General features: G+C 42.7%; 111 protein-coding genes (2 of these 111 cut by a window edge). 57 read left to right on the top strand and 54 right to left on the bottom strand.

Annotated elements, in window-relative coordinates:
• Positions 1 to 1001: the 3' portion of a threonine synthase gene (thrC, locus tag NKI27_RS14415; RefSeq protein ID WP_265046732.1), read on the top strand. 415 nt of this gene lie to the left of the window's left edge; only the last 1001 of its 1416 coding nucleotides appear in the window; the start codon falls outside the window, past its left edge; it ends in the stop codon at positions 999 to 1001.
• 84 nt (positions 1002 to 1085) lie between these two features.
• Positions 1086 to 2837, top strand: a complete 1752-nt coding sequence (gene recJ / locus NKI27_RS14410) for a single-stranded-DNA-specific exonuclease RecJ (RefSeq protein WP_265046731.1) — start codon at positions 1086 to 1088, stop codon at positions 2835 to 2837.
• Positions 2838 to 2951: 114 nt separating this feature from the next.
• Here the strand turns inward: recJ and NKI27_RS14405 are convergent, their stop codons facing one another.
• Complete coding sequence (locus NKI27_RS14405) at positions 2952 to 3359, bottom strand: acyl-CoA thioesterase (RefSeq protein ID WP_265046730.1); 408 nt, start codon at positions 3357 to 3359, stop codon at positions 2952 to 2954.
• A 239-nt stretch (positions 3360 to 3598) separates the two neighbouring features.
• On the opposite strand from NKI27_RS14405, the gene prfB reads away from it, so the two are divergent.
• From prfB to ung, 3 genes are all read left to right on the top strand, one after another.
• Positions 3599 to 4697 (top strand): peptide chain release factor 2 gene (gene prfB / locus NKI27_RS14400; protein ID WP_265046729.1). Its coding sequence is split into 2 segments (ribosomal slippage): positions 3599 to 3673 and positions 3675 to 4697, totalling 1098 coding nucleotides; the frame shifts between segments, so codons are not numbered across the junction.
• 19 nt (positions 4698 to 4716) lie between these two features.
• Positions 4717 to 6216: a lysine--tRNA ligase gene (gene lysS / locus NKI27_RS14395; RefSeq protein WP_265049529.1), complete on the top strand. Its 1500-nt coding sequence runs from the start codon at positions 4717 to 4719 to the stop codon at positions 6214 to 6216.
• A gap of 60 nt (positions 6217 to 6276) precedes the next feature.
• Complete coding sequence (gene ung, locus NKI27_RS14390; protein ID WP_265046728.1) at positions 6277 to 6948, top strand: uracil-DNA glycosylase; 672 nt, start codon at positions 6277 to 6279, stop codon at positions 6946 to 6948.
• A gap of 45 nt (positions 6949 to 6993) precedes the next feature.
• Here the strand turns inward: ung and NKI27_RS14385 are convergent, their stop codons facing one another.
• The 4 genes from NKI27_RS14385 to nadB form a co-directional block, all read right to left on the bottom strand.
• Complete coding sequence (locus NKI27_RS14385; protein ID WP_265046727.1) at positions 6994 to 7830, bottom strand: HDOD domain-containing protein; 837 nt, start codon at positions 7828 to 7830, stop codon at positions 6994 to 6996.
• A 183-nt stretch (positions 7831 to 8013) separates the two neighbouring features.
• Complete coding sequence (gene ygfZ, locus NKI27_RS14380) at positions 8014 to 9063, bottom strand: CAF17-like 4Fe-4S cluster assembly/insertion protein YgfZ (protein WP_265046726.1); 1050 nt, start codon at positions 9061 to 9063, stop codon at positions 8014 to 8016.
• Positions 9064 to 9606: 543 nt separating this feature from the next.
• The gene (locus NKI27_RS14375; RefSeq protein WP_265046725.1) at positions 9607 to 9861 is read right to left on the bottom strand and encodes an FAD assembly factor SdhE; all 255 of its coding nucleotides are present in this window, start codon (positions 9859 to 9861) and stop codon (positions 9607 to 9609) included.
• Positions 9862 to 9983: 122 nt separating this feature from the next.
• The gene (gene nadB / locus NKI27_RS14370) at positions 9984 to 11651 is read right to left on the bottom strand and encodes an L-aspartate oxidase (protein WP_265046724.1); all 1668 of its coding nucleotides are present in this window, start codon (positions 11649 to 11651) and stop codon (positions 9984 to 9986) included.
• A 383-nt stretch (positions 11652 to 12034) separates the two neighbouring features.
• Between nadB and rpoE the strand changes: the two genes are divergently transcribed.
• From rpoE to pdxJ, 13 genes are all read left to right on the top strand, one after another.
• Positions 12035 to 12613 (top strand): RNA polymerase sigma factor RpoE, encoded by a 579-nt coding sequence (gene rpoE / locus NKI27_RS14365; RefSeq protein ID WP_265049528.1) that lies wholly within the window; start codon positions 12035 to 12037, stop codon positions 12611 to 12613.
• A 71-nt stretch (positions 12614 to 12684) separates the two neighbouring features.
• Positions 12685 to 13335 (top strand): sigma-E factor negative regulatory protein, encoded by a 651-nt coding sequence (locus tag NKI27_RS14360; RefSeq protein WP_265046723.1) that lies wholly within the window; start codon positions 12685 to 12687, stop codon positions 13333 to 13335.
• Between the two features lie 20 nt (positions 13336 to 13355).
• Positions 13356 to 14408: a MucB/RseB C-terminal domain-containing protein gene (locus tag NKI27_RS14355; RefSeq protein WP_265046722.1), complete on the top strand. Its 1053-nt coding sequence runs from the start codon at positions 13356 to 13358 to the stop codon at positions 14406 to 14408.
• Between the two features lie 57 nt (positions 14409 to 14465).
• Positions 14466 to 14933: a SoxR reducing system RseC family protein gene (locus NKI27_RS14350; RefSeq protein ID WP_265046721.1), complete on the top strand. Its 468-nt coding sequence runs from the start codon at positions 14466 to 14468 to the stop codon at positions 14931 to 14933.
• A gap of 155 nt (positions 14934 to 15088) precedes the next feature.
• Complete coding sequence (locus tag NKI27_RS14345) at positions 15089 to 16501, top strand: DegQ family serine endoprotease (RefSeq protein ID WP_265046720.1); 1413 nt, start codon at positions 15089 to 15091, stop codon at positions 16499 to 16501.
• A gap of 172 nt (positions 16502 to 16673) precedes the next feature.
• Positions 16674 to 19424, top strand: a complete 2751-nt coding sequence (locus tag NKI27_RS14340) for a bifunctional diguanylate cyclase/phosphodiesterase (protein ID WP_265046719.1) — start codon at positions 16674 to 16676, stop codon at positions 19422 to 19424.
• Between the two features lie 282 nt (positions 19425 to 19706).
• Positions 19707 to 21506, top strand: a complete 1800-nt coding sequence (gene lepA, locus NKI27_RS14335) for a translation elongation factor 4 (protein ID WP_265046718.1) — start codon at positions 19707 to 19709, stop codon at positions 21504 to 21506.
• A gap of 124 nt (positions 21507 to 21630) precedes the next feature.
• Positions 21631 to 22443, top strand: a complete 813-nt coding sequence (lepB, locus tag NKI27_RS14330; RefSeq protein WP_265046717.1) for a signal peptidase I — start codon at positions 21631 to 21633, stop codon at positions 22441 to 22443.
• A gap of 67 nt (positions 22444 to 22510) precedes the next feature.
• A complete protein-coding gene (locus NKI27_RS14325) occupies positions 22511 to 22876 on the top strand; it encodes a DUF4845 domain-containing protein (protein ID WP_265046716.1) in 366 nt (121 codons plus the stop codon).
• Positions 22873 to 23553, top strand: coding sequence for a ribonuclease III (gene rnc / locus NKI27_RS14320; protein WP_265046715.1), 681 nt, complete (start codon positions 22873 to 22875; stop codon positions 23551 to 23553). Before NKI27_RS14325 ends, rnc begins: the two co-directional genes overlap by 4 nt.
• A 50-nt stretch (positions 23554 to 23603) precedes the next feature.
• Positions 23604 to 24530, top strand: a complete 927-nt coding sequence (era, locus tag NKI27_RS14315) for a GTPase Era (protein WP_265046714.1) — start codon at positions 23604 to 23606, stop codon at positions 24528 to 24530.
• A 30-nt stretch (positions 24531 to 24560) separates the two neighbouring features.
• A complete protein-coding gene (gene recO, locus NKI27_RS14310; protein ID WP_265046713.1) occupies positions 24561 to 25349 on the top strand; it encodes a DNA repair protein RecO in 789 nt (262 codons plus the stop codon).
• Positions 25330 to 26079 (top strand): pyridoxine 5'-phosphate synthase, encoded by a 750-nt coding sequence (gene pdxJ / locus NKI27_RS14305; protein WP_265046712.1) that lies wholly within the window; start codon positions 25330 to 25332, stop codon positions 26077 to 26079. The genes recO and pdxJ overlap by 20 nt, the downstream gene beginning before the upstream one ends.
• Before the next feature lie 218 nt (positions 26080 to 26297).
• Here pdxJ and gatB read toward each other — a convergent pair whose 3' ends face one another.
• The 3 genes from gatB to gatC form a co-directional block, all read right to left on the bottom strand.
• Entirely contained in the window at positions 26298 to 27767 is a 1470-nt protein-coding gene (gene gatB, locus NKI27_RS14300; RefSeq protein ID WP_265046711.1) for an Asp-tRNA(Asn)/Glu-tRNA(Gln) amidotransferase subunit GatB, read from the bottom strand.
• An 83-nt stretch (positions 27768 to 27850) separates the two neighbouring features.
• Positions 27851 to 29305 (bottom strand): Asp-tRNA(Asn)/Glu-tRNA(Gln) amidotransferase subunit GatA, encoded by a 1455-nt coding sequence (gene gatA, locus NKI27_RS14295; RefSeq protein ID WP_265046710.1) that lies wholly within the window; start codon positions 29303 to 29305, stop codon positions 27851 to 27853.
• 91 nt (positions 29306 to 29396) lie between these two features.
• Entirely contained in the window at positions 29397 to 29684 is a 288-nt protein-coding gene (gene gatC / locus NKI27_RS14290) for an Asp-tRNA(Asn)/Glu-tRNA(Gln) amidotransferase subunit GatC (protein WP_265046709.1), read from the bottom strand.
• Between the two features lie 380 nt (positions 29685 to 30064).
• On the opposite strand from gatC, the gene NKI27_RS14285 reads away from it, so the two are divergent.
• From NKI27_RS14285 to NKI27_RS14255, 7 genes are all read left to right on the top strand, one after another.
• The gene (locus NKI27_RS14285; protein ID WP_265046708.1) at positions 30065 to 31102 is read left to right on the top strand and encodes a rod shape-determining protein; all 1038 of its coding nucleotides are present in this window, start codon (positions 30065 to 30067) and stop codon (positions 31100 to 31102) included.
• Between the two features lie 92 nt (positions 31103 to 31194).
• Positions 31195 to 32133, top strand: a complete 939-nt coding sequence (mreC, locus tag NKI27_RS14280) for a rod shape-determining protein MreC (protein WP_265046707.1) — start codon at positions 31195 to 31197, stop codon at positions 32131 to 32133.
• Complete coding sequence (mreD, locus tag NKI27_RS14275) at positions 32133 to 32612, top strand: rod shape-determining protein MreD (protein ID WP_265046706.1); 480 nt, start codon at positions 32133 to 32135, stop codon at positions 32610 to 32612. The genes mreC and mreD overlap by 1 nt, the downstream gene beginning before the upstream one ends.
• Before the next feature lie 12 nt (positions 32613 to 32624).
• Positions 32625 to 33236, top strand: coding sequence for a Maf family protein (locus NKI27_RS14270; protein ID WP_265046705.1), 612 nt, complete (start codon positions 32625 to 32627; stop codon positions 33234 to 33236).
• Positions 33237 to 33325: 89 nt separating this feature from the next.
• Complete coding sequence (gene rng, locus NKI27_RS14265; RefSeq protein WP_265046704.1) at positions 33326 to 34816, top strand: ribonuclease G; 1491 nt, start codon at positions 33326 to 33328, stop codon at positions 34814 to 34816.
• Between the two features lie 93 nt (positions 34817 to 34909).
• The gene (locus NKI27_RS14260; RefSeq protein ID WP_320109431.1) at positions 34910 to 38806 is read left to right on the top strand and encodes a YhdP family protein; all 3897 of its coding nucleotides are present in this window, start codon (positions 34910 to 34912) and stop codon (positions 38804 to 38806) included.
• Positions 38806 to 39657: a carbon-nitrogen hydrolase family protein gene (locus NKI27_RS14255; RefSeq protein ID WP_265046702.1), complete on the top strand. Its 852-nt coding sequence runs from the start codon at positions 38806 to 38808 to the stop codon at positions 39655 to 39657. The genes NKI27_RS14260 and NKI27_RS14255 overlap by 1 nt, the downstream gene beginning before the upstream one ends.
• An 18-nt stretch (positions 39658 to 39675) precedes the next feature.
• On the opposite strand, the gene yjgA is transcribed toward NKI27_RS14255, so the two are convergent.
• The 12 genes from yjgA to NKI27_RS14195 form a co-directional block, all read right to left on the bottom strand.
• Complete coding sequence (yjgA, locus tag NKI27_RS14250; protein WP_265046701.1) at positions 39676 to 40209, bottom strand: ribosome biogenesis factor YjgA; 534 nt, start codon at positions 40207 to 40209, stop codon at positions 39676 to 39678.
• A 35-nt stretch (positions 40210 to 40244) separates the two neighbouring features.
• Positions 40245 to 41606 (bottom strand): magnesium transporter, encoded by a 1362-nt coding sequence (mgtE, locus tag NKI27_RS14245; protein WP_265046700.1) that lies wholly within the window; start codon positions 41604 to 41606, stop codon positions 40245 to 40247.
• Positions 41607 to 41820: 214 nt separating this feature from the next.
• Positions 41821 to 42090 carry an HPr family phosphocarrier protein gene (locus tag NKI27_RS14240; protein WP_265046699.1) on the bottom strand — a complete coding sequence of 90 codons (270 nt, stop codon included), beginning with the start codon at positions 42088 to 42090 and terminating at the stop codon, positions 41821 to 41823.
• A 19-nt stretch (positions 42091 to 42109) separates the two neighbouring features.
• Positions 42110 to 42988, bottom strand: a complete 879-nt coding sequence (gene rapZ / locus NKI27_RS14235) for an RNase adapter RapZ (RefSeq protein ID WP_265046698.1) — start codon at positions 42986 to 42988, stop codon at positions 42110 to 42112.
• A 102-nt stretch (positions 42989 to 43090) separates the two neighbouring features.
• On the bottom strand, positions 43091 to 43555 hold the full coding sequence (gene ptsN, locus NKI27_RS14230) for a PTS IIA-like nitrogen regulatory protein PtsN (protein WP_265046697.1): 465 nt from the start codon (positions 43553 to 43555) through the stop codon (positions 43091 to 43093).
• Between the two features lie 33 nt (positions 43556 to 43588).
• Positions 43589 to 43897: a ribosome hibernation promoting factor gene (hpf, locus tag NKI27_RS14225; protein WP_265046696.1), complete on the bottom strand. Its 309-nt coding sequence runs from the start codon at positions 43895 to 43897 to the stop codon at positions 43589 to 43591.
• 260 nt (positions 43898 to 44157) lie between these two features.
• Positions 44158 to 45684, bottom strand: a complete 1527-nt coding sequence (locus NKI27_RS14220) for an RNA polymerase factor sigma-54 (RefSeq protein ID WP_265046695.1) — start codon at positions 45682 to 45684, stop codon at positions 44158 to 44160.
• A gap of 187 nt (positions 45685 to 45871) precedes the next feature.
• The gene (gene lptB, locus NKI27_RS14215; RefSeq protein ID WP_265046694.1) at positions 45872 to 46597 is read right to left on the bottom strand and encodes an LPS export ABC transporter ATP-binding protein; all 726 of its coding nucleotides are present in this window, start codon (positions 46595 to 46597) and stop codon (positions 45872 to 45874) included.
• Positions 46594 to 47163 (bottom strand): lipopolysaccharide transport periplasmic protein LptA, encoded by a 570-nt coding sequence (gene lptA / locus NKI27_RS14210; protein ID WP_265046693.1) that lies wholly within the window; start codon positions 47161 to 47163, stop codon positions 46594 to 46596. The genes lptB and lptA overlap by 4 nt, the downstream gene beginning before the upstream one ends.
• Entirely contained in the window at positions 47150 to 47716 is a 567-nt protein-coding gene (gene lptC / locus NKI27_RS14205) for an LPS export ABC transporter periplasmic protein LptC (protein WP_265046692.1), read from the bottom strand. Before lptC ends, lptA begins: the two co-directional genes overlap by 14 nt.
• A gap of 68 nt (positions 47717 to 47784) precedes the next feature.
• Entirely contained in the window at positions 47785 to 48759 is a 975-nt protein-coding gene (locus tag NKI27_RS14200) for a KpsF/GutQ family sugar-phosphate isomerase (protein WP_320109430.1), read from the bottom strand.
• Between the two features lie 150 nt (positions 48760 to 48909).
• Positions 48910 to 49863 (bottom strand): calcium/sodium antiporter, encoded by a 954-nt coding sequence (locus tag NKI27_RS14195; RefSeq protein WP_265046691.1) that lies wholly within the window; start codon positions 49861 to 49863, stop codon positions 48910 to 48912.
• 219 nt (positions 49864 to 50082) lie between these two features.
• On the opposite strand from NKI27_RS14195, the gene NKI27_RS14190 reads away from it, so the two are divergent.
• The 10 genes from NKI27_RS14190 to NKI27_RS14145 all read left to right on the top strand — a co-directional run bounded on the left by NKI27_RS14190 (position 50083) and on the right by NKI27_RS14145 (position 57889).
• Positions 50083 to 50901 carry an ATP-binding cassette domain-containing protein gene (locus tag NKI27_RS14190; RefSeq protein ID WP_406802488.1) on the top strand — a complete coding sequence of 273 codons (819 nt, stop codon included), beginning with the start codon at positions 50083 to 50085 and terminating at the stop codon, positions 50899 to 50901.
• Entirely contained in the window at positions 50882 to 51664 is a 783-nt protein-coding gene (gene mlaE, locus NKI27_RS14185) for a lipid asymmetry maintenance ABC transporter permease subunit MlaE (RefSeq protein ID WP_265046689.1), read from the top strand. The genes NKI27_RS14190 and mlaE overlap by 20 nt, the downstream gene beginning before the upstream one ends.
• A 65-nt stretch (positions 51665 to 51729) precedes the next feature.
• Positions 51730 to 52179, top strand: coding sequence for an outer membrane lipid asymmetry maintenance protein MlaD (gene mlaD, locus NKI27_RS14180; protein ID WP_265046688.1), 450 nt, complete (start codon positions 51730 to 51732; stop codon positions 52177 to 52179).
• A gap of 30 nt (positions 52180 to 52209) precedes the next feature.
• Positions 52210 to 52917, top strand: a complete 708-nt coding sequence (locus tag NKI27_RS14175) for an MlaC/ttg2D family ABC transporter substrate-binding protein (RefSeq protein ID WP_265046687.1) — start codon at positions 52210 to 52212, stop codon at positions 52915 to 52917.
• Positions 52918 to 52949: 32 nt separating this feature from the next.
• Positions 52950 to 53255 carry an STAS domain-containing protein gene (locus NKI27_RS14170; protein ID WP_265046686.1) on the top strand — a complete coding sequence of 102 codons (306 nt, stop codon included), beginning with the start codon at positions 52950 to 52952 and terminating at the stop codon, positions 53253 to 53255.
• A gap of 150 nt (positions 53256 to 53405) precedes the next feature.
• A complete protein-coding gene (locus NKI27_RS14165; RefSeq protein WP_265046685.1) occupies positions 53406 to 53645 on the top strand; it encodes a BolA family protein in 240 nt (79 codons plus the stop codon).
• Positions 53646 to 53706: 61 nt separating this feature from the next.
• The gene (murA, locus tag NKI27_RS14160) at positions 53707 to 54969 is read left to right on the top strand and encodes a UDP-N-acetylglucosamine 1-carboxyvinyltransferase (protein WP_265046684.1); all 1263 of its coding nucleotides are present in this window, start codon (positions 53707 to 53709) and stop codon (positions 54967 to 54969) included.
• A gap of 36 nt (positions 54970 to 55005) precedes the next feature.
• Positions 55006 to 55635, top strand: coding sequence for an ATP phosphoribosyltransferase (hisG, locus tag NKI27_RS14155; RefSeq protein ID WP_265046683.1), 630 nt, complete (start codon positions 55006 to 55008; stop codon positions 55633 to 55635).
• A 119-nt stretch (positions 55636 to 55754) separates the two neighbouring features.
• Positions 55755 to 57086, top strand: coding sequence for a histidinol dehydrogenase (gene hisD / locus NKI27_RS14150; RefSeq protein WP_265046682.1), 1332 nt, complete (start codon positions 55755 to 55757; stop codon positions 57084 to 57086).
• Between the two features lie 41 nt (positions 57087 to 57127).
• Positions 57128 to 57889 carry a Nif3-like dinuclear metal center hexameric protein gene (locus NKI27_RS14145; RefSeq protein WP_265046681.1) on the top strand — a complete coding sequence of 254 codons (762 nt, stop codon included), beginning with the start codon at positions 57128 to 57130 and terminating at the stop codon, positions 57887 to 57889.
• A 188-nt stretch (positions 57890 to 58077) separates the two neighbouring features.
• On the opposite strand, the gene NKI27_RS14140 is transcribed toward NKI27_RS14145, so the two are convergent.
• Entirely contained in the window at positions 58078 to 58563 is a 486-nt protein-coding gene (locus NKI27_RS14140) for a YhcB family protein (RefSeq protein ID WP_265046680.1), read from the bottom strand.
• A gap of 211 nt (positions 58564 to 58774) precedes the next feature.
• Between NKI27_RS14140 and zapE the strand changes: the two genes are divergently transcribed.
• Positions 58775 to 59884, top strand: coding sequence for a cell division protein ZapE (zapE, locus tag NKI27_RS14135; protein WP_265046679.1), 1110 nt, complete (start codon positions 58775 to 58777; stop codon positions 59882 to 59884).
• A 161-nt stretch (positions 59885 to 60045) separates the two neighbouring features.
• On the opposite strand, the gene NKI27_RS14130 is transcribed toward zapE, so the two are convergent.
• The gene (locus NKI27_RS14130) at positions 60046 to 61230 is read right to left on the bottom strand and encodes a thiolase family protein (RefSeq protein WP_265046678.1); all 1185 of its coding nucleotides are present in this window, start codon (positions 61228 to 61230) and stop codon (positions 60046 to 60048) included.
• Between the two features lie 368 nt (positions 61231 to 61598).
• Here NKI27_RS14130 and NKI27_RS14125 point away from each other — a divergent pair, with 368 nt between their 5' ends.
• The 3 genes from NKI27_RS14125 to NKI27_RS14115 all read left to right on the top strand — a co-directional run bounded on the left by NKI27_RS14125 (position 61599) and on the right by NKI27_RS14115 (position 67820).
• Positions 61599 to 63479 (top strand): DUF1302 domain-containing protein, encoded by a 1881-nt coding sequence (locus NKI27_RS14125; RefSeq protein WP_265046677.1) that lies wholly within the window; start codon positions 61599 to 61601, stop codon positions 63477 to 63479.
• A gap of 38 nt (positions 63480 to 63517) precedes the next feature.
• A complete protein-coding gene (locus tag NKI27_RS14120) occupies positions 63518 to 64882 on the top strand; it encodes a DUF1329 domain-containing protein (protein ID WP_265046676.1) in 1365 nt (454 codons plus the stop codon).
• Between the two features lie 145 nt (positions 64883 to 65027).
• The gene (locus NKI27_RS14115) at positions 65028 to 67820 is read left to right on the top strand and encodes a LuxR C-terminal-related transcriptional regulator (protein WP_265046675.1); all 2793 of its coding nucleotides are present in this window, start codon (positions 65028 to 65030) and stop codon (positions 67818 to 67820) included.
• Positions 67821 to 67843: 23 nt separating this feature from the next.
• Here NKI27_RS14115 and NKI27_RS14110 read toward each other — a convergent pair whose 3' ends face one another.
• Together NKI27_RS14110 and NKI27_RS14105 are read right to left on the bottom strand one after the other, a co-directional pair.
• On the bottom strand, positions 67844 to 68212 hold the full coding sequence (locus tag NKI27_RS14110; protein ID WP_265046674.1) for a YkvA family protein: 369 nt from the start codon (positions 68210 to 68212) through the stop codon (positions 67844 to 67846).
• A 42-nt stretch (positions 68213 to 68254) separates the two neighbouring features.
• A complete protein-coding gene (locus tag NKI27_RS14105) occupies positions 68255 to 69070 on the bottom strand; it encodes a glucosaminidase domain-containing protein (protein WP_265046673.1) in 816 nt (271 codons plus the stop codon).
• 101 nt (positions 69071 to 69171) lie between these two features.
• Between NKI27_RS14105 and NKI27_RS14100 the strand changes: the two genes are divergently transcribed.
• Entirely contained in the window at positions 69172 to 69459 is a 288-nt protein-coding gene (locus NKI27_RS14100; protein WP_265046672.1) for a DUF1145 domain-containing protein, read from the top strand.
• Between the two features lie 165 nt (positions 69460 to 69624).
• On the opposite strand, the gene NKI27_RS14095 is transcribed toward NKI27_RS14100, so the two are convergent.
• From NKI27_RS14095 to NKI27_RS14080, 4 genes are all read right to left on the bottom strand, one after another.
• Entirely contained in the window at positions 69625 to 72075 is a 2451-nt protein-coding gene (locus NKI27_RS14095; RefSeq protein WP_265046671.1) for a hypothetical protein, read from the bottom strand.
• Between the two features lie 231 nt (positions 72076 to 72306).
• The gene (locus NKI27_RS14090) at positions 72307 to 72876 is read right to left on the bottom strand and encodes a YfaZ family protein (protein ID WP_265046670.1); all 570 of its coding nucleotides are present in this window, start codon (positions 72874 to 72876) and stop codon (positions 72307 to 72309) included.
• 125 nt (positions 72877 to 73001) lie between these two features.
• The gene (locus NKI27_RS14085; RefSeq protein ID WP_265046669.1) at positions 73002 to 74024 is read right to left on the bottom strand and encodes a DUF3187 family protein; all 1023 of its coding nucleotides are present in this window, start codon (positions 74022 to 74024) and stop codon (positions 73002 to 73004) included.
• Positions 74025 to 74037: 13 nt separating this feature from the next.
• The gene (locus NKI27_RS14080; protein WP_265046668.1) at positions 74038 to 74379 is read right to left on the bottom strand and encodes an ArsR/SmtB family transcription factor; all 342 of its coding nucleotides are present in this window, start codon (positions 74377 to 74379) and stop codon (positions 74038 to 74040) included.
• A gap of 338 nt (positions 74380 to 74717) precedes the next feature.
• Between NKI27_RS14080 and NKI27_RS14075 the strand changes: the two genes are divergently transcribed.
• Positions 74718 to 77063, top strand: coding sequence for a response regulator (locus NKI27_RS14075; RefSeq protein WP_265046667.1), 2346 nt, complete (start codon positions 74718 to 74720; stop codon positions 77061 to 77063).
• Positions 77064 to 77083: 20 nt separating this feature from the next.
• On the opposite strand, the gene NKI27_RS14070 is transcribed toward NKI27_RS14075, so the two are convergent.
• On the bottom strand, positions 77084 to 77335 hold the full coding sequence (locus NKI27_RS14070) for a YkgJ family cysteine cluster protein (protein WP_265046666.1): 252 nt from the start codon (positions 77333 to 77335) through the stop codon (positions 77084 to 77086).
• Positions 77336 to 77475: 140 nt separating this feature from the next.
• On the opposite strand from NKI27_RS14070, the gene NKI27_RS14065 reads away from it, so the two are divergent.
• A complete protein-coding gene (locus tag NKI27_RS14065; protein WP_265046665.1) occupies positions 77476 to 77916 on the top strand; it encodes a PilZ domain-containing protein in 441 nt (146 codons plus the stop codon).
• Between the two features lie 138 nt (positions 77917 to 78054).
• On the opposite strand, the gene tsaA is transcribed toward NKI27_RS14065, so the two are convergent.
• The 11 genes from tsaA to pilB all read right to left on the bottom strand — a co-directional run bounded on the left by tsaA (position 78055) and on the right by pilB (position 85889).
• Positions 78055 to 78768 carry a tRNA (N6-threonylcarbamoyladenosine(37)-N6)-methyltransferase TrmO gene (gene tsaA, locus NKI27_RS14060; protein WP_265046664.1) on the bottom strand — a complete coding sequence of 238 codons (714 nt, stop codon included), beginning with the start codon at positions 78766 to 78768 and terminating at the stop codon, positions 78055 to 78057.
• A gap of 12 nt (positions 78769 to 78780) precedes the next feature.
• Positions 78781 to 79500, bottom strand: coding sequence for an LrgB family protein (locus NKI27_RS14055; RefSeq protein WP_265046663.1), 720 nt, complete (start codon positions 79498 to 79500; stop codon positions 78781 to 78783).
• Entirely contained in the window at positions 79497 to 79856 is a 360-nt protein-coding gene (locus NKI27_RS14050) for a CidA/LrgA family protein (RefSeq protein ID WP_265046662.1), read from the bottom strand. Before NKI27_RS14050 ends, NKI27_RS14055 begins: the two co-directional genes overlap by 4 nt.
• Before the next feature lie 14 nt (positions 79857 to 79870).
• The gene (locus NKI27_RS14045; RefSeq protein WP_265046661.1) at positions 79871 to 80317 is read right to left on the bottom strand and encodes an HIT family protein; all 447 of its coding nucleotides are present in this window, start codon (positions 80315 to 80317) and stop codon (positions 79871 to 79873) included.
• Positions 80318 to 80336: 19 nt separating this feature from the next.
• Entirely contained in the window at positions 80337 to 80564 is a 228-nt protein-coding gene (yacG, locus tag NKI27_RS14040; protein ID WP_265046660.1) for a DNA gyrase inhibitor YacG, read from the bottom strand.
• Positions 80565 to 80594: 30 nt separating this feature from the next.
• Positions 80595 to 81182 (bottom strand): dephospho-CoA kinase, encoded by a 588-nt coding sequence (gene coaE / locus NKI27_RS14035; protein WP_265046659.1) that lies wholly within the window; start codon positions 81180 to 81182, stop codon positions 80595 to 80597.
• A gap of 36 nt (positions 81183 to 81218) precedes the next feature.
• The gene (locus NKI27_RS14030) at positions 81219 to 81392 is read right to left on the bottom strand and encodes a hypothetical protein (protein ID WP_265046658.1); all 174 of its coding nucleotides are present in this window, start codon (positions 81390 to 81392) and stop codon (positions 81219 to 81221) included.
• On the bottom strand, positions 81392 to 81967 hold the full coding sequence (locus NKI27_RS14025) for an AAA family ATPase (protein ID WP_265046657.1): 576 nt from the start codon (positions 81965 to 81967) through the stop codon (positions 81392 to 81394). Before NKI27_RS14025 ends, NKI27_RS14030 begins: the two co-directional genes overlap by 1 nt.
• A gap of 47 nt (positions 81968 to 82014) precedes the next feature.
• Positions 82015 to 82884 carry a prepilin peptidase gene (locus NKI27_RS14020; RefSeq protein ID WP_265046656.1) on the bottom strand — a complete coding sequence of 290 codons (870 nt, stop codon included), beginning with the start codon at positions 82882 to 82884 and terminating at the stop codon, positions 82015 to 82017.
• Between the two features lie 66 nt (positions 82885 to 82950).
• The gene (locus NKI27_RS14015; protein WP_265046655.1) at positions 82951 to 84177 is read right to left on the bottom strand and encodes a type II secretion system F family protein; all 1227 of its coding nucleotides are present in this window, start codon (positions 84175 to 84177) and stop codon (positions 82951 to 82953) included.
• Between the two features lie 2 nt (positions 84178 to 84179).
• Positions 84180 to 85889, bottom strand: a complete 1710-nt coding sequence (gene pilB / locus NKI27_RS14010; protein WP_265046654.1) for a type IV-A pilus assembly ATPase PilB — start codon at positions 85887 to 85889, stop codon at positions 84180 to 84182.
• Between the two features lie 336 nt (positions 85890 to 86225).
• Between pilB and NKI27_RS14000 the strand changes: the two genes are divergently transcribed.
• The 7 genes from NKI27_RS14000 (at position 86226) to NKI27_RS13965 (ending at position 92797) form a co-directional block, all read left to right on the top strand.
• On the top strand, positions 86226 to 86696 hold the full coding sequence (locus NKI27_RS14000) for a pilin (protein ID WP_320109428.1): 471 nt from the start codon (positions 86226 to 86228) through the stop codon (positions 86694 to 86696).
• Positions 86697 to 86767: 71 nt separating this feature from the next.
• On the top strand, positions 86768 to 87214 hold the full coding sequence (locus tag NKI27_RS13990) for a pilin (protein ID WP_320109427.1): 447 nt from the start codon (positions 86768 to 86770) through the stop codon (positions 87212 to 87214).
• Positions 87177 to 89162: a hypothetical protein gene (locus tag NKI27_RS13985; protein WP_265046653.1), complete on the top strand. Its 1986-nt coding sequence runs from the start codon at positions 87177 to 87179 to the stop codon at positions 89160 to 89162. The genes NKI27_RS13990 and NKI27_RS13985 overlap by 38 nt, the downstream gene beginning before the upstream one ends.
• Positions 89155 to 90021 carry a glycosyltransferase family 2 protein gene (locus NKI27_RS13980; protein ID WP_265046652.1) on the top strand — a complete coding sequence of 289 codons (867 nt, stop codon included), beginning with the start codon at positions 89155 to 89157 and terminating at the stop codon, positions 90019 to 90021. Before NKI27_RS13985 ends, NKI27_RS13980 begins: the two co-directional genes overlap by 8 nt.
• A gap of 10 nt (positions 90022 to 90031) precedes the next feature.
• Complete coding sequence (locus tag NKI27_RS13975) at positions 90032 to 90640, top strand: class I SAM-dependent methyltransferase (protein WP_265046651.1); 609 nt, start codon at positions 90032 to 90034, stop codon at positions 90638 to 90640.
• A 31-nt stretch (positions 90641 to 90671) separates the two neighbouring features.
• Positions 90672 to 91724, top strand: coding sequence for a hypothetical protein (locus NKI27_RS13970; protein ID WP_265046650.1), 1053 nt, complete (start codon positions 90672 to 90674; stop codon positions 91722 to 91724).
• A gap of 2 nt (positions 91725 to 91726) precedes the next feature.
• Positions 91727 to 92797: a glycosyltransferase gene (locus NKI27_RS13965; RefSeq protein WP_265046649.1), complete on the top strand. Its 1071-nt coding sequence runs from the start codon at positions 91727 to 91729 to the stop codon at positions 92795 to 92797.
• Here the strand turns inward: NKI27_RS13965 and NKI27_RS13960 are convergent.
• From NKI27_RS13960 to NKI27_RS13910, 11 genes are all read right to left on the bottom strand, one after another.
• A complete protein-coding gene (locus NKI27_RS13960) occupies positions 92787 to 93893 on the bottom strand; it encodes a glycosyltransferase family protein (protein ID WP_265046648.1) in 1107 nt (368 codons plus the stop codon). The two genes, NKI27_RS13965 and NKI27_RS13960, sit on opposite strands and share 11 nt — an antisense overlap.
• A 15-nt stretch (positions 93894 to 93908) precedes the next feature.
• Positions 93909 to 95210, bottom strand: a complete 1302-nt coding sequence (locus NKI27_RS13955; RefSeq protein WP_265046647.1) for a polysaccharide deacetylase family protein — start codon at positions 95208 to 95210, stop codon at positions 93909 to 93911.
• Between the two features lie 130 nt (positions 95211 to 95340).
• Positions 95341 to 96078: a class I SAM-dependent methyltransferase gene (locus NKI27_RS13950; protein WP_265046646.1), complete on the bottom strand. Its 738-nt coding sequence runs from the start codon at positions 96076 to 96078 to the stop codon at positions 95341 to 95343.
• A complete protein-coding gene (locus NKI27_RS13945; protein ID WP_265046645.1) occupies positions 96075 to 97136 on the bottom strand; it encodes a glycosyltransferase family protein in 1062 nt (353 codons plus the stop codon). The genes NKI27_RS13950 and NKI27_RS13945 overlap by 4 nt, the downstream gene beginning before the upstream one ends.
• Positions 97137 to 97167: 31 nt before the next feature.
• Positions 97168 to 97890, bottom strand: a complete 723-nt coding sequence (locus NKI27_RS13940; protein WP_265046644.1) for a class I SAM-dependent methyltransferase — start codon at positions 97888 to 97890, stop codon at positions 97168 to 97170.
• Between the two features lie 42 nt (positions 97891 to 97932).
• Complete coding sequence (locus NKI27_RS13935) at positions 97933 to 98856, bottom strand: class I SAM-dependent methyltransferase (RefSeq protein WP_265046643.1); 924 nt, start codon at positions 98854 to 98856, stop codon at positions 97933 to 97935.
• A gap of 9 nt (positions 98857 to 98865) precedes the next feature.
• Positions 98866 to 100188: a lipopolysaccharide biosynthesis protein gene (locus NKI27_RS13930; protein WP_265046642.1), complete on the bottom strand. Its 1323-nt coding sequence runs from the start codon at positions 100186 to 100188 to the stop codon at positions 98866 to 98868.
• Positions 100189 to 100239: 51 nt separating this feature from the next.
• The gene (gene wecB / locus NKI27_RS13925; RefSeq protein ID WP_265046641.1) at positions 100240 to 101337 is read right to left on the bottom strand and encodes a non-hydrolyzing UDP-N-acetylglucosamine 2-epimerase; all 1098 of its coding nucleotides are present in this window, start codon (positions 101335 to 101337) and stop codon (positions 100240 to 100242) included.
• A gap of 17 nt (positions 101338 to 101354) precedes the next feature.
• Positions 101355 to 102449, bottom strand: a complete 1095-nt coding sequence (locus tag NKI27_RS13920; protein ID WP_265046640.1) for a DegT/DnrJ/EryC1/StrS family aminotransferase — start codon at positions 102447 to 102449, stop codon at positions 101355 to 101357.
• Between the two features lie 35 nt (positions 102450 to 102484).
• Positions 102485 to 103066, bottom strand: coding sequence for an N-acetyltransferase (locus NKI27_RS13915; protein WP_320109426.1), 582 nt, complete (start codon positions 103064 to 103066; stop codon positions 102485 to 102487).
• Positions 103063 to 104013 carry a Gfo/Idh/MocA family oxidoreductase gene (locus tag NKI27_RS13910; RefSeq protein ID WP_265046639.1) on the bottom strand — a complete coding sequence of 317 codons (951 nt, stop codon included), beginning with the start codon at positions 104011 to 104013 and terminating at the stop codon, positions 103063 to 103065. The genes NKI27_RS13915 and NKI27_RS13910 overlap by 4 nt, the downstream gene beginning before the upstream one ends.
• Positions 104014 to 104587: 574 nt before the next feature.
• Here NKI27_RS13910 and NKI27_RS13905 point away from each other — a divergent pair.
• Positions 104588 to 104758: a hypothetical protein gene (locus NKI27_RS13905; RefSeq protein ID WP_265046638.1), complete on the top strand. Its 171-nt coding sequence runs from the start codon at positions 104588 to 104590 to the stop codon at positions 104756 to 104758.
• A gap of 39 nt (positions 104759 to 104797) precedes the next feature.
• Here the strand turns inward: NKI27_RS13905 and NKI27_RS13900 are convergent, their stop codons facing one another.
• Both NKI27_RS13900 and NKI27_RS13895 read right to left on the bottom strand, forming a co-directional pair.
• Complete coding sequence (locus tag NKI27_RS13900; protein ID WP_265046637.1) at positions 104798 to 105688, bottom strand: ribose-phosphate pyrophosphokinase; 891 nt, start codon at positions 105686 to 105688, stop codon at positions 104798 to 104800.
• Positions 105685 to 107214: a thymidine phosphorylase family protein gene (locus NKI27_RS13895; protein ID WP_265046636.1), complete on the bottom strand. Its 1530-nt coding sequence runs from the start codon at positions 107212 to 107214 to the stop codon at positions 105685 to 105687. The genes NKI27_RS13900 and NKI27_RS13895 overlap by 4 nt, the downstream gene beginning before the upstream one ends.
• A gap of 147 nt (positions 107215 to 107361) precedes the next feature.
• On the opposite strand from NKI27_RS13895, the gene NKI27_RS13890 reads away from it, so the two are divergent.
• The gene (locus NKI27_RS13890) at positions 107362 to 108717 is read left to right on the top strand and encodes an MBL fold metallo-hydrolase RNA specificity domain-containing protein (RefSeq protein WP_265046635.1); all 1356 of its coding nucleotides are present in this window, start codon (positions 107362 to 107364) and stop codon (positions 108715 to 108717) included.
• Positions 108718 to 108794: 77 nt separating this feature from the next.
• Here the strand turns inward: NKI27_RS13890 and NKI27_RS19355 are convergent, their stop codons facing one another.
• The gene (locus NKI27_RS19355) at positions 108795 to 109115 is read right to left on the bottom strand and encodes a ComEA family DNA-binding protein (protein WP_320109425.1); all 321 of its coding nucleotides are present in this window, start codon (positions 109113 to 109115) and stop codon (positions 108795 to 108797) included.
• A gap of 401 nt (positions 109116 to 109516) precedes the next feature.
• Here NKI27_RS19355 and NKI27_RS13880 point away from each other — a divergent pair, with 401 nt between their 5' ends.
• From NKI27_RS13880 to rfbD, 6 genes are all read left to right on the top strand, one after another.
• Complete coding sequence (locus tag NKI27_RS13880) at positions 109517 to 110926, top strand: MBL fold metallo-hydrolase RNA specificity domain-containing protein (protein ID WP_265046634.1); 1410 nt, start codon at positions 109517 to 109519, stop codon at positions 110924 to 110926.
• Positions 110927 to 111169: 243 nt separating this feature from the next.
• Entirely contained in the window at positions 111170 to 112195 is a 1026-nt protein-coding gene (locus NKI27_RS13875; protein WP_265046633.1) for an NAD-dependent epimerase/dehydratase family protein, read from the top strand.
• 44 nt (positions 112196 to 112239) lie between these two features.
• Entirely contained in the window at positions 112240 to 113316 is a 1077-nt protein-coding gene (gene rfbB, locus NKI27_RS13870; protein ID WP_265046632.1) for a dTDP-glucose 4,6-dehydratase, read from the top strand.
• A gap of 2 nt (positions 113317 to 113318) precedes the next feature.
• A complete protein-coding gene (rfbA, locus tag NKI27_RS13865) occupies positions 113319 to 114191 on the top strand; it encodes a glucose-1-phosphate thymidylyltransferase RfbA (protein ID WP_265046631.1) in 873 nt (290 codons plus the stop codon).
• A 1-nt stretch (position 114192) separates the two neighbouring features.
• Positions 114193 to 114726 carry a dTDP-4-dehydrorhamnose 3,5-epimerase gene (gene rfbC, locus NKI27_RS13860; protein WP_265046630.1) on the top strand — a complete coding sequence of 178 codons (534 nt, stop codon included), beginning with the start codon at positions 114193 to 114195 and terminating at the stop codon, positions 114724 to 114726.
• A gap of 23 nt (positions 114727 to 114749) precedes the next feature.
• Positions 114750 to 115343 carry the 5' portion of a dTDP-4-dehydrorhamnose reductase gene (rfbD, locus tag NKI27_RS13855; RefSeq protein ID WP_265046629.1) on the top strand. The gene runs 291 nt beyond the window's last position, so 594 of the gene's 885 nt are visible here — the first part of the coding sequence; its start codon is at positions 114750 to 114752; its stop codon lies beyond the right edge, outside the window.

The raw sequence follows: 115343 nt of genomic DNA, 5'->3' as shown, positions 1-115343 counted from the left end.
GGGCTACCTCTGGTGATACAGGGTCTGCGGCTATTGAGGGCTGTCGTCGTTGTAAAAATGTCGATATCTTTATTTTGCATCCTCATAATCGAGTGTCTGATGTGCAGCGTAAGCAGATGACCACGATAAAGGGCGACAATATCCATAACCTGGCAGTAGAAGGTAACTTTGATGACTGTCAGCAAATGGTTAAAGAAAGCTTTGGCGATCAGTCCTTCCTTGAAGGAAAAAGCCGCTTAGTCGCTGTGAACTCGATCAACTGGGCTAGAATAATGGCTCAAATCGTATATTACTTCCACGCGTCTCTAGCGTTGGGCGGGCCGCATCGTAGTGTTTCTTTCTCGGTACCGACTGGGAATTTTGGAGATATATTTGCGGGTTATCTTGCCCGAAATATGGGGCTGCCAATCAACCAACTGATTGTTGCGACTAATAAGAACGATATTTTGCATCGCTTTATTAGTGAAAATAAGTACAGCCCTGAGGTACTACATCATACGCTCTCGCCAAGCATGGATATTATGGTATCCAGTAACTTTGAGAGGCTATTATTTGATCTATATGGTCGCGATGGAAAAGCGCTTGCTGCCTTGATGGAAAGCTTTAAGTCTGATGCATCTGTTTCTATCGATGACTATCGTTGGAAAGCCGCCAGAACGTTATTTGATAGCTTTACGGTTGATGATGAAAAAACCTGTGAGACTATCAAAACTGTTTTCGATGAGTCTGAAGAGTTGCTTGATCCACATACAGCGATTGGCGTTGAGTCGGCCAGACAGTGCCGAAGAGACGCATCTGTGCCTATGGTCACGCTTGCAACCGCTCACCCTGTTAAGTTTCCTGAAGCGGTCGAGAAGTCGGGTGCAGGTGTAACGCCTGAGTTGCCACATCATTTGGCTGACTTGTTTGACCGAGAAGAGTCTTATACAGTCATTGAAAACAGTCTTGGGGCTGTTCAAGGTTATGTAAAGACTCACGGTAAGCATAATAAAGCCGTCTGATTAGAATTTTTAAAATAGAACCAATTGTTTAAAGAGGGCTTTATGCCCTCTTTTTGTATTTAGAGATCCAGACTTGTTAATCCTATGCAGAAAAAAATAGTCAGAAGAAACATAGAACCTGTTCAAGCCTCTGCGTCATGGGCGCATATTCCTGAGTTCCTGCAGCGGGCTTACAAAGCGCGAGGGGTTAATACGATTGAGGAATTGGAATATACCTTGTCTCGATTAGCCACAACCGAGCACTTAAAAGGAATTGCTGCTGCGTCGAAGATTTTGGCTGATGCTGTTCAGCATCAGCGTCGTATATTGATAGTCGGCGATTTTGATTGTGACGGGGCCACTAGTACATCGGTGGCTACTTTAGCGCTTAAAATGATGGGAGCTACATCGGTTGATTATTTGGTTCCAAATCGTTTCGAGTATGGTTACGGGCTAACGCCTGAAATCGTTGAGGTGGCCAAAGCATTTAGTCCTGACGTATTGGTTACGGTTGATAATGGTATTGCGAGCTGTGAAGGTGTTGCCGCGGCTAATAAACTCGGTATTTCTGTCGTCGTCACGGACCACCATTTACCTGGTAATACACTGCCAGATGCCGATGCGATCGTGAATCCTAATCAGCCTGGTTGCGAATTTATTAGTAAATCGGCGGCCGGTGTCGGGGTTATTTTTTATGTCATGAGTGACTTGCGGCGAGAGTTAAGAGAGTCATTATGGTTTGAGCGAACAGGGATTGTAGAGCCTAACTTGGCGAGCTTATTAGATCTTGTAGCGCTGGGAACGATTGCTGACGTTGTGCCGCTTGATGCTAATAACCGTATTCTGGTGGAGCAGGGTATTCGTCGCATTAGAGCAGGGAAGGCGCGACCAGGTATTCTGGCGCTTATAGATGTGGCGGGCAAAGATTATCGTAATCTGGCCGCCTCTGATCTGGGGTTTGTCGTTGGCCCAAGGTTAAATGCGGCTGGCAGGCTTGATGATATGTCGATTGGCATTGAATGCTTGCTGTGTGATGACCCCTTAAAGGCGAGACAAATTGCCCTTCGATTAGACGAGCTCAATCAAGAGCGCAAGCAAATTGAAGGCGAGATGAAAGCGCATGCCTCTGTATTAGTTGATGAGCTTAATCAAACGAATAGTGAGTCTGATAACAGTGCACTCCCTTGGGGGATGTGCTTATACGATGAAACTTGGCACCAAGGTGTGATAGGTATTTTGGCATCACGAATGAAAGAGAAATTTCATCGTCCTGTGATTGCGTTTGCGCCTGCAGATGATGATTGTGTAGAGCTGAAAGGGTCTGCACGATCAATTGCCGGATTACATATTAGGGATGCGCTAGACCGTGTTGCTACTCGGTATCCGTCGTTATTGAGTAAGTTTGGAGGGCATTCAATGGCTGCAGGCATGACGATTGCGGGTAAAAACTATGAGGCTTTCGCTCACGCTTTTGATGAGGTCGTGCGTGAAGAATTAGATGAAAGCAACTTGGAAGCCGTTATAGTGAGCGATGGTGAGTTGGCCGTTCATGAGTTAAATGTCAGTACCGCTGAAGTGCTTAGAAAGGCTGGTCCTTGGGGGCAGAACTTTTTAGAGCCCGTTTATGATGGTGTGTTTGAGGTTGTTCAGGCGAGAATCGTAGGCGCTAAGCATCTTAAATTGTTGCTACAGGTAGAAGGCACAGACTTGCTTATTGATGGCATCGAGTTTAATAGCGACTGGGTGGGCCGAGAAGCTGAATTGAAAAAAGTTAAAGTGGCTTACCGCCCTGATGTCAACGAGTTTAGAGGGCGTAAAAGTCTGCAGTTGATGGTGCAATATTTAGAAGCGATTTGATTATAAACTGTAGTCGTGATGAAGGGAGGTACGACCGGAATCAAGGAGGGTGCTTAAGGTTACCTATAACCCCTGATTCCGCTGCCCTGCACTAAGACTACAAATGTAGGGTCATTAATTAGCAATCATATTGCTCAACTTCTGCCTAACGTCGCCTTCAATCACGACGGCTTTATTGGTGTTCATGTCCATGAGTGCAAACGTGATAATAGCGTCTGCTACGATTTCATCGGTTCCGCTCAATACAATTTTTTGGCTAACTTTACAGCTCTTATTGCCAATAGACTCGACCTTGGTGGTGATATGCAATACATCATCAGGGAACCCAGGTCGTCGGTAGTTAATGTTGATATTAACCAAGACAAACGCAAGTTTAAATTCAGCAAATACCTCTAGGGTATTGTGGTGGTCAAAAAACGACCAACGCGCTTCTTCTAAAAACTCTAGGTAGCGGGCATTGTTAACATGACCGTAAATATCGAGATGATATCCCCTAACTTTTATATCAATACTATCTGCCATAAGTGGTCTCTTGAAAGAATAGAGTCTGAAACTGTACGAATGAAGCTACGTCAGCAGTGACGAAAGCGCAATAGGGTGTAAATTTGGCGATTCTAAAAGAACAGGTCATAAAAAGATAGTTATTCCCCTTCTGCAGGTTTCTAAGTGGTTGATCGTGCAAAGTTGATTTTCCCATTGAAGGCAAATCGTTTAGAATACCCCACCTTTATAGTTGCTATGTTTAAGTGAGTCCATTTTATATGTTGGAAGTTAATCCAATCGTTCAAGCGATCAAAGATTATAGGAGTCGAAACGAGACTCTTAGGGGGTATCTTTGACTTTGATACCAAGAAAGAGCGTCTTGTTGAAGTAGAGCGCGAGTTAGAGCAGCCAAGTGTTTGGGATGACCCAAAAAATGCACAGGCGCTAGGTAAAGAGCGATCAGTCTTAGAGGGTGTCGTTAAAACTATCGAAGACTTGGCCAGTGGCCTCGATGACGCTCAGGAATTGTTGGATATCGCCGTTGAAGAGCAAGATGAAGCCATTGTCGCCGAAGTAGAAGAAGAGTTAGCAGTGCTGCAAAAGCAGTTGGATGAGCTCGAGTTTCGGCGTATGTTTTCAGGCGAAATGGATGCGAATAACGCGTATTTGGATATACAGTCAGGGTCTGGCGGAACAGAAGCTCAAGACTGGGCTAGCATGATCTTACGTATGTACTTACGATGGGCAGAGCAAAAAGGTTTTAAAGCAGAAATTATTGAAGTATCTGCAGGGGACGTAGCGGGTATAAAGGGCGCAACATTACAAATTACCGGTGAATATGCGTTTGGCTGGTTGCGAACAGAAACCGGCGTTCATCGTCTGGTTCGTAAATCACCATTTGACTCAGGGAGCCGACGCCATACGTCGTTTGCGTCGGTGTTTATATCCCCCGAAATTGATGACGATGTAGAAATAGAAATAGATCCGTCTGACCTAAGAGTTGATACTTATCGCTCTAGTGGTGCAGGTGGTCAGCACGTTAACACCACTGACTCAGCGGTGCGAATTACCCATGAACCGAGTGGGATCGTAGTACAGTGTCAGAATCAGCGTTCACAGCACCAGAATAAAGATAAAGCGATGCAGCAATTACGAGCAAAGCTTTACGAGATGGAAATGCTAAAACGCACAGAGGCCGCGCAGGCCACTGAAGATACCAAATCAGATATCGGGTGGGGGAGCCAGATTAGATCATATGTACTTGATTCCTCCCGTATCAAAGACTTACGCACCAATGTCGAAACCAGTAACTGCAACGCGGTTTTGGATGGCAGTTTGGACCAGTTTATAGAAGCAAGTTTGAAGCAAGGGCTTTAATTCGATGAGCAAAGACACCATGAACGAAGAAAATCAGATTCAGCAAGACGAAAACAAGTTAGTGGCCGAGCGTCGAGGAAAGCTATCTAAGCTTCGTGAAGGCTGTAAATCTAACGGTCACCCTAATGACTTCCGCCGTGATGATATGGCAGGTGAGCTGCAGAAAGCGTTTGGTCATCTAGATAAAGAGGCACTTGCTGAGCTGGCTAAGCCTGTTAGTGTTGCAGGACGCGTAATGCGCCGTGGTGGTCCGTTTGTCGGTGTTCAGGATATGAGCGGCTCTATCCAGTGCTACTTGGGTAAAAAACTGCAGAAAGACTCTGAAGCTTGGACTAATCTTGATATTGGCGACATTGTTGGCGCTTCTGGCATATTGCAGAAATCGGGTAAAGGCGACCTGTATGTTGAGGTTGTCGAGGTTGATAAACTGCGCATTTTAACCAAGGCGCTGCGTCCTCTACCTGAGAAATTTCATGGTCTTGCAGATCAAGAAGCTAAGTATCGTCAGCGCTATGTTGATTTGATTATTAGCGAAGAAACACGCAATACGTTTCTTATTCGCTCAAAAATCATCAATTCAATGCGCCGTTATCTAGAAGATCGGGGCTTTATGGAAGCAGAAACCCCTATGCTACAGGTCATACCTGGCGGTGCGACGGCTAAGCCTTTTATTACAAAGCATAATGCGATGGATATGGATATGTATCTCCGTATTGCGCCAGAATTGTATTTAAAGCGTTTGGTTGTAGGTGGTTTTGAAAAGGTTTTTGAGATCAATAGAAACTTCCGTAATGAAGGGCTGTCTACTCGACATAATCCTGAATTCACGATGATTGAATTTTATCAGGCCTATGCTGACTACAATGACCTAATGGATCTTACTGAAGATATGTTACGTACTATCGCTAAAGACGTATTAGGGACTACAACGCTTCCTTATGGCGATGCTGAATATGATCTTGGTAAGCCGTTTTGGCGCATATCTGTATTTGATTCGATTCTACACTTTAACCCTGAATTATCTGCAGCGGATATCGACACGTTAGAGAGTGCAACGAAGGTTGCTGAGAATTTAGGTATTGATGTTAAGTCGGGGTGGGGGCTTGGAAAAATTCAAATTGAAATTTTCGAGAAAACCGTTGAGCACCGTTTGGATCAGCCAACATTTATCACTCGATACCCTACAGAAGTCTCGCCGTTAGCACGTCGTAACGATGATGACTCGTTTGTAACAGATCGCTTTGAATTCTTCGTAGGTGGTCGTGAAATTGCCAATGGCTTCTCAGAATTGAATGATGCTGAAGACCAAGCAGAGCGCTTCCGTCAGCAAGTAGAAGAAAAAGATGCCGGCGATGATGAAGCGATGCATTTTGATGACGACTATATTCGAGCCCTAGAACACGGTCTTCCTCCTACAGCAGGTGAGGGGATTGGGATAGATCGTTTGGTCATGCTGTTCACCAATAGCCATACCATTAAAGATGTTATTTTATTCCCTCACATGAAACCTCGAGGGTAATTCGTTTAGCGCATTGTTCGATAACTGAATGAGACACTCGCTATGGTTGGTTTAACTCAAATGTCTGACGCCTTGCATGAATCATGGCAAAACGTATTGGTATCTGAGTTTAATCAGCCATATATGAAATCATTACACGCCTTTTTAGCCAGTGAAAAACAAGCTGGAAAGGTTATTTACCCGCCTGAATCTCAAGTATTTAATGCCTTTAATCACACCCACTTTGATGATGCAAAAGTGGTGATCCTCGGGCAAGACCCGTATCACGGGATTGGGCAGGCGCACGGATTAAGCTTCTCGGTTCAATCGGGTGTAAAAGTCCCCCCTTCCTTGGTTAATATCTACAAAGAAATTGAGCGTGATATTGGTATCGCTAGACCTTCCCATGGCTGCTTAACGTCTTGGAGTGATCAAGGTGTCTTGTTGCTAAACGCGGTGCTAACGGTTGAACAGGCTAACGCAGGGGCGCATCAAAAGAAAGGTTGGGAAATGTTTACCGATAAGGTGATCGCATCGCTTAATGAGAAAAAAGATAACTTGGTTTTTTTGCTTTGGGGGAGTTACGCGCAGAAGAAGGGTGCTTTAATTGAGCGTGAGCGGCATTGTGTTTTAGAGGCACCTCACCCAAGCCCATTATCTGCTCATCGTGGTTTTTTAGGGTGCGGACATTTTTCTAAAACGAATGAGTACTTAGCGTCTATTGGAAAGCCTGAAATAGATTGGCGCGTCTAGCTGGCTGGCCGCCCTGCATAAGGCAAGGCGACCATCGTTAGTCTATCAGCTATTCAATAAAGCCATGGCGGCTTCCATTTCGTCTGATAAGTCTTCGGATTCGCTCATATCAACTTCTGGGTCTAAGCCTAAGCGACCAAAGGCAGATATATGGGTCCAATCCATTTCGGCATGTGGGTGGTTAGTACCTGCAATGGACTGAAGTTTGGCGACCATAACAATATCGGCGTAATCTACTTTAGCAACTGTACGATTGAAGTCTCTAACCGCTTCTGGAATACCTTTAAGCTCTTCAGGGAAGTCCCATTTCTCAAGGATTTTACAGCCAATTAACGGGTGTAGTTCGTCGATAATATTATCGAGCATTATACTGCTAATTTGAATGTCATTATCTTCAACATACTTGAGGATCGGAAGCACGCCAATTTGGCAGACTAGCCCCCCTAACGTCGCTTGGTCTGACTTTAATTTAGTATAATGTGAAGCCAGTACATGGCAAATGCCTGCTATTTCAGTACTTTTTTGCCATACCTCACGCATGCGTTTATCAACCATTTCAGATGTAGCTTGGAACATTTGCTCCATGGCTAGACCTGTAGCAAGGTTGCTGGTGTAGGTCATACCTAGCCGGCCTACGGCCATATTGAGGTTTTCAATTTCTCGAGCCCCTCTTAGTAAGGGACTATTGCAGACGCGAATGATGCGTGTGGTCAGTGCTGCGTCACCACCAATAACATCCACTAATTGTCCGATAGATGAATCAGGGTCTTCTGCGATTTCTCGTACTTTTAGTGCCACTTCCGGTAATGTCGGGAGTACGAGTGAATCGTTTTCAATTGCGCTAAGTAAATCACTTTTAATTTTGTCGGCTAACTCTGCCATAGATCCCTCATTGATTTAATAGTAGAAGGGTTTCTTCTACTATCATTTATAGCAGAATCTCAGTAGATTGCCTGCTAATTAAGGTTCTTTTTTGTATTTGATTTCTAACGTTTTTTATACATTAAAATACTATTAGGGGGTTGTTCAGCTGAAACCCTTTTGATGGCGCTATTGGGTGACTTTTCAACCCTCCTCACTGTTCTGGTAGGGGAGGGTGAGGTATTGAAATGTTCTTGAATTGTCATTCTCTAGGGATAATGGCCTGTTTGATTTTGCAGTCTCAATATCGAGCACGGCTAATAACGCAATGTCGTTGACGTTTCCGCGAACGCTAGAGTGAGTGAAAATGCTGCGCACAACGGAACCTACTTTCTTGTTGCTTTCTTTGTCATATATATCGGTTCCAGGCGTTATCGCATTTGTTCCGGTGGCCGCTAGAAGGAACATTTCTTTTTTTAGTTTGCCAAGGTACTTCATTCGAGCGACGATTTCTTGCCCTGTGTAGCACCCTTTTTTGAAGCTAATGGCGTTTAAATGCTGAAGGTTAAGCATTTGGGGAACAAAGCTTTCTTGCGTTTCAGGGTAAATATCGGCGACACCTTCGCTAATATCTTCCCAGCTCCATAATGCCTGTGTACCAAAGTTGATAGCGCTAGGTGCTTCACCTTGTGGTTTTGATAGTAGTGATTTTGCTGTATCAATAGAGCAGAAGATCTCAAAGCGAGCGCCTTTTTTAGCGGGTACTTTAACAACTATGCTGTCTTCTATATTTAGACTGCTATCAATCCCCGTCGGGAGCGGATGTGTACTTTTAAATGAGTTGCTTAGTAAGTTTGAATCTCCTGAAAAACCTAAAACACATAGGTTTTCATCGAGTGCCAGGGTTGCCTTTGAAAATACAATGTACTTGTTAAGACGTTGACTGAAATCTTCTGCGATAGCTGTTGGCAAACGAATTAGATAGTCATCACCTTGTTTAGCAATTCTAAATACTGCAAAGGCTCTTCCTTTTGGAGTATTTGCAGTACCCATTCGGCTCTGTTCGCTTGTTACGTCTCTTACATCACACGAGAACTGTCCCTGCATAAACTTTTCTGCATCCTGCCCAGAGACCCGTATAACGGAATATTCGGTCAAAGGTGCTATGAAGCTAGGGCGTTCTGTTTTATCAGTTTGTTGGCTGTCTATCGGGTAACCCGACTCAGCAAGCCAGTTTAAAAGTTGCGTACTCATGATGTCGATAGTTCCATGGTGGATTTAGCAGTGTGGCTTAGCTATGTATGAGGGTGAACGAAAATGTTTCAACTACTTGGTTTTAACATTGCGTTTAGTTTTCCGAACTTTAGCAGAACTCGTAACCGTCGGAAATCCTCTTGTGACGAGACATTGCTTGCACTGACGATGGTTAGGTTGGCGGGCATTAAATAATTTCGTATGCGGGATAGCCTGCCTGTATGTTCAAGCTTTTTTGGCTTCCACGCGAGTAGCAACAGTTTTGAAGTCATGTAGGTGCTAGGCAGTGGGGTAGCGTTAACGCGTAGGCCGTTCTTTTGGGTTAGATAAAGTATTTGATCTGTACAGTCGAAGCGCACAATTGACGTTGGAAGAGCCAATAGTGCGTACTTAGCCATAAAGTGGGATGCGATAATTATACCTGCTAGTGACATCACGAGAAAAATATAACTTGGCAGGTTTGTATTATATAAGACCAACAAACCGCTGCTGAGTATTACTAAACTAATGGCTGACAGCAGCGGAGAGGGTGTGATCTGTAGGTTATTCAGGTTGAACACGATCCAATATAATCTTAACGATTTTGGCTAAGTCTGGATCTTCTGGTGTTCCTTTTTGCATAAACCATCCGAACATGTCTTGGTCTTCACATTCAAGTAGCTTTACATAGCGTGCTTGATCTTCGGGTGGTAAATCGCGAAAGGCTTCTTTAAGAAAAGGGACAAGTAGAACGTCTAGCTCAAGCATCCCTCGACGGCTATGCCAGAAAAGGCGGTTAAATTCGGAATCTGAAACCATACTGCAGCCCTGGATATTAGTAAACGTTTGAAAGCAAGGGGGCTATTATAGCGCTGATAGCTCTAAGGTAGAAGATACGCGTCAAAATTAACGCGTTTCATTTGCTGTTACGACCTAAGAGGTTACCAATCCCTTGCTGAAAAGTTGGTTGGTGTTAGGACGGTATCCTTGGCTATGGGGAATGGCTCGGGGTAGTCCAGTGTGTAATGAAGGCCGCGGCTTTCTTTGCGCTGAATCGCTGAGCAGATAATAAGGTCAGCGATGGTCATCAGGTTTCTCAGCTCCAATAGGTCATTGGTGACTTTATAATTACTATAAAAATCAAGTATTTCCTGGTGAAGAACATCGATGCGATGCTTCGCTCGTTGTAAGCGCTTATTGGTACGTACAATGCCGACATAATCCCACATGAATCGTCTTAGTTCATCCCAGTTATGGGATAATACAACGTCTTCATCAGAGTCTGTGACTTGTGATTCATCCCATAAAGGCGCTTCAGGTGGTTCAGGTATTTCGTCGAACTTATCCATAATGTCTTGAGCGGCAGAACGGCCATAAACCAAGCATTCTAAGAGTGAATTACTGGCCATACGATTGGCGCCGTGTAGTCCAGTAAAAGCGGCTTCACCCACAACGTATAGCTGGTTCACATCACTGCGACCATGTTTGTCTGTGATGACGCCGCCACAAGTATAGTGAGCCGCCGGTACAACAGGAATTGGTTGCTTCGTAATGTCGATGCCAAATTCAAGGCAGCGCTCGTATATCGTCGGAAAGTGTTTAATAACAAATTCTGCGGGTTTGTGGCTAATGTCGAGAAATAAATTATCGGCACCGAGCCGTTTCATCTCGTGATCGATGGCTCTAGCTACAATATCACGAGGCGCAAGCTCTTCGCGAGAGTCAAATCGATGCATAAACCGTTGCCCATCAGGTAATAATAGTCGACCACCTTCACCACGAACGGCCTCTGTTACCAAAAATGATTTGGCTTGAGGGTGATATAAGCAAGTGGGATGAAATTGATTGAATTCCATGTTGGCTACTTTACAACCGCTTCGCCAAGCCATCGCAATGCCATCTCCGCTCGCGCCATCAGGGTTGCTAGTGTAGAGGTACGCTTTGCTGGCACCACCTGTAGCAATGACAACGAAACGAGCGCTAAATAGCTCAACATGGCTGGTTTTGTCATTTAAAACGTAGGCGCCTACACAGCGATTACCCGGTAAGAAGAGCTTTTTGTGGGTAATAAGATCGATGGCAACCCGGTTTTCAAAAATGTCTATGTTTTCAGCTTCTAATACGCGATCACACAGTGATGATGAGACCGCAAAACCGGTCGCATCGGCGGCATGAATGATGCGGCGATGGCTGTGACCACCTTCTTTTGTTAGGTGGTAGCGGTTAGTGCTCGATGATTCATGTTCGATTGCATTATCGTTTGGGGCCTTGTCAGTGGCGTTATCTGTACTGCCTTCCTCGGTAAACCCAACACCTTGAGAAATTAGCCACTCAATACTTGCTTTGCCATTTTCAACGGTGAACTGAACGGCATCTTCATGACAAAGCCCTGCACCAGCAACCAAGGTATCTTGTATATGAGACTCGATGGTATCGCTATTATCGAGGACTGCCGCAATACCCCCTTGGGCGTATAAAGTGGAACCACTGGGTAAAGTACCTTTAGATATAACAGCTACTTTGACATGTTTTGCTAGGTTAAGTGCAACAGATAAGCCGGCGGCTCCGCTGCCAATAATAAGTACGTCATGCTTAAAAGAGGATTGCATAGTGGCTTCTTTACAAGAGAATTTAAGGTCGTGATACCTGATATTGAACTAAAAAACGGTCTCAGTGTCTATTTTTGTGACACATTCTTATTGGGCAAACGCGCTTTAAATGAGAAAAGTGGCTTGTACTTAAAGCGTCGCTATAACGCATTAACGTATTCAAGAGTCTGCGCCGCAACTGGAATATTATAATGAGCGTATTATCCGACTATACTTTAGCTACCGATACAAAACGTTTTATTGACCACTATTCGAACATTTGTTTGGGGCGTGTTTTAGGGGGGGCAATTGAAGGAAACCATACAAAAGGTTGCATTAGGGATATGGCGAGCCCTGTTATCGACCGCAAGGAGGGTTTTTTGAGTGATCAGGTAGCATTGCAACTGCATAATAAATCGACAGATTGGCAGTTGGTCGAGAGGGTTCAGCGTGGCGATAAAAAGGCGTTTGACCTTTTGGTGCTTAAATATCAGGGTAAGGTGGCCTCCCTCGTCTCTCGTTATGTGAGTGACCATCATGAAGTGTTAGATGTCACTCAAGAATCATTTATTAAAGCCTACCGTGCGCTAAAAAACTTTCGAGGCGAAAGTGCGTTTTATACCTGGTTGTATCGAATTTCAATCAATACGGCTAAAAACTACCTCGTTGCAAAAGGACGAAGACCGCCGAATGTCGATATTGATGTACAGGATGCAGAGCACTTCACGGGTGATAACAACCTTAAAGACACGCAAAGTCCTGAAAAAAATTTATATCGATCAGAATTAGAGCTTGCGCTTAATAAAGCGATTACCGAGTTGCCAGAAAACTTAAGGGTCGCGCTAACACTCAGGGAGTTTGACGGGTTAAGTTATGATGAAATTGCAGATGTGATGGATTGCCCAGTAGGGACTGTACGCTCTAGGATATTTAGAGCGCGAGATGCTGTCGACTCTAAGTTAGCGCCTTATTTAGATGGTTAAGAGCGCGCAGATACCGGGTGCTATAAAGAATGCGTAAATTGAATAATGTGCAGTTTGAATGAGGTTATATAATGGATGATCGAATAAAAGAATCCATATCCGCACTGTTAGATAATGAGGCAGATGGGCTCGAATTAAGTCGGGTGCTAAATCACTCTGAAGATCCTGCAATGCGAGCGCTATGGTCTCGTTATAGTAAGGTGAGTGATTTGCTCTCGTCAGGACAGCGAGCTTATGATGAGAGCACACATAAAGTGCGTGAAAATATACTCGAAGCGTCCGAAAAAGGCGGGCGACAGCCTTTTAGCTCAAATAACAGCTTTTTAGCCATTGATATTAGTGCGCAAATATCACGATCAATTGATCAAATAGACGGCTCTGAACGGGGCTCGGCCGAATCAGCTAAAGATAAGCCTTCGACCAACAAAAAAGGAATGGGGCTTGTCTCAATGATCGCGATTGCCGCTACCATTGTCATGGCGGTATCGTTGGTTTTTAAACCCTTTGATGATATTTCTGATATTCGTGATGAGGTGTTAGTGGCTTCAAATGTCGCCAACAATAGTGGTTCGGTGACTGTAATAGAGCGACCTTATTCGTCTGAGCATGCACGTATGCTGAACCAATATTTATTACGACATGCTGAAAATTCTGTTTCGGGTGGTCGTCCGGGTTTAATGCCTCTTGCTAGAGTCGCTAGTTTTACGATCGAAGAGAACTAATTGGGTAGGTGGGTGTGCCATTGAGTCAACTAAAGCATCAGTTATTATCGCGTAAGCGGGTTACACGAACCTGCTTGTGTATTTTATTGTTAGTTTCAGGTTTTGAGACTATTGCAGCTAATGTTGTTTCGTCTAAGGAAGAAAAAGCGTCAGCGTTGTCAGTGCAAAAGGGCAATGTTTGGTTGGAGCGTATGGCTGAAGCCATGCAGACTCAAAACTATCGAGGGGTATTTGTTTATAGTCGAGGGAATATATCGTCGTCGATGAAAGTGATACATCGCTATCAAGATGGAGAAGACAGAGAGAAGCTGGTTCAGTTAGATGGTGAGATGGGGGAGATTATTCGAACAGGCGATGAATTGGTGTGTGTGTTGCCCGGCAATAAAGTGGTTAGTTTGGAGCAGAGTATTCCTTCTGGACCATTTGCGGGTGCGTTTGCTCGTAGATTGATGCCCAGGCAGGATCAATACCTGATCACGGTTGAGGGAGGTGATCGTATTGCTGGACATCACGCCGTAAAAATAGCGATTATGGCCAAAGATTCTTATCGTTATAGTTATGTATTATGGTTGGAACGGCAGAGCGGATTGCTATTAAGGTCAAATTTGATCAACCTGAAGGGCGAGGTGTTAGAGCAGTTTCATTACACTTCCTTAGAGTTGAATGCGAATATAAGTGATGCAGAACTTGCTTCAAGCAATCTAGGAAACGAATATTCTCATGAGAGCTTGCCTTCTATTAGGTCTGGTAGTGACTGGACAGCGCATATGGGGTGGCGAGTAGGTTGGTTGCCTGATGGCTTTTTACCTGTTAATAAAGGGGTGATTGGGCGTGATAATGCTGGCTCAGGTAATGTGCAGGTATTTACCGATGGGTTGGCATCCTTTAGCGTATTTATTGAAAAGCCTAGCAGTAAAGGTATGCCAGAGGGGGCGACAGTGATTGGGGCTACTGTGGCGTATGTAGATCGACTACAATGGCAAGACTATGACTATAAGGTCACGATTGTGGGCGAACTGCCTATTGCGGCGGTTATTAAGATTGCAGAAAAAATAGTACCAGACATTCATTAATAGGTGAGTTTATTTAACGCATTTAAAATGAATAGGTTAGCTCAGAAGAGATAGGTTATGTTGGAAGAAACAGGTGTAGTGGTTGCCGTCGAGAAAGGTCAGGCATGGGTGCAGACTATTCGTAAGAGTGCTTGCTCGAGCTGTGAAGCCAAAAGTGGATGTGGTCAGGGGGTGCTTGCACGCATTTCTGATGGTAAGGCAAACCAAGTGTTGGTGAGTAATACGTTAAACCTCAAGGTCGGCGAAGACGTTTTAATAGGGATACCCGAAGACCTATTAGTTAAAGCGTCTGTAATGGTCTATTTACTGCCCTTGCTCATGATGATAGCGGCGGCGTCAATCGCCGAAAAGTGGCTGCTTATAGGTGATGCTTGGGTTGCCCTTGCAGGCGTTAGCGGGCTTGCGTTTGGTTTTGTATTGGTGAAATTATATTCTAACGTTCATAAAAATGATCAGCGGTTTTGCCCAAAAATGATAAAGGCCAAAGGCTTTCAGTCTATTCACTCTGTTGAAATTACGACTTAATTGAGTCTGAATTAATCATCTTGCGTTCCCACTCTGCCCTAGTGGTATTATGTTTAGTGATATTTTTCTTACTAATTTTTAATTTGAAATAACCAGATTTGTCGCCAATATATACCCTAACGTTGCGATTGATTTATTGGAGCAGAGGAGTTGCTATGACAAAAATATCACCACGCCCGTTCTGGGTATTCTTCTTATCTGTTATTGGATTGTTGTCTGCTGGGGTTCAGGCAGGAAGTCTTCCTGATTTTACCAAACTGGTTGAAGAGCATTCGCCGGCTGTGGTTAATATCAGTACGGTTAGTCACTCGAAGCGATCACCCTATAACAGAGGGTTGAGACCAGAAGAGTTAGAGCAGCTCCCCGAATTCTTTAGGCATTTTTTTGGTGCTCCTTATGGCCCAGGTTCAGGTCAGGAATCAAGAGAGACTCAGTCGATGGGGTCTGGGTTTATCGTATCTGAAGATGGTTTCGTTCTAACAAATAACCATGTAATTGATGGCGCAGACGAGATTATCGTTAGGCTGAGTGATCGACGAGAGTTACCTGCAAAGCTTATAGGCGCAGATGCGCGGTCAGATCTGGCTGTTTTGAAAATAGACGCTGAAGACCTGCCTGTTGTAAAAGTAGGGAAGTCTGAGAAGCTTAAAACAGGTGAGTGGGTGCTAGCTATCGGCTCTCCTTTTGGGTTTGATTACACCGTGACAGCGGGGATCGTTAGTGCAATAGGCCGTACATTACCAAATGAAAACTATGTGCCGTTTATTCAGACGGATGTGGCGATAAACCCTGGTAACTCAGGTGGGCCACTATTTAATTTAGATGGCGAAGTTGTCGGCATTAACTCCCAGATATACACGCGTTCAGGTGGTTTTATGGGGGTTTCGTTTGCAATCCCTATTGATGTTGCGATGGAAGTGGTCGATCAGCTTCAGAAAAAAGGCTATGTAGCTCGTGGTTGGTTGGGTGTGTTGATTCAGGAAGTTAGTAAAGACTTAGCTGAGTCGTTTGGCTTGAAGAAGCCGCATGGGGCACTGGTCGCCCAGGTCGTACCTGGTTCGCCTGCTGAAGCTGCAGGCTTGATGCAAGGTGATGTAATTATTAAGTATGACGGTGAGGTGATTAACCGATCTTCTGATTTGCCGCATCTAGTTGGCCGAGCAGTAGTGGGTAAAAAATCTAAACTGGATATTATCCGAGCAGGAAAGCGCCAAACAATCACCGTTGAGATTGGAGAACTACCGACTGAACAAGGCGCAGTCATACCTGCAAAGGGCTCTAAGGTAGAATCTAACCGCTTTAATATTGAAGTGGCCGAGCTTGATGAGAATGCGCGTAAGCGTCTACAGGTTTCAAACGGGTTGATGGTGACACAAGTCGGACAGGGTGCTGCACGAAATGCTGGGATTCGGGCTAATGATGTAATTAGCAGTATTAATAATCAAGAAATAAAATCGCTAACAGACTTTAATGCCGTTGTTAAATCATTACCGTCTAATCGGGCGATACCTGTGTTGATTATCCGTCAAGGGAACCCTTCTTTTGTGGTTATTAAATTGAAAGAGTAAAGCACTAAATTTCTAAGTTTAGATGAGGCAGAAGTCATTTTTCTGTCAACATTTAAAGGAGCGGTGTTGTCATAGTGGCTGTCTTGACTGTGACCCCGCTCCTTTTTTGTTTATACTCTTACAGTTACGTATAAATACTTATACCCATTCCGCCCCTTCAGAAGAGTAAAGCATGGATAAAAAGGAAGAGTCATTAGCATTTCTATTACGGTATCGAAACTCCAAACTCGCTTGGATGGTATTGTTGATAGCGCTTCTTATGACCGCCTCTTTATGGCAGCTGTCTATTTTACTGGTTAAAGACCGAACTAAAGCCCACTTTGAAAATCAGTCACAACAACTTAAAACAGCGATTGAAGAGCGTTTACTGAATTACGAACAGGTATTAGCTGGCAGTGCAGGGCTTTTTGCCGTCGCTGACTTAATTGGTCGGGACGATTGGCGAACCTATGTGACTAAACTGGACATAGAGCGGTATTACCCTGGTATTCAGGGTATAGGGTTTACAGAAAAAGTCACTGAAGGTGGCGTTGCCGATCATATTGAAAAAATTAGGTCTCAAGGGCTGCCAAATTACTTATTAAGCCCGACAGGTAGCCGTCACGAATATCACCCAGTTGTGTTCCTTGAGCCCGCCACTCAGCGTAACCGAAAAGCATTCGGTTATGATGCGTTTGGTGACCCTGCTCATCGAAAAGCAATGGAAATGGCTCGTGATAGTGGTCAGGCGGCAATGACAGGAAAGGTCGTGTTAGTGCAAGAGCAGGTCGATGAGACTCAGCCTGGGTTTGTTATGTACTTTCCTGTTTATGAGAGCGAAAAGACCTTAATCACTACCGATGATAGAAGAGCGACATTAAACGGTTTTGTATTTAGTGCCTTCCGTATGAATAACTTGATGGATGGTATTGTTGGGCTCATTGCACCGTTTTTAGATGTTCGTATCTACGACAGTGATGTCATCATAGATGAGCGTTTGATGTATGCTTCAAACCTCGGAAACCTTGATGATGTTTACTCATTTGAGAACTCTAGAACGATAGAGCATGGCGGTAAAACATGGCTGCTACTGACGCGTACAACGCCTGCGTTTGATTTCTTGGCTTCAGACCCTCGTCCTACTATTGTCTTGATCTCAGGCGTGATAGTGAGTTTTTTGGTCTTTATTGTGACGCTCATTTTGCTTCGCTCAAGGCTGATAGCGTTGGCTAATGCAGGGCGATATAGAGCTATTACTGAAGATACCACGAATATAACCGTCATAATTAATAATGATGGTGTGGTGAGTTACTCCAGTCCTTCTTGTGAGCGTATTTTAGGCTATAACCTTGCCGAGCTGAAAAAACAAAGCCCTGAGAGCATTGTTCACCCAGATGACTTTCCTATCACTCAGGCATCTTTTGAAGATGCATTGAAAAAACCAGGTCTGTCTGTGGCGGTTAATCATGCTCGAATTAAACATAAAGATGGGCGTTGGATGAATATGGAAGGTAGTTATACGGCGATGCAAGATGTACCTGGTGTGCGCGGTGTAGTGGTTAACTTCCGAGATTTAACAGCGTTGAAAGTGGCCCAAACTGAACTTCATCGGTTGGCGTTTTATGATCAGTTAACCGGGTTGGCAAATCGTCAGTTGTTTAAAGATCGCTTGAAGCATACGGTTATAACGTGCAAACGAAGAGGGCATCAAGCAGCACTTTTATTTTTGGATTTGGATGGGTTTAAACGTATAAACGACACACTTGGTCATGACGCCGGTGATATGTTGTTAAAGCAAGTGGCTGGGTGGTTAAAAAATTGCGTTAGAGATGAAGACTCGGTGGCTCGTTTAGGCGGAGATGAGTTTACCGTGTTACTGTCAGAAGTGGCTAACTCTGATGCGGTGGCTAAGGTCGCAGATAGTATTTTGAATGCATTAAGTCAAACGGTTCGATTACATGACCATGATATTGGCGTTACTGTCAGCATTGGTATTGCCATGATTCCAAGTGATAGTGATGATGCTACATCCTTAATGAAGTTTGCTGACTTGGCAATGTATCGAGCGAAAGAAGTCGGTCGAAATAATTATCAGTTTTTCCTTAATTCGATGAATATTCGTGCGGCACGTAGAATGCTAATGCAAGAGGAGTTAAGGAACGCCATTGAGTTGTCTCAGTTCGTGCTGCACTACCAGCCTACCGTTAAGTTGAGCGATCAGTCGGTTGTGGGGATGGAGGCATTGGTTCGTTGGAACCACCCCGATAGAGGAATTGTTGCCCCTGACCAGTTTATTCAATTGGCCGAAGATAGTGGCTTAATTCATAAATTAGGTGAATGGGTGTTTCGGCAAGCTTGCTTACAGTGTGTGGCTTTAGAGAAAGCGGGCTTTGAAAATTATATTATGTCCCTAAATCTATCGACTAAGCAGGTATCTGACCTTAACTTTATTGACCTATTTGCTCGAGTTGTCGAAGAAACAGGTGTCGACATTACTAAGCTTGAGCTTGAGCTGCCTGCCAATATGCTGATGCTCGAAACGCAAGCTATGATGGAATTTGTTCAGTCATTAAAACGTCTCGGCGTGATGGTTTCGTTGGATGATTTTGGTACCGGTTATTGTTCGCTAGGAAGCCTGAGCCAAGTACCTATCGACAGTGTAAAAATTGATCGGTTATTCGTTAAAGGTATCCCTTATGATCAGAAAAGCAGAGAAGTTACCAATGCGGTTATCGCGTTAGCGCATAAGCTGAACTTGAATGTTATTGCTGAAGGGGTCGAGACTCGCGAGCAGTTGAAGTTTCTGCAAGAGGCAAACTGTGAATTGGCCCAAGGGAATTTGTTCAGTCATGCGCTAGACGAAGAACAGTTGGCAGGATACTTGTCTAATCTCGAGCAAGGACAAAAAGAGCGGTTTATATATGGTACTAACCCTGATAATTAAGGGTTGTTTGGTTTAATGTTACACATTTAGCTATTTGTACACATAAAGAAATCTTACCTTCCTTTCGTTGAGCATCTAAATGAACTAAAATGTTTTGTTCTTTTGGCCTCACCTTTTGTTATGCGGCTATTTGCTGTGAGTTAAAAGGTGAGACCAAAAGATATTGTTTGTTCTAATAGGACAATAAAAATGGTTCTTCAGAGTAGTCGGTTCTGATTTTCAGAATGGTCGATCTTGCTTCATAAGGACACGATAACAGCCTTAATCAGTGATAACTCTATAGTGAAAAGTCTTAAAAATATCCGTAACTTCTCAATCATCGCTCATATCGATCATGGTAAATCCACTTTAGCGGATCGGTTTATTCAAACCTGCGGCGGCCTTACTGCAAGAGAAATGGACGTTCAAGTTCTTGATTCAATGGATATTGAACGTGAGCGAGGCATCACCATCAAAGCGCAGAGCGTAACGCTATATTACAAGGCAAAAGATGGCGAAACGTACCAGTTGAATTTTATCGATACGCCTGGGCACGTTGATTTCTCGTATGAAGTGTCTCGTTCATTGGCGGCTTGTGAGGGGGCTCTTTTAATTGTAGATGCTGCTCAAGGTGTTGAAGCTCAGTCGGTTGCAAATTGCTATACCGCTATAGAGCAAGGCCTCGAAGTGGTGCCTGTACTTAACAAAATGGACCTTCCGCAGGCTGAACCTGAGCGTGTAAAGAAAGAGATAGAAGACATTATTGGTATCGATGCGCAAGAGGCAGTGCCTTGTAGTGCTAAGAGTGGCATGGGCGTAGAAGATGTTCTTGAGGATTTGATTGCTCGAATTCCACCGCCCGAGGGGGATGTAGATGCCGATCTTCAAGCGCTGATTATTGATTCTTGGTTCGATAACTACTTAGGTATCGTGTCGCTTGTTCGCGTCATGCAGGGTACGCTTAGAAAAGGTAGTAAAATTATAATTAAGTCTACGGGTAAGGTTGAGCAGGTAGACTCAGTTGGTATCTTTACGCCCAAACGTACAGAAACGGGTGTGTTGCAGGCTGGCGAAGTAGGTTTTGTTGTTGCAGGCATTAAAGATATTCATGGGGCACCAGTGGGTGACACGATTACACTGTCCAAGACCCCTGATGTACCTTCATTGGCAGGTTTTAAGCGAGTACAACCTCAGGTTTTTGCCGCGTTATTTCCGGTGAGTACAGATGACTATGAAAACTTTCGCGATGCCCTACAGAAGTTAACGCTCAATGATGCGTCTTTGCAATACCAGCCAGAAACCTCAGATGCGCTTGGCTTTGGTTTCCGTTGCGGCTTTCTTGGTATGCTCCATATGGAGATCATTCAAGAGCGTCTGGAGCGAGAGTATGACCTTGATCTTCTTACTACCGCACCGACGGTAATTTTTGAAGTGGTCAACCGTGCTGGCGATGTTCTACATGTAGATAACCCTTCCAAACTCCCTGACTTTGGTTCGATCGAAGAGATGAGAGAGCCGATTGTTGAGGCCAATATACTGGTACCACAAGAACACCTCGGTAATGTTATTAGCCTGTGTGTTGAGAAACGGGGTATTCAAAAAGACATGCAGTTTGTGGGTGGGCAAGTATCACTTAAGTATGAATTGCCGATGAATGAAGTGGTTCTAGACTTCTTTGACCGTATCAAGTCAGCAAGCCGAGGCTACGCTTCTCTTGATTATAACTTTGTTCGCTTTGAGCCTGCTAACTTGGTTCGCTTAGATGTGCTTATCAATGGCGAAAAAGTAGATGCGTTAGCGATTATTGTGCATAAAGACAATGCGGCTTCAAAAGGGCGTTTGTTGACTGAAAAGATGAAAGAGCTAATACCGCGTCAGATGTTTGATGTTGCTATTCAGGCGACCATTGGCGGTCAGGTTGTTGCTCGAACAACGGTGAAGGCATTGCGTAAAAACGTAACCGCAAAATGTTACGGCGGCGATGTTAGTCGAAAGAAAAAGCTCCTTCAGAAGCAGAAAGAAGGTAAAAAGCGGATGAAACAAGTGGGTAACGTTGAGATACCGCAAGAGGCCTTCCTCGCTGTGCTGAAGATTGATAGCTAGCTTAGCAGGGTCGAACGTCTTATAGCGTCAATCATGTTATAAGACGGAAGGCACTGTTAAGCGAAACGAAATAATAGAGCGTTAATACTGCACAATAAAACTTGGTTATAAATTGGGTACTGATATGGATTTAGATTTTCCGTTAATACTGGTGGTATTAACCTTTGTTACGGGTGCTATTTGGGGGCTAGACCGCCTTATTTGGTATCCTAGACGTAAGGAAGCAGCAGATAAGGCTCCTATTGGTGAGCAGGGTAGTGTTGCGGCAGTTGCAAATCAAACTGACGCCGAGACAGATGAACCTTGGTTGGTTGAAATGTCGCGCTCGTTTTTCCCTGTTTTGGCGATTGTGCTGGTATTACGATCATTTTTAGTTGAACCCTTTCAGATTCCGTCGGGCTCGATGCTACCCACATTGTTAGTGGGGGACTTTATTTTAGTTAATAAGTTTAGTTACGGTGTTCGATTGCCTGTTGCCGGAACAAAAGTATTAGAAGTAGGCGACCCTCAACGAGGTGACGTGATGGTGTTTCGTTATCCGGTAGACCAAAAGACTAACTATATCAAACGAGTAGTCGGTGTACCGGGTGATATTATTAGCTATCGTAATAAAACCCTCTATATTAATAATAAGAAAATAGAAGAAACCCATGTTGCGAATTTACCGCCTATGCAGCTATTTGAAGAGCAATTAGGCGCTGTCTCGCATCAAATTTACAAGACATCTAGAACGCGCCCAGGTCAGGGCGAGGGTGAGTGGGAAATCCCCCAGGGGCATTACTTTATGATGGGGGATAACCGCGATAACAGCAACGATAGCCGTTATTGGGGGTTGGTACCTGACGAAATGGTGGTCGGCAAGGCCTTTGCAATTTGGATGCACTGGAAGTCACTCACTTCGCTACCCAGCTTTTCTAGAGTGGGCTCTATTGATTAAATGAGATGCTTCAAATCGTTGGGTATTGAATCACCTTAAGCACGAACAGTAATGAGAAGGGTAGGTTATGAAAAATCAACAAGGTGCATCGGCGCTATCGATAATGGTCATTTTATTTCTCGCGGCGTCTATTTTGACGATTGTGATGAAAGTGGCCCCCATGTTTTTCGATAATATGACAATTGCTAAAGTACTAGAAGATATTGGTGCTCAAACGAATATTGCTGAGTTGGGGGACGACGAAATTATCAGTGCTTTTAGCAAGCGATTAACCATTAATAACGTTCGAGATTTCGATACTAAAAAGATAGTGATTACGCGGGATGATGGTTTGTTATCGATTGACGTGAACTATGAAAAGAGAGAAAACATCTTCAAAAATATTGATGCGGTTGCCTCTTTTGAAAATCACTTTGAAACGAAAGTACAGTGAGTAGTTCTAATAAAGCCCTTGAGCGGCTAATCGGCTACAGCTTTAAAGACGAGTCATTATTAGTCCTTGCGTTAACGCACAGAAGCGTGGGCGCTAATAATAATGAGCGATTAGAGTTTTTGGGAGATTCGATTCTCAACTTTGTTATTGCAGAAGATCTTTATCGGCGTTTCCCAAAAGCGAGGGAAGGGCAGTTGAGTCGTCTTAGGGCTCAATTAGTTAAAGGAGTTACCTTAGCTGAAATTGCAAAAGAATTTAGCTTAGGTGATTATCTTTTACTGGGTTCCGGTGAATTGAAAAGTGGCGGTTTCCGCCGAGAATCCATTCTTGCAGATGCAGTCGAATCGATTATCGGTGCTATTTTTAATGATTCAGGGTTTGAAGCCGCTAAAGAGCGTGTGTTGTATTGGTACAGTAGTCGACTAGAAAGTCTTACGCTGCAAGATACCCAGAAAGACCCTAAGACACGATTGCAAGAGTTTCTTCAGTCCCGTCAGCAAGCGCTGCCTGATTATGAGGTGGTGACTGTTGAGGGGGAAGCACATGCCCAAACGTTTTATGTTGAGTGTCATATTGACATGCTGAAACAGAAATCGAAAGGCAGTGGTAGTAGTCGCAGAATTGCAGAGCAGAAAGCGGCTCGAGTAGCGTTAACCGCTCTGGGCCTTGAAGAGTAGTTGGTTTTTAGTTTTGTTATCTAGATTTAAATAAGCGGTACTGGAAAAATATGAGTGATAAAGAACAAGGTTCACAAGGTGAAGAAAACGAAATGCGTTGTGGATTTGTCGCTATCGTCGGTCGGCCTAATGTCGGCAAGTCGACACTGCTGAACCATATACTGGGGCAAAAACTCAGTATTACATCGCGTAAGCCTCAAACAACGCGTCATCAAATTTTGGGTATTAAAACCCTTGATGATGTTCAAGTGGTCTACGTTGATACGCCTGGGCTTCACTTAAAAGAAGTTAAGGCCATTAACCGGTTTATGAATAAGGCCGCCTCAGATGCATTAAAAGGGGTGGATTTGGTGGTTTTTGTTGTCGATCGCCAAAAATGGACCGATGATGATGAGTTGGTACTTGAAAAAGTAAAGCGAGCACGGTGTCCTGTCGTGCTAGCGGTTAATAAGACCGATCGAATTCAAGATAAAACCTCACTTTTACCTTACTTAAGTGAAGTGTCTACCAAGATGGAATTTGCGCACATTGTGCCTATTTCAGCTGAAAAAGGGCATAACGTAGATCGGCTTGAAGAAGTCGTAGCGAGTTTTGTTCCTGAAGGTGTACATCACTATCCTGAAGATCAGGTAACCGATAGAACGTCACGATTTTTGGCGGCAGAACTGGTTAGAGAAAAGGTTATGCGGCAGTTGGGTGACGAACTCCCATATTCTGTAACCGTCGAAATTGAAGAATTTAAGCAAGAGGCACGAATACTTAGAATTAGCGCTAAAATTCTGGTAGAACGAGAAGGCCAAAAGAAAATAGTGATTGGTGAAAAAGGCGGACAGCTAAAAATTATTGGACGTGATGCGCGACTCGACATGGAGCGCCTATTTGAAAGTAAAGTCATGCTTAACTTGTGGGTGAAAGTGAAAAGTGGCTGGGCTGATAGTGAGCGAGCGCTGAAAAGCCTAGGGTATACTGACCGCTAGTGAACGGCTTTAACAATGAGTTAGTGTATTATGGCGACACCTGTTTCAAGAGAGCCTGCTTATCTTTTGCATAGTCGCCAATATCGCGAAACAAGCTTATTGATTGATATCTTTAGCCTGAATTACGGTGTATTACGACTGGTTGTGAGGGGCGCTCATCGTCCTTCTAGCCCCTTAAAAGGGATGCTGCAACCCTTTCAGCCACTTCTAATGGCTTGGCAGGGGCGCTCAGATCTTAAAACCCTGACTAACTTGGAGTTAGGTAGCAAACTTCCCTCCCTTAGAGGTGATTATCTCTATAGTGGGCTCTATCTTAATGAAATACTCATAAAACTACTTCAAACAGGTCAGTCTGCTCCTAAACTATTTGCAGCGTATGCTGACGTGATGGGCAGTATGGCCAATAAAGATTCATTGGAGCCTGCACTTAGGGTCTTTGAATTTCGTATGTTAAAAGAACTTGGCGCCTTTCCGAGTTTTACACAAGAAGCCGGTGCAGAGCGGGATATCGATCTATATGCACATTATTATTGGTTGCCTGAAAAAGGTTTTATCAGAATCGACGATTTTGATAACCCTCCCTATAGTTATACTGAATTTAACTGTAATATCGGTGGAGTTGCTAGGCAATACACTATTAAAGGCTCTCAGCTTATTGAGTTATCCCAATCTGACCTAAGTCGAAAAGAGACGTTGTTGGTGGCTAAGCGCTTGTCACGGTTGATGATAGATCATCTTTTAGGTGGAAAGCCCCTAAAGAGTAGAGAGTTAATTGCAAAAACAAGGGAGTTAAAAAAATATGGCGCAAGTCGACCATAAATCGCGGGTATTGTTAGGTGTTAATGTTGATCATGTCGCGACACTTCGACAGGCTAGAGGAACGCGATACCCTGACCCTGTATTGGCTGCGTTACTGGCAGAAGAAGCTGGCGCAGATGGGATTACCATCCACCCTCGTGAAGACCGAAGGCATATTCAAGAGCGTGATGTTCTAATTTTAAAAGAAACACTTAACACGCGTATGAATCTTGAAATGGCCGTGACTGATAATATGCTGTTATTTGCTGAGCGTGTAAAGCCAGAGCATTGTTGCTTGGTACCTGAAAAGCGAGAAGAGTTAACCACCGAGGGGGGGCTTGATGTACTGTCGCAGGAGGCAAAAATTAAAGAAGCCTGTACGCGTTTAGCAGATATGAATAGTGAAGCATCACTCTTTATTGATGCAGACTTTGCTCAGATAGATGCTGCTGTTCGCTGTGGAGCGCCAGCTATTGAAATTCATACTGGGCACTATGCTGATGCGACCACCCCAGAGGCTGTTGCGTTAGAGTTTGAGAAGGTTAGAGCGGGTGTGGAGTACGCCCTTAGCCAAGGGTTAATCGTAAATGCTGGGCACGGGTTGCATTATCACAATACTGATGCGATTGCGGCGATTAAAGGCATCAACGAACTTAATATCGGGCATAGCATCATCGCTCATGCTGTTTTTGTGGGTTTAAAAGATGCGGTGGAAGAGATGAAAGCGATTATTGAACGGGCGTCTAGGTAGTATTAACACGATGCCTTATTAGGTGCTCTACTCAAGGGCAAGCACTTTGTTGAAAATGGCTTAATAATCTAACACATTGAATTCATTGTTTTGTATCTAGCGGGTGTAGAAAGGTTTTAGTCTGCGTCGGGTTTTAGCCCGACGCGGAGATACTCCCACAAAAAAGAGTGGTATGTACTTTTTTGTGGGAGTGTCGCTTTAGCGAGATGGCAGTCGGACTAGTCAGTCAGCTTCTTAGCTAATATCTCATTAAACAACTTAGGGTTTCCTTGCCCTTTAGACGCTTTCATCAATGGTCCCATAAATCCGCCCATTAATTTCTTCCGTTTTTTATCATCGGCTTCTTTATACTGGGCAATCTGGTCTGCCATGCCTTCCAGTACCTCATCAACAATTTTTTCAAGTGCACCAGTATCCGATACCTGCTTCAAGCCTTTAGCGTCAATCAGCTTGTCGACATTGTTATCTTCGCCTGACCAAAGGGCGTCAAATACCTTTTTTGCACCAGATGATGAAATGGTTCCATCTTTGATTCGATTAATCAGCGTGCCCAATTGCTCTGCTTTTAACTCGATGCTATAAATGCTCTTTTCTTCGCTATTCAAGCGAGCAGATAGCTCACCTGAAACCCAGTTAGCGGCCAATTTGGCATCGTTACAGGTGTTAACCGTGGCTTCAAAAAAGTTAGCGGTAGCTGTTTCAGCGCTCAAGATGGCTGCGTCGTACTCAGATAAGCCGTACTGGGATATAAAACGTGCTTGTCGCGCATCAGGCAGCTCTGGAAGCGTTGCTCGTATAGCGTCAATGTAGTCGTCATCAAATACAACAGGTAAAAGGTCGGGGCATGGGAAGTAGCGATAATCGTTTGCTTCTTCTTTGCTTCTCATTGAGCGAGAAATATCTTTGTCGCCATCATAAAGGCGAGTCTCTTGTTTAACTTCGCCGCCTTCTTCAATTAATTCGATCTGGCGCTCTACTTCTAGTTTTATTGCTTTTTCCATAAAACGGAAAGAGTTTAGGTTTTTCGTTTCGGTTCGAGTACCAAGTGTTTCTTCACCTTTTGGACGAACAGAAATGTTTACGTCAAAACGAAGGGAACCTTGAGACATTTCACCATCACAAATGCCGATTGATGACACAAGACTGTGTAGCTTGCGAGCAAACGCGACCGCTTCCTCTGCGTTTCTCATGTCGGGTTCGGTGACGATTTCAATTAAGGGGGTGCCAGCGCGATTTAAATCAATGCCTGACATGCCGTGAAAATCTTCGTGGAGTGACTTTCCTGCATCTTCTTCAAGGTGTGCGTGGTGGATCCTGATGGTTTTTTTGCTGCCATCTTTTAGCTGAATCTCTACCCGCCCTGCGCCGACGATCGGTTGATCAAGTTGTGTTGTTTGATAACCTTTGGGTAGGTCAGGGTAAAAGTAGTTTTTACGTTCAAAAACAGATCGCTTATTGATATCTGCATCAATCGCAAGGCCAAATTTAATAGCATTGCGAAACGCCTGTTCATTCGGTACGGGTAAGGTGCCAGGCATTGCCAAGTCTACGGCAGATGCTTGGGTATTAGGCTCTGCGCCAAATGTGGTGCTTGAACCCGAAAATATTTTTGATTGGGTGGAGAGTTGAGCGTGGATTTCTAATCCGATCACTGTTTCCCATTGCATACTATAAACCTCTTTGCTCATAATTCCTGCCTATTATTAATAGGCAGGTGAGTGGCTAATTGGGGCCTTTATGGCACTTATGTTTGAGTACCCGAAGGTGTTACTTATTCAAAACCTTTGGGTGTTTTAGTGTGCCAGTCTGTTGCTTGTTGAAATTGATGAGACACGTTAAGTAAGCGTGCTTCATCGAAATAATTACCAATTAACTGTAGGCCAACTGGAAGGTTATTAACCATGCCTGCCGGAATCGACATGCCAGGAAGCCCTGCTAGATTGGTTGAGATGGTGAAAATATCTTCAAGGTACATCTTAACGGGGTCATCACCTTTAGAGTCGAAACCAAAAGCGGGAGAGGGTGAGGTTGGCCCAACGATTAGGTCGACATCCTTAAATGCAGCGCTAAAGTCATTTTTGATAAGTCGTCGCACTTGCTGTGCTTTTCTATAATAGGCATCGTAGTAACCTGCCGAAAGCGCGTAGGCGCCGACCATGATTCGGCGTTTAACTTCGTCACCAAAACCCTCGGATCGACTTCTGCAATAGAGGTCTTCTAGGTCTTTTGGATCTTCGCAGCGATAACCATAACGTACGCCGTCAAATCGAGATAGGTTAGCGGAGCATTCAGCCGGCGCAATAACATAATATGCGGGTACTGAAAGCTCGGTATGCGGCAGGCTTATTTCTTTTATGTTTGCGCCTAGTTTTTCAAGTTCTTTGACAGCGTTTTCAACTTGTTGGCGCATATCTGAGCCAAGGTGACTCGAAAAGAATTCTTTTGGTAGGCCAATATTTAGCCCTTCAATGCTGTTATTTAGCGTTGCGGTATAATCGGGTACATCTCGCTCAATACAGGTTGAATCTTTAGCATCATAGCTTGCCATAACATTTAGCATCATGGCGGCATCTTCAGCGGTTCTCGCCATTGGGCCGCCCTGATCAAGGCTAGATGCAAATGCAATCATGCCGTATCTTGATACTCGACCGTAGGTTGGCTTAAGTCCGGTAACACCACATAAGGCAGCGGGTTGACGAATGGAACCGCCAGTATCTGTTGCGGTGGCGGCGGGTGTTAGTCTAGCGGCTACTGCGGCAGCTGAGCCTCCTGAGGAACCTCCAGGTACTAAATTGTCGCCCCATGGATTGACGACACGACCATAATAGCTGGACTCATTTGAAGAACCCATCGCAAACTCGTCCATATTGGTTTTACCCAAGCAGACCGCACCTTGCTGTTTAAAGTTCTGGGTGACGGTTGCATCATATGGAGGGATGAAATTATCAAGCATTTTAGAGCCGCAACTGGTCTTAATGCCTTGCGTACAAAAAATGTCTTTGTGCGCAAAAGGAATACCTGTCCAGGCAGTGGCCTCTCCCGCAGCAATTTTTGCGTCTGCGGCTTTTGCTTCAGCAAGTGCCTCATCATTACATACTGTAATGAAACTGTTTAGGGCAGAGTCTTGCTGCGCTATGCGAGTTAAGAAATGTTGGGTTAGCTCAACGCTAGAAAATGATCCGTTGGCTAGCCCTTTAGAAAGTTCGGCTACAGTTTTATTGTGCATGGCTAATTTTGATCTTTAGAGTTTGACGGTAATTTCGAATATTGATTCGTGTGCGCTTTTGTTTGAGCGTTTAATCACGGGTCAATAAGGCTCATTCAATGACCTTGGGTACCAGATAGAGGCCGTCTTCAGTAGCAGGTGCTATTTTCTGGAAGGCTTCTCGGTTGTTTGTTTCTGTTACCTGGTCTGCTCGAAGTCGCTGAATGGCGTCCATAGGATGTGCCATTGGCTCAATGTTGCTTGTGTCCACAGCTTGTAGCTGGTCTACCAAGCTTAATATGTTGGACAGATCACCAGTTATTTTTTCCAGTTGGTCATCGCTAACCTGCAGTTTTGCCAAACGGGCAATGTTTTCTGCGTCTTCGCGCTTAATCGACACGGGTGTTCTCCCTCTAACGTTATATAAATTACGCAAAAATTTGAAACAATCGGTTATACTAACAGGATTCCAATAGATATGGTGCCATTTTGAGAAGGAAAAGAGGGTAATCAGGGCAAAAATTTGGTTTTTTATTGCGAAATTGATGATTATGTAAGGCTTTTCGTAATTCTATCTTGCTCAAAATACCCTCCATTGTTAAAGTTGCGGCAGCATCCGCAACCTCTATTTTTAGTTTGGTTAAATAGTTTCCTGAAGCCAGTCTTTTTTGTTAAATGCGCTTGTTCATTGGCGCAATGTGTACAGTTGTTAAGTGCAATATATGAGCAAAAGTGACCTGATTCAGGCAGGATTAAAATACCCCAGGGCGAAATCAACGAATGTTTAAAAAAATCCGAGGTCTTTTCTCGAGCGACCTTTCAATCGATTTAGGTACTGCAAATACACTTATTTATGTTCGCGAAAGAGGTATTGTTCTAGACGAGCCTTCAGTCGTGGCTATTCGAAATCATGCATCTCAAAAAAGTGTTGCAGCTGTCGGCGCTGAAGCAAAACGAATGCTGGGTCGTACTCCTGGAAATATAACGGCAATTCGACCTTTGAAAGACGGTGTTATCGCAGACTTTGTAGTGACTGAAAAAATGTTACAGCACTTTATTAATAAAGTGCACGAGAACAGTTTTATTACCCCAAGCCCACGTGTGCTAATTTGTGTGCCGAGTCGATCTACACAGGTCGAGAAAAAGGCTATTCGAGAATCTGCATTAGGCGCAGGGGCAAGAGAGGTCTTTCTAATTGAAGAACCAATGGCTGCGGCCATTGGTGCCGGTCTTCCTGTTGAAGATGCTCATGGATCTATGGTCGTTGATATTGGTGGTGGAACGACTGAAATTGCTATCATTTCTCTAAACGGAATTGTCTATGCTGAATCTGTCAGAATAGGAGGCGACCGGTTTGATGAGGCGATTGTCGCCTATGTTCGACGCAACTATGGCAGTTTGATTGGCGATACCACTGCAGAGCGTATAAAACACGAGATTGGTTGCGCGTTTGAAGGTATGGACCTACTAGAAATTGATGTTCGAGGCCGTAACTTAGCTGAGGGTGTGCCACGAGGCTTTACGCTTAATAGCGAAGAAATACTCGAAGCGTTGCAAGAATCTTTGGCCGCCATTGTTCAGGCTGTTAAAAGTGCATTAGAGCAATCTCCACCAGAGCTAGCGTCTGATATTGCTGAACGAGGTATCGTGTTAACCGGCGGCGGAGCTTTATTGAGAGGCCTAGATCGATTATTAAGTGAAGAAACGGGTCTACCTGTCATTGTAGCTGACGATCCGTTAACTTGTGTTGCGCGCGGTGGCGGCAAGGCCTTAGAGTTAATTGATAAGGGCGATGCTGGGATGTTCCCGTTAGACTAACGCTTAAATTATTAAGTTAAAAGCCAGACATGAAAGGTCTGGCTTTTGCCGTTATATGGCTTTTGTTTTGGCGGTAAAATAAAAAACGGGGTATGCGTTTGTATGCCCTTAAACCTGATTTGAACTTAGTGAAGGAGTCTTCAATTAAGACAATCTTTGTTCAAGGCCCATTTTTAGGCTATCGCTTGTTGTTGGTGGCTATCCTTTCTTGCGCTCTAATATTCGTAGATAACCGTTTTGATTATTTAGATAAGGTGAGGCACGCCCTTGGCTCTGCGCTAACGCCTATGCAATGGCTAAGTAATCTTCCAAAAGGTGTTGTCGATTGGGTAGATGAGGTCACGACCTCTAGAGTACAGTTGCAAGAAGATGTCGACGCAATGAAAGCGCGAACATTAGTACTTGAACGCAAAGCGCAAAAATTTGCCTTTATTATGGCTGAAAATGGACGGCTGAGAGAGCTGCTAAATGCCTCTGGAGTGGTTGATGAAACGGTTAAGGTTGCCGAGCTTATTGGTGTCAGTCCAGACCCATTTAAGCACTATGTGATCATTAATAAAGGCCGACTCGATGGCGTTGTTGTGGGGCAGGCTGTACTGGACTCAAACGGATTGTTTGGTCAGGTAATAGAAGTAAGTGAGTTTGCGAGTCGAGTACTGCTCATTTCTGATAACAGCCATGCCGTGCCCGTACAGGTAAACAGAAGCGGTGTTAGGGCGATTGCCTTAGGGAATGGCAATTACGACTATTTAGAACTCGCAAATGTACCTGACACCGCTGACATACAAGAAGGAGACCTGTTGGTCAGTTCTGGGCTCGGTGGAAAGTTTCCGCCTGGTTACCCTGTTGCTGAAGTCAATTCTGTTCAGCATGACCCAGGCCAACCGTTTGCTAGGGTGACCGCTCAGCCTCGGGCGCAACTTAATCGTAGTCTATTGGTACTTGTTGTGACTAAACATTCTGTTGATGAACAAGACGGTGAAATAGAAGATAACAACGCGTTATCAGAAGAGTTAGGGGATGGTGAATAATGGTCGCTACTCGGTCTGGTTCATTCTTTATATTTATCAGTTTTAGTGTTGCGTTTCTATTTAGTATTTTAGCATTGCCTCATGCTGTTTCATATTTACGCCCTGAGTGGGTGGCGATGGTCGTTATTTACTGGGTGATTAAATCGCCTACTAGCGTAGGGGTTGTGGTGGCTTGGTCTTCAGGCTTGGTATTAGATATTCTTGAAGGCAATTTACTCGGTGTCAATGCACTTTCGTTGGCGGTTGTCGCTTATTTGGTGCTAACTATGCATCAAAGGATTAAGCTTTTTCCTTTGTTGCAGCAATCGTTTACGGTGTTTTTAGTGGTAGGTATTCACTTGATGATTGGCCACTTTATTAGAAACCTCGTAGGCAACCCTGTTTCAGGAATGGTTTATCTTCTTCCTGCGTTGACCAGTGCGATTACTTGGCCAATTCTTTACCTTTTTATTGATAAAGTGGCATTAAAACTACGGTAGTATGGAGCTGTAATGAAATTAATATTAGCGTCTGCATCTCCACGCCGTAGCGAGTTACTGGCTCAGATTGGTGTTCGCTTTAATGTGCAAGCTGTTGATATTGATGAAACCCCACTCCCACAAGAAGAAGCATCAAGTTATGTTCTTAGGATGGCAAGGGAAAAGGTGAGTGCTTGTGTTGCACTGCAGCAAGATGATTCTTCTTTTTCTGTATTGGGGGCTGATACAAGTGTGATTGTTGATGGTGAAATACTAGGCAAACCTGCTGATTTCACAGAAGCCAAAACAATGTTGCTTAAACTGTCTGGGCGGGTGCACCAAGTGATGACATCGGTCTGTTTAGTGACCTGTCATAGTGGCATCAATAGTGGAGAACCAGAAATAAATACTCAATTGGTGGTGACCGATGTTACGTTTAAATCATTAAGTGAAGATCAAATAAAGGCGTATTGGCAATCAGGAGAACCTCAAGATAAAGCAGGGTCATATGGTATTCAGGGGTTTGGCGCTGTTTTTGTTGAACGTATTAGCGGTAGTTACAGTGCTGTCGTAGGTCTTCCGTTAGCCGAAGTGGCTGAAATGCTAAGCTTGGCTGATGTCATGGTATGGGATAGACAGGGCTAGAAAGAATTGTGTTTGGCTTAGGGCGATGTTGGCAGGTTAGGTATTGGCTAACAATGCATAATAAGAATGATGGTGGTGGGTAATTTAATATGACAGAAGAAATTCTTATTAACGTCACTCCAGTTGAAACGAGAGTCGCGCTGGTAGAAAACGGTATGCTACAAGAAGTGTATATCGAGCGGACGGGTCGTAGAGGTATTGTTGGTAATATATATAAAGGTAAAGTCGTGCGGGTTTTACCGGGTATGGAGGCAGCTTTCGTAGAGATAGGGCTTGAGCGTGCCGCGTTTATCCATGCTTCTGATATTGTTCGCCCAGACAGTAAAGATGACTCCAATGCTCCCAATAATGCTCAGGGTAGGCCGGTTCCCGATATTAGCTCACTATTAAGAGAGGGGCAGTCTTTGGTTGTGCAAGTCACTAAGGACCCCATCGGCACTAAGGGCGCACGACTAACCACGCAGTTATCGATCCCTTCCAGGTACTTAGTTTATATGCCTGGGACCGACCATGTAGGTATTTCTCAACGTATAGAAGATGATGAAGAACGTGAGCGCCTTAAAGCGTTGGTAGAAAGCTACCGTCAGGAAAGCACCGCCCCGTTAGCCGGTTATATTGTACGAACCGTAACAGATGGTGCAGGGGAAGATGAACTTAAATCGGATATTAAATTCTTAGAAAGGCTTTGGGTTTCTGTACAGGAGAAAATAAAAACGGCGAAAGTGCCATCTGTCATTTATCAAGACCTTCCTTTGTGTATTAGAACCATCAGAGATTTAGTCAGGCCTGCCACAGAAAAAATAAGAATTGACTCTAAAGAAAGCTTTCAGCGAGTTAAATCGTTTTCAGAAGAGTTTCTGATTGATGTCACTGATCGCCTTGAGTATTACCCAGGGGAGCGTCCCGTCTTTGACCTATATGGCGTTGAAGATGAAATTCAAAAGGCGCTCGGCAGAAAAGTTCAGTTAAAGTCAGGTGGCTATTTGATTATTGATCAAACAGAAGCCATGACTACCATTGATGTTAATACCGGTGGGTTTGTTGGGCATAGAAACCTGGAAGAAACTATATTCAAAACAAACCTTGAGGCGGCCAGGGCTATAAGTCGTCAATTACGACTTAGAAATCTCGGCGGGATTATTATCCTCGATTTTATTGATATGGAAGATCCAGAGCATCAGCGTTCTGTACTGAGGATGCTAGAAAAAATGCTTGAGAGAGACCACGCAAAGACTAAACTGAGTTGTGTTTCAGAGTTAGGGCTCGTTGAGATGACGCGTAAACGTACGACTGAGAGCCTAGGGCAGGCGCTATGTGAGCCTTGTGGTGTTTGTGAAGGTAGTGGGTTTATTAAAACCTCAGAAACGGTGTGTTATGAAATACTAAGAGAAATTTTACGCATCAATAGAGCGTATGATGCATCGGGTTATTTAGTGATGGCTTCTCAAGGTGTAATTGATAGGTTGTTGGATGAAGAGTCTGATAATGTGGCCGACCTAGAGACCTTTATAGGTAAAAGTGTAAAGTTTCAAGTAGAGGTTATGTATAGCCAAATTCAATACGATGTCGTGTTAATTTAACTCTTTATCACAATGTGGTTCAATACAGGCTGGCAGGTATGGCTGCGGCCCTTATAGCAGGAAACGCCTGCTAACTAACGGATTGTAACGAATTTGTATCGATTGATTGGTAGGTTTACTCATCTTATATGGCTGCTAGCACTAATACTACTTGTGCTAGTGGCTGCCTATATGGCTGTGGGTAGGCAGTTCTTTCCTTTTGTTTCATCTTATAAGCCTGATTTAGAAATTCTTCTGAGTGAGCAGCTCGGTGCACCTGTTACTATTGGTGACGTTGAAGGCAGTTGGCGGTGGCTAGACCCCGTCTTGATTGTTTCAGATATAGAGTTGAAACATGACTTGCCTAAAAGCGGCGATCAAAAAACAGCCTCTCACTTACGCATCAACACCTTCTATATTCACCTGTCGGTGCTTCAAAGTCTATTAAATGGCGCGTTACAATTTCAGTCTGTAGAAGCTAGCGGTATTACACTGCCGTTACATCAGAATAGTGACGGTGAGTGGGATATCCCTGGGCTGCCCGTTAACAGAAGTGCTTCATCAACAAATTTTGACGAAATCTTTTCGGTCTTGGAACAGCCTAGTTTAGTGATTTCGGACGTAACGGTAGAGCTGCTTAGCTCAACAAAAAGTCAAAGTTCCTGGGTTATCCCCAGTGCCATAATGACCTTTGATGGGCGCGCTTTTAGTGCCAGCGGCGAGATTTTAGATTCCGACTCTAAAAGTCCATTTGCACGATTTTCGGCAAAAGGTGCTGGCTGGATCTTATCAAAAGAGTTTACGGGTAAGCTCTTTTTGGACTGGGCATCGAGCCCACTGATTAATCAATACTTAAGCGCATATCAATGGAAGGGTATTCACCTTGAAAAAATAAACGCTTCGGGTCGGCTATGGCTAGAGCTTTTGGAGGGCGATATTTTATCGCTGCAAGGAGAAATCGACGCTGAAACACTACAGTGGCAAAGTGAAAAAGGGTCTGTATTGCCACTCAAGAATATAAAAGCTGATTTTTTTTGGAGTCAGCTAAGCGAAACCAACATACTGTCGATTTATGATCTCAGTATGGAGTGGTCCAGTTACCGTTGGACACCGTCTAACTATGCGTTACATTTTTCAGAAGAAGCCGTAAACGTTAACGGGCAGCAGGTTAATTTATCAATGTTGACGGCGTTACTGTTAGCGACTAATGTTTTGCCGCCGAAAGGGCAGAAAGCGCTAGCTGACTACCACCCAGGCGGAAGCCTTACTAATGTGGAGTTAACCATTCCGCTAAACCAACGATCAGCCATACGTATTGACGAAACCTCACCTTTATTTCAGCTAGAAGCCAACATTGAAGACGTTTCTTCACAGGCTGTAGGGGGTGCCCCTGGTGCGACTGGAATGACGGGTTACTTATCGCTTAATGACCGCGAGGGGGCTGTTTTTGTCGATAGCGATGATTTTACATTATCGTTCCCAAACTTATTTCTTGATGGTTGGTCGTTTGAAAAAAGCCAAGTCATTGTTGATTGGAGCATTGCTGATTCAGGTGATATTAATGTTTATTCCTCTGGTATTAACTTATACCTGACAGAAAAGAGCTTGGTATTCGGAGCGTTTTCTTTATTGCTGTCTGATACTAAAGAGGATGTTTTGGGGTTGAGGGTCGGCGTAAATAATGTAGATGCTTCAAGAGCTTATCAGCTTGTACCGTATCACGCTGTCGACTCAGGTATTTATGATTGGCTTAAATCATCAATTAAGGGTGGAGTGGTTGAAAGTGGTCTTTATGTCGGTTACGGGTCAATAGAGAGTGATGCCCCCGCGCATAGTTTTACCTCGTCTATGGTGTTTAATACGAGCGGTGCGCGCTTGCTATTTGATGCTGGCTGGCCTGAATTAACAGAGCTTAATAGTAAAATATTTCTGCAGAATGGTTATTTAAATATTGATGCTCCCAAGGTGAGCTATCGAGGGGCCGCTTTAACTGGGACGCACGTAGAGTTAGTGGCAGATCTTGACGAGGCAGAGTCTTGGTTAAATGTAGTGACGCATACTCGCCCCAACGAACAAGACGTTCAGTATTGGTTAAACGATTCGCCTGTCAGCGAACATCTAGGTAAGCTGTCTGAACAATTAATATTTCAAGGAGAGATTGGCGTTACTATTGAGTTGGGTATACCGCTTCATGATATGGCGCAGAATATCGAGTATAACCTCGCTTTCGATGTTCAGGATGCGGAATTTAAGCACAGCCCTAGTGATGTGGTATTTAAAGATGTCACTGGATTAGCCACTCTTTCGAGCAAGACAGGATTGAGTGCTGAAAGTGTGGCGCTAGAGGTTTTTGGGCATCCTGCAGTGTTAAATATGCAGTCAGATATTTTTCAAGAAGGTATGGATACGCAGCTCGTTTTAGTAGGGGATATAAGTGTTTCTGCGCTAACAGATCAACTCCCAATAGACAATCATTTACCTGTTGCGGGGCAAACTGCTTATACCGCGGCGTTAACGCTATCAAGTGACGACCAAAAGAATGCCCAGTTTTCGCTAACGAGTGACTTGCAGGGTATAAGTATTTTACTTCCTGAGCCGTTCAGTAAAGTATCATCGAACGCTCTACCTCTTAAAATCCAGGTGGAAATAACGGATGATGCTATAGCACTCGATGCTGGGTTAGGTGATTTGGCGAGCGTGAACGCTAGTTTTGAAAATGGAGACTTTAAAGCGGGAAGTGTATTGATAGGGGGCGGAGAAGCTGAAATTGCCTCAGAAGATGGCCTGTTTATCACCGGTGCTCTCAACCAGTTAACGGTAGCGCCATGGATAGACTATATATCGTCAAATGCTGCTAATGATGAAAGTAGCCTTATTAAAGAAGTTGCTTTAAAAGTAGGCTCATTAAATATCTATGATCAACTATTCAATTCCGTTGAGGCTGTTATAAAGTCTGAGGGTGATAGTTGGTCAATAGTGTTTGAAGGTGATGATTTAGCCGGCACTGTAAGCTTGCCCTCAAAGGGGAATAAACCGAATATAGACTTAAGAAAAATTCGACTTACTATTCCTGAGACGGCCGAGTTAGGACAGGACGTATCCCCCTCAGATATTCCAGAAATGGTCTTCCTGATTGATGACCTTGTTATTAATGATGTGAGCTATGGAAAGTGGTCTGCAGACTTAGTGAAAAAAGATAGCAGCGTCGTTGCTAATGGCGTCGTTGCAAATGGCATCGTAGCTAAGGATGTGAAGGTCTCGCTTGCGGGGACAGATTTAAAAGGGCGTTTGAGCTGGGTAAAAGATGTTTATGGTATCAGTACGACGATTTTGACCGCGACCATTGCCGGTGGCAATATCGGCGCTATCTCAAAAGCATTGAATAAATCAGAAGTCTTAAATAGTGAGAAATTTTCGTCTGAGGTTTCGCTGGTTTGGAGTGAATCGCCCACAGAGCTTGAGCTTGCTGACTTGTCAGGACGTGTTGTTTTATCATTGGAAAACGGCACCCTATTGGATGCAAAAAGTGCAACGGAGGTATTCAAGGTATTCGGCATACTCAATGCGGAGGCTATTAAACGCCGTTTGACACTCGACTTCTCAGACCTTTATCAAAAAGGGTTAGGCTATGACCGTATTGAAGGTGTTGCCCGAATAGACAAAGGGACATTAACACTCGAAAATCCTTTGGCCATACAGGGGCCTTCTAGCGCATATAAATTTACAGGTTCCGCTGACTTAAACGCAGAAACGCTTAATATGGATATGGTCGTTATATTGCCTTTAACTAAAAATTTACCTTTAGCCGCGTTATTTTTAGGTGCGCCACAGATTGGCGGTGCAGTATGGGTTATTGATAAGTTGTTAGGCGAACCATTAAGCAAGCTGACCAGTGCAACATACGAACTGAAAGGACGTTGGGATGACCCTCAAATTAAACTTAAAAACGTGTTTGATCGAACCGAGCGTTTTGAGGGGCTAACACCGAGCCAGAGAATGAGAGCCGAGTGATGAATGATGTGATCTCTAGGTCGCCCTACCGTGTGGCAGCCATCCAAATGACGAGTGGAGATAATAAACAACATAATTTAGAAACTGTTGAGCGGTTAGTGGTCGAAGCAGTCGATCACCACCAGGCAGCGTTGGTACTCTTGCCTGAGAACTTCTCACTGTTTGATGGCAGTGCATCCCTTGAGTTAGGGCGGCAGCAAGCGACCGGTTTAGGTGATGTTAGGCGGTTTATCGCTTCGCTATCTGCAAGGTTAAAGGTTTGGATTGTAGCAGGCTCTATACCTTGCTCAGTCAGACCAGATGGTGTACTGATTGATGGTCGGGTAAGATCTGCCTGTTGGGTTTATGATGACCAAGGGAAAGAGGTCTCTCGGTATGACAAAGTACATTTATTTGATGTAGATGTAGGGGATCAACACGGTTCATATTGCGAGTCTGCTCAGTTTGAAGCAGGGACAGAGGTTGTTGTTGCAAATAGCCCTATGGGGACGCTCGGGTTATCTATTTGTTATGATTTAAGATTCCCTGAACTATATACACGGCTTGCTAAACAAGGCGCTCAAATCATAACAGTTCCAGCGGCATTTACGTATAAAACCGGTGAAGCCCATTGGGAGGTTTTATTAAGAGCCAGAGCGATTGAAAGCCAGTGCTACGTTATAGCTGCAAATCAAACGGGCGCTCACTCTAAAGGGCGTAAGACTTGGGGGCACTCGATGATTATAAACCCTTGGGGAGAAGTCGTTGCAATGGCTAAAGCGGGGGAAGGTGTTATTAGTGCTGATATTGACTTAACGTCGCTTTCAGAGTTAAGGGCTGCTATGCCAATATCATCACATCGACGAATCTAATTGCGCTTGCTATAAAACCTAAGCGTCGACTTCATTGTCCATATCGTCAATCATTCTTAAGTACTTGAACAGTTTTTTAGCTGCGCCTGTATTTTTTTCATTCTTGACGTCTTTTTTCGCATTTCGAACAAGTTGTCTCAGGTGCTGAATATCGGCATTAGGGTGCTCTTCGAAATATTCAGTTAGGCAATCATTGCTCCCTTCGATTAGACGGTCTCTCCAGCGCTCAAGTGAGTGAAGTGCCTGAGCAAACGCTTTGCTGCTCGCATCAAATAGATCGACAGCGTTTTGAATCGCTTCTGCGTCTTCGCCGCGCATAAGCTTGCCAATGTATTGCATATGCCTTCTTGTCGCTTCACGCTGGGTAATGCGAGCAGATTCTTCAATCGCTTTTTTAAGCGTTTCGCTCACAGGGACTTTTTCGAGTTGGTTACGCTTGAGCTCAGTTAAGCGCTTCCCAAGAGCCTGAAGCTCATGCATTTCGCGTTTGATTGATGTTTTGCTAATGATATTTTCTTCATCAAACTCTTCAGGTAGTTCAAAATCGGTCATCTGGCTTTTTCCTGCGGGCGCTCTTAAAGGGTCAATCAAGCATAGATAATCGTGGCGAGTCCTAAAAACGATAGGAATCCAACAACATCTGTAATAGTGGTGAGAATAACACCTCCTGCAAGGGCAGGATCAATATTTCTAGCGCGCAATATTACAGGGAGCATTGTCCCTGCTACTGCCGCAACGATCAGGTTGATTAACAGTGCAGCCGCAATAATAGCACCAATCATAAGGTCGTTAAACCAAACAATGGCTGCAGCAGCCACAACAAGTGCCCATACTAAACCATTTAGCACGCCAACAATAAATTCTCGGTTTAATAACCAGCCAATGTTATTACGGCTAATATGGCCTAATGCCATGCTTCTGATAACAAGCGTTAAAGCCTGGCTTCCAGCTATTCCGCCCATACTTGCGACGATCGGCATTAACACGGCGAGTGCTACAACTTTTTCGATTGTTGCCTCAAACATCCCAATAACTGAGGATGCAATAAAGGCGGTAATAAGATTTATACCTAGCCATACTGCTCGTCGTTTGGCCGTTTTAAACACAGGCGTAAACGTATCGTCTTCTTCATCCAGACCGGCCATACTCATTAATGAGTGATCCGCGTCATCACGAATCACATCGACGACATCATCGATGGTGATACGGCCGAGTAGCCGACCTTCTGAACTTAATACGGGGGCTGAAACTAAGTCTCTTCGTTCGAATAAGTTGGCTACTTCAGTCTCAGAGGTATAGACAGAAATAGTCACCGCATCTGTATTCATGACTTCTCGCACTGTCGAGGACGGGCTTGAAACCAACATTGTTGTGATAGGTAGAGTGCCGATAAATTCATCTTTTCGGTTAACCACAATTAACTTATCGGTCATTTCAGGTAATGAGCGGTGACGCCTTAGGTAGCGAAGTACTACGTCAATTGTTATATCTGGCCTGATCGTGATGGTATCAGTGTTCATCAGGCCGCCGGCAGTATCTTCCGCATAGGAAAGTACTTCTTCTAAGCGGTGCCGGTCTTGTGAATCCATCGAATCCAACACTTCCTGAATAATTTTTTCAGGAAGTTGCTGAAGTACGTCGGCGAGATCATCTGTCTCAAAATCTTCGGTAATAGTGATCAGTTCTTGAGGATTTAACTTGCTCAAGAAGTCGTTACGTACCTCATCGGTCAGGTACTGTAAAATTTCACCCTCTAAATCTTTATCAATCAGCTCCCAGAGAACAGAACGCTCTTTTGGTGGCGCGGACTCTAAAAGGTGTGCGATATCACTCGGACTAAGACCACGGTTCAAAATACGAGCGGCTTGGTCAAGTGCGCCACTGTCTAGCGCATCATTTAAACTGCGTATTTTTTTGTGGCGCTTTGTTTGTTCTAGTGTTTTATCCATTCGTAAACCTGGATTTAGAGTGATGGCAATTTCTATTTGGCTAGATGTTACGGATCAGGCGTGGTGAAAACGCATGTAATAACGGTAAGTATAACGTAAGCGCTAAATTGTAAAAAGAAGAATGCTCAAAGAGAGATAAAAAACAAATGCTTAAAATAAGACTTTATGCATTAGGTTGGTGTTGAGGGCGGGGTTATGTGTTGAAAAGAAGGGGTTATTCCCCTTCTCCAAAACGGTCAGCAATCAGTACTTTTAGTGCATCAAGTGCTTCGTTTTCATCTGACCCTTCAATAATAAGTTCAATATCTGTGCCGCAACTGGCTGCAAGCATCATGACTGACATTATACTTTTACCGTCCACTTCTTTTTCGTTTCGAGCAACTTTTATACTGCTTTCAAAGCGTGTTGCAGTACTAACAAGTTTGGCTGCAGCTCTTGCGTGCAAACCAAGTTTGTTGATAATTGGGACGGTTTCTTTAATCATAATCGTTTCTAAGCGTTTGTTAATGACGGTCTTCAGGGGGGGAGGGTAATTCTTTGTGACGCACCTGAACATTGGATTGCAGCTCTTTAAATGTTTCTCCTAGCTTTTCACAAATATAAACAGAACGGTGTTGTCCGCCTGTACAACCGATAGCGATTGTTAAATAACTTCTATTAGAGTTTGCGAATTGAGGAAGCCATTTTTTTAAGAAAGAGGTTATATCGCCTAGCATTTCGCCAGCTTCTGGGTGTTGCTCGAGAAAGGTATGTATCGGCTTATCTCTGCCTGTAAACGCCCTGAGGGACTGATCCCAGTATGGGTTAGGCAAACACCTCACATCAAATACAAAGTCTGCATCAATGGGCACACCATGTTTGAAGCCAAAAGACTGAAACTGCAGCGCAATGTCTTGTCCGGTTCTTCCAACCACTCTTTCTTTGATAAGGTCTCGGAGTTGATACATAGTCATATCACTTGTATCAACAATTAGGTCTGCAGCAGATGATATGGGGGTCAGTAGCTCTTTTTCTGCTTCAATGGCTTCTTTAAGAGATACGGTGTCATTGCTGAGAGGGTGCTTACGTCGTGTCGCATCAAACCGTTTTAAAAGCGTTTGGTTAATTGCGTCAAGATAAATAATATCCATGTCAAAATGACGGTTTTTGAACTGTTTTGCGGTCTCAGTAAACTGGTCGATACCCGTGGCAAGGTTGCGAGCATCGATGCTAACAGCAATCCGCTCTAAACGTGACTCTTCGCTCACAAGCGCTTCATCTGCTAGAGGTAATAAAAGACCGATCGGCAGGTTATCGATGCAGTAATAGCCGAGATCTTCTAAAACATGAAGTGCTGTGCTTTTCCCTGACCCTGATCGTCCGCTAACAATAACAAGTTTCATTATGCTACCTAAATGAGTGTGGGAGGGCGCTTCGCTGATATCAATTGAGAATACGACTCATCGAAGGCGGCCATTAAACGCTATTGTGATTGAATAATTTCGTTATGAGTGAATAATTGCATTATAGAGTGATTCGTTATCTTTACAGCTCCTTAATTCACGACATAGGGCTGCGTTGTTAAACTTTTCAGCAAGTTGGCTAAGTAGTTCTAAGTGCTCACTGGTTGCTTCTTGTGGCACAATTAATACAAATAGTAGGTCTACAGGCTCATTGTCAATGGCGTCAAAGGGCACTTTTTCATTCAGTGTCAGTAAAGCCCCTATTACTTTGTGACAATTTTCTAGTCGACAGTGGGGAATGGCAATTCCTTGACCAATGCCTGTGCTGCCTAATCGCTCTCTACCGATGAGGCTATTAAATATTGTGTTTTCATTAATGTCTGGATGTTGTTGCGCAATTCTGTGTGCAATTTCTTCCAGAACCTTTTTTTTGCTGCTCCCGGGAAGGCCGCAAATAGCCAACTCGGGAGACAGGATAGATTGAATTGAAACTGGCGTATCAGTCATTATTAATGTTTATTCTTTTCTATTGGCAAGGGACTAACGAGCTGACGCACCATGTAGTCTGTCAACGTTTTTCTCTTTGTGTTTAAGAATCTGACGGTCTAACTTGTCGACTAACTGGTCAATGGCTGCGTACATGTCTTCTTGTTCCGCTGTTGCATGAATGTCTGCACCGCTAAGGTGAAGCGTTGCTTCAGCAATTTGACGAAGTTTTTGAACAGATAAGGTAACTTGGACGTTGCTAATATGGTCGAAGTGTCGCTCGAGCTTTTCGAGTTTGGCGCTGACGTATTCTTTTAAAGAGTCAGTTAGATCAACGTGGTGTCCTGTAATATTCAATTGCATGTTTCGCTCCTGATGTCGTTATTTATATTCCTTGTAACGTTATATCAAAACACTCGATAATCGTTAACAAGAAACAGAACTTCATTACTTTCGTTTCACACTTTACTTTTTCGTAACACTTTTCTTTCTTTATACTGCTTTAATTGAGTCGCCAAACGTTCAGTAGGAATTAACGTTATGTTTAATTGATCTTAGCATATCAATAGGGCAATTTATTGATCCGTAACCGTTTAATTTTAAATGTTTATCACTAATGACTGCTATATGAGTCGTTTACGTTCATTCGATGGCGGAATTGACATTGCCTCACGGTATTTTGCAATGGTTCGCCTAGCTACTTTTATGCCTTGTTCGTCAAGAATAGTCGCAATTTTGCTATCACTTAATGGCTTTTTCGCTGACTCGGCTGCGACTAGCTTTTTAATGATCGCTCTAATTGCGGTTGATGAGCATTCTCCACCCGAAGCGGTGCTTACATGACTAGAAAAGAAGTATTTAAGCTCAAATATGCCTCTAGGTGTATGCATGTATTTTTGTGTTGTTACTCTCGAAATAGTCGATTCATGCATTTCAACCGCTTCAGCAATGTCATGCAAAATCAACGGTTTCATCGCTTCTTCACCGTGATCTAAAAAGCCTTGCTGGTGTTCAACGATCTTACTCGAAACCTTCAGAAGAGTCTCATTACGACTTTGTAAGCTTTTGATAAACCACTTGGCTTCTTGCAACTGATCTTTTAAATAGGTGTTGTCAGCACTGCTATCTGCACGCTTAACGAGAGATGCATAACCTGAGTTGACGCGTATCTTTGGCGCTATCTCAGGGTTAAGCTCAACCTTCCACCGGTCATTGACTTTTTTAACGACCACATCAGGTATAACATATTCAGGGGTGTCGCCACTGATCTCTTCACCGGGACGAGGGTTGAGTGACTGAATAAGTTTTATGACCAGCTTTAAGTCGGATTCTTTAATACGGCTACGTCTTATGAGTTGAGCGTAGTCTCGATTACCTAGTAAGTTAAGGTAGTGGTTAATAACTAGCTTTGCCTGAGGAAGCCAAGGCGTTTCGCTGGGCAGTTGATTGAGTTGTATCAGCAAGCATTCTTGAAGATCTCTACTGGCAACCCCGGGCGGGTCAAAATGCTGTATGCGCTTGAGAACAGCTTGTATTTCATCCAGCTCTACTTCGTGCGCGTCTATTTCATCTTGATACGATTCGGTAAAGCCCGATAATATTTCTTCTAGCGTACTGGAGAGGTAGCCGTCAGTGTTAATAGAGTCAATGATTGACATGCCTATTAACTTGTCGACATCAGACATTGGCGTTAGGTTAAGTTGCCATAGCAGATGGTCTTGCAATGATTCGCCTACGCTGTTTCGAGACTCAAAGTCACTATCTTCTTCTGGCGCAGGACCCGAAGGCGCGTTGTTAGGGTATATATCGTCCCAAGCTGTATCGACGGGCAAGTCATTAGGTATGCTATCTGACCAGTCCTCCGAGTTCATAATATCTTCGGAACCTTGCTCAGCAGGCGTCTCTGTTGCAGTGGCGGTCAAATCTTCTGAAGTACTCTGTGTATTTGAATCTGATTCGGCGTTAGAGTCGGTGCTTTCTGAGCTGTTTCTATCGTCATCAGAAACTTCCAACATAGGGTTTGACTCAAGGGCTTCTTGAATCTCCTGTTGAAGGTCTAGAGTAGAAAGCTGCAGTAGGCGTATTGCCTGTTGCAGTTGAGGGGTCATCGTCAGCTGTTGGCCAAGCTTTAGCTGAAGTGATGCTTTCATGACCATGTATTATTTTCCGCCTTATACAAAAACATCAATGAACAAGGTCTCCCTATTATTACGTCACTCAAATAGACTGTATACGTTTTAGTGTAAACCACTTCTGAGTGCGTTGTTTTATTATTTACTATTAATAACATTCTAGTAAGGAGATCTAAAAATTAGTAGTGATTGCCGAGATAAAGGGTCACAATTTAAATTCATCCCCTAGGTATACATCTTTAACCTGCTGGTTTGATAAAACGTCTTCAGCTGTTCCTGAAGCAATAATATGTCCATCGCTCACGATATACGCTTTCTCACAAATATCAAGGGTTTCCCTGACGTTATGGTCGGTTATTAAGACGCCGATGCCTTTTTCTTTCAGGTGTGTGACAATTTGCTTAATATCGCTGACTGAAATTGGATCAACACCTGCAAATGGTTCATCGAGCAGTATAAAGTGAGGCTCCGTAGCGAGTGCTCGTGCGATTTCTACCCTACGTCGCTCACCCCCTGACAAACTCATGCCTAAGCTATCTTTGATGTGGGTAATATGAAACTCTTGCAGAAGTGTTTCCATTTTTTCTATGCGCTCTGCTTTTGACAGATCTTTTCGCGTCTCAAGTATCGCCATTAGGTTATCTTTTACACTTAGCTTTCTAAAGACGGATGCTTCTTGAGGTAGGTAGCCGATGCCTTTTCGGGCTCTGCCATGCATGGGAAGGTTGGTCAGGTCCTCTCCATCTATTGATATTTTACCTTTGTCTGCTTCAACTAAACCGACAATCATATAAAAGCAAGTCGTCTTGCCTGCTCCGTTTGGGCCTAATAGGCCTACAATTTCTCCGCTTTGAATGGAGAGTGAAACATCTTTAACGACTGATCTTTTTTTATAGCTCTTAGCCAGGTTGTCTGCGTTTAATGTCTTCATTCTGTCTTGTCGCCGGTATCGTTTTTAACAGGGTGAACTATTATCTCAACTCGCTGGGATTTCTCTTCTCCACCTTCTGCAGTAACGACACGGCTAACCGTATTGTATTCGATGACAGCCCCGCGAAAGGTGTTTTTGTCTTGCTCTAACTTAGCGTCATCTACAAGTGTTAATGTCTCGCTAGCGCGGGTGTAGGTAATTTTTTTACCGTATGCATGGGTTGGTTGAGGTTCGCCTTCTTGTTGGTGTGTGAACTTAGCGGGCGAGCCAAATGCTTCTAGTTTGATCAGCCCCTCTTTGTTGGTATAAACGATGACTTTATCAGAGGTTAAGAGGGTAGTTCCTTGGGTGACGACAACTTCACCGGTATAGATCGAGCGGCCTTTTAGCTCGTCTAGCTCGGCATGGTCGGACTGAATTTTGATGGGTTCATTACTTTCTGCTGTAAAAGCCAATACTGGTGTAGATAAAACTGCAAGTATGGAGGCCATTAGACAGGTTAGTAGAGGGTGACTTAATTTTTTTTGAGTGTTTTTTTGAGAATTATATCGATTATTTTGGGGCATAGTAGCCTCGTACGTTAGATGTGAGTTCGACCTTTTTTTCATCAATCCAAGCATTCATGCCCACGCCTTCCAGAATGCTAGTCTTGTCGCTAATAGTAACGGGTTGCTTGGTAGTAATAAAGCGTGACTTATTGAGAAGTGTCAGCGATTCGGTTTTAAGTGTCCATGGGGTCTCTAGTGTTTCATTTCTGATGATAACCACATTTTGGTTGAGTGTTAAATTCTCATCATTCATGTCGTATTGGCCCATGTCAGCAGTTAGTCGCCAAGGAGGGCTATCTTCTCGATAAACGAGTAGATTGGGCTTTGTGAGAATGGCATTATTTTGCTTTGGGTAGTGTTTGGCCTCGTCACTCTTCATTGTTGACGATAGATTTCCGTCTTCATCAAATGACGTATATTGACCTTTAACGATAAAAAAGTCAGCCTCATCGTCTGCGATGATATTGGCCGATGGAGGTGTTTCGTTGTCGCTATTTTGCCAGATAATTAGAATAGTGGCGAAAATCGAAACGATTAAAATAGCGTACTTTTTTATTTTTTCGTTGTTCACGTTATTTACGATCAACCTGTTATTGATAGCAGGGTAGACGACTACCCTAAAAAATTAGTTGCCGGTGATCAAATTACACCGGCTTTAAGTAAGTCGTGCATATTAAGTGCGCCGACTACCTGCTGCGACTTATCGACTACGATAAGTCCGTTGATTTTTCCGTCTTCCATGATAGCAAGCGCTTCTGCTGCGAGAATATCTGCTGAAATAGTGCGGCAGTTAGGTGTCATAACGTCATCGATACGGGTCTTAAGAATATCGATATTTTTATCGAGAGAGCGACGAAGGTCGCCATCGGTAAATAAGCCGCAAAGCTTATTGTTGTCATCAACTATGGCGGTCATGCCGAGCCCTTTTTCTGATATTTCTAACAGTGCATCACTGAGTAATACGTTATGTTTGACCGACGGAATTCTCTCACCAGCATGCATAATGTCAGACACTTTAAGGAGTAATCGTCGGCCTAAGCTTCCACCGGGATGGGAAAATGCAAAGTCTTCAGCACTAAATCCTCTAGCTTCAAGTAGTGCAATGGCAAGGGCATCGCCCATTACCAAGGTTGCGGTGGTGCTGGAGGTCGGCGCAAGGCCTAGGGGGCAGGCTTCTAGTGCTACGCTGACGTCTAAGTTTGCGTCTGCTTCTTGAGCAAGGGTTGAGGTTTTAGACCCTGTCATACTAATGAGCGGCGCTTCCATTCGCTTAATTAATGGGAGTATGGTGACCACTTCAGCGGTGCTACCCGAGTTTGATATGGCAATGACTACATCATTGGCTGTAATCATGCCTAGGTCACCATGGCTTGCTTCTCCAGGGTGTACAAAGAATGAAGGGGTGCCGGTGCTGGCAAGTGTTGCGGCTATTTTTTTACCAATATGGCCTGACTTGCCCATACCTGTCACGACAACGCGACCCTTGCAGTCAAGCAGTAGTTGGCAGGCCTTGGCAAATGATGCGTCAATACGACCGATTAGTTCTGTTATAGCATCTCGTTCAATTTCGATGGCGCGTTTTGCTGATTCGATAAAGTTAGCAGAGTCTACCATTCTAATACCCAGAAAATTTGTAAAAAGTAATGTAATAATGAGAGTGTAACTTACTTTTGGCTCAAAAGTTTATAGTTGGCTTCTCGTTAATAATATTTAATGCCTAGGTGCAACAGTGCGTTGGGCTACTAGTGACGTGAAAGTTACAAATTAGACGCCTAACGAGACATATAAAAGTGCTAGGTAGGCTGCATAAGCAACGAGTAAAAAACCGCCGAGAGCACGACCGAGATAGCCTTTTTTCATCATTAGGTAAGCTGAAGCAGCGAGAAAAATGGTTAGCCCTAGCATAATACTGTAATCACGTAACAATACTTCACGGCCAAGCGTGACAGGGTTTAATAGTGCAGGTATTGGCAAAACTGCTAATAAATTAAATAAGTTAGAACCGATAATGTTGCCAAGCGCAATATCATGATGCCCTTTAAGTGCGCTCGCTACAGATGCCGCGAGTTCAGGTAAGCTTGTGCCGATGGCGACAATGGTTAACCCGATAATAAGCTCGCTTACACTGAGGTCTCGCGCGACACCACTGGCACCCCAGACCAATAGTTTTGAGCTGGCCAATAAAAGTGCAAGGCTAATGGTCAATTGAAATATGGCTTTAGGTGTACTGGTCTCTGGGACTTCCGCAACTTCTTCAGCGAGTTCTGGTGCGTCTAAGTTATTGCGAGTTAAAAAATACATGGAGATCGCAAGAATGACTATCATGATGATGCCGTCCCATACGCCCAGATGGTTATCTAGAAACAGAACTGTGACAGCCAGTGTTGCGGCGACTAATACAGGGAACTCTCTTTTAAGTACCATGGCTTTGAGTGGGATAGGGGAAACTAATGCGGTAATACCAAGCACCAGTGCAATGTTGGCAATGTTTGAACCTAAAGCATTACCGACGGCAAGGCTGCTTGAATCAGCAAGTGCGGCTGTACCTGAAACAATCATCTCGGGGGCGGAAGTACCAAAGGCTACAATGGTTAGACCTATCATCATGGGAGACATGCCAAGGTTTCGCGCAGTGGCAACCGAACCGTTAACGAACCGGTCAGCGCTCCATACCAATACGATCAATCCTGCAATAATGCCGGCAAAAAATAAAATCATGAAATCTTCTCAAAATGTGTGCAGTTAGCTTATTTAGTGACTGAGTCTACAGTTATGGCGTGAATTGTGCTGAACTTGTTGTCACCTTGCAATGACAAATTATAAAAATGTCTGCATTTGAAACCTTTGCGCCAATAGATAGAAATATTTGATTAAATAACCTGTTAGTTAATGTAGACTTCGCTGCAGCGATACAAGTCTAAGATTAGGATGATTGTTTTGAGTAACTTTATTGAAATACGAGGAATGTCTTTCGCTAGGGGGGATCGACTCATATTTAATGATATTGATGTAGATATCCCTCGGGGCAAAGTCACTTCTATTATGGGCCCTAGTGGTTCAGGAAAAACAACATTATTACGGTTGATTGGTGCTCAGTTAAAACCTCAAAAAGGCTCTATCACTGTCGATGGTCAGGATTTTTTGAGCCTTAAGAGAAAAGCGCTTTATATTGCCCGAGAAAACGTCGGTATGCTGTTTCAAAGTGGCGCCTTATTTTCTGATTTGACTGTTTTTGAAAATGTAGCCTTTCCTCTTAGAGTTCACACTAAGTTACCTGAAGAAATGATTCGCGATATTGTGCTAATGAAATTGCATGCCGTAGGGCTTCGCGGTGCAAGAGATTTAATGCCTTCAGAGTTGTCTGGCGGGATGACTCGACGTATAGCGCTTGCTAGGGCGATTGTACTCGACCCCTCATTAGTTATGTATGATGAACCGTTTGCAGGACAGGATCCCATTGCAATGGGTGTTCTGGTGCAGTTAATTAGACTGTTAAATGATGCTTTAGGCATGACGAGTGTGTTGGTTTCTCATGATGTACCAGAAGCACTTAGTATTAGTGATCATGTTTGTATTATTGCAGATGGTAAAGTGGTTGGTCAGGGCGAGCCTAGTGAATTAAAAGCAAACGGCTCGCCGCTTGTGAAACAGTTTCTACAAGGGTTACCAGATGGTCCTGTACCCTTTCATTACCCTGCTTCTGATTACCGTTCTGATTTATTGCAAGGGAGTGATAGTGCTAGATTATTTACGTAAATTAGGTCGGCAGGGTATTCATACAGTTTCTGTATTAGGGCGCTCTGGTGTGTTTTTGATGCAGTCATTGGTGGGAATTCCGGATGTCAGAAATGGCTTCCCATTACTCATCAAGCAACTTTATTCTGTGGGTGTGCTATCCCTGCTTATTATTATCGTGTCGGGGTTATTTATCGGCATGGTGCTTGGGCTGCAAGGGTATAACATTCTGGTGGATTACGGCTCAGAGCAAGCGATTGGCCAGATGGTATCGCTGACGCTCGTGCGAGAATTAGGCCCCGTTGTTACAGGGTTACTATTTGCTGGGCGCGCAGGTTCGGCATTGACTGCTGAAATAGGGCTGATGAAAGCGACAGAGCAGTTGACCAGTATGGAGATGATGGGCGTTGACCCATTGAGACGTGTGATTGCCCCCCGTTTATGGGCGGGATTTATTTCAATGCCGCTACTTGCGATGATTTTCAGTGTGGTCGGTATATGGGGAGGGATGCTGGTAGGTGTAAACTGGCTCGGTGTCTACGAAGGTTCCTTTTGGGCGAACATGCAATCATCTGTTAGCTTTCATGATGATGTGCTTAATGGCGTGATCAAAAGTATTGTATTTGGTTTTGTTTGCACTTGGATTGCTGTTTTTCAAGGGTATGACTCGGTTCCAACGTCAGAAGGTATTAGTGCTGCTACGACTAGAACGGTAGTGTATTCATCACTAGCAGTGCTCGGGTTAGACTTTGTGTTAACCGCTGTGATGTTCACAGCATTTTAGAAGATGACTGTGATAAAGTTAGCTTTATTCTATAGTACGACAGATATATCGACATCGGAGTAAAAATGTATAACCGGACAATAGAAATTATGGTCGGGCTATTTATTATAGCTGGCATTGGTGCAATGGCTGCGTTGGCTTTTCAGGTGAGTGGCCTCTCGACTAAAATGGATACAGAAACCTATAAAGTCTACGCCCAGTTTGATGACTTAGGTGGTTTAACTGTTAGAGGTAAAGTTTCGATGGCGGGCGTGACTATCGGTAAGGTCAGCAATATCATACTTGATAAAGCCTCGTATATGGCATTGGTTGAAATGGAAATAGACGGCTCCGTTGATAACCTCTCGACCGATAGTAATGCTGCGATTCAAACGGCTGGTTTATTGGGTGAGAAATATATTTCCATTAGCGTGGGTGCTGATGAAGAGTATTTGGTGGATGGAGATACTATTTTTGATACGCAGTCGGCATTGAATATAGAGAAATTAATCGGTACGTTTGCGTCAGGAAAGTAACGGGAATTTGTTGTCATTAGGCCAGGTGGATTGGCTTTTGCATTTTTGATTGGCTTTTGCATTTTTGATTGGTGGAGTAGCGTTATCATGATGGCTAGTTTTATGCGGTTGACTCAGTATTTAATAGTGTCTGTTTTGTTTAGCTCGATTGCTGTGGCAGGCAGCATTGAGAGTGACGTAAAAAAGATTGTCGAAGATAGTACGTCTCAGTTAGTTGAAAAGCTAAATCAAGAAAAAGCGACGTATGATGAAAATCCTGAGCGATTTTACCGTGAAATGGATATCGCATTAAGTAAGTTGGTCGATTTTAAACGAATTGCTGCTCGTGTGATGGGTAAGAATGCCAGAACGGCGACCAAAGACCAACGCGCTAGGTTTCTAGATTCGTTTAAGCAAAGCTTATATGTAGCCTATTCTAAAGCGCTAGTCGAAAGTGGTGCGTTTGAAATAAGTGTCGAAGACGTGATGGTTAATCCTCGTAGTGATAAAAAAGCATCGGTGAATCTCGTTGTAACCTCTGCGAGTGGTAATCAGTACCCTGTTGTTTATTCAATGAACTATGGCAAAAACAACAAGTGGATGCTTGAGAATGTGATTGTCAACGGCGTTAATGTAGGGTTAGCTTTTAGAGATCGTTTTAGTCAAGAAATGAGAACACAGCAAGGCGATATAGATAAAGTGATTGAAAGTTGGAGTGCTCAAATAGATGTTGAGAGCGCTGACGCTTCAGCGCAATAAATCAATGTCGTAAAGGTATGGAGATAGTCTAAATGGTTGCTGAGGTAAATGCCCTAAATACTGACACGTTAATGCTTGTCGGAGATGTTACTGCTGATAATGTTGTATCTATACGAAGTAACGGTGAAGCTATCATCAGTCGAATGGCGTCAAAAGGTATAATTGACTTGGCGAGGTTGAGTTCAGCAAATACCATTACGCTTTCTTTGCTGCTGTCTTGGTTACGGTTTGCTAAGCATAATAATGTGTCTTTAACAATTGCTCATCTTCCGAGTCAGTTATTCGATATGGCAAGAGTGAGTGGTTTGGAGTTGATACTGCCTTTTGAATCTGCTTAAAGCTGAGCAGATTCTTTCTTTTTGTCTTCTTTAGCGACTTGCTTTTCGGTATCATGGCGTATTTTCGTCTTATAGTTGTATCCCATTACACTCGATACGACCATGTAGACTTAATTTTCAATATTAATGAAAGTAGATAAAGGCTAAGCAATGCAAGCAGAAGACGTAGCAAAAATTCTTACTGAGTCGCTTCAGGGCTGTGAGGTCAAAGTAGCAGGTGAAGGCAATCATTTTCAGTTGACTATTGTTGGTGAAGTGTTTGAAGGTCTTTCTTCTGTGAAAAGACAGCAAACAGTTTATGCATGTCTTAACTCATATATCGCAGACGGTACCATTCATGCGATCACTATGAAGACGTATACGCCTGCAGAATGGCAAAAGGTTAGCTAGACTCAGCTTGTGGAATCGTTATTCCTCATTACTTTAACTACAACTAAAATCAGGATGTCTCGTGGATAAGCTTGTCATAACCGGTGGTCAGCAATTAGATGGTGAAATACGTATTTCAGGTGCTAAAAATGCCGCGCTGCCAATATTGGCGGCCACACTATTAGCCGATGAGCCTGTTAGTGTGAGTAATTTGCCGCATTTACATGACATTACCACCATGATCGAGTTATTAGGTCGTATGGGGGTTGAAGTCTTAATTGATGAGAAAATGAGCGTAGAAGTTAATGCTAATACTATTAAGCATTTTACTGCGCCGTATGAACTCGTAAAAACCATGAGGGCCTCGATTTTAGTGTTAGGGCCTATGCTGGCTCATTTTGGGCAGGCTGAAGTATCGTTACCGGGTGGCTGTGCAATCGGAAGTAGACCGGTTGACCTTCATATCCGCGGACTTGAAGCAATGGGCGCCAATATAGTGGTAGAAGACGGCTATATAAAAGCGTCTACTAATGGCCGATTAAAAGGTGCTCACATCTTCATGGATACCGTGACGGTGACAGGTACCGAAAACTTGCTAATGGCTGCGACCCTAGCTGATGGTAAAACAACCCTTGAAAACTCTGCAAGAGAGCCCGAAATTGTTGATTTGGCAGAATGTCTGATCGCGATGGGCGCAGATATAACAGGCCATGGTACAGACACTATTATCGTAAACGGTGTTAGCCGGTTACATGGCTGTCACTATGAGGTTTTACCTGATCGTGTTGAAACGGGGACTTATCTTGTTGCCGCTGCCGCTGCCAGAGGGCGGGTTAAACTAAAAGATACACGAGAAGGTTTATTAGAGGCAGTATTGCTTAAGCTTGAAGAAGCGGGTGCTCATATCTCAACCGGTAAAGACTGGATTGAACTCGATATGAAAGGAAACCGCCCAAAAGCCGTTAATATAAGAACCGCACCTTACCCTGCATTTCCTACTGATATGCAAGCGCAGTTTGTTACGCTGAATGCAGTAGCCGAAGGCACTGGGTCCGTCACTGAAACTATATTTGAAAATCGTTTTATGCACTGCCATGAGCTAAATCGAATGGGTGCTCAAATTCGTTTAGAAGGCAATACGGCGATTATTAATGGCGTAGATCGCCTAAACGGTGCACCGGTTATGGCGACCGACCTTCGAGCGTCTGCGAGCTTGGTCATTGCAGGTCTAGTAGCTAAAGGTGAGACCTATGTTGAGCGCATTTATCACATTGACCGTGGATATGAGTGTATCGAAGAGAAGCTGCAGTTGCTGGGTGCGAAAATAAGACGCCTTCCAGGTTAGCCAATAATACACGTTTATAGAGATTGAGAGAGTTACATGAGCGATACGCTGACAATTGCTTTGTCCAAAGGGCGGATATTAAAAGAAACTCTGCCGTTGATCGCGGCAGCCGGCATTGAGCCTTTAGAAGATATATCGAAAAGCAGAAAACTGATTTTTGATACGACGGATAGTCGGGTTAAATTGATTATTATCAGAGCGACCGATGTGCCTACTTACGTTCAGTATGGCGGTGCAGATATGGGCGTGACGGGTAAAGATGTATTAATGGAGCACGGGGCTGATGGCCTTTACGAGCCTCTAGATCTGAAAATATCTGAGTGCCGTTTGATGACGGCCGCTAAAACCGGTGCGAAGCCAGTTAAAGGGCGTCTAAAGGTCGCTACTAAGTTCGTTAACTTGGCTAAACAGTATTATGCTCGACAGGGTATTCAGGCCGATATTATTAAGCTTTATGGCGCAATGGAGCTTGCTCCTATTTTAGGGTTAGCTGATGAAATTGTTGATATCGTTGATACAGGCAATACCTTAAAAGCAAATGGGCTTGAGCCTCGTGAGCTTATTCATAATATCAGCTCTCGTTTGGTGGTTAATCGCGCCTCAATGAAGATGAAACACCATCATATTCAATCTATTATTGATCAATTAGCTGAAGCGGTTAAGTAATTTAACTGCTTCACTTGTTGTTCAATATATGCCTCGATTCTACTTCAGGCCTGCTAACCGCTTGGCCTGATGATTTAATGTTTATTTTATATTAGATTTCCTTGATAGGTACCGCCCTCATGAATGATAAAAGTACGACGACTGGAGTATCCATAACTCGACTCATCTCATCGGATACAGCTTTTGATGAGCAGTTAAGTAAAGTATTAGCATGGGATGAAGCTGCGGACCACCAAGTGCACGAGGTGGTTAAAGATATCCTATCGCACGTAAAGGGGCGGGGAGATGCTGCGATACTAGAATACACTCAACGCTTCGACAGTGTTGATGCCCGTTCGATGGCTGAATTAGAAATCTCGCAACAACGACTGATTGAAGCACTCGATAAAGTCACACCAGAACAGAAACAAGCGCTTCAGACTGCTGCAGATAGAGTGCGTAGCTATCACGAGAAGCAAATACAGTCTTCTTGGAATTATACTGAAGCAGATGGTACGGTTTTGGGTCAGCAAGTAGTCGCGATGGATCGAGTAGGTTTATATGTGCCTGGTGGTAAGGCGGCATATCCTTCATCAGTATTGATGAACGCTATCCCAGCCAAGGTTGCAGGTGTAAAAGAGTTGATTATGGTGGTGCCCACACCTAAAGGTGAGGTTAATGAACTTGTATTGGCTGCTGCTGCAATTAGTGGTGTTGATCGGGTATTTACAATTGGCGGTGCGCAAGCTGTTGCAGCGTTAGCCTATGGCTCAGAGACGGTACCGGCGGTAGATAAAATCGTAGGGCCTGGAAATATTTACGTCGCAACCGCGAAGCGAGAAGTGTTTGGTACGGTAGGTATTGATATGATTGCCGGCCCTTCTGAAATATTAGTAATTTGTGATGGAAAAACGGACCCCGATTGGATTGCGATGGATCTGTTCTCGCAGGCTGAGCATGATGAAAATGCTCAATCGATTTTGATTTCTCAAGATAAGCAGTATCTAGATCAGGTTCAAGAAAGCATTGATAAGCTGCTTCAGACGATGGAACGAAAAGATATCATTAAAGCCTCAATTGAAGGGCGTGCTGCATTTATTCAAGTGAAGGATTTATCTGATGCGATAGCTGTGAGTAATCGAATTGCGCCTGAACACTTAGAGTTATCTGTTGAAGACCCTGATGCATTATTGCCAGAGATTAGGCATGCCGGTGCGATCTTTATGGGGCGTTATACCGCAGAAGCGCTCGGTGATTATTGTGCTGGGCCAAACCATGTATTGCCTACATCGGGTACAGCGCGCTTCTCGTCACCTTTGGGAGTCTATGACTTTCAAAAGAGATCTTCTATTATTAAGTTCTCAGCAGATGGTGCAAGCGAAATGGGTAAGGTAGCCTCAATACTGGCCCGAGGTGAGGGTCTGACCGCACATGCGCGCTCTGCAGAATATAGAATAAAAGACGAATCATAAACGTAGATCTCGTCATATTAGAAAGAGAAACTGGAGTTTAAATGGCAACGTTAGATGCAATTGTTGAGTTCGCTAATAAGTTAATGTTAGAACGCCCTATATCTGACTATTGCCCTAATGGCTTGCAGGTTGAAGGTCGAAGCGAAGTAAAAAAAATTGTATCTGGCGTCACTGCAAGTCAAGCTCTGGTTGATGAGGCTATTGCAAGAGGGGCTGACTTATTGTTGGTTCATCATGGTTATTTTTGGAAGGGCGAGCAGCCAACTATTGTAGGTATCAAAAGGGCGCGCATAAAAGCGTTATTAGAAAACGATATGAGTTTGCTTGCCTATCACCTCCCTTTAGATGTTCATGCCGAACTAGGCAATAACGTTCAGTTTGCTGAGCTTCTTGAATTATCCGTTGATGGACCGTTAGACCCTGAGGCTAAACCCAGTGTTGGTCTCGTAGGGCGATTTAAGCAGCCTATCACGGTTAAGCAGTTTGCAGATTTATTACAGCAAAAGCTCAGCCGCCCCCCACAAGTGATTACTAATAACGACGAAGAGTTGATTGAACGTGTCGGCTGGTGTACTGGAGGGGCCCAGGGTTATATTGAAAAAGCGATAGCGGCTAAAGTAGATGCTTATGTTAGTGGCGAGATATCAGAGCCGACCGTGCATATAGCGAGAGAAAGTGGAGTACATTATTTTGCCGCTGGCCACCATGCTACAGAACGCTGTGGGGCAATGGCTTTAGGTAAAAGGTTAGCTGAAGAGTTTGGTCTTGAGCATGAATTTGTAGATATTGATAACCCGGTTTAACGTACTGTAATAATGTTTATGCTGATGTCGATGTCATTTTTGTTTCGACTACAGCCACTCCTGCTTCTAGCGCACTCATTCTGACTCCAACTGGTCATTCCCGCGAAGGCGGGAATCCATTCTTTAAAGAGATATAAACCCCCGCCTTCGCAAGGGCGACTGTAGAGGGCCTTATTGATAAGTGTTAGTTAGGCATCTTTGTTTTTCTCTTTATCTTCTTCCTTATCTTTCAGCCCAAACGCTTCAGAAAGTGTGCCTTTGTCATTATTCGACTTAGGGGCATAATCTCTTGGAGGCTCTGCATACATATCTTCAATTTCGCTGATATCGTCATGATGATCTATTACGGGGGCGTCGGGCGCTTGAGTTGCAAGGTTGAGTAAGTTATTTGCATTATCTTCACTGCAAAGCTCGGTTGCCCCTTTTGCTAAGTGGTTATGTATCTCTCGGTAATCGTCATTCAAACGATTAAAAAGCTGGGCAGTTTGAACAAAGTGGTCGCTCACTTGTGCTTGGTAGCGAGTATGTTTTTGTTGAAGGTCATCCATTTGTTGTTCGACTCTTTTACTACGCCCGCCGTCACCTTTAACCAATCGATAAATAAGTACACCTAAAATAGCGCCTGATAGAAATGCGATGATGATTATAGCAACGTAGTTTTCCATTTCGTTCATTGTTATTTACACCTTAATAATTTGCATCGAATAATTATTTTAGCCCAATCATCAGGACAATTGTTAGTGTTTAACGGGCAAATATTATAATCATGAATTTTTAACCTTTGTTGCTCCTTATTTTTTGAAAAATTGGCGTTTACGGGTGATAAAAGGCAAAATATGCGCCCCGAAATTCTGAACAGCCCTTTTAAGAAAGAGAATTATTCGAATGCCCCATCTATCTCCGATTAAACAGTACCAACATGACTTGCAGAATAGCGGTTTTATGCGTGACTCCGCGCAGGAAACGGCAGTGAATCATCTTCAAGCGCTTTATGAAAAGCTGGTGGAAGCAGAGAAAGGTAAAAAGCACGGGCGGCTTGCCAAAATGGCGGCTAAAGTTAAGCGAAAGAAAGTAGCCCCTATACAAGGATTATATTTCTGGGGTGGAGTGGGTCGTGGAAAAACGTATTTGATGGATGTTTTTTTTGAAAGTTTACCTTTTGAGCGAAAAATGAGGGTTCACTTTCACCGCTTTATGCAGCGTGTCCATAAAGAACTTGCTGAATTAGAGGGTCGCCCTAATCCGTTGGTTGATGTCGCTAAGCGCTTCAGTGATGAAGCACGGGTTATTTGTTTTGATGAATTCTTTGTGACTGATATCGGTGATGCAATGATATTGGCGGGCTTGATGAAAGAGCTATTTTCAAACGGTGTCTCGCTAGTATGTACCTCAAACATCGTTCCAGATGGACTGTATAAGGATGGATTACAGCGCGCTCGATTCTTACCTGCGATTGAGTTGGTTAAAGAGCACACTATAGTGGTTAACGTAGATGGTGGTACAGATTACCGTCTTCGCTCACTAGAACAAGCAGAGTTGTACCATTTTCCGCTAGGTGAGCAAGCCAATAATAGCTTGACGACGAGTTACAACAATCTTGCTCTTGAAGCGGGTGTTCATGGTTTAGCATTGGATGTAAACGGGCGTCAGTTGACAGCAAAGCAGCACTCAGATGACGTTGTTTGGTTCGACTTTAAAGAATTATGTGATGGTCCAAGAAGCCAAAATGACTATATAGAACTCGCACGCGAATTTCATGCGGTGTTAGTGAGCGATGTACCGGTTATGGGTGGAGACACTGATGACCAGGCTCGACGATTTATTAATATGATTGACGAGTTTTATGATCGAAATGTAAAAGTTATTATTTCTGCTGAAGCAGCAATACATGAGCTATATCGTGGAGGGCGTCTCAGCTTTGAATTTGAACGAACCGAAAGTCGATTGCTTGAGATGCAATCTCAAGAGTACCTAGAGGCACCGCATAAACCTTGATTACTTTCTATATTAAGTCAATACGGTAAATACATTCACGCCAAAGTGACACTCCTACAAATACACAAAATGTATGCGATATTCCTTGTAGAAGCACCACTTTGGCGCGAAGTAGTTTCAGCGAATACTACCTAAGCTGAAACTGATGAGTATTTAACCCGTTAAATCAACTCAATCGCCATGGCTGTAGCTTCACCGCCACCAATACACAATGCTGCAACGCCACGCTTTTTGCCGTACTGCTTCAATGCGTACATAAGCGTCACTAATAGGCGAGACCCTGTAGAGCCGACAGGGTGACCTTGTGCGCAAGCGCCACCGTGAATATTTACCTTCTCTGGGTCTAATCCTAGTTCTTTAATTGGCATCATCGCGACCATCGCAAAAGCTTCATTGATCTCAAAAAGATCAACATCTTCTATGCTCCAGTTTGCTTTTTCTAACAGCTTTTCAATTGCGCCTACAGGGGCAATAGTAAATTCAGAAGGATGTTGAGATTGGGTGCTATGCGCAACGATACGTGCAAGTGGCTTTAACCCTTTGGCTTTGGCTTCTGATTCGCTCATTAATACGAGAGCAGATGCTCCATCAGAAATAGAGGACGCATTAGCGGCGGTAATGGTCCCGTCCTTTGCAAATGCGGGGCGTAACGATGGAATTTTTTCAATATTTGCGTTATGAGGCTGCTCATCATCCTTAACAACCGTTTCGCCCTTGCGGCTTTTAACGGTAACGGGCACGATTTCTTGCTCGAGAGATCCGTCATCGATAGCTTTTTGTGCACGACGCAAAGAGTTAATGGCGTAAGTATCCATTTCTTCACGGGTGTAACCTTTTTGGCTGGCGACATCTTGGGCAAAAGACCCCATTAGTCGACCGGTTTCGGCATCTTCTAGTCCGTCGAGAAACATGTGATCCATTGCTTTATCACCATGCCCCATACGGTAGCCCTTGCGAGCATTTAGCAAAATATAAGGTGCGTTTGACATGCTTTCCATGCCGCCTGCAATCATGGTCTTGTTTGTGCCTGCTTTGATTAGGTCATGAGCAAGCATGGCTGCTTTCATACCAGAGCCGCAAAGCTTATTGATAGTGGTACAGCCTGTAGCGTCAGGAAGACCCGCTTGCCGAGAGGCTTGTCGGGCAGGACCCTGTTTTAATCCTGCCGGTAATACGTTACCCATGATGACTTCTTGTACGTCTTCAGGGCTGATACCCGCGCGTGCTACCGCCTCTTTAATGGCGACTGAGCCCAGTTCTGTAGCGCTGATACTGCTAAGGTTTCCTTGAAACCCGCCCATTGGGGTTCTTGCCCCGCTTACTATTACGACGTTATCTACTGACATATCAAAGCCTCGTTATTTCATCTGTTAAGGGGTAATTCGATAAACTATAAAATCTATTTTACCTTTATTAGTGGTTGAGCTGAAACCGGAATATATATCGCTGCACAAAAATTATTAGCTTTGCCTGCTAACAGGCTGAAAAAAATCAGATTTAAAATTGGTTGAATCTTAAATTAGCGTCTATAGTTGCCTTAGGTCCCAAACACTGTAATTCAGGTTAATAAATAGGTAATCATACCTAAATCATACTTTTGACTGATAAGAATCTGTATTTTGCTTAGCTATAGTGCGACAACTGATAAAAAAGTTAGATAACTAAAACAAGTATTGCAGCGTATCAAATAAAAATATTGACGGAGTAGCGTTCGATGACAAAAAACACACAACGATGGCACAAACTGGCCAAGCTGCCATTGGCGGTAGCGGTAGCGGCTTCTGTGTCGGCTCCAGCGAGTGCATTTCAATTTTACATGGGGGATGTAGAGGCGAGTTTTGACACTACATTATCTGCAGGTGTGAGCTGGCGATTAGAAGATCGTGATACTCGACAGTTGTCACAAGGTAACTTGGCTCCTATGGGGTCTAACCCATACATAGGCTCTACAACGGGTGCATCAACCAACAACTACGATGATGGTAACTGGAACTTTGATAAAGGCGACATTTACTCGAACCGAGTAAAAGGCACCAGTGAATTATTGTTAAGCTACGAAAATTTTGGTGGTTTCGTTCGAGGTCGCTACTGGTACGATTTCCAACTTAAAGATGAAGCAATGGCGTTAGATGGCGCAGGTCAGCGTCGCCAACTTAGTTCAGAAGGCGATAAAAATGCCTCGGGTGGTGAGTTCTTAGATGCATATGTATGGGCTGACTTTGAAATTGGCAACATGCCATTGAATATGCGTTTAGGTAGACAGGTTCTTAGTTGGGGTGAGAGTACATTTATCTTTAATGGAATTAACGTCATCAACCCGGTTGACGTGGGTGCGATCAGAGCGCCAGGTGCAGAAGTTAAAGAGGCATTGCTGCCCGTCAATATGTTCTACTCATCGATTGGTTTGACTGAAAACGTAACAGTTGAAGGCTTTTTACAATTAGAGTGGGAAAAAACAGAGATCGAAGATTGCGGTACGTTTTTCTCTACCGCCGATTTTGCACCCAACGGTTGTGGCCCTGTTTTATTAGCGGGACAGTTGCCTGACGGTGAAGCATACAGCCAAGGGTTATACGCAGGCCGAAACGCAGATATAGAAGCTGATGATACTGATCAGTTTGGTTTAGCCGTTCGTTGGTATGTACCAGAATTGAATGACTCAGAATTAGGCTTTTATTTTGTTCAGTATCATAGCCGTGTGCCGCTTATTAGTGGTGTTGTTGCTTCTGATCCTGGCCTAGGGGGTAGCGGATCTGATAACTTCCCTGAATACTTTATGGACTACCCAGAAGGCATTCAGATGGTCGGTGTGAGCTTTAATACCAGTACTGAAAGTGGTTATTCTATTGGTGGTGAAGTTAGCTATAAAAAAGATTTACCGATTCAGTGGAACTCATTTGAGCTTATTCATGGCGGCTTAGCTGTACCGAGCAGTCTATTGTACCAGCGAGAAGTGGCTAAAAATGGTGGCGATGAAACTCAACTATTTGGCCAAACGTTGCCAGGTTATGATGAGTTTGGTGTTTCGCAAGCTCAAATGACGGTGATTAAGTTCTTTGATCAAGTGGCAGGCGCGAGTCGAATGACGTTTGTTGGTGAGGTGGGTGGTACTTATATCCATGGACTTCCTGATAAAAAGGATGCTCGCTATGGTCGTGCTGGCACATACGGGATCGGTGCATTTGATTTGACGGGTAGCACTACGGCAGCAACTGATGGGACTCCTTGGGCTGCTTATGGCACTTGTACGAGCGGTCCGGTACAAAACTTGAACTCACGTAACTGTAATAATGATGGTTATACCACATCATTCTCTTGGGGTTACCGTTTGCGAACTGCACTTGATTACAATGATGTATATGCAGGTGTAAACCTTACACCAACGTTATCGTTTTCTCATGATGTTAAAGGTTACGCGCCAGAGCCAGGCGGAAACTTTATTGAGGATCGTATGTCGATCGGTTTAGCTCTTAAGGCGGTATATTTGAATCAGTATTCAGCCAATGTCAGTTACACGAGCTACTTTAGTGGTGGCCCTTACAACTTATTAAACGACCGGGACAACATTGCAGTTAGTGTTGCCTACTCATTCTAATAAACAAGGTAACTGTTTCGGTTTAAAGAGGTCTATCGATGAAATTAAGAAAAAGAATTCTAGCAGGTAGTGTAATCACGCTCTCTTTGTTGGCAACAGCTGTCTCAGCAAAGGTATCGGAGGCGGATGCGGCCAAATTAGGGACTGAGCTTACGCCTATAGGGGCAGAAAAAGCGGGCAATGCCGACGGCACTATTCCTGAGTGGACTGGAGGCTATACGACAGTTCCCGCAGGATGGAAAACGGGTGACCGTCTTCCAAACCCGTTTCCAGATGATAAGCCATTATTCACCATCAATAAGGGCAATATGGAGCAGTACAAGGATAAAATGTCACCAGGCCAAATAGCCATGATGACAAAGTATTCTGATTATGTGTTGCCTGTTTATCAAACGCGCAGATCTTCGGCTTACCCACAGTTTGTATATGATGCGGCAAAGGCCAATGCAACGTCTGTTGAAATGATTGAGGGTGGCAATGGTTTAACTCCATTTGAGGTCGCTGTGCCATTTCCAATGCCTCAAAATGGTTTGGAAGTTATATGGAATCATATCACCCGTTACCGTGGTGGCTCTGTACGTCGAACGATTGGACAAGCAACCCCATTAGCAAACGGAAATTATAGTATTGTTCAGTTCCTTGATGAGATTACATGGCGTACATCATTGAAGGATTATGATCCAAATACAGACCCAAACGTGTTGTTCTACTTTAAACAGGTCATACAGGCGCCTACGCGACTGGCGGGTAATGTGCTTTTAGCGCATGAAACGATTGATCAGGTAAAAGAGCCTCGTCGAGCTTGGATTTATAACGCAGGTCAGCGTCGAGTACGTCGTGCCCCTCAGGTTGCTTATGATGGACCAGGTACTGCGTCGGATGGGTTACGTACATCTGATAACTTTGATATGTACAATGGCTCCCCAGATCGTTATAACTGGAATCTAGTGGGTAAAAAAGAGGTTTATATTCCTTATAACTCTTACAAGCTAGATTCAACTGACTTGAAATATGATCAGATTATTAAGGCGGGTCATATTAACCAAGAGCTAACGCGCTATGAGTTACACCGTGTGTGGGTTGTAGAAGCCACTCTGAAAGAAGGTCAGCGCCATATTTATGCTAAGCGTACGTTCTATATTGATGAAGATACATGGCAGGCAACTGTTATTGATCATTATGACGGTCGTGGTGAGTTATGGCGAGTTGCTGAAGCGCATAATATGAGTTTCTATGGCGAGCAAGTACCTTGGTACACAGTTGAAACATTATATGACTTGTTGTCAGGGCGATACTTGGTTAACGGCTTAAATAACGAGCAAGAAAAGAGCTATGAATTTAATCTTGAAAGATCTTCACAAGATTACACTCCCGCAGCCTTGAGGCGAGCAGGTAAGCGGTAATTTATCACCTTTAGATTACGTAGCGCAGTCAAAAAAAGAGGCCGGATAATATCCGGCCTCTTTTTTTGCTTTTAACTCTCAACTTGTATTACATTAGCTCACTGTTATTTTAGGGTAAGCTAGATACTTTGTTAATGAGGTTTGGGTGAAGGCAAGTTTCAATAAAACGTCGGCGGCTAATGATGATGCCAGTGAGTCTGCGTCAAAATCGTTAGATCACATCATTCATGATGGCTTTTCTTCATCAGCAGTAGGGCGGTCTTTTTTACGTAAAAAAGTCATCGTTCCTTCTTTAAATCAGCATTACACTCATTTAGGTCGGCTTGATAAATACCTTCAACGTATTAAGTCTTCTCACTTAAGTATTGTCTGTGCCCCCGCAGGGTATGGAAAAACCTCATTGTTGAGCTATTGGGTGCAACACAGTGAAAATAATGTTGAAAGCGTTGCCTGGTTGACCCTTGATGTTCGTGATAACGATATTATTCGATTGTGTAGTTATCTGATAGAAAGCCTCTCATGTATTCTTGATGACAAGGCAAAAGAAGCGTTATATGCGTTATTAGATGTTCATGCTTGCCGATGGAATGAAACCGTCGCTGAAAAATTAGTGGTTCAGTTAGTGTCCAAGATAGAGGCCACTGATGACCCGCTAATGATTATTTTAGATAACTTTCAGAGTATTCAGACCGTCCAGGTTAAGCGATTTATTGAAGCGCTATTAACCCATGCGCCCAGAAACTTATCGGTTGTTATTCTCTCAAGTCAGCCAACAGAGCTATCAACTACTAAATTCCGCTTAGAACGAAGCCTAACAGAAATCGGAGTACGAGACCTACAATTGACGGAAGCAGAAACGGTTCGGTTATTAAATCAATTACTGCCAACGTCTATTGAATCCGAAGTCATACAAGCGCTTTCTCAGCGGTGTGAAGGGTGGAGCGCGGGCCTGCATTTATTATCAATAGCACTTCAGAGTAAGGGATTAGAGTCTGAAGTCGTTTTGCCTGCCTCGGTCGGGTATATTAAAGAGTATTTCTGCAATGAAGTACTTTGCGTGTTAACGGAGCAAGAACTTAATTGCTTGTGTCAGTTGAGTGTAATTGACTATTGGTGTGCTGATCTTTGCTCACATTTACTAGGCAGTTTTGTTGGCGGTGAATGGCTGGAGCATCTCGCAAATAAGCTCGGTTTTATTGAACCGTTAAATGAAAAAGGTGTCTGGTACCGCCCGCACCCACTACTCAAACAAGTCATTTTTGAGATTCAAACGTCAAAAGAAGTCTGCTCATATTCAGAAATATTTACAGCGGCATCAGTTTGGTTTGAGTCGCAAGAAATGGTGTCTGATGCTATTGAATATGCCATTAAATCAGAAGACACCGGCCGAGTATTATCGCTATTACTCACGTTATCTAATGTGTCACTATTAGATCAAAATATGGCAACGCTACTAGGCATTCGTGAGAAAATTTTAGAGCAAGGACAAGACCCTGCTAGTAGAAAGTCTATTATTTACCTTTGGACGTTAATGGCTTGTTCTCGAATAGACGAAGCCGTGAGTTATATAGAGCGTTTACCGTTTGACCTCGTTGACCGAAACACTAGTATCCAAGCAGAATTACTCGCGGTTAAAGCGTTTATTGCTAAGTCACGTGGTCATGCTGAGAAGGCTTTGAGTTTGGCTCGTGAGGCGTTGGAACAGTTGCATAAAGATAGGGTGGCGGTTCGAGTTATATGTCACCTGATTATATCCAACAGTTATAGCCTGGTTGGGCATTTTGATGATGCAAAAAAGGCCAATCGTGACGCTATTTTAATATCGCGAGAGCACAACGATATTAAGCTCGAGATGCTGGGGTTATATGATTCTGCCAGAATTGAATTAGCGCGAGGTTACCTTAATAGAGTCTCAAACTTGGTGAAACAAGGACTTGAACTCAGCGGTTCATCAATTTATGACCTCCATAATATAGCCGAGGGGCGATTAAAGGTATATTGGGCATTGGTAAAAATGCATCAAGGAAAACTACTTGACGCGGAGCGGGTAGTGAATGCTACAACGCGAGAAGCCGAAAGAAGTAATGATATTGGCGCTTTTTACTCCTACATTATAAAGGCCATGCTCCACAAAGGGGCGGGCGATATTGAGTTAGGTTTTAGCGTAATTGATCGAGCTGAGCGGTTTATTCGCGTTTGGCAAATTGATGACATTAGCTACTATTCTGCACTCAGTGTTATTAAAGCGATGTTATGGATTGAACAGGGAAATTATGACCGTGCCAAAATTGCATTAACAGAACTTAAAGTACAGCAGCAAGACGGACAGGTAGCGGATGTTTTTCCGCTGTTACCAGGCTCCCGTGACTTACTCGATGTTCGTTTGTCTATTAAGATGGGAGATACGGTAAGGGCATTTGAGCAGCTAACAGAGTTGCAGCGAATCGAAAAAAATCGAGCCCCAAATAGTGTGGTCTCGATTTATATATTGATTTACCAATCCATCATGTATCGAAAAGGGAATAAGCCCGATCGTGCATTAATGGCAATGCGCTCGGCCATACAAAAGGCCGAAGTAGAAAGCTGGTTAAGCCCGTTCTGGGATCTTGCGAAAGACATTAGACTGATCATATCAGAAATTATGTCTGTTTCTGATTCAGGGTCTGAGTCATTTTTAAGCGCTGTTGCCACTTTATGTGGTGTTAACCAGTTGGCAACTCAAAAGCAGCTTGAAGAGACACTAGAGGACCCTATTAGTGAACGTGAGAAAGGCGTTTTAGAGCTTATCGCCCAAGGCCTTTCTAATCAGGATATCGCAGATAAGCTGTTTATCTCGCTGCATACAGTCAAAACACATGCGCGTAAAATCAACAATAAACTAGGTGTTAAAAGCCGTACTCAAGCGATCGTAAAAGCAAGGCAGCTTGGTTTGCTGTGATGGCGTTATAGGAATGCTAGAGGTTACTTCTTAAGCAGTTGGTCCGACTTATCTTTGGCTTTCTGCTTTATTTCGGGCGTAATATGGGCGGCAAGAGCGCCAATCGCTGCGACCATTACGGCTACGTCATCGGTATAACCTAAAATAGGAGTTAGATCAGGTATCGCATCTATAAGGCTGATAAAGTACCCTAACGCGCCTGCAATGACGGTTTTGCACCATAGGGGTGTCTCTTCTGCTCTGGCAGTATAGTAAAGTATAAATGCATTATAAACGGCCTCGTAACCCGCCATAGACGCATTATGTTTAATTTTCTTCCAAAACGATCTCTCAGGAACCTTTTCTTGAATGGTTGTGTTTTCGTTGTTTTCGTTGTTTTCTGTATTGGACATAGTGCCGCCTAACGCTTAAATCTGGATTGTAAGCCTGCCATCTTAGCTATTTTTGTCGAGTGATGACAGATTATTAAAGCGAATCATCGATCGTATTTCATCAACATACTCATCACCCCTTTCAGAGTAGCCTACAAGCCCGCTGGCTAGCTGAATACCCATTACAGGCTTGTTATTATCTCTGAGTTGAAGCCGTATAGCGCGTAGTTCTGCATATTGAGTGTGTCGATTTAGGTTAAGAATATAGCTTTCTACAGAGTTGTAGACGGAGTCGAATTTAGCCACTTCATGAGAAGCACCTCCATCCCGTTGAGAAGGTACAAGACCACAGCCTTTAGAGAAACACCACTGACCAAATAAATTATTCCCTTTAACTGCAAATCGAGAGGTGCCCCAAGCAGACTCATTAGCTGCTTGAGCTAAAACCAGAGAAGGGGGGATCTGATCAATTTTGCGAAGCAAATGCTTAAAGAATACGTTGCGGTCGGTAATATTGGCGTTGACGCGATATTTCTTAGCGACTTTTTTTAGATATGCTTTATCGCTCTTGGAGCGTGATGGTTTTTGCATCAAGGTAAGGATTTTAGTTCTTTCTATCAGCACCTCATTATTAACCTGCTCGACTATCGGCATTAAGTAGCCGAAGAACTGCTGTTTCTTTTCTTGTGTGTTTTGGATGCTTGCGAAGTTGGGTAATGGTTTGTGCGATAGTTTCTTGAGGTTACGCCTCTCCTCTGCGGTGTTATGCGATGCTGTTTGTTCTGTTTTGGTGGGAGCAACTTGAGTGCCGAAAAAAAAGAAAGACGCCAAAATAGTGAAAAAAGATAGCGGTATCATACGTGTTGTAGCTGTCTGCATATTACTTGGCGTGCCTGTTTTATTGGGGTGAATGGTATAGCCTATATGTTGTAGTATAAGGCATATTATTAAATGGGAAGGGGTTAAGGAATAATTTTAGTATGAAAACGATCATTTTATTGGGTAAGGGTATTACATTAGGTTTTTGGGTCGCCGTTTTTTCAAGTTTGTTCTCGGTTTTTTCTGATAATGTTGCAATGATGCTCGGTTGGGCGGGGGCTGCGGTGCTACTCGTTCATTTTGTTGAGGTGGCGCTATTTACAAAGCGGTTTGGTGATAGGTTGATGGAACCTAAGTTTGATAAATTAATGGTGCTCGTGTTTGGTATCTTTCATATACTACCGTTTTTGATGAGAGAGCTAGAGCGAGAGAAGGCAAAAGCTTCATAGTTGTCATCGTACTGCGATACTCATCAATCCCCTTGTAGGCCGGGTTTCTCTAATGAGCTTACATTTGGAAACCCGACGCGGATGACGGCGACACAACACCCGATAGATATAAGGGCATTTATTCTTGGCGATTGAATCGCGTAAGAGCGACTACAAAGTAGCCGATTACTCCACTGTTACATCCAAACTTAGCTCTCTCAACGCGTAAATTAAGCCAAGAGTTGCTTGTGTGCTAGTAACATCATCATAATCTTGAATCATTAGCAGAGATAAAACATTACCCGGTTCGTTTGTTTCAGTTGTCCCATCCAGAGATTTTGACATAAAGCCTTTGAGCTCAAGGTTAAGCGTTGGAAAGATAAACTGTATTAGGCCATCGTTGTTAACAGTATAGTTTCCATTCGCTGAAGAAATGGCGACCTCTGAAATATCCGTAACGGTTTGCGTACTGACATTATGGGTGGATTCAAGCGTATTCAATGTCAGTATTGCTGTAGAACCGCTAGTTAGTTTAATGGTGGAATTGTTGTAGTGTCTTAATACGTTGCTCGCCGCGTTAGCGCCAAAGCTGTTTCCCGCAAGACGGTAAACGGCTCCGGTTAAGTTTCCAGAGGTCGGCTTGATAGTTCTTGTTTCAAGGGCTGTGATGAGACCTTGACCAGCGTCTGACTCGTTCAGCGCAACTGTGATTAAATCCCCTGCTGGAGTAACGGTGGCTAGGCTCGATTCGGTTGAACCAGGCGCAGAAACAGATATGCGACCTTTCGGTGAACTATCTGAGTCCAAGTCTTCATATGATCTAGTAACGGCAATTGCATTGCGACTAGAGGCTGCCACAGTTAGGTCTAAGCTTTCTGCTCTTGAAAAGGAATAGCGTTGATAGTGATTATCGGAAAGGAGTGCGACGGAGGGTTGCGTCTGGCTAATACTTTGTGCGGTTTCAGCGTCCCAGTGAAGAACTTCTCCTGCTGTTGTAAGCACGTTACCCGTTTCGCTCAGGTTTACAGAAAAACTTATAACCCCGTATGTGTTCGATGTGATCACTGCGGTAGCGCCATCAGTCTGATTATAGTTGTTCCATGCAAATATGTTTTGCTCTTCTAGTTGGTTGTTACGAGTCCAGGTTGAATCGCCATTGTCCGAGATTGAATACTTTCCCCCATTCCTAATGAATGCAGAGAGCATGCTTTGCGGGCCTGCTGTATCACTATCTGATGAGTAGACGAGCTGCGTATAAGGGTCAGACTGCCAACCAATGGCCGATGAACTGGTTTTGTCTGTTATGGTCTGAAAAGGCATTTTTCCGACGATATAGAAACCTTGGCTAGTAAGAAAAGTGTTACTAGGGGAAGCTGTAAGTGCGTTATTTAGTGCGGGTGATAACAGTACGTCACTTGCTTGATCTATGCTTAATGATATCCTTAACATCGGGAAATCTTCAATTAAGTTTGTGACTGAGATATTAAAGTTAGTGGTATTTCGTGTCAGTGCCGGATAACTCACTGCATCAGACTCTTTAGTAAAAGGCGATGAAATAGTCGTACTGATGGATGCGCCTTTTAAGCTAGAACCTGGGTTTGTTTGATTAAAGGCTAATGAAAACAACGTACTGTTATATTCTTTTTTAACGGTAAGGCTTTCTGGATCATTTTGGATGGTAGACAACGCTACTTCGCGCTCGGTTCCTCCGACAAAGGCCTCTTGAGTTCGTATTATTTCATCCAGTGTTGTATCTATATGCGCCTTAAACTCACCGGTTTTATCTAGCAGGTCAAATGCTTCTGAAATGTTATAGGTAGCGGGGATATCTATTTCATAACTTTGAGTTAAGCCGTTAAGCGCGGCCCAAAGATTAAACTTTGCGAAAGGTTGATTTTTACAGCCAACGTTATTGCCGTAATTACTACCCCCGTCGTTACAAGGAAGCAGTTCATTGAGTGCTTCTGGAGTATTGAGTTTTTTGTATAGACGTTTTACCAAGAAATCAGACACTACATTAACGATTACGATAGGGTTAAAGTTTTGGTCGATACTTGAGTCAATAAATGGCGCTAATAATATTTCGTCATTTTCCAAGGTTACTTTTGCAATAATATCAATCCGAGCCGGAGGGGATTCAGAGAAGTTAATAGAATAGGTGCCCAAGGCAGGATTTTCGGTAACGGTATAAGCAGGTATCGTTGAATTGGAAATCTGGTTTAGGTTTTCATCAACTTGGATTATTTCAATCGATTGAGCGGGGACAGTGCTTAAACCTCGTAACGCGTATGCTTTAGACGGCGTTATCAAATTAAAAAGGTCTGATTGCCAGCTGGCGATCATTGTATCGGTTGCTTCGACCACAAGGCAGTAGGTAACCGCCGAAGGCCCTGTACCTGTACATGCGGTGGTATCTGATGTGCCATTCTGTGCAATTTCTTCGTTGGCAGACTCTGTATTTCTGGCGAATGTACTCTTTGTTTTACCCGCAGCCTTTACCGCCTCATTACCTCCACCACAGCCTGATAGAAGTGAGAACATGACAAGTAGTGAAAGGCATAGTAACGCTTGTTTGGCTGAAGTGTAGATTCGAAGTGGTGTTGTTGATCTAAACAGAGTTGTGTCTAGTGTAAGCATAAAATTAATCATTCCACAGCAGGGTTGTAAAACATGTGACAGTCAGAATATAAAGAAGCTAAAGGCACGGATGTTCAGTGTTAATACAAAACATGCGTACTGATATGAATAACTATAAGCCACAATGGCAAAGTTATAAAGTTGAGGCGGGGTTGTTTGTGACTTGCTGCCAAAAAATAACTTAAAGCGGCAACCTTGTGGGTCGTCGCTTTAAATCCAAACACTTACTTATTAGAAAAGTAGTTTCATACCTGCAAAAATACCTTCGTCTAGCGTGACATCGTTTGAATGCTCTAAATCAGTATTAAGGAAGTGGTAACCTAGAAAAACATCGGCATTTTGAATGACGCGATAGTTAACTTGTGCTTTAAAGCGGGTTAAATCGTCAGCATCGCCAAAAGACAATATAGAGGGTGCATAGTGCAGGGCACCTTCAAATGACAAGCCTGGAACGCTAGGGAGGTTTAGTCTGGCAAAGCCACCAAGACCTAAAGCGCCGCCATCTATCTGCTTATCATCAAACCCCGTTGCCTGAACGCCTACACCGACAGTGGTCGGAAGGTTACCAATGGCGGTTTGACCTTTTGCGTGCATATCGATATTAATAATATGGCGGCTTCCTTCGTGGTACATATAGCCAGCGCCAAAATCAATGGTTGAGCTGTTAGGGCTAATATTGACTTGAGTATGAACAGAGTCATCGCTAATGCGAAGGCTCACATCGTTGGCATGAGCAACAGTGCTGCCGGCAATTAAAGGGGTTACGATTGAAGCAGCGAGCAACAGTTTTGAAGCTTTCATTGGGGATCCTTTCAGGTAAACCATTAAATCTGTGGATGCAAAGGGTAAAAGTTTATATCCAAAAGGTAAAGTTACAGTGCATATTTGGGATGAAAATATTTAATGGGCTAAAATATGTTCGGTATTTACTCAAATTTAGCGGAAAATTTTACGCTAAAGACGATATCGGGTGACGTTTCTGCAATGATATCTTCTACTGCAGATAGTTCTAATCTATAAAGGGGCGTGAAGTAGTAATCCCCACCAAAGGTTAGCATCAATGCTGGGTCACCTAGCTCAGTTGTATTGCTATTATAGACGGCTGAATGACCATCGAATTGAGTTTTAAGTATCAATGCGCTATTGATCGGCCAGCCTAAACCGGCACTTGCCGACCATGCTAAATCTTTTTGGTTGTCTGATAGATCACCATCAGCCTTGCCAAGATAAGTGACCGCTGCCCCTGCCCACGTGTTGATGTTTTGACGTTCAAAAGAGATGGCATCGTTTATCATTAAACCTATCGATAGGTCGGTACCGCCACTGCCGGTAAGCGTGGCAACATCTCCGGTCGGGAGCTTAATTACGGTTTGCAGTATAAGGTCGCGATTAAAGGCATTCAGCTGATGAGCGTACGTTAGCCTGATATCCCCGATGCCAGAAACGGTCGAGTTCAAATCGACTGGGGTCTTACCGTTAACGCTGTAGTACAGGTCGATGTTGTTATTGGTGCTTTTAGTTCGGTTATTTTGAGGCATACCAAATGTGTCGTGCCAGTTATAAATTAGGTCATCCATATAACCTGAAGAATGCCTAATGTAGGGCACGGAGATTGATATCTCTGAGTGATCAGTTAATGCATAAGCGATGTTCAGGCGCGTTTTCCAGGTTTCGCCGTCTAAGGTTATCACCTCATCGTTAGATATTGATTGACTATAATAATTGGCAGTTTGCTGTTCGATTTCAACCTCAAATAAACCTTGTGCGCCTAGTACCTGGTTGGCTAGTGATGGAAGACCAAAAATTTGTACCATTGGGTTCAGGTTGAGCGTGTTGAATGCATGACTCTCGACACTTTGTGCGGTAAAAGGCAAAAGGCTTGCGCAAATTATCAACAAGATAAAGGCAGTTTTAATGTGGACTCTGCGGTTGATCGTATGAATTATCATGTTGGTCTTTAGGTTAAGTAAAATTACGTTTTAGTTGATCCAGATCTTCAGCAATACCATTACAAACAATCTCACAAAGATCAAAAATAAAAGGTGCTGATATAGAGAAAAATGCCTGATTACTTTCTTGTCGACGTTTTACCATGCCTGACGTTCGTAAAATATTTAAGTGTTTAGATATGTTGGGTTGAGAACTTCCTGTTAATGCAACTAACTGATTAACTGAACGTTCCCCCTCCTGCAATGAATGAAGAATTTTTAATCGCATGGGGTCGCTAAGGAGTTTAAATCTGAGCGCTATCTGCTCAAGCGCTTCAGCGCTCAATTGTTTATGGTTTTGATTAGATTCGGTCACCGTTTCTCGCTCTTTAGTTTGTTGCAAAATGGTATCGACTTGTATGTTCTCGAATATAACACAAACTTAGTGATTGATAAGATGTCTATATGGGACTGTCGTCAGTATGTGTCGTTCACAGGTTGAGTGTTTTTGACACGCTTTGTTGGTTTAAGCGTCTTTTAGTCAGCATTCACCAAATAGCGTCAAGCTATGTGGGCGTTTAAAAAAACTAGGGCTAAAAGAAGGTTGAGTCGATGGTTTTTTGATCTGTTTATAGGAATGCCCGTCTATTCTGTTAGAATAGACGGGCATTTTGCTTATATTTACGACTCTTTTTTTTTAGCAAGGACAAGCTGTTGTTATTAAAGGAATTATTACAATACTTCAAGTTAAGACCTTTGGCAACAAAGGTGCTTGCTTATATCCTTGTCTTTAGTGCATTCGTTGCCTTACTGTCGACAGGCGCTCAACTGTATTTTGATTTCAAGCACGAAGTAGCAACAATTGAACGAAACCTAGACCAAGTTTCAGATACGTTTTCTGAGGGTTTAAGTAATAGCTTATGGCACGTCGATCAGGAAGAACTGACCCTCCAGCTTAAGGGCATAATAAAGTCAGAAATTATAAAATATGCATCTATTTCAACGGGGTATGGCGAAATTATAACGGTTGGTGAAATGCCAGGCATTGAGCACCGCATCTCTCGTGCATACCCCCTTTTATATAAGCGCCCTCACGACAGCGTTGAAGCCCACTGGTTAGGTGAGCTGACGGTAGGCGCTAGTGTACAGCCAGTCTATAACCATCTGTGGGGAGAGGCGTTCATTATTTTGGCTAGCCAAAGTGTTAAAACACTATTAGTGTCGCTTTTTGTCCTTTTTATTGTTCGAGTAATGGTTACTAGGCACTTAGAAACCATGTCACGGTATACTCGAAATATTGATATGGAAAACTTAGCAGACCCGCTTAAACTAAAGCGAAAAGCGCCAAAAACGCCTGATGAATTAACCTATGTTGTTTATGCCCTTAACCAGATGCGGCTACGTCTTTTTAAAGAGACCAGTCGGCTTAAAAAGTCTGAAAGTCAGTCCATCGATGAAAGAGATCAAGCTATTCAGGCGAGCAAGGCCAAAAGTTTATTCTTGGCTAATATGAGTCATGAACTTAGAACGCCTATGAATGGGGTTTTGGGTTTTTCCTCACTACTGCTTGATACATCGCTTGATAATGAACAACGAGAATACGTTCAGACCATTCAAGGGTCAGCCGAATCATTGTTAGGTATTGTTAACGACATATTGGATATATCGCGGATTGAGTCGGGCAAATTAATCATTGAGCCTGTTGCGTTTAGTCTGCGTAATACCGTCAACGATGTGATCGGCTTATTGGGTAAAAAAGCAGAAGCAAAAGGTGTTGCACTTGAGACACGCATCGATCCCGAATTACCTATGCTACTTGAGGGCGACCCTGTTCGTTTACGACAGATTCTAATCAATCTAACGTCTAACGCCATTAAATTTACAGCCCACGGACATGTCTTAATTAGCATCGAGTATATCAAACAATCCAAAAATGATATTGAACTTCGGATGGCTGTAGAAGATACCGGTATCGGTATTAATGAAGAACATCAACGCACCATTTTTGACGAGTTTAAGCAGGTTGACCCCTCGACAACGCGAAATTTCGGCGGTTCAGGTTTGGGGTTAGCTATCTGCAAGCAGTTGGTTGAGTTAATGGATGGTAAGATTGGTTTTGAGAGCGAAGAAAATAAAGGGGCATCATTTTGGGTGACCTTATCGTTACCAATGGTACGAGAGCCTTTAACCAATGTGCAAGAAGATATGAAGGCTCTTGAAGGTGTACGGATATTAGTGCTGGACTCTTATGAACTCAGTCGAAAGATCACACTCGAATCGCTTAGTCAATGGGGGGTTAGGTTTGACTCAACCAATACAGCCGGTGATGCCCTTCAGCTGTTAGAGTTAGCAACGGATACTGGACAGCCGTTTGACATGATTCTATTAGATGACTTTATGCCCGATATGGACGGCATGGATTTTTGTGAGGTTGTTCGCTCAGCGCCTCAATGGAACGATATCAGCCTGGTGGTGTTATCTTCAAACCCGCAGCGAGGTGACGCCAGTCGATTTCGTTCGGCAGGCGTTAATGGTTTTTTAAGTAAACAGTTAAGAGACCAATACCTTCGCGCCACCATTCATCAAGTGTTCAGTGATAAACAAGTTCATAATAAGCGTTTGGTGACTCGTTTCACGATACAGGGTCAGGATGCACCAACCTCAGAAGACGTCGTAAGTGAGTCTAGTGTGAGTGTATTGCTGGTGGAAGATAATATCGTTAATCAAACACTCGCTGCTCGAATGCTTGAAAAAGCAGGGTGTAAAGTGGACGTGGCAAATAATGGTAAAGAAGCCGTTAAGCGCTGGGTAGAACAAAACTATCAAATGGTGTTTATGGATTGCATGATGCCCGTTATGGATGGCTATGAAGCAACCCGAGAGATTCGTCGCCAAGAAATAGAGTCAGGGCTTAGTCGCACGCCTATTATTGCACTCACCGCTAATGCAATGGAGGGTGAACGGGAGCGTTGTCAAAATGCGGGTATGGATGAGTTCATTACCAAGCCCGTTAAGGCCAAACAGCTAAGGTCGGTTGTCGAACTTTATTTAGAGACATAGTTTTCTCTAAGAACCTCGCTTTAGGTTGTCGCAGCTTCCAACGCCTTTATGTTAACAAGTGCGTCTGCGTTGGTTGTACCACAAGTCTCTAATTCTGCTTTAAAGCTTCCGCATACTGTCGGTCTGCGGTCATCGTCAAATAATAAGCATAAGTTATCATCATCTAGCTGAACGCAGGGCACACCTGCAGGCTTACCGTTTGGCATTCCGGGAATGGGCGTTGAAATAGAAGGTGCTATGCAGCAAGCCCCGCAGCCGAGTCGGCAATCCATAATGACCTTTAGATAATGTTGATGAAGAAAACCCGTGTAACTTTGATTTATGGTGTTAGTTTATAGAAATTACTGCAATTTATCCGCTTAATTTTTATTCGTCTATACTAAAGTAAAACAGCCATGGATATTTGAAAAATATGCGCTCGTATATTCGTCATCCTACTGATGTACCTATAGAGCTCTCGCCTGCTGAGTGGGCGAGCGACGATCACTTGCGCATCAAAGATGTTAGCATCGGAGGCCTTAGTCTCAAGAGTGCAACAGCGCTTGAACTCAAAGCATTAATCAAGATCAAAATCCCCTTGGTGGAACCACCCTTTGAAACGCATGGTAAAGTGGTATGGTGCAGAAAAAATAGCTTAAGTGATTATGAAGTCGGGGTGGAATTTATTGACGAGCAAGATGCTTATGCTGCAAGAATGGTTGAGCAAATTTGTCACATAGAGCACTATAGAAACAATGTTAAAGAAACCGATGGCAGAGACTTAAACATAGAAGAAGCAGCGCAAGAATGGATTAAAAAGTACGCTAGGGACTTTCCGTCATTTGAGCACCCGCAAAACGAGACTATCAATTAACCTGCATTAAAAAACCATGATTTTTGTTGTTACAGGGGTAATGTAATCTAGTTCGCTGAATTCAATTTTGTTATATTTAGAGGGTGCTGTAATGTTATAACCCGCGTCGGATTAAAACCCGGCCTACATAAAGTACGCCTAAATCTTATCCACCGACATCACTTCAACCTGTTCACCTGTTACTTGCCACTTTACATCAATATCATACAACCTAACCCCATACACTTTTGAGTCTTGGCCTGTCTTATAAGCAGGTCGAGGGTCTGCAGACAGCACATCTTCAATAATAAGTGTTAGGTTGGGGTATTGCTTTGGGTTTAGTGCTTGTATCTGCTCAAGCGCTAGCGCAGAAAAAATAACGATTAATGGTTTGCAAGGGGCTTCACTGGCGTATCCCGCGCTCGCATTGGGAATGGAGTCGCTATAAGGAATGTAGGGTTTTATATCCACTATCGGTGTGGCATCTACTAAATCAGCCCCTCTAATGATAATACTGATTTGGTTTTGGCTGTGCCTGATACCCACAAACTCAACCGCAGATAATCCCAAATTATTAGGACGAAACGGTGATCGACTGGCAAATACCCCTATTTTTTTATTGCCACCGAGACGGGGAGGTCGAACACTGGGTTTCCATTCCGACCTCAGGTTTTGATGAAATATAAAGGTGAGCCACAGGTGTGTAAACTGCTCTAATTCTTTGAACGCTTCAATTCGGTTGTAAGCCGGCGTGATGATAATCTCGCTAGTAATATTTCGCGCCAACGATGGTTGCCGAGGAATCCCAAATTTCTCTTTGAACGGAGAAGCAATAATGCCAATGGTGTCTAGTGTAAATTGATTGTCAGACATAATTAAGATTAATCATATAAAAAGTTTGACCGCATAAGGCAAAAATATAGACGTGTAAACACCCATTAACCCCATCGATAGTGCAGAGAACGCACCTGTTTTATTGCTTAGTTCAAGCGCTCTAGCGGTTCCGATACCATGACCAATCATCCCCAGTGCGCTACCTTGAATGATTGGATCGTTGATATTCAACCACTTAAAAATAGGCGAGGCGGCAACCGCGATCACGATACCGGTAAATATAACAAACCCAGCCGTGAGCGGAGGATAGCCACCGATACTTTCAGCCACACCCATTGCAAAGGGGGTCGTTATCGATTTGGGCGCCAGAGAAAGCATAATCTCTAAAGAGGCACCGAGTAACCCTGCAATGGCGACAGCTGTCGCGGAAGCAATAATACCACTCATTAGAAGTGTCAAAATCAGTGGGCGAAGGCTCGCTTTAATGTGTTTGATGTTCAGGTATAAGGGAATCGCGAGTGCAACAGTGGCAGTGCTCAGTAAAAAATGAATGATCTGCGCGCCACTAAAATACTGCTCATAGGGTAAATCAAGCAGCATTATTGCCAGCATCACCAGTACAATGCCTGTCACTATCGGCTGTAGAAAAATGTTTTTGCCGCTGATATCGTATACTTTAGTGCCCACCAAATAGGCTACCAGCGTTAAAGGGATGCAAAACAACGGGCTGGCCATAAACGCGACATAATTGAAGGCTGAAATATCTATCATGTCGATGAATCAGTATCTTTTGACGATACCGCCAGTCGCTTAAAGATCAACAATGTCAGAATAAATGCAATCACAGAGCCTACCGTCAGAGATGCCAGTATAGCGATACCATGTGCTTTTAACTCATCGGTATAAACCAGAATACCAACGCCTGCAGGGATGAAAAAAAGCGGTAAATAGGTGAGTAACTGGCTGCCAGTGCTGATTAATTTGTCATTACCTCCACCTGAGATACAGAGATAGACAAAAAACAAAATCATACCTATAACCGCACCAGGAATAGGTGAGTTAAAGTATTGTTGAATAAATGCACCAGAAAGCTGAAATACAATGATAAGGGTGAGTGATGGCAGCATGGTTTGCTTAGACGTTAGACCGGTAAGTGCTGTTTGATGGCTTTAGCCTGACGGTTAAGTTTGTCTCTTTTAGTACTTTTGCCAAACAAGCCTGTGATATGGAGCGCTAACTTCGGGATTGCAGTAATCAGGTCGCCTTTTTTGCGGGGTATGAGGTGAAGGTGTATATGGGGGACCGTTTGATTGGCGGCCTTACCATCATTCAGTAAGAAATTCGTGCCTTTAACGCCAAAGCCTGCTTTTCGCTGACCTTCAACGATTTTGCTGCCCACTGTAAACAAATGAGATTGCGTTGCAGTATCTAGCTCACTAATCAATACCGCATGCTGTTTAGGTAATACTAAAATATGGCCTTCGCCTAGGGGAAAGATATCCATAATCGCCATGCAGATATCATCTTCATATACGATTGAAGAGGTTTCTTTCTTCTGAGTGATGTTACAGAAAAGACAGTTAGACATAATACATCCCGATTATAAACTACTGAAGGGTCGTAGGCTCGTTGCCCATAGTCACATCAGCCATATCCCACTCTGATGCCGGTTTGCCCGCTATTTTGTAGTCTTCAGAAGCCCATGCGCCCAAGTCTATCAAGCGACAGCGGTCGGAGCAGAAAGGGCGTTGTTCGTTAGCCTCTAGCCACTCAACTTCTTTTTTGCAGGTCGGGCAATTTACAGAAATGACTTTTTTACTTGTTTTGTTGCTCATTGAGTATAAGGCCCTTGTTGGTTGTGCTGTCTATATCATTTTGAGGTAACGTTGATGAAGCCGCGCAACCTCTTTTTCCAAGGCTTCAATAGTACCGGTATTGAGAATAATGTCATCTGCTTTTTGTTGCTTAAGCGATCTCGATGATTGCGCATTAATAATCGATTTAACCTGATCGATTGAATTATTATCACGTTGAACTGTGCGCTCTATTTGAAGCTCAACCGGCACATCAACCACCAAAATACGATCAACCAGCGAATGCTGATCGGTTTCTAGCAATAAGGGAGAGCTTAAAATAGAGTAGGGCGCGTTGCTTTGGCTAAGTTGTCGCGTTATTTCGTTTCTAATAAGCGGGTGAAGCAATGCCTCTAGCCATTTACGTTCACCCTCATCCGAAAATATAACTGCACGTAAAGCTGCGCGGTCAAGCGCTCCCTCTGTCGTTAAAATTCCATCACCAAAGTGATCAGCAATCATATTTAAAGCTAAACAGCCGGGCTCAACTACTTCTCGTGCCACAACATCAGCATCAATGACTGTTATGCCAAGCGTTTCAAAGCAAACAGAGACTGCTGACTTACCGCTTCCTATGCCACCGGTTAAACCTATGATCATTGTTTATTACTTCATGCCTGAAAATTGAAGGTAGAGTTATTTAACTTTATTGCAAAGAGGTGTGTCTTGCCCTTCAAGACATATTTGATTGTTCTTCCATACCACAACATATTGACCTAACTTATGTTTTGTTTCTAAGGTCTTTATTGCGGTACTTTTTAGTGATTCAAGTATTTTCTGACTGTTTTCAGAAGGTTGTGTTTTGATCATTAGGCTAGCCCTGCTTCTTGTAATAAGTGGCTGTATAGATCAGTGTTAAATACATCACGATTATCACCTTGCTGCTCAAAAATAAGCTCTGGCTGACTACCTGTATTCATAAAACATGTACACATATCCACTGCATAACTAAAGTCTTGAAATAGGTTTTTCAAACTTCGAGAAAAACGGCGTTCAATATCTTTTGCTGGAATGTTATGTCCTCCATGTGTTACTCGTTCAGCCACTCGAGCTTTTGACATACCCATTTTGGGTAGTGCTAAGTATACTAACTCAACTTTCCAACCTGAAGACCTTAATTGAGTGATTAATTTTAAGTAACTACGGCCGGCTAAGGTTGTTTCAAACGAAAAGTTTTCATTGGCACTAACACAGTCCTTTATTTCTTGTATAAAGATACGACTGGCCGCCATTAGTTCTCTTTCCGGAGCTAACGGCGATAAACCCGCTGCAATTAAGTCTGCATTTATAAAGCGGGTACAGTTTACGACGTTGGGTAAGTAACGCAATGCAAATGTGGTTTTACCAGCACCGTTAGGGCCTGCTATAACCCAGCATGTAGGCATAATCAAAGTCCTTCTTAATAACTGAATCGTACATGAGGCTTCACTTATTACTTCATGCCTGAAAATTGAAGGTAAGCTTGGGTGATGTCATGCCCCCAAAGTAGTGCTAGCCAGCCGGCAGCAGCAAGGTATGGACCAAATGGGATAGGGATATTCTTATCGCGGCCCTTGATCGCAATGAGTAATATGCCTACAACTGCACCCACAAGAGAAGATAACAGAATAATGACAGGTAACAGCTGCCATCCCATCCAGGCCCCTAAGGCAGCCAGTAACTTAAAGTCGCCAAAGCCCATGCCTTCTTTGCCTGTGAGGAGCTTAAACCCATGATAAACCGTCCAAAGACTTAAATAGCCCGCAACAGCCCCCCAAAGTGCTTCTTCAAGCGGTACAAATAGGCCGTATGAGTTAACAATAAGCCCTAACCATACGAGTGGTAAGGTCATGTTGTCAGGCAGCAGTTGAGTATCAAAATCAATCATCGTCAGCGCAATAAGCACCCAGGTCAGAAACAGCGCTGAAAAACCCGCACCATTAGCGCCTAATACGCCAATCACACCAAGGGATAAAATGCCTGTGACTAATTCAATAATAGGGTATCTAAGCGATATAGTTGTTTTACACGAAGAACATTTACCGCGTAGAAATAAATAGCTAATAACGGGGATGTTCTCCCAAGGCTTTATTTCGTGACCACATTGAGGGCAGGTAGAGTTGGGGGTGGAGAGGGTTACTTTAGGCTCTTCTTTACCTTCAACTTCTAGCAACTCACAACACTGAGATTTCCACTCTTGCTCCAGCATTTTAGGTATGCGATAGATCACGACGTTTAAGAAGCTACCGATGATAAGGCCCAGAATGAAGATAGAAGGGTAGAGGTATTCTGGGGAATTTAGGAATAGATCTAGGTTTTGCATTTGGTGGTTATCTCTTTAAAAGAAAAGGCCTGCAAGGGCAGGCCGTCGATAGTGTTTTAAACTGAGTTAACCTACGGCTTGTCCCATCTGGAATATTGGGAGGTACATGGCAACAATTAAGCCACCTACGAGAACACCTAATACAGACATTATTACGGGCTCCATAAGGCTTGTTAAACTATCAACCAAAGTGTCAACTTCTTCTTCATAGTAATCAGCAACTTTTTCTAGCATAGAGTCAAGGGCGCCAGATTCCTCGCCGATTGCTACTAGTTGAACGGCCATAGAAGGAAACACAGCTGTGCTCTTCATGGAAAACTGAAGCTGCGTCCCAGATGAAACATCATCCCTTATTGTATGTATTGCGTCACGGTATTTTGCGTTTCCTGCGGCGCCTGCGACAGAATCTAATGCATCCACTAATGGGACGCCAGCAGCAAATGTTGTTGATAAAACTCGGCCAAATCGAGCTACCGCAGATTTGTCTATAATGACCCCTACAACGGGTAACTTAAGCATAAAGTGATCTACTTTATCCGCGAAAGCAGGAGACCTTCTTTTGCTTTCTTTAAATGTGTAGACTGTGGCTATAATAATTCCTAAAGCAACAAACCACCACTCTTGCATCCATTCGGATATGCCTATGACAAATTGAGTGAATGCAGGCAGGTCTGCTCCGAATCCGGAAAAAAGATCCTCGAATTGTGGTACAACTTTGACAAGGAGTATTGTAGTCACTACCAATGCAACAATAACGACTGCGATTGGGTAAGTCATGGCCTTTTTGACTTTTCTCTTTAGTGTTTCTGTTTTTTCCATATAGGTCGCTACTCGATCTAACATGGTTTCTAGAGCGCCAGACTGTTCGCCAGAGTTTACTAGATTGCAGAATAGATCGTCGAAGTGTTTTGGGTGCCGTCGAAGGGCTCCTGCAAAATTATTACCTGCTGCAACCTCAGTTTTTATATCCAGTACTATATCACGAAGGTTTGGGTTTTCGAGCCCGTCTGCAACTATATCGAAGGACTGAATTAGCGGAACGCCCGCTTTCATCATGGTCGCCAATTGGCGAGTAAAAATAGCGATATCAAAGGGTGTTATTGCCTTCCCTTTCCCACCAAAGGATAAGGAAACCGCTTCTTTTTTTACTTTAGTGGGCGTTATTCCTTGTTGTCGTAGTTGTGCTTTAATCAATGCCGCATTTTTCCCGCTCGTTTTGCCTTTGGTTTTATTACCTTTGCGGTCTGTACCTTCCCAAGTGAAGGAGCCTAACTTTTCTGATTTTTCTGCCATAATTAATCCTTCGTTACTCGGTTAACTTCTTCCAAGCTTGTTACGCCTTCAATTGCTTTAAGCATTGCAGACTGTCTTAAGTTATTAAACCCTTCTTTTTGGGCTGCAGCTGCTATATCCAGAGAGGTCGCCTCCTCCATAATAAGCTGCGAAATTGCGGGTGTGACTTTGACTACCTCATAAATACCCACTCGACCTTTGTAGCCTCCTGAACAATTATCACAGCCTTTAGGCTTGTACAACGTAAGTCCTGTTTCAATTTGTGCTTCTGTGAACCCTTGCTTTAAAAGTGCCTCTTTAGGGATGTCTGCTTTTTCTTTGCAGTTACTACATAAGCGCCTAGCGAGTCGTTGGGCAATAATCAAACTGACGGAGGTGGCAATATTAAATGCTGGTACGCCCATATTCATCATACGGGTCAATGTTTCGGGTGCACTATTTGTGTGAAGCGTGGATAGTACTAGGTGACCTGTTTGTGCTGCTTTTATAGCAATTGACGCAGTGTCTAAATCTCGAATCTCACCAACCATTACAATGTCAGGATCTTGACGTAAGAAAGATCTTAGAGCTTCAGGGAAACCAAGCCCAACTTTGGCATTAACGTTAACCTGATTAATGCCCTCTAAGTTAATTTCAACAGGGTCTTCGGCTGTAGAAATATTCGTCTCTGGTGTGTTGAGAATGTTGAGTCCCGTATAGAGGGAAACTGTTTTACCACTACCCGTTGGGCCTGTCACCAGAATCATCCCTTGTGGTTGGGCAAGAGCGTCCATATACAGTTGTTTTTGCTCTTCCTCATACCCAAGCGCATCAATACCCATTTTTGCACTACTGGGGTCAAGAATACGTAGTACTATCTTCTCACCCCAAAGCGTGGGTAGTGTGTTAACACGAAAATCTATAGCCTTAGTTTTTGACAGTTTTAACTTTATACGTCCATCTTGCGGGATTCTTCTTTCAGAAATATCCATCTGGCACATTACTTTTAAACGAGCGGCTATCTTAGGCGCTAATTTAATAGATGGTTTTGATACCTCGTGCAAGATTCCATCTGTCCTATATCGTACCCTATAGGTTTTTTCATAGGGTTCAAAGTGAAGATCAGAAGCGCCACCTTTTATTGCATCTAAAAGCATCTTGTTAACATATTTAACAATAGGTGCGTCATCTGATTCATTACCCTGTGACTCGTCTTTTTCTGACTCTCCAGACTCTACATCAAGATCATCAAGGTCAGCATCTTCGAGGTCACCCATAGAAGTATCTTGCGACTCGAGATATTTCTCGATTGCGGTTCCAAGTTTGTCATCTTCTACCAGTACTGCATCGGTGCTTAACCCTGTATGAAATTTAAGCTCGTCCAGCGCCTGTATGTTTGTAGGGTCTGACGTTGCTACAAAGAGTCTGTTACCACGCTTAAATAGTGGGAGTGCATGGTGCTTTCTTATTAACTTTTCTTCTACAATTTTTTCGGGGATTAACTCTTCCATAAAAGTAGAAAGATCCATCACCGGCATTCCAAACTCTTGAGCAGCGGAATATGCCAGTGGCTTTGCACCTGCTAGTTTGTTTTGAACCAAATAGGTAATAAAAGGAATGTTATTATTGTTCGCTTGGGCAAAGGCGTCCTTGGCAATCTGCTCTTCAAGAAGATTGTCTAAAACAAATTTGCGAGCCAAGCCAGTAAGTGAGGTTGATGTATTGGATGCCATAAGAACCGTATAAAATGCTTTAAGTTTAGTGTCTAACTTAAGAGTGTAGTTCGGTGGCGTTTATTTTTAAAGTTTTCCTTTGTTTTTGTTCTTGTTCTGGTCTTGAGTGACGTAAAAGGTCACATTTTGACAATTAAGTGAGGTTTATTGTTGGTGTGGTTTACGCTTTTTTCTCACTGTGAGGAGCTTAACTCACTAGAATATAATAATAATTTAAAAAAAAATTGTAGTTGGCATAACACATGCTATTCTTCAGGCATGGCTAGCTTCTGCCTACTTCTCAATATCCGAGAGAATAAAAAAGAAGTAGTCGACTTTAAACACTGGAGATATTTTATGAAAAAAGTACAACAAGGTTTTACCTTAATCGAATTGATGATTGTTGTTGCGATCATCGGTATTTTGGCAGCGGTAGCGATTCCTGCTTACCAAGACTATATTGCTCGTTCGCAGTTAACTGAAGCTGTAAACTTGACCGCTGGTCTAAAAGCTCCGATTGCAGAGTTTGTTCAGAGTCAAGGTCGTGCGCCTTCCTTGAATGAAGTGGGTGGGGCTGTTCCTGGTAAATATGTTGACAGTGTATCAATCCAGACTAACGGTACTGCTATTGTAGTTGTAGCAACTCTAAAAACAAGTGGTGTTAACGCTGGTATTGCTGGAGATACGTTGGCTATTGCAACTACACCTGCTACTGCTTCTCAGTGGGCTTGTGGTAGAGCAACATCCGGTGGTACTGCTAACTCAAGAGCAGCAGCACTTGCAGCAACAAGTGTTGCGGCACAATACTTACCATCTGCATGTAAGTAAAGGCAAGGTTCAGGAAGCCCTTTCAGTTTTGCTGAAGGGGCTTTTTTTTGCTCATGAATATGGAGGCTTGAATGAAAAAACATATTACAGGGTTCACTTTGATTGAGTTGATGATTGTTGTTGCTATCATAGGTCTGTTGGCGAGTATAGCTATTCCAAATTTTATTGATTACCTTGCTAAGTCTCAGGTTACGGAAGGTGTTACTCTAATTTCTGGTATGAAAGCACCTATAAATGATTATTACGCAAATAATGGTACTGTTCCTTCAGTTTCTCAACTAGGGACAACTGAAGTAGGTAAGTATGTTAGTAGCATTACCATTTTAACCTCAAGCACAAATATTATTGTTAGGGCAACATTTACTGCTTCAGGTGCAAGTCCTAGAATTCAAGGAAAAACTATTTCAATTGCGACTCAAGACCGAGGGAGATCTTGGGGTTGTGGACAGTCAAGCGTGTTAAGCGGCACTGAAACAACTGTTGATATTAGTTACTTGCCACTTGGTTGTAATCGATAAAACATTAAGTATGGTGGTAGGGTTGGTTAAAAATAGGGATTTTGTCAGTGTTTTTCTTTTGCTGGTTTTGACAGTTGTTGTCTTTTCTTCAGGTTTGTATGGTCGTTTCATTTTAGATGATATTATAAACCTTCAAGGTATTAGTCGAATCAATGAAGGGGAGGGCGTGACTGCTTGGCTATCTTATATCTTTGGTGGTGTTGGGGCTTCCGGTAGGCCTGTATCTTACTTCTCATTTGCGCTTCAATCATCGTCTTGGCCTGGCTCTCCTTATAATTTTAAAGTTATTAACTTAATGCTTCATGTTGTCAATGGCGCTCTTGTGTATTGGCTGAGTCGGTTGTTGCTAAATTTTTACTATAATAATGACGATGCTTGTAGCTCAAAAAACATCTTTGGCAGTCATGGCCTAGCAATCACGGTAGCTACGTTTTGGTTGTTAAGTCCTATTCAGGTTTCGACTGTTTTATACATTGTTCAAAGAATGAGTATTTTATCTGCAATGTTTGTCTTGATTGGGCTGATATTCTGGATGGTAGGCCGAGCTAAAGACGCGTCACTAACTCGAAAAATAGTTTGCCTTGTTTTCGGATATGGTGGTGCTTTTGTTTTTGCTGTTTTGAGTAAAGAAAACGGAGTATTACTACCTCTTTACGTTTTGATACTAGAGGCAATAAGCGGGCAAGCTAACGTTAAATGTCGTCTATATCGATTATGGAAGTGGCTGTTTGTTTATGTCCCCTTAGTAATGGTTGCTTCGTATTTTATCTGGAATGCAGAATTGCTTTTTGTTAGGTCATATAGCGCTCGACCCTTTACGCTTATTGAGCGTCTTTTAACTGAGCCTCTAATACTGTTCGACTATATTAGCAAAATACTATTTCCTTCTAATGGGCGATATTCACTATTTCACGAAAACTACCCTATTGCAACAGTGGCGGGAGGGTTATATTTGGGGTTACTTGCACTGACAGCTTTGCTTGGGGCGATTATATGGGCTGCTGCTAATCGTACAAAGTATTTGTGGTCCGCACTCGGTATACTGATATATTTTTCAGCGCATAGCTTAGAGTCAACGATAATTCCGCTGGAGCTATACTTTGAGCACCGCAACTACTTTGCTCTATTAGGAGTGGTCGCTGTTTTTGTTTCGTGTCTCGTATGGGGGGTGAAAAATATTGGGGTTCCAAATCATTACAAGTTAAATGTGCTCGCCACATTAGTTACTTTATGCGCGACATGGCTGGCTTTCCTGACTTTCAACGAAGCTAAGGTGTGGAGTAGGCCACTCCTGCAGGCCTCGAATTGGTATGAGAGTAACCCAACGTCTCAAAGGGCTCATGGTCATTTAGGCGCTACGTTATTCAAATACGGTGCTTATGAACAGTCTTCCCAGTTCTATCAGGATACACTTCATTTATTCACAAATGACCCAACAAAACCTTTACTTTGGCTTGAATTAAGTTGTCTTAGTTCTCAAATAGAGCTGCCTAGCCAGGCGTTTTTACGTGAGGTTGCGAAGACCGGTAAGTTTTACAAAGAGACGTTTAATATTATTCACTCTACTATTGCTTTAATTGAGTCGGGACAGTGTGTTAGTTTAGATAAAACCATCTTAAAAACGTATATCAGTGACTTGATAGGAAACACCAACTATAGCGGTAATAAGTTTGAGTTGTTTATTTTGTTATCAAAGATTTTTGGTGTGGAGGGAGATTATTATTGGTCTATCTTATACATGGAAATAGCGAAAGATTTTTCCCCTCGAGTGGATGTTCTGGTAAGTCTAAGTAATATGTATTGGCTTTACGGGGATTACAACAAAAGTAAGAAATATATGGAGCTAGTTGCAGAACGTTGTAATAAACTCTCAATTGAATGCTTGAAATATAAACCTGACGTAGATGATTTAATGTCTCTAAAAGAAAAGATAAAGCAACATGAATAAAGTTAGTGTCGTTATACCTGCTAAAAATGAAGCTGCCGCGCTTAAAGGCGTGATACCTCGATTACTGAAATTGGACTGCATTGAAGAAATAATTATAGTCAATGATGGGTCAACAGATAATACTGAAGCCGTATGTAAAGAGGCGGGGGTCACAGTGATTACCCACCCTTATTCAAAAGGTAATGGCGCAGCTATTAAATCTGGTGCGAGAGCTGTATCAACTAATGTTGTGGTTTTTATGGATGCGGATGGTCAACACTCCCCAGAAGATATCCCTAAGCTACTTGAAAAGCTAGAAACCGGCTTCGATATGGTTGTAGGTGCCCGTTCGTCAACATCTCAGGCCAGTGCGGGCCGATTAGTTGCAAACTCAGTCTACAATCGTATTTCAAGCTTAATGGTAGGCCAGAAAATTGGAGATCTGACATCTGGTTTTCGGGCCGTTAAAACTAAGTTATTTAAAGAGTTTATTTCTATTTTACCTAATGGATTTTCATACCCAACAACCATAACAATGGCATTTTTTAGGGCAGGGTATAGTGTTGGGTACCTTCCAATTATTGCTGATAAACGGATTGGAAAAAGCCATATTAGGCCGTTCAAAGACGGCGTTAGGTTTCTTTTGATAATTTTTAAAATCGCTACATTATATTCTCCTTTGAAGCTTTTTTTCCCATTAAGTCTTTTATTTTTTAGTGTTGGTGCTGGTTACTATGGTTATACATTGGTTGAAATGGGGCGGTTTACCAATATGTCGGCGCTGCTCTTTGTTACATCCATATTGGTGTTTCTAATTGGGTTGATATCGGAACAAATCACTTCATTGGTTTTTCTAGCAGCTAAGTCTAAAGATAAATAGAAGTTTAAGCATGTTGATACATGGGATTAAAAAAATATTGTTACGTATTAACTTGAATAGGAGGCTCTCTCGTAGACGGCTTAGGATCATTAATCGGTTGGTATCCGAAGATTTAGCGAGTGGAGGTAAATATCAAAGAATATTAGAGGTAGGCTGCGCAAATGGTAAAGATTTTGTGCAGCTCTGTGCCGATAATAATGAAATTGAGATTACCGGTATTGATGTAGATGATTATGGGTTAAAGCAGTCTAACTTTTCTATGATTGTTAGCGACGCAGAGACGATAGACTTTCCAGATAACTATTTCGACTTAACTGTGTCCTTTGGCGTTCTTGAGCATATTCAGCCGATAGAAAAATTGGCAAGAGTTATTCAAGAAATTAATCGCGTATCAAAAAAATATGTAATTGTGGTACCCTCAGTCTCTACAGTAATTGAACCGCATTCAGCATCTTTACTGTGGCAGCTTAGATCGCATGAAAAGAAAAAATCCTATAGCCGACTAAATTACTTTAGTGATGAGGCATGGCTGCAGTTTGAAGGATTTAAAGATGGCAAGAGCAAGCGTTTTTTTCATTTGCCTCCGGTTGTTTCTAACCTGATAATATATAAAATATGATCATTCAAGTGTTACACATTAGATTCATACAATGAAAAAAATTGCTTTTTTACCTGCACACCCTTCTCAAGTATGGTTACTCCATTCAATCCAAACATATTTAATGGCACAGTCAAAGTATGAGTTTATTTGGGTTTTAAGAGATAAGGATATTTCATGTGAGTTAGCAGATCGCTTGGGCATTAAGTATCAGTGTATTTCAACAGCTTCAACAGGCTTGCTAGGGAATGCGGTAGAGCTCGCTGGTAATATTTTCAAATGTTTAAAAATTGGCAAGAAGCGAAAAATTGATCTTTGGGTAACAAAATATGGCGCTGGAAATATCGCAGGATTTTTATTGCAACAGAAATCGTTGTCATTTAATGATGACGATGTTGATCAAGTGCCATTGATTGCTCATACCAGCTACCCGTTTGCTGAGCGTATTCTATGCCCTGATGTTCTGAGAATGGGATCGTACGATAAAAAATCAAGACGTTATGCTGGGTGTCATGAGTTAATTTATCTTCATCCTAATCGTTTTATTCCAGACCCAGGTGTTTACAGAGAGCTTGGGATTGACCCCTCTAGAAAATTTATTCTAATGAGATTGTCTGCTTTAACTGCCCACCATGACAAAAATATCCGAGGAATCTCTGAAGCGGTGGTTATGCGTGTTATTGGGCTGTGCACTAAACTAAACATTCAATGTTATATTTCATCTGAGAAAACTTTGCCGTCAAGCCTTAGTTCGTATCGGCTTAATATACCTGTTCATAGAATTCATCATGCTCTTGCATTTGCTTGTTTATTTATAGGTGATAGCCAAACAATGACATCAGAAGCGGCTGTTTTAGGTACGCCTGCTTTTCGATTAAGTGATTTTCAGGGACGGTTGTCTGTAATTGATGAGTTTGAGCGTTACAGGCTTGCGTTTGGTTTTTCGCCAGATGATCAGGAAAACTTCTTAACTGCAGTAGAGCGTATGTTAATAGGAGTGGATTTAGAGAAATATAATAGCAACCATAGAAAATTTTTGACAGATAAGAGTGACCCAGTGCCTTGGTTCTCTGAACAAATCATTCAAGTATTGGAATCAAATTAATAATGAAAATCATCGTGACAGCTAAATTGGGTGACGAGAAGTTAAAAACTAAATTAATTGGTTTGCAGGCTAACCAAGAAATACAAAAGATATACTTGATACGACCATATCCTTTAAATTTCGCTAAAGTAATAAACGTTAACCCTTCTGCTTATATAGCAAAAAACAGACTTCTATTTGAAATTTGGAGGTTAACTCAGTTACTTAGTCTTATGTCTAAAAAAGAAATTAAAATTGTTATAGGTATTCAGTTTTTTTTGCACGGTTTCGTGGCTGTTGTTGTGGCTAAGCTTTTCAGAAAAAAAGCTATCGTATGGCTTATTGGTAGTGACGTGATGCTTCATGGGCAAAAGAAAGTACTTAAATGGTTTTTTTCTCGTACCCTTTATATGTGTGACGTTATATTCGTTATGGGAAGTAAGATGCGGTCCTATCTAAGTGATATCCCGCAGGATAAAATTTATGAGATGCAAAGTTATATAGATCCTGAAATTTTTAGTTATGAATTATCGGGAGTAAAATATTGGGATGTTGTCTTCGTTGGTAATTTAGTTGGCGTTAAAAATGTTGAAGTTATATTGAAATCTGTGGCAATCAATTATCGAAAGGGTAAGTCTTATCGTGCACTTATTGTGGGTGACGGACCTTTAAGAGTTGAGCTTGAAGCAATGTCATCTGAGTTAGGCATATCTAACCTTGTAACATTTTTAGGTGCTAGGGGGGATGTAAGAGATATAATTCATCACTCACGGCTGATTGCCCTTTCATCAAAAAGTGAGGGGTTACCAGCTATTTTGCTTGAATCAGCGTTTTGCGGAACGCCTTCTATAAGCAGCGATGTGGGTGAGATTTCAGAGGTGTTTAGTGATTACAAATGCTGCAAAATTGTAACAGCTATTACTCCTGAAGCATTTGCTAAAACAATTGATGAAGTTCTTTCAAATTCTGAACTTCTATTCTTTATGGAGAAACAGTCGCTATTATTTAGAAATGACTATTTACGTAAGTGGGGGAGGGAGGAACAGGCTAATAATTGGTCCTATGCGCTAAGTATGGCCCTAGTTAACTCTTAAAAGTGAAGCTTGGTTGTTGATTAATCCATTCGGTAAGTTTTTTGATTTGCGCTTGTTTGTCAATGTATGGTCTAGAAGTCTTGATAATTAAATTCCTACTTGTTTTTCGAAAGTTTTTAGCGAGTTCAATTGCTTTATTTAAACTAAATAACTGGTTTATAAAATAAGGAAACTCAGTAGGTAGACCTGAATCTGAGTATGTCGCGTAAACAGGTAATCCTGCAGCCAGATAGTCTCTTGTTTTTAGGATGCATGCTTCTTTCATATTATTTCTTTGAAGTGCAAGAGAGCCTATTCCCATATCAAACTGACATAGTATATTAGCAAGATCATTGGGCTTTACAGAGCCATGATAAATTACCCTTTTATCCTTGCCTAGAGCTGTTCTTTCTAAATTTCCAATAACATGGATTTCGACATCGGCTCGGTTATTTATTTTTAGCTCCCGTTTAATAATGTCAATTCCATGCCAAGGATAAGCTCTCGAGCAAAGAATAACTAACTTAATAACTCCTGATCGACAGTCTTTGCAAGGAGGAAAGAGGTCAGTATCAACACCATTTGCGCTGACTACTCCAGGTTTTTCAATGCCTTTTATCCTGTCGAGCTCATACTCCAAAATTTCTTTTGTAAGACCTATTACACCTTTTGCTTTTTTTAATATGAGCTTACCTGCATAGGATTCTATTATAAACTGAAGCCTTGAAACTAATGATGTTCGCGGATTGATTTCATGCAGTTCTTTGGTGTGGTGTATCGTTAGGTAATTGTTAATTCTTAAAAAAAACAATGGAATTATTGGGTCACCTAATGGGTAACGCAAAATGATGATGTCAAATTCATCTGCGTGTTTGACCAACCAATAATAAGCGCTAATACGAAGGGTAAGATACTTAAGTAGCCTGGATGTCTTGAAGATAGAAATGGGGTAAGCTGGCTGGCGCATGAAACCTTCGTTAACTGGGTCATGGCTAAAAAAGGTAACATGCCAGTTAAGGGAGGTTGGTGCTTTCTGCTCACATATCAACTGCTGCTTAATGCCAGGGTTAATTGTTTTTAATAGACCAAAATGTAGTATCTTTAGGTTTTTTTTCATAAGTGATCGGGCCTATTATTGCGATAATACTTTAGTGTACAGGGTAAGCTCATTTTTCTTAATCAATCTATGATTATGCCAAAGAATACAGAAGTTCCCATTAAACTTTTGGCAGGTTTTCTTTAGTAGTAGTATATACTCGAGTGCTGGTTCCCCTGTGCCAAGCCCCATATATTGTTTGTCAATTACGGATGACTCCATGACAATAAGTGGTATTTCCTTGAGGTTGAGCTTTGTTCTATTTAAAAGGTCATATGTAGAGTATTCATAACAAATACCCGCTCTGAAACCTGCTACTTCTGGATATGAAAGGGATGAGTCATAACTTAATCCTACGTTGTCCCAATCAGAAAAAGTATTTTTTGCATCCCAGCGTAAGTAATGTTGGCGCCCTCCAAATTCTTTCTGATTTAAATGAGTGCAGGCTTGGCGAAGCCTTTCAAATTCAAATTGCAGCTGTTCTCGATTAGCTAATGAGTGATAGCTAGGGTGCAGACCAACATAGTGTCCTCTTTTATTAATTGTATTGATGAGCGCTTTGATCTCGCTATCATCAATATCATAGTCGCCATCTAACAACCCTGAGGATCTGTTAGTGATAAAGTAAAAATGGCTTGTAAGTCCTAGCTTCTCACTGAGGCCCATAATGGCGTCAAATGTGAAGTATGGATCCACTGAGAGATCTTTGTATCTAGCCCAAACACTATTAAGAAGTGTTTTTATCGCCAATGCGTAACTTTTGCGAATCGTTATGTCTTTGATCGAACGCTTCAAGGTACCGCTCAATGTTAATAATCTTCTTTCGTAAGGTGCATCAACATCATGTGTTGGTTGTATGGAGAATGTTCGTTCCCGCCGATCAAGGAGTGGCCAAAGCTCATTGATACATGCCCACAGGACTTCTATGTATTCGTTAATAATAGGCCTGTGAATGATATTCTCTTTGATGCTAATAGCCTGGTCAGATGGAAATCTAGAATGGCTGTCTTTTGTTTTACATAGTGCCTCTTCATACCGAGTAAGCATAAAAAATGCGGAGCCAAATATGTCTAATTCAAGATAAATATTATTTTGATCTCGCTGTAAATATTCGTCCTCAATAGCGTTACTCCCAAAAAGAACAGGAAGTGATCCATCACATAAATTTGTTAATGTTATGTGTTGTTTTACATTCCACCTTTTCAGAGGCGTTGTGATAGTTAGGGTGGCGTCCAGCCAATTATTCTTGACGTGGGATAAAAAAGTATCATTAACTGATAGCCTTTTCCCTTCCCCAATAATTGATATAACGCTCTTATTAGCTGACTTGCTATCCATTGAGTCCGAGCAGGTAGGAGTGGTAGTAATGTTGAAAGGAATACCTAGTATTTCATCAAGTAGTATATTGATGATATACCTATACTCTCTCTGTTCACCGGGAGGGATTAGTACGGTTAGGGCTGTATTACTAGACATTTTTTTGAATAATAATAATTGAGTGATAGGCAAAAATTGACATTATTTTATTGAGGCTGTTTGTCTCTGGTAAGATGAAAAAACGCGTCTTAAATTGTTTTTTTGAATACCGATTGATTAGCTTTACTAATTTTTTGTATAGTTGGAACGCTAAGTTGTTAGCTGAATAACCGCTCTTCTTTATTACTCTGGCGTCATTGGTTATCACCATTTTTTCAAGTTGACTGGCACTATAAAAAGTTACACCTTTAAGGTGTTCAACGTTTTTGATATCCAGTATTCGTTTAAGTATTCTCCAGACTGTTGGTAGTGAGTATTTGGTGTGAGCTGTGATGATCGCTCTCCCTCCTGGTTTTAAAACTCTAATAATCTCATTTATCCCTACTTGTGGGGATTTTAGATAATAAATAACAGATAGTGAATAAACAAACTCAAAGCTATTATCTTGAAATGGTAAGGCATCTAAACTTGAAATACAGTGCTTGATGCCCGAAGTATTCGATATGTTATCAAACAAATCACACGTGAATATATTTGTATAGCTTCGATTATTTAGGTGTTTGGCTACTATTCCATTTCCGCACCCAGCATCGAGAATATTTGAATCTAAATTGCTTGGGATGAATTGTCTCAGCGTGCGATATGGCTGAGCGCTTTCATAGATGCTGCAGTTATTCGATACGGGTGGCAGCTTCTTTTTATAGATGCGGGCAATTTCACTCAATTTCATAGTATTTCTAAGATTACCCTATTGATTTGATCTTCAAATTGTTCGGTTGAATACCGCTGATTATAGAGCTTTATTTCTTGCTTTGATATCTTTGAAAGTCGATCAGTATCTTCTATCAACGTATGTGATTCAAGCAAGTCTTCATAAAACAAACCGCATCCATTGTTTATTTTCTCTGCTGTAGGGCCTCTTGAATTACCAATAATAGGTATCCCAAGAGCCATATAATCTATGTCTTTGTTAATTTCCTGTGTCGCATTACTGTGGTTAACACTGTTGGTAAGCGATAAGCCAACCGCATTGTATTTACTAAATAGTAATGGTAGTTCTTTTTTTAGATCCGTACTTGATAAGTGACCATAAACAGTTACTAATGGTTCACTACTTGCAGCACCTTTCACCTTTTCTTCGGTAATTCTGCCATAAACTATTAATCGTAGTTTCAGTTGTTTAGCTAGTTTAATCATCGTGTAAGCACCTTTCATTTCGCAGAACCAGCCAATATAGATAAGACAAGTTGGGCGCTCAGTAGATATCTTTTGACAAATGTTTTCGAGAGGTGAAGTGTAGTATATTAAGCTAGCACGGTGTCCAAAATAGTTCATTAACGCAGCGCTATTGACAATAACTTTGTCCGTGAAACGGAATACGAGCTTTTTCTCGAAATTTTCAAAGGTGTTAATCGCCAGTGGTAGTTTTTGTAAAAATGGAAACTGTTTGACTAAGTAATAAAACCAAAGGTGAATATTATTATCCAAAGTTTCATAAATAACTTTTTTCTTATAGTATCTAGCAAAGATCGCTAACGGTAAATAGCGGAAACTTTGAATAAACACTACATCCACCTGCTTAGTCTTTTTAGCGAGATTTAATACTGAGTATAAATCGACAAAATTAAGAACCAGTAAGTTTAATAGTTTTTTTAGAATTGATGCTTTTATTGGAGATTGGTGAAGGCTAACTTCATAATCAGCCTTGTCTAGCGCAGTAATTATGGACTCTAACCTTGGATGATAGGGGGTGAGTGAGTAGGGCGTAAATATGCCAATTGTCTTCACGATCTCGTTATATCCTCAGCTGGATGATCAGCTATCGTTTCTTTAATATTAGAGTTATTTGGGTTGCCCATTTTGAGTTGTTTGGCATGGTGAGGTCAGCTAAACAAAAAAATGATCCTAAAATAAATCGTAATACAACATTACGTTGGAGAAAGTGTGCGATAACACCTACATATGAATTAGTATAATCAACCTCAATAGTTTCGAATTGGTCGCACCAATTTTCTAGCTGGTGTTTTGAAAATCTTAAAAAATCATTGGGCTCCATATGTGTTTCAAAAATCCAGGGGCTAGATAGCAGCAACACCCCACCGGGTTTCAAGCACCTGTGAGCTTCTTCGATTATTTTGTGGGGGGATGTTGTATGCTCTATAACGGATATGCAGATAATACCACCGAGTGAATTGGACTTGACTTCGGGTATGCATTCAGCATTTGCGACAATATCAACGTATTTTCCAGGGGCTACATCGAGGTTGCGAAATTCACCTGAGTTATAGCGAGACCGAAAGTGGTTGTCGAACCCCCCAATTTCGATGATGTCACCCCTTAGATCAGATATGACTTGCGGTTTTATACGGTTGATTTTTTGTCGTGGGATGGATACCCCTAACAAGTACTCAAAAAAACGGGCAAGCGGGTCAATGTGCTTTCCGAGAGATGCAGAAGCATACCATCCTGTATGGTTTCCCCGAAAAACGGGTTTTATATATCCGGCGACTCGATTAATAAGGTTTATGACTGTTCCACTCATTATTTAGATCTCTAATATCTTGGTTAAGTTGGCTGATATAAGCTACTGCTTTTGGAGTTCAATTATCATTACGCCACTTCTTTTTAATTTAGCTTCCCAGTCTGTAAGAAAGGTAACATAGTCGAGCGCTCGACCAATCTTGAGTATGATTTTTTCAAATAAGCTTAGGTCTTTGTTTCTAATTTGTTTCCACGATATATTGGCTAGCCTTGCAAGTGAATAGTAGAAAAGCCCTTTTCCTTTACCATTAAAAACATCATTGGTGTAATGGATGTTAGTTAAAGAGAGACCGTACCGGTTGGCATATTTCTCAACAGTATTACGAGAAAAATGATGTAAGTGACGAGGAAGGTCTTCTCTGTATGACTTTTTTCCATATAAACTATTTGCGTTGGGAACAAGAAATATGAACTTTCCTTTAGGCTTTAATATACGACCCAGTTCTTCGAAGTATTTTGAAGGAAAGTGGAGATGTTCAAAAACAGCCCAAGCTGTTACCAGATCAAAACAACTAGCTGGATAGCCCGCGTTACTTAATTCGGCATTACAAAACTCTATGTTGGGGTGTGCAACTTTATCATTAAATGCATCACATCCATGCAAGTTAAGATTAGGAAAGCGCTTGCCTAAAAAGGCTAAAAAATCACCCTTTGCGCAACCTATGTCGAGTATTTTTTCATTGTTTAGTGAAGGCAAGTATTTTAGTTGCTGCATATAGCGTTTGTTTGCGATGTCAGTATCTCGTTTAGAAAAATACTTCGGTGGGTAGTATGATGTCATCGACTTCATAGTTGGCCGGGGGTTAACATATACTAACTGGCAGTTATCGCACTTAACCACGTTAAACTCATATGAACTAAACCAAGTATATAAATCTGGCTTCGAATATTGAACCTTGAAATCCGTGCTTTTACAAAAATCGCAAGGGACAAGTTCTAGCTCGATAGTGGGTTCTTCATTTCTCATATTCGAGGCCTAAATGATGATGCCGTGACTGAATTGCATCACAATAACGGCAACAATAAAAAAAATCATTAAAAAAAACACCTTATAGCTCGATATCCCTATTAACTTAAAAATAATTAGTATGTTAACTGAGATAACTAAAAAGGACGCCAGACTGACCCATACAAGGCAGAGCAATGGTGAAACTTGTAAATATAATGCGGTGATTGCTAGTACACCAACTTTGATTGTCAGGTGAATTAAATGCAGTTTGAAAGAAATATCTTGCCGGCCAATTATTCTAAGAACAGGTGAGCTGGGAGCAGCGACAACCGTTACAAATAATGCAGGTGATAAAGCCAATATATAAAGATAAAGCTCGCTCCATGTTGGACCAAATATGTATCCAAGAATGTACTCCAACGCATAGAGCGCTAGCAAAAAAGGGAGGATGGAGTAGCTTAAAAATAATATCGTATTCTGTTTTACGTCATCGTTAATTGATGTTTTTATGTTCTTGTATTTTTCGGTAAGCCGAACATAAAAAATCGTTGCATAAGAGTTTGTAAAAATGGATATAGGGGATGCGACTAATCGTTCTGCAAGTGCATAGTAGCCCGCGACAATTGGGTCAAAGCAAAAAACAAGTAGCAGTATAAAACCCTGAGAACTAAAGAAATAAAGAACAGATGAGGGAAGATCATATTGCGGGAATTGCTTGTATCGCTTAAACAAGACAGTTGCTCTTCGTCGAGTTGTTAATTTTGCGGCTTTCAATACATTTTTAAGTTCATTGCTGGCCAATATTGAACTAGAAAGTAGAAGGCCACATATAGCTGCCGCTATGAGCCCAAGTCCACCTAACCATGCAAACAGTATTGATAACAAAGCTGTTGTAGCAGATCTGCTTAATTTACTTTTTGCAATGAGTTTTATGTTGTGGTCTCGAGAGGCTAGACGTTCAAATAACTGTACTATGGAGTAAAGAAAAGCTGACAGTGGCAGTAAAAATAGAAAGAGGGGGGCAATTCCCAGTTTCTCTGATGCAGCGCTTAATGAGAATAAAGTAAGTAGCAGGAATAACAGTAAGCTGAATGTTATCGCTAACCCAAGTGTACTTGCAATCAATGCAAGAGAGTGAACTCGTTTTTTCTGAAGAGGGATTGCAAGCTCATACCTCATTGTCCACAGCAGCGCTAAAAAGGCGGAAGTGGTTGTGAAAATGGAGAAAACGCCGAAATCTTCCGGCGTGTAAAGGTGCGTCAGTATTGGGCTGAATAAGAGTGTGATGGCCTGAGCTAAGCCTGTTGCTGATGACAGCGTTATTATTTGTTGCTTGAAGCTTTGACGCAATGCATACTCCAATATTCTTGGGTAATGGTTCTTTTATACAAATTAAGTAAATTAACCATAGCGTTGGTTAATTTCCGAAAGAATTAACTGGGCGGAGTGGCCGTCTCCATATAACGAATTTGAAAAGGAGTGTTGAGAGTTTGAGGTAAGACTTTGTACAGACTCAGTTAGGGAGCCAGTATTATCTGAAATGGGGGGGAATAGTACATTGTGGCCAGCCTCGACTAACTCTACCCATTCAGTTTCAGTTCTAAGGGTTATGCATGGTTTTTTATGGAAGAAGGCTTCTTTTTGAACGCCACCAGAGTCGGTAATTATCAATTTTGAATTTCTTTCCAGTTTTATCATATCCAGATACCCCGTAGGCTCTAGCAACAAAATATTCTGTGCTGAGATATTACAATCTGAAAGAAATTTTAGCGTTCTAGGGTGAATAGGCATGACGACTTTTATATGCTGAGCTAGTGCTTTGAGTTCGCTCATTATTCTAGTTAACCTTTCTAGGTTGTCTGTATTTTCTGCTCTGTGAACAGTGGCTAGAATATAGTTATTCTTTGTTAGGTGATTTGACTCCATTATTGTGCTTGAAGCCTCTGCTTTAGAACTGTAATACAATGCGGCATCAAACATGACATCCCCTGACAGGATTATGTTATTTGATAGCACACCTTCCTTTCGTAGTTGATTAACCGCATTTTTTGTCGGTGCAAACAATGTGTCTGATGCATGATCGGTTAATATTCTATTCATTTCTTCGGGCATATTACGATTAAATGAGCGTAAGCCAGCCTCTACATGACAAACGGGAGTATTGAGCTTAGTCGCGGCCAATGTGCCGGCTAAAGTCGAATTTGTGTCTCCATACACAAGCACGCAAGAAGGTTTTTGTTTGATGATCTCTTGCTCAATGCCTATTAGCATTTTGGCTGTTTGCTCTCCGTGTAAACCAGAACCTATATTTAAATTTACATCGGGTGTGGGTATATCAAGTTCGTCAAAAAATATACCGGACATATTTTCATCATAGTGTTGTCCTGTATGGATAATATGCTCTGAAATATTACGTGTGAGAGCAACTTTTCTAGAGATAGTTGCGGCTTTAATAAATTGTGGCCGCGCACCAATTACGGTAAGAATCTTTAATGACATATCTATTCCTGAATAGCTTACTGTTCAGCCCACTCAATGATGCTATCTAAAACTTTATCTTGGTCAGCTTTGGTTAAATAAGGGTGCATTGGGAGGCTTAAAACTTCCTCTGCTAGTCGACAAGAAATTGGCAAATTTGAGTCAGATAACCCTTCAAAAGCAGGTTGTTTGTGAAGAGGTATCGGATAATGAATAGCCGTTGGAATACCTTGTTTCTCTAAGTGGGTAGAGAGAGCGTTTCTATCACTTAGCCTTATAGTATACTGAGCAAAAACATGTGTGGCGTTATTGTTAAGCAGTGGTGGGTTGATGCCACTCACATCTTTTAAAACCTCAGTATAATTATTTGCTATGTGAGATCGTTTGATGATTTCGTCTTCAAATAAGTCTAGCTTGGCAAGTAATATTGCGGCTTGCAATGTATCTAGTCTGCCGTTAATGCCAATTTGGGCGTGGTGGTAGCGTTTGCCTTGGCCGTGAACCCTTATTTGTGTAATCGCTTTTGCAATGTCCTTATCATTGGTGAAACAGGCACCGCCGTCACCGTAGGCACCTAAAGGTTTAGACGGGAAAAAACTGGTGCACCCAATAGTTGATAGATTACATGATTGTTTTCCTTTATATTTTGCTCCCAAGCTTTGTGCTGCATCCTCAATTACAACTAGACTGTTTTTTAAAGCGAACGCGTTTATCTCTTCCATGTTGGCACATTGCCCATATAGGCTAACAGGGATAATAGCTTTTGTTTTTGCAGTAACTGCTGCGTCAAGACAGGTTGAATCCATGCAGTATGATGATTCTTCAACATCTACAAAAACAGGCTTGGCTCCAAGTAATGAAACAACTTCGGCGGTAGCGATAAAGCTAAATGCCGGAACAATAACTTCATCTCCAGGTTTTACACCAATAGCCATCAAAGCAATTTGTAAAGCATCAGTCCCACTACCAACGCCGATACAGTGCTTTGAGCCAACAAAAGCAGCCAAGCTTTGTTCTAATTCATTTACTTCTGGGCCAAGGATATACTGTCCATGGTCTAAGACCTTTTTTATGTTCTGGTTAATTGTCTCTCGAACTAATGACTGTTGGTATTTTAAATCGATAAACTGCATAATTGTGGCTTGAAACCTAATTAAGTTGACTTGGTTTATTCTATTTTAGAAAGGTGGCCATCTTTCAAATGATAGATTGTCTGTGTGTGGGGGCAAGTGGCCGTTCTTTCCCCTGTTAGAGGGATGCTCAATTGCTCCCCATACTCACTCATCCAGCCAATTTGTTTAGCTGGCACTCCAGCCATTAAAGCAAAGTCTTTCACGTCTTTAGTTACCACAGCCCCTGCTGCCACGAATGAAAATAGACCAAGAGTAACGCCGCAAATAATAGTGCAGTTAGCACCTAAAGTGGCACCTTGTTTTACAATTGTGTTCCTATACTCATTCTTTCTTGATATCGCAGAGCGAGGGTTATATACATTTGTAAAAACAACACTAGGACCACAAAAAACATCATCTTCAAGGTAAACATTATCATATACAGATACGTTATTCTGTATCTTTACGTTATTACCGATCTTTACTTTATTGCCAATAAACACATTTTGACCTAATGAGCAATGTTGGCCGATTACCGCTTCAGAACTGACGTGTGTCCAGTGCCATATTTTTGTGCCTTCACCGATTGATGCGCCATCATCGACAATGGCGGAGTTGTGTTTAAAGTAAGGGATCATGAGTTCTTATTTGCAAAAGGGTGTTTTATGGCTGGGTTTTCTCTAAGTTTGCTATTTCTTATATTATGGACCGTCTCGATGGCTGTTCTAGCATCATTGATACCAAACCCTTGACCATCGAGGATATGTTGGTAGCTCATTGTATGAAGGTCAGTAAACCCGCCAGAGAATTCAATTTCATTTTCATCAATAGTAATCGAACGGTAGGTCCGTTGGCCTTCTTTTTTACATTGGTCAGGAAGGTCATTCTCATCAATTGATAAGAACCAGCGGACTCTTGCTTTTTCATATTCTAGGTAGCCGCTGGATTTTTTTGGTGTATATAAATGAACTTCATTTTGTTGAAGGTCTCCGAATAGCCAAGAGAGCATATCAAAAAAATGGACGCCTATGTTTGTGGCTATACCTCCAGATTTAGATTCGACACCCTTCCATGACATCATATACCAGCGCCCTCTAGAGGTTATGTAAGTAAGGTCTACTTCATACTTTGATTTTTTATTTTCTTGAATAATTTGTTTTTTTATTTTTTTTAAAGATGGATGTAGTCTGAGTTGTAGAATGTTAAATACTTTTCTGCCAGTTGCTTGTTCAATTTCCTGAAGACCATCTAAATTCCAAGGGTTGAGGACTAATGGTTTTTCGCATATTGCGTCGGCACCAGAACGAAAAGCAAATCGAGCGTGTGCATCATGAAGGTAATTAGGTGAACAAATTGAAATAAAGTCTAATGCGTCATCTTGAGACTTTCTTCTAACTTTATCTATATGGCGATCAAAACGTTCAAACTCGGTGAAAAATCGAGCGTTTGGAAAGTAAGAGTCAATCACTCCAACAGAGTCAGATATATCCAATGCAGCTGTAAGTTCATTGTTGGTTTCTTTAATGGCTCTCATATGTCTTGATGCGACATATCCAGCAGCACCAATTAAGGCAAATTTCTTCAAAGGGATTACCTTTACTAAAGTTATTATTTACTGATAAGACAATAGCATAGAATAAAAGAACAGACCAAAATACATTGTTGATTCAATAGGTGAAATATTCCTTGCTTATCACACAACTCCGCAGAGGGAACTGACTTTATTTGCGTGAGTGAAAAATGTAAGGCGTACAATCGCTCAAGACGGCGATGTTTTGTTTGTATTAAATAATAGGTGTTTGGTGGTAATTAACAAACACAAAAAAGGCGCTGCAATCCTTGCAGCGCCTCGTCAGTTCGATGCTTCCCTTACCATTCCTTAGGTAACCGGCCATCCATGTTTACTTCCCTGTCCGCATCCATACGTTAACTACTGTTTTCCGTTAAAGAAAACCGCATGTCGTCCTGACAATGTGTATATTACGGAAGTGGTTGGGTGGTGTCTGTAGGATATCGCCTAAATTGTTGTGCGATATCTCTTACAGCGTACTTAACATGAATGGCACACCCTTTGCTATAACGCCCATAAGCACATTTACTTACGGATTTTTGACGGATTTAATCCACACTATATATAACAACAAATTATGGGGTGATTTATGGATAGGCAAATAAACAATCAAGCAGAATCAATTCAAGAAAACCAAGCGAGAGAGCAGGCTTTTATTGATTACTTGATTTGGTCAGTGGCTCACGATCAGGATCCGCACAACCTGTATGATGATCCAATTGCGGTGTTTAGAAGTGAGACTCAGCAAGAGGTGGCTTAGTGAATGTCGCCAAGTCAGCTAGGCATCTAAGGTCTCGGCTTAAACACGTTGAGACCTTAATGCATTAATGATGACCTCAGATAAGTCGATTCCATTGCTGTGATGCTGAATGGTATTGCAGGTAACAACCTTCTCAACATCGCTGTTGGCCAATGCTTGATAATCATTTTCTGAAAATACAGCATGTACACCTATACAAACAGGGGCTTTAAAGCCTTCTGATGTTAGTACGCCTGCGGTTTCTATCATGGTTCTTCCGGTAGAAATAATATCGTCCACTAATACTGGGGTGCGGTCTGCTAACGTTGCTGCATTGGGGTATGAAATGCTGACGTCTCGGTCGCCAAACCGTTCTTTTGTGAGCACAAGGTGAGGGCAGTCAATCATCTCTGCCGTTGCTGCCGCCCATTGTTCACTTTCGCTATCTGGGCCGATGATGAGCGGGTTTTGGATGTTGCGCTTTATCCAGTTGGCAATCGTATTGTCTGCTTTTAGTGTCTGCGTTTTAGTGCTATATATTTCTGAAAGTGCATGGTAACGATGCAGATGTGGGTCTATGGTGACTAGCTCGTCTATAGCTGTGCTTAATATGTTAGCAAACACGGCAGAGGTGATGCACTCTCCACTATGAAACCGCTTATCTTGTCGCATGTAGGGTAAGTAAGGCGCGATGAGCGTGATGTGTTTGGCTGACTGATCTCTTAATGACTGACAAAGAAATAACACTGGTAAGAGTTTATCATCGGGATGGTGAAGGTTTGCCAAAATGATAATGTTACGGTCTTTAATTTGGCTAGTTACTCTTACGTAACTTTCACCGTCAGGGAAGCGACGAATATCTGCTTCGCCCAATTCAAAGTGGTCGCTATTCAATAGTTCTGCACAAAGCGAGCTTTCATCACTAAACAGGGTAAATAGTATCGGTTTCAAATGCATTCCTCCTCTATGCTGACGGCGTTGGGGTGGTCTTCTAAAAAGTTAATGGCGTATTGTAGTTCGCCGGGTGCGTCTGAGTGGATGGTGAATAAAGGGGTTTCAGGATCTACCTTATCGCCCAGTTTTACGTGAAAGTCTAGCCCTGCTGCCGGTGCTGCGGGGGCGCCTGCCAGTTTCGCTAGTTTTGCAATAACGCGGTTATTAATATAACAAATAATGCCTGCGCGCCCGGCCCTTATGCAATGTGTATGCGCTGCTCTCGGGGGCTCTTTTAAACCGCCTTGAGCTTCACAGATTGCTTGGAATTTAGTCCAAGCCTCACCAGAGGTTATTTTATGCTCTGCTAATCGCTTTCCTTCACCTTTGGGGGCTGCATGGCCCATTTCTAAAATCTCGCCTGCGATGGTTGTGGCTCTATCTCTTAAATCTTGCGGGCCGTGGTGATGGTTTTTCAACACATGAATGATATCTCTCGCCTCGAGTGCAGGGCCAATACCATGACCGACAGGTTGTGATCCATCCGAAAAAAGAATGTTGACCCTTATGCCTAATGCTTCACCGGTTTTTACCAATTGCTTGGCGAGTTTTCGGCCATAGTTCATGCTTCTTACTTTGGCGGTTGCCCCAATGGGGATGTCAATCAATACGTCTGTAGAGCCGGCGGCAATCTTTTTTGATATGACAGACGCGACGAGTTGGCCTTCGCTATCTAAGTCTAATGCTTTTTCAATACGTATCAAAATATCATCGGCAGGGCTCAAACTGACTGAGCCGCCCCATGCAATACAGCCGCCTTCTTTTTCAACAACTGATCGCATGGTCTCTAAACTAAGATTAACCGGTGTTAAGGTTTCCATGGTGTCTGCGGTACCCGCGGGGGAGGTGATCGCGCGTGATGAGGTCTTAGGCATAATCAGGCCTGATGCTGCAACAATAGCCACAACGATGGGGGTTGTTCGATTGCCGGGTAAGCCGCCCACGCAATGCTTATCCATTACCTGCTCGCGCCCCCAGTCTAACTGGCTGCCGCAAGCGACCATCGCTTTTGTAAGGCTAATTATTTCATTGGTGTTGAGCCGGTTGCCTGCGCAAGATGTAACAAATGAGGCGAGTTGAATATCTGAATAATTGCCATTGGCGATATCGTTAATAATATCCGTCGCGCTTCGAGGAGAAAGGGGCGTGCCGTAGATTTTACCGCGTACATAAGTCATTGACTCGGCAGGTTTTGCATGAGAAAAGGTTGCTTTTTCACCTTCTGACGCCTCGAGTAGCCGCCAAGCCGACTCTGATAATCCCACTTCTTGATGGGAGAGGATATCCGTTGTCACCATATTAACGGTGGCAATAATGCTATGAGACCCCGTGCAAACATTAATGCGTGAGTGCGCTTCAAATCCTTCTGCCCGGCAAACATAACAGTCCTGCCGCATGTAAATGACCGGCTCCTGATGAGTGTCGATACCCATTCTGCGTAGATTAAGAAAGTTTACGTGTTGCGACTCTTCTGGGTTGCTCATAAATTCCATTCAAAATGTTAATCATAATAGTCAAATTAATACTATGCCAATTAATGAAAACTGTCTTGCGTCAGGTCAACATATCCATCTGCCTTAAATGTCACTTTATACTAAGATGAAAGTGACAAGTGACAAGGAAGCAAGCGGATGAATATTAAGTTTTTGGGTGGTGCTGGCACGGTTACGGGGTCAAAGTATTTAATTACTCATGAAAATCAGCGGGTATTAGTAGACTGCGGGTTATATCAAGGGGTTAAAAAACTACGATTACGAAATAGAGGGGGCTTTCCTATCGACCCCAAAACAATCAATGCGGTGATATTAACTCATGCTCACATTGACCACAGTGGTTATGTTCCCGCGCTGAGAAAAAATGGCTTTAAAGGGCCTGTCTATTGCACTAAGGGGACTTACGACTTGTGCAAAATCTTATTGCCCGACTCGGGCTATTTGCAAGAAGAAGACGCACGCTATGCAAATAAGAAGAAATTTTCTCGTCATAGTCCCGCGTTGCCACTGTATACCGAAAAAGATGCCATTGAGTCGCTAAAACTATTCAAACCCGTTCAATATCATAAGCCCCTAGACGTCGCTAATCAGATAACCGCAACGTTTACACCCGTCGGACATATATTGGGGTCAGCGGCTGTGCAGATCAGTGCCGGCGGAAAAACGATTACCTTTAGTGGTGATGTAGGACGAACAGAGGATTTAGTGATGCGTCCGCCTGAGCCATTGAGCGAGACAGACTACCTTGTGGTTGAGTCTACCTATGGCAATCGAAGGCATGACGAAACAGATCCGTTTGAGTTCTTTAAAAACATTATTAACAAAACAATGGAAAGAGGAGGGATCGTATTATTACCCTCATTTGCAGTAGGTCGCGCGCAAACGATACTTTATATTATTCAGTTACTAAAAGAGCGCAATGAAATCCCCGATGTGCCAGTTTATTTAAACAGCCCCATGGCAATTACTGCCACTGAAATCTATTGTAACCACCATAAAGAACACCGCCTAACCGCAGAAGAATGTGAAAAAATCGACAAAGACACGCACTTTGTAAGAACTCCAGAAGAATCTATAGAACTGAACAATCGAAAATACCCATCTATTATTATCTCAGCTAGCGGAATGGCTAGTGGTGGGTGGGTGCTACATCACCTCAAAGCGCTACTACCCAATCATAGAAATAGCGTTGTGTTTGTTGGTTTTCAAGCTCCCGGAACAAGAGGAGATGCAATGGTAAACGGGGCAGAACAGGTAAAAATACACGGAGCCTACCACCCCGTACGCGCAGAAGTCAGCCAAATAGATAGTCTATCAGCTCACGGAGACTATGTAGAAATTCTAGATTGGCTAGATCAATCTAACATCAACCCCAAGCAAGTGTTCGTCACTCATGGAGAGCCCGTCGCATCAGATAGCATGCGATTAAAACTAGAAGAAAAGTTCGGTTGGAAAGTAGAAGTGCCTGATTATGGCGAAGAATTCAATCTTTAACTAATAGCCTAAAAAGCGAAAATAACTTGGCAGTCGGTCTCCACAATAACCAACCGCCAAGTCATAATTCTTGTACCTTACTTAACCGTCAGCAGAGACGCATTTTTAGCAACAGTCTTCTCGCCAATACCTTTAACACTCACTAGATCCTGAATGTTAACGAATGGGCCGTTGCTTTCTCTAAAGTCTACAATAGCTTGAGCTTTCTTTAAGCCGATGCCTTTAATCGATGATGCCAATGTGTGTGCATCGGCGCTGTTAATATTAATCTTCCCTGTTTCGACAGATACCGCATGGGTCGCTTCGACTTTAGCGGCAAAAGCATTTTGGGCCGGTAAAAAAGAAAGGCTAAAAGTAACAACTAGAGCAAGTAATGATAAAAAATTTTTGATTCGCATTTGAAATTCCATTTAAAGCGATTAAAAGATGAGCCACGTTCGAAGTGATTATTCAGTACGGAGGCCAATAGGCAGAATGCTTGACCGAGGGGGATAAAACAGAAGTGAAACAAGCGTTAAGTCGGCGCACAATCCCTATGCTCCATCCTTGGCTTAACGCCTCACTGAATCCATTCAGTGTTTAACTTCCATGTACCACACCCTTGCGGGCAGTTTTTGCATCCTTGCAGCGGCGCATTATACTTAAGATATAATTTATGGATGTAGGACATTACCCATTTCTATTGTGAGAGATATCGCACAAGGGTAGGGGGGACTAATTTTTCAGTGTTAAAATGCCAACTCTTCATTCTAATGAGTCGCATTGAGCTTGAAATAACAACCAATTAACAGGAATTATCATGGAAATACTACACCACGGAGCGGTGAATGGCGTAACAGGCTCCTGTCATGAACTGAAACTAAACGACAACGCCGGTATCTTAATTGATTGCGGTTTATTCCAAGGTGCCGAAACCTCAGGTAAGGGCGCTACTGAAAACAGCCTCGAAATTGACTTCCCAATAGAACACATAAAAGCGCTTGTCGTCACCCATGTACACATCGATCACTTAGGTCGCATTCCCTATCTACTAGCTGCGGGTTTCAACGGCCCCATCATCTGCTCAGAGCCGACTGCAGCGTTATTACCCTTAGTGTTAGAAGACGCCCTTAAAGTAGGGTTTACCCGCAATAAACAACTAATAACTCGATTTATAAAAGAGATAAAGCAAAAAATAATCGCATTACCTTTCGGCGAATGGCACTCCGTCATTTCTGGCTTAGATGTAAAGCTCAAACCTGCAGGTCATATTTTAGGATCTGCGTATGTTGTATGCAGGGTTAAGACGACCCAAAAGGCTAAAAAAGTGATCTTTTCAGGCGATCTAGGGGCGCCATACTCACCATTGTTAACGGCACCCAAAGCGCCTTATGGCTGTGATGTTTTAGTTATTGAAAGCACCTATGGCGATAAAGAGCATACTAACCGAAAAGAGCGTAAACAACAGTTGCAGGCGGTTATAGAAAAGGCAGTAAAAGACCGAGGCGTCATACTGATCCCCGCGTTTAGCATCGGTCGAACGCAAGAGTTGCTTTATGAACTAGAAAGCCTGATCTACCAAAATAGCCGAGATGAACATCGTAAAAAATATCTAACAGAGCGTTTAGCATGGGATGATATTGAAATTGTCATAGACTCGCCCCTCGCCGCAAAATTCACCGAAGTTTATCGAACGTTAGAACCTTATTGGGATAAAGAAGCGCGTAAAAGAGTCGTTTCAGGCAGGCATCCGCTCTCATTTGATCAACTAACCACCATCGATGATCACGATACCCATATCAAAACCGTCGAATACCTCAAAAAAACCGCAAGACCCACCATTGTCATTGCAGCGAGTGGAATGTGCGCAGGCGGAAGAATTCTTAACTATCTAAAAGCACTATTAGCAGATCAACGAACCGATGTTTTATTTGTAGGCTATCAAGCAAAGGGAACACCCGGGCACGATATCCAACAATACGGATCAAAAGGGGGATACGTGATGATTGAAGGCGAAAAGTACCCGATAAACGCTCAGATACACACCATCTCAGGCTATTCAGCTCACGCCGACCAAAAAAACCTAACCGACTTCGTAAAACGCATGAAGAAAAAGCCACAAGAAATCAGAATCATACACGGTGACAACGACGCCAAAAGCGCACTCAAAGCAAAATACAGAACGTTGTTAGGCGAAGAGGTAAATATTAAGATCCCATCGGCGGATTAAAGTATAAAGCATATGCAAAAAAAAACTCAAACCACTACAATCCCGTTAGTCGAGAATTTTGCGCTAATTAGAAAATGAATATTTTTTGTAGGTCGGGTTTTAATCCGACAAACGGAGCTGACACCTAACGCTGGCTAGGTTTAAAACTGACTATGGTGTTGCTATCTACCAATGTCGGGTTAAAACCCGACCTACAAAGAGCATTTCCAATAAACTCTGAGCATCTAAATAACTGGATATAAAGTGACCCGCTACGAAAAAGTAAAACAAACATTACAAGCTAACCCCAAAACATGGTTAATCACCGGTGTAGCAGGATTCATAGGCTCCAACCTGCTAGAAACACTCTTACAATTAAATCAAAAAGTAGTCGGTTTAGACAACTTCGCCACAGGCCATCAGCACAACCTAGACGAAGTGAAAGGACTGGTATCTGAAGCCCAATGGAATAACTTTGCGTTCATCGAAGGCGATATTCGAGATACAAATGCCTGTAAAGAAGCCGTCTCAGGTGTCGATTATGTGCTGCATCAAGCCGCTCTGGGCTCAGTGCCTCGCTCCATTAATGACCCTGCAACAACCAATGCCACCAACATTAGCGGTTATTTAAACATGCTCGTAGCCGCACGTGATGAAGGGGTGGCAAGCTTTACCTATGCGGCATCAAGCTCTACCTATGGCGACCACCCCGCGTTACCCAAGGTAGAAGAAAATATTGGCAATCCGCTATCTCCATACGCAGTCACCAAATACGTCAATGAACTATACGCCGATGTATTCGCACGAACCTATGGTTTCAAAGCAATAGGCCTACGATATTTCAATGTATTCGGAAAACGACAAGACCCCGATGGCGCATACGCCGCTGTTATCCCCAAATGGACCGCATCAGCCATTAAAAATGAAGAGATTTTTATCAATGGTGATGGAGAGACCAGTAGAGACTTCTGCTTTATCGAAAACACTGTTCAAATTAATATTCTAGCGGCCACTGCATCAGATGAAGCAAAGAATAATGTCTACAATGTAGCCGTAGGTGATCGAACCACATTAAACACGTTGTTCGGTGCCATCAAAACAGCGCTTACTGAAAACGACGTACCAGTTGGTATGGAACCGACTTACCGAGATTTTCGAGCAGGCGACGTACGTCACTCGCAAGCGGATATTAGCAAGTCAGTAAATCTATTAGGATATGTCCCAGAATACAGAATACTAGAAGGCATAAAAAAAGCGATGCCTTGGTATATAGGGTTTATAGGGCGCTAAAAGTTTCTTAAATTATTAAATGTTTTCATAAAGTGAGTATTAGAATGAAGTTTTTGGTAACAGGCGGCGCAGGGTTTATTGGCTCAGCCGTGATTAGGCATTTAATCAACAAAACCGACCATGAAGTCGTAAATATCGATAAACTTACTTACGCAGGGAACTTAGAAAGCTTAAAAGAAGTCGATCAGTCCGATCGTTACACCTTCGAGCAAGCCGATATCTGCAATAGCCAATTGATGACCGCCATTTTTGAAAAGCATCAGCCGGATTTTATAATGCATCTAGCGGCTGAATCCCACGTTGACCGTTCCATTGATGGCCCTGCAGCATTTATTGAAACTAATATCGTAGGAACCTACGCATTACTGGAAGTGGCCCGCGCATACTGGAATGCCCTTGAAGGCGAAAAGAAAGCACAGTTTAGATTTCACCATATATCTACTGACGAAGTGTACGGTACCTTAGGTCCAGTAGGGTTATTTACAGAAGAAAACCGCTACGAACCGAATTCTCCTTATTCAGCCTCTAAAGCCTCATCAGATCATTTAGTAAGAGCATGGAGAGAAACCTATGGGTTGCCCACCGTTATTACGAACTGTTCCAACAACTACGGCCCCTACCATTTCCCAGAAAAGTTGATTCCATTGGTTATCCTTAATGCGTTAGCAGGCAAACCTTTACCTATATATGGTAAAGGTGACCAAGTACGTGACTGGCTATATGTAGAAGACCATGCGCAAGCATTAGTGAAAGTCGTCACCGAAGGCGTTTTAGGCGAAACATATAATATTGGAGGTCATAACGAAAAGCAGAATGTAGAAGTCGTGAAAACACTTTGCAGCTTGCTTGAAGAGCTAGCCCCCACCAACTGTCATTCCCGCGCAGGCGGGAATCCAAAAGGGTTTGAAAGCCTAATCACCTACGTAGCTGATCGTCCGGGCCATGACGTCCGTTATGCCATTGATGCCTCGAAAATAGAAAGAGAGCTAGGCTGGGCGCCCGAAGAGACGTTTGAAACCGGCATGCGTAAAACAGTACAATGGTACTTAGACAATAAAGACTGGTGGGAGAATGTTTTAGACGGCTCGTACCAAGGCGAGCGTTTAGGATTGGGGGAATAAGAATGAAAGGTATAATACTAGCCGGTGGATCAGGCACGCGCCTGCACCCCATTACGAGAGGCGTATCCAAGCAACTTCTGCCGATTTACGACAAACCAATGATCTATTACCCGATTTCAGTGCTAATGTTGGCGGGTATTCGTGAAATTTTAATTATATCAACGCCTGATGACTTGCCATTCTTTGAAAAGATGCTCGGTGATGGTGGTAATTTTGGTGTTAAGTTCAGCTATGCTGAGCAGCCACAGCCAGATGGATTGGCACAGGCGTTTATTATTGGTGAGTCGTTTATTGCCGATGATAGTGTGTGTTTAGTGCTGGGTGATAACATTTTTTATGGTGAGCACTTTTCACAGAAGTTGAAAGTAGCGGTTGAGAAAGGGCCTGGGGCGACGGTATTTGGTTATAGAGTCAGTGACCCTGAAAGGTTTGGTGTGGTTGAGTTTGATAAAGATGGAAAAGCCATTTCGATTGAAGAAAAACCTGAGCAGCCTAAATCTCATTATGCTGTTACAGGTCTGTATTTTTATGATAACGACGTGATTGAGATTGCTAAAAATGTGAAGCCCTCTGAGCGTGGCGAGTTAGAAATTACTTCGGTCAATAATGCTTATTTAGAGCGGGGTGATTTAAGTGTGATGCAGCTAGGGAGAGGATTTGCATGGCTTGATACAGGTACACATGACAGCTTACTGGAGGCTGCACATTTTGTTCAGACCATCGAAGCGCGGCAAGGGCTTAAAGTGGCGTGTCTTGAAGAGATAGGTTTTCACAATGGATGGCTATCTAAAGAACAGTTGTTACAGCAAGCTGAGTCACTGTCTAAAACGGGCTATGGGCAATATTTGCTCAGTCTTGTAAAGGGTGTCAAGTAAGATGAAGGTTATACAAACAAAATTAGACGGTTGCGTGATTATTGAGCCTAAAGTGTTTGGAGATGAGAGAGGTTTTTTTAAAGAGACTTTTCAAGCCGAGCGCTATAAAGAGGCAGGGTTGACACTCCCTTTTGTGCAAGATAATTACTCACGCTCAACACGAGGGGTTTTGAGGGGTTTACATTTTCAGAAAACCAAACCGCAAGGCAAACTCGTGAGTTGTTCAGCAGGCGAAGTATTTGACGTGGCTGTTGATTTAAGGCCAGGCTCGCCAACGTATGGTCAGTGGGAAGGGGTTACGCTGTCTGAAAATAACCATATTCAGTTTTATGTCCCCCCCGGTTTTGCTCATGGATTTGTAGTTATTAGTGAAGCCGCTGACTTCCTATATAAGTGTACTGATTACTATGACCCGGCTGATGAAGGTGGCATTATCTGGAATGATCCAGATGTTGGAATAAGCTGGCCTTTTGTGTCGCCTTTATTATCGGATAAAGATCGACAGCTGCCCACATTACGTGCACTAAACGACTAACTGCAACAAGGCTGGCGTAATCGATGATGAAAAAGGTACTAATAACTGGCGCTAAAGGTCAGGTGGGTGTGGAGTTGATGCTTGAAGCTGCTGCTCGTGGGTATGATGCAGTGGGCTATGACTCTTCTGATCTTGATATTACAGACGCCAAGCAAGTGTTTAAGGCACTTGAGACGCTTCAGCCGCAAGTAGTGATCAATGCGGCGGCTTATACTGCTGTTGATAAGGCAGAACAAGAGCGTGATATAGCCTTTGCTGTAAATGCCGATGGGGTGAGTTACCTAGCCGATGCTTGTAAGCGATTTGATGTTCCTTTGCTTCATATTTCAACGGATTACGTGTTTGATGGTAAAAAAAGCACGCCTTATTTAGAAAGTGATGAGCCCAATGCAATAGGGGTTTATGGTGCCTCTAAATTAGCGGGTGAACAAGTATTGAAGAATAAATGGCATAAGCATATTATTCTACGTGTTAGCTGGGTGTTTGGAGCTCATGGCCATAATTTTGTTAAAACCATGCTAAGGCTGGCCGAAAGTCGAGACGCATTAAGTGTGGTAAACGACCAATATGGCGCGCCTACTGCGGCTAAGTCGATTGCAAGCTGTTTGTTGAGTCTT

It is taken from the genome of Alkalimarinus alittae, from assembly GCF_026016465.1.
Lineage (GTDB): Bacteria > Pseudomonadota > Gammaproteobacteria > Pseudomonadales > Oleiphilaceae > Alkalimarinus > Alkalimarinus alittae.
Note: the sequence above shows the minus strand (reverse complement) of the source record. Positions and strands in the feature narration are given on the sequence as shown.

Bases quoted from the DNA above. Each gene is read 5' to 3' on its own strand.
- recJ (WP_265046731.1), top strand. From the start codon at position 1,086: ATGCAGAAAAAAATAGTCAGAAGAAACATAGAACCTGTTCAAGCCTCT.
- NKI27_RS14405 (WP_265046730.1), bottom strand. From the start codon at position 3,359: ATGGCAGATAGTATTGATATAAAAGTTAGGGGATATCATCTCGATATT.
- lysS (WP_265049529.1), top strand. From the start codon at position 4,717: ATGAACGAAGAAAATCAGATTCAGCAAGACGAAAACAAGTTAGTGGCC.
- ung (WP_265046728.1), top strand. From the start codon at position 6,277: ATGTCTGACGCCTTGCATGAATCATGGCAAAACGTATTGGTATCTGAG.
- NKI27_RS14385 (WP_265046727.1), bottom strand. From the start codon at position 7,830: ATGGCAGAGTTAGCCGACAAAATTAAAAGTGATTTACTTAGCGCAATT.
- ygfZ (WP_265046726.1), bottom strand. From the start codon at position 9,063: ATGAGTACGCAACTTTTAAACTGGCTTGCTGAGTCGGGTTACCCGATA.
- NKI27_RS14375 (WP_265046725.1), bottom strand. From the start codon at position 9,861: ATGGTTTCAGATTCCGAATTTAACCGCCTTTTCTGGCATAGCCGTCGA.
- nadB (WP_265046724.1), bottom strand. From the start codon at position 11,651: ATGCAATCCTCTTTTAAGCATGACGTACTTATTATTGGCAGCGGAGCC.
- NKI27_RS14360 (WP_265046723.1), top strand. From the start codon at position 12,685: ATGGATGATCGAATAAAAGAATCCATATCCGCACTGTTAGATAATGAG.
- NKI27_RS14350 (WP_265046721.1), top strand. From the start codon at position 14,466: ATGTTGGAAGAAACAGGTGTAGTGGTTGCCGTCGAGAAAGGTCAGGCA.
- NKI27_RS14345 (WP_265046720.1), top strand. From the start codon at position 15,089: ATGACAAAAATATCACCACGCCCGTTCTGGGTATTCTTCTTATCTGTT.
- NKI27_RS14340 (WP_265046719.1), top strand. From the start codon at position 16,674: ATGGATAAAAAGGAAGAGTCATTAGCATTTCTATTACGGTATCGAAAC.
- lepB (WP_265046717.1), top strand. From the start codon at position 21,631: ATGGATTTAGATTTTCCGTTAATACTGGTGGTATTAACCTTTGTTACG.
- NKI27_RS14325 (WP_265046716.1), top strand. From the start codon at position 22,511: ATGAAAAATCAACAAGGTGCATCGGCGCTATCGATAATGGTCATTTTA.
- era (WP_265046714.1), top strand. From the start codon at position 23,604: ATGAGTGATAAAGAACAAGGTTCACAAGGTGAAGAAAACGAAATGCGT.
- recO (WP_265046713.1), top strand. From the start codon at position 24,561: ATGGCGACACCTGTTTCAAGAGAGCCTGCTTATCTTTTGCATAGTCGC.
- pdxJ (WP_265046712.1), top strand. From the start codon at position 25,330: ATGGCGCAAGTCGACCATAAATCGCGGGTATTGTTAGGTGTTAATGTT.
- gatB (WP_265046711.1), bottom strand. From the start codon at position 27,767: ATGAGCAAAGAGGTTTATAGTATGCAATGGGAAACAGTGATCGGATTA.
- gatA (WP_265046710.1), bottom strand. From the start codon at position 29,305: ATGCACAATAAAACTGTAGCCGAACTTTCTAAAGGGCTAGCCAACGGA.
- NKI27_RS14285 (WP_265046708.1), top strand. From the start codon at position 30,065: ATGTTTAAAAAAATCCGAGGTCTTTTCTCGAGCGACCTTTCAATCGAT.
- mreC (WP_265046707.1), top strand. From the start codon at position 31,195: ATGCGTTTGTATGCCCTTAAACCTGATTTGAACTTAGTGAAGGAGTCT.
- mreD (WP_265046706.1), top strand. From the start codon at position 32,133: ATGGTCGCTACTCGGTCTGGTTCATTCTTTATATTTATCAGTTTTAGT.
- NKI27_RS14270 (WP_265046705.1), top strand. From the start codon at position 32,625: ATGAAATTAATATTAGCGTCTGCATCTCCACGCCGTAGCGAGTTACTG.
- rng (WP_265046704.1), top strand. From the start codon at position 33,326: ATGACAGAAGAAATTCTTATTAACGTCACTCCAGTTGAAACGAGAGTC.
- NKI27_RS14255 (WP_265046702.1), top strand. From the start codon at position 38,806: ATGAATGATGTGATCTCTAGGTCGCCCTACCGTGTGGCAGCCATCCAA.
- yjgA (WP_265046701.1), bottom strand. From the start codon at position 40,209: ATGACCGATTTTGAACTACCTGAAGAGTTTGATGAAGAAAATATCATT.
- mgtE (WP_265046700.1), bottom strand. From the start codon at position 41,606: ATGGATAAAACACTAGAACAAACAAAGCGCCACAAAAAAATACGCAGT.
- NKI27_RS14240 (WP_265046699.1), bottom strand. From the start codon at position 42,090: ATGATTAAAGAAACCGTCCCAATTATCAACAAACTTGGTTTGCACGCA.
- rapZ (WP_265046698.1), bottom strand. From the start codon at position 42,988: ATGAAACTTGTTATTGTTAGCGGACGATCAGGGTCAGGGAAAAGCACA.
- ptsN (WP_265046697.1), bottom strand. From the start codon at position 43,555: ATGACTGATACGCCAGTTTCAATTCAATCTATCCTGTCTCCCGAGTTG.
- hpf (WP_265046696.1), bottom strand. From the start codon at position 43,897: ATGCAATTGAATATTACAGGACACCACGTTGATCTAACTGACTCTTTA.
- NKI27_RS14220 (WP_265046695.1), bottom strand. From the start codon at position 45,684: ATGAAAGCATCACTTCAGCTAAAGCTTGGCCAACAGCTGACGATGACC.
- lptB (WP_265046694.1), bottom strand. From the start codon at position 46,597: ATGAAGACATTAAACGCAGACAACCTGGCTAAGAGCTATAAAAAAAGA.
- lptA (WP_265046693.1), bottom strand. From the start codon at position 47,163: ATGCCCCAAAATAATCGATATAATTCTCAAAAAAACACTCAAAAAAAA.
- NKI27_RS14200 (WP_320109430.1), bottom strand. From the start codon at position 48,759: ATGGTAGACTCTGCTAACTTTATCGAATCAGCAAAACGCGCCATCGAA.
- NKI27_RS14195 (WP_265046691.1), bottom strand. From the start codon at position 49,863: ATGATTTTATTTTTTGCCGGCATTATTGCAGGATTGATCGTATTGGTA.
- mlaD (WP_265046688.1), top strand. From the start codon at position 51,730: ATGTATAACCGGACAATAGAAATTATGGTCGGGCTATTTATTATAGCT.
- NKI27_RS14170 (WP_265046686.1), top strand. From the start codon at position 52,950: ATGGTTGCTGAGGTAAATGCCCTAAATACTGACACGTTAATGCTTGTC.
- NKI27_RS14165 (WP_265046685.1), top strand. From the start codon at position 53,406: ATGCAAGCAGAAGACGTAGCAAAAATTCTTACTGAGTCGCTTCAGGGC.
- hisG (WP_265046683.1), top strand. From the start codon at position 55,006: ATGAGCGATACGCTGACAATTGCTTTGTCCAAAGGGCGGATATTAAAA.
- hisD (WP_265046682.1), top strand. From the start codon at position 55,755: ATGAATGATAAAAGTACGACGACTGGAGTATCCATAACTCGACTCATC.
- NKI27_RS14145 (WP_265046681.1), top strand. From the start codon at position 57,128: ATGGCAACGTTAGATGCAATTGTTGAGTTCGCTAATAAGTTAATGTTA.
- NKI27_RS14140 (WP_265046680.1), bottom strand. From the start codon at position 58,563: ATGAACGAAATGGAAAACTACGTTGCTATAATCATCATCGCATTTCTA.
- zapE (WP_265046679.1), top strand. From the start codon at position 58,775: ATGCCCCATCTATCTCCGATTAAACAGTACCAACATGACTTGCAGAAT.
- NKI27_RS14130 (WP_265046678.1), bottom strand. From the start codon at position 61,230: ATGTCAGTAGATAACGTCGTAATAGTAAGCGGGGCAAGAACCCCAATG.
- NKI27_RS14125 (WP_265046677.1), top strand. From the start codon at position 61,599: ATGACAAAAAACACACAACGATGGCACAAACTGGCCAAGCTGCCATTG.
- NKI27_RS14120 (WP_265046676.1), top strand. From the start codon at position 63,518: ATGAAATTAAGAAAAAGAATTCTAGCAGGTAGTGTAATCACGCTCTCT.
- NKI27_RS14110 (WP_265046674.1), bottom strand. From the start codon at position 68,212: ATGTCCAATACAGAAAACAACGAAAACAACGAAAACACAACCATTCAA.
- NKI27_RS14105 (WP_265046673.1), bottom strand. From the start codon at position 69,070: ATGCAGACAGCTACAACACGTATGATACCGCTATCTTTTTTCACTATT.
- NKI27_RS14100 (WP_265046672.1), top strand. From the start codon at position 69,172: ATGAAAACGATCATTTTATTGGGTAAGGGTATTACATTAGGTTTTTGG.
- NKI27_RS14095 (WP_265046671.1), bottom strand. From the start codon at position 72,075: ATGCTTACACTAGACACAACTCTGTTTAGATCAACAACACCACTTCGA.
- NKI27_RS14090 (WP_265046670.1), bottom strand. From the start codon at position 72,876: ATGAAAGCTTCAAAACTGTTGCTCGCTGCTTCAATCGTAACCCCTTTA.
- NKI27_RS14085 (WP_265046669.1), bottom strand. From the start codon at position 74,024: ATGATAATTCATACGATCAACCGCAGAGTCCACATTAAAACTGCCTTT.
- NKI27_RS14070 (WP_265046666.1), bottom strand. From the start codon at position 77,335: ATGGATTGCCGACTCGGCTGCGGGGCTTGCTGCATAGCACCTTCTATT.
- NKI27_RS14065 (WP_265046665.1), top strand. From the start codon at position 77,476: ATGCGCTCGTATATTCGTCATCCTACTGATGTACCTATAGAGCTCTCG.
- tsaA (WP_265046664.1), bottom strand. From the start codon at position 78,768: ATGTCTGACAATCAATTTACACTAGACACCATTGGCATTATTGCTTCT.
- NKI27_RS14055 (WP_265046663.1), bottom strand. From the start codon at position 79,500: ATGATAGATATTTCAGCCTTCAATTATGTCGCGTTTATGGCCAGCCCG.
- NKI27_RS14050 (WP_265046662.1), bottom strand. From the start codon at position 79,856: ATGCTGCCATCACTCACCCTTATCATTGTATTTCAGCTTTCTGGTGCA.
- NKI27_RS14045 (WP_265046661.1), bottom strand. From the start codon at position 80,317: ATGTCTAACTGTCTTTTCTGTAACATCACTCAGAAGAAAGAAACCTCT.
- yacG (WP_265046660.1), bottom strand. From the start codon at position 80,564: ATGAGCAACAAAACAAGTAAAAAAGTCATTTCTGTAAATTGCCCGACC.
- coaE (WP_265046659.1), bottom strand. From the start codon at position 81,182: ATGATCATAGGTTTAACCGGTGGCATAGGAAGCGGTAAGTCAGCAGTC.
- NKI27_RS14030 (WP_265046658.1), bottom strand. From the start codon at position 81,392: ATGATCAAAACACAACCTTCTGAAAACAGTCAGAAAATACTTGAATCA.
- NKI27_RS14025 (WP_265046657.1), bottom strand. From the start codon at position 81,967: ATGCCTACATGCTGGGTTATAGCAGGCCCTAACGGTGCTGGTAAAACC.
- NKI27_RS14020 (WP_265046656.1), bottom strand. From the start codon at position 82,884: ATGCAAAACCTAGATCTATTCCTAAATTCCCCAGAATACCTCTACCCT.
- NKI27_RS14015 (WP_265046655.1), bottom strand. From the start codon at position 84,177: ATGGCAGAAAAATCAGAAAAGTTAGGCTCCTTCACTTGGGAAGGTACA.
- pilB (WP_265046654.1), bottom strand. From the start codon at position 85,889: ATGGCATCCAATACATCAACCTCACTTACTGGCTTGGCTCGCAAATTT.
- NKI27_RS14000 (WP_320109428.1), top strand. From the start codon at position 86,226: ATGAAAAAAGTACAACAAGGTTTTACCTTAATCGAATTGATGATTGTT.
- NKI27_RS13990 (WP_320109427.1), top strand. From the start codon at position 86,768: ATGAAAAAACATATTACAGGGTTCACTTTGATTGAGTTGATGATTGTT.
- NKI27_RS13980 (WP_265046652.1), top strand. From the start codon at position 89,155: ATGAATAAAGTTAGTGTCGTTATACCTGCTAAAAATGAAGCTGCCGCG.
- NKI27_RS13975 (WP_265046651.1), top strand. From the start codon at position 90,032: ATGTTGATACATGGGATTAAAAAAATATTGTTACGTATTAACTTGAAT.
- NKI27_RS13970 (WP_265046650.1), top strand. From the start codon at position 90,672: ATGAAAAAAATTGCTTTTTTACCTGCACACCCTTCTCAAGTATGGTTA.
- NKI27_RS13965 (WP_265046649.1), top strand. From the start codon at position 91,727: ATGAAAATCATCGTGACAGCTAAATTGGGTGACGAGAAGTTAAAAACT.
- NKI27_RS13960 (WP_265046648.1), bottom strand. From the start codon at position 93,893: ATGAAAAAAAACCTAAAGATACTACATTTTGGTCTATTAAAAACAATT.
- NKI27_RS13955 (WP_265046647.1), bottom strand. From the start codon at position 95,210: ATGGATAGCAAGTCAGCTAATAAGAGCGTTATATCAATTATTGGGGAA.
- NKI27_RS13950 (WP_265046646.1), bottom strand. From the start codon at position 96,078: ATGAAATTGAGTGAAATTGCCCGCATCTATAAAAAGAAGCTGCCACCC.
- NKI27_RS13940 (WP_265046644.1), bottom strand. From the start codon at position 97,890: ATGAGTGGAACAGTCATAAACCTTATTAATCGAGTCGCCGGATATATA.
- NKI27_RS13935 (WP_265046643.1), bottom strand. From the start codon at position 98,856: ATGAGAAATGAAGAACCCACTATCGAGCTAGAACTTGTCCCTTGCGAT.
- wecB (WP_265046641.1), bottom strand. From the start codon at position 101,337: ATGTCATTAAAGATTCTTACCGTAATTGGTGCGCGGCCACAATTTATT.
- NKI27_RS13920 (WP_265046640.1), bottom strand. From the start codon at position 102,449: ATGCAGTTTATCGATTTAAAATACCAACAGTCATTAGTTCGAGAGACA.
- NKI27_RS13915 (WP_320109426.1), bottom strand. From the start codon at position 103,066: ATGATCCCTTACTTTAAACACAACTCCGCCATTGTCGATGATGGCGCA.
- NKI27_RS13905 (WP_265046638.1), top strand. From the start codon at position 104,588: ATGGATAGGCAAATAAACAATCAAGCAGAATCAATTCAAGAAAACCAA.
- NKI27_RS13895 (WP_265046636.1), bottom strand. From the start codon at position 107,214: ATGAGCAACCCAGAAGAGTCGCAACACGTAAACTTTCTTAATCTACGC.
- NKI27_RS13890 (WP_265046635.1), top strand. From the start codon at position 107,362: ATGAATATTAAGTTTTTGGGTGGTGCTGGCACGGTTACGGGGTCAAAG.
- NKI27_RS19355 (WP_320109425.1), bottom strand. From the start codon at position 109,115: ATGCGAATCAAAAATTTTTTATCATTACTTGCTCTAGTTGTTACTTTT.
- NKI27_RS13880 (WP_265046634.1), top strand. From the start codon at position 109,517: ATGGAAATACTACACCACGGAGCGGTGAATGGCGTAACAGGCTCCTGT.
- rfbB (WP_265046632.1), top strand. From the start codon at position 112,240: ATGAAGTTTTTGGTAACAGGCGGCGCAGGGTTTATTGGCTCAGCCGTG.
- rfbA (WP_265046631.1), top strand. From the start codon at position 113,319: ATGAAAGGTATAATACTAGCCGGTGGATCAGGCACGCGCCTGCACCCC.
- rfbC (WP_265046630.1), top strand. From the start codon at position 114,193: ATGAAGGTTATACAAACAAAATTAGACGGTTGCGTGATTATTGAGCCT.